This window comes from Shimia marina (assembly GCF_001458175.1).
Lineage (GTDB): Bacteria > Pseudomonadota > Alphaproteobacteria > Rhodobacterales > Rhodobacteraceae > Shimia > Shimia marina.
Genome location: NZ_CYPW01000006.1, coordinates 682,276 through 768,102, shown reverse-complemented (window position 1 = coordinate 768,102; position 85,827 = coordinate 682,276). Strand labels below are relative to the sequence as shown.

Below are 85,827 nucleotides of genomic sequence, written 5' to 3'. Positions count from 1 at the left end.
CTGTTCGTCCGAAAATCTGCGTTTCATTGTCCATCCTTTGCTTGGACGGATTACTAACATCTCAATGGCCCGATTTCAGGGGGCTGGGTCAAGGGCTCTTCGAACGAGTTGACGGGGATGCGAACTTGAAGGGGGCGATATTCAAAGCATCCGCCAGATTGGATGAGCTGGCTTATCAAAATAAAGCTGGGTAATTGATCTTTTATGGCACGAAGAACTGAGGAGTTTGCCTTCTTCTGCCATTCGAAAGAAGTGCCGTCTGTTTGTGGTTCAACAGAAAGCTGACTACTCGGATCGAAAAAAGCGTGCGAATCATGGCTTTATCGCGGAGCTAACAACTTCCGCACACCGTGGTCAGCCAGCTGAATTCGAGGGCATTTTGCGAGGAGAATTGGCCAAGACGGAATTTAAGGCCCTCTTAGCTTCCGTTAGATTTTTACAACCGACTGTTCTTAAACATTTTATTGATCTCAGCTCAGCTGATGTGCGACTGAGCTGCCATGAAGATCGACCCCGAAACGCGACCAACAGCACGGCGAATTCAAAAGCGCAGCAAAGTGCAAAAAGCGCATCACCTTGCTGGAGGCAAAGCGCGAGGGATCGTTCAGGTTGAGAGCCTCACTGAGGTCGATTGCCACAACCTGTGTTCCCTGGATCCCCGAGTGCAAGAAATCCACCCTCAGCCAATGACATTTGATCTCAATACCGGGCAACCCTTCGCGACCAAAGAAGAGCTGCTGGCGCGCTTTCAAGGCACGGTCTACAAGCCTTGAGTCTATACGCCTGACTTCAAGGTTGTCCTGATTGACGGCACCATCTTCTTTCTCGAAGCAAAGTCGGAATACACTCTTTCCAAACAACCCGAATTCCTTGAATACTCGGGTATCTTCGCAGGCTTTGGACAGCAGCTTCTATTGATCACCGAGGACGAAATTTCTCCAGAATTGAAAAAGAACCTTGGGCTATTGCGCCCATTCATCGGGCACACAATACCAGAGGGCTTATTGCAAAGACTGGAGGCATTGGCTTCCAATCGTTTCACATACAGAGAAGCCATCTCTGTTTTGGGGTTCACCCAGAGCGAACTGTTTACAGCGATACTGACCGGGCATCTGTTTTTGGATCTCTATTCCACAGCGTTGAAAAAAGATACAGAACTGCTGGTGTTCAGCCCCCATACCCCCGGGATATTTTAGGTCAAATGAAGCAGGCAGCGCGGCAGGCAGTGCAGGTGTTCAGAAGGCAAAGGACATCTGCAGATGTGCCGTGCGCCCAGTGATGGCTTCGATGGTCTTGCTCAGGCGTGCCTCGGCCAGCAGCACGACTTCGGCCGCCGCGCGGGCATCTTCGCCCGCGTCATGGTGATGGAAGCTCAACCCAAGCGCTTCTTTGAGATGGGCCAGCCCATGGCCACCGTTGCCGCGAAACTCTGGCCAGGCTTTGCGGGCCACCTTCACACTGTCCGCCCAGATCAGCCGGGGAACTGGCAGGCCGGCCTGCTGACAGGCCGCCATGAGCGCCTTTTCGTCAAAGCCACTGTGTTGGACCAGCAGCTGCCCCCGCAACAGAGGCTCAAGCTGCTTCCAGGCCTGCGCAAAACTGGGCGCGCCACGCACGGTCGTTGCGTCAATGCCAGTGAGCTCAGTATTGAAAGGCGCAAACTCTTCCTGCGGATCAATGAAGGTGGCAAAGGTCTCCATTGTGCCATCCATGCGCACACAGGCCAGACCGATCTGGCTGATGCTGCCACGGTTGGCATTGGCGGTTTCCACATCCAAAGCAATGAAGCGGAACAGGCCCTGCGGGAGAGGCTGGTCAGGCAGAAACATCAAGCCCCTCCGAAGACAGCCTCTGCCATCCAAGTTGATATGTGATGCACCGCAACGCCATGCCAGATCCCTTGCTCCAACCGGGCCCCTCCTATGCCAGCATCAGGGACAGAACAAAAGCCTTTGCGCAAAAAGGGCCGCCCTGACGTGCAGAACGGCCCTCTCTTGGATGTGGTTTTGCGATCAGGCGAGCTGAGCGGCAGCCTTCTCGCGTTTTTCATCGCGGCCAAAGAACACCAGATAGAACACTGGCGCTGCGATCAGAGTGAGCACGGTGGCAAAGGCCAGACCGCCCATAATCGTAATCGCCATGGAGACGAAGAAGGCATCAGACAGCAGAGGCGCCATCCCAAGGATCGTGGTCACCGCCGCCAGCATCACCGGGCGCAGACGTGAGACGCTGGCCGTGACGATAGCTTCCCGCAGGGGCAGGCCTTCGGCGCGGACAAAGTCGATCTCCTCCACCAGCACGATGCCGTTCTTGATCAGCATCCCCGAGAGGCTGAGCAGACCCAACAGCGCGGTAAAGGTGAAGGGCATGTCAGTGCCAAGCAACCCGATCACAACCCCGTTGACCGACATGGGCACCAGCAGCCAGATGATGATCGGCTGACGGATCGCATTGAAGAGCAGCACCGAAATCAACACCATGATCAACAGGCTCAGCGGCAGCTGTGCCCCAAGGCTGGCCTGCGCATCGCTGGAGCTCTCCAGTTCGCCGCCCCATTCCATGGAATAGCCAACAGGGATTGGCATCGCCTCCATCGCGGCGGTCACCTCAGCCTGCACCTGCGCAGCAGTCAGCCCCGGCGCTATGTCCGCACCCACCGTGATGGTTGGCAGACGGTCACGACGATGCAACAGCGTGTTCTGCGTCTCATGTACAAAGCCGTCGACAAGCTGCTCCACCGGCAGGAAACTATTAGATGTGGAGGAATAGACCACCTGATCCAAGAGCCCAAAATCACCTTCCGCCGGACGACGCAGAATGATTGGAATCAACCGATCATTTTCCCGGAACACCCCGGTTCTGCTGCCATCGGTGGCAAATTCCAGCATGCCAGCGATGTCCTCGCGATTGACACCTGCGGTCTGGGCCCGCTCGGTGGCATAGATCGGCTTGATCACCACCTCCTGCTCACGCCAGTCGGTGCGCACGCTGAGGATATTGTCGGAAGCGCTCCGCAGGATGGTCTCCGCCTGTCCCGCCAATTGGCGCAGGATCACCGGATCCGTACCGGAGAGGCGCACCTGAATGGGATCGCCGCCGCCGGGCCCGAAGACCAGACGTTTGGTACGGAACTCCCCTTCTGGCAACTGCTCTGCGGCAAAGGCTTCGAGCGCCTCTTGGAGCGGCGGGATCTCTTCCAGCGTTTCTGTGCGGATGATCAGATGGCCATAGCTTGGGTTGATCGGCTCGGCACTGTAGGTCAGCAGAAAGCGTGTCGCTCCCTGCCCCACAATTGTGGTGTAGTTGACCACATCCTCGCGCGCATCCAGCCAGTCTTCGATCACCTCCAGATGGTCGGAGGTTGTGCGGATCGGCGCGCCCTGCGGCAGCTTGTAGTGCACAAAAAAGATCGGCGTGTTGCTGTCGGGGAAAAACTGCTGCTTCACCATGCCAAAGCCCGCATAACAGGCGATGGTCACGGCAAACAAACCCGGGATCACCAGCCAGCGCAGCTTCAGCGCGAGACGCAGGGACCAACCATAAAGCCGGAAGATCAATCCCCCATAGGCATCCGCCGCATCCGCATGGCCTTGTTTGAAAAGATAATGCCCCAGCATCGGTGTCACAGTCAGCGCCAGCACCCAGCTCAGAAGCAGTGAAATGCCAATCACCGCAAAGAGAGAGAACAGGAATTCACCTGTGGCATCCGGACTCAGTCCGATGCCCGCAAAGGCCATGATCCCAATGATGGTCGCACCAAGCAGCGGGATCTGCGTTTTGCCCGCAGCCTCGTCAGCCGCCTCACGGGAATTTTTGCCGCGCAGCATGGCAATCTGCATGCCCTCGGCCACCACAATCGCATTGTCCACCAGCATGCCCATGGCAATGATCAGAGCGCCAAGCGAAATCCGTTCCATTTCAATGGAGAACAGCCCCATGAACAGGAAGGTACCGACCACGGTCAGAAACAGGGTGACTCCCACAACCACCGCGGCACGCCAGCCCATGAAGACGGCCAGCACCGCGACCACAATCGCCACGGACATCGCCAGACTGACAAGGAAGTCATTGGAGGCCTGATCGACCACCAGATGCTGCTGATAAATCGGGTGCAGCGTCACACCTGCAGGGATATCTCCCTCCATGGCGGCCAGTTTGGCATCAACCCGCTTGCCCACTTCAACGATGTTCTCTGTCGCAATCCCAGCCACACCCAGCGTAAAGGCCTCTTCGCCGTTAAAGCGAATGATTTGCAGCGGGTCTCTCAGGCGGTCGCGAAACACCTGTGCCATATCCACAAGGTTCACCACATGCCCCTGCTGCCCCAAAGACAGGCCAGCGATTTCAGACACCGTGTCAGAGCCATCAGGCCGCATGATGCGGGTTTTGCTCGTGGCATTGGTGATCGAGCCAGCCGCAGAAACTGCATCCGCATTGGCAATAGCGTTGGCAATAGCATCCAGTGAGATGTTCTGGTTGACCGACAGTGCAAGATCCGGCTCCACAAAAATCGCCTCTTCTGGCAAGCCCTGAAGCTCTACATCCGCCACACCATCAACGGTCAGGAACTCCCGTCGCAAGAACGTGGCCAACTCATGTTTCTCTGAATCAGTGAAACCCTCGGCGGTGACAGCAAAGAAGATGCCATATACATCTCCAAAAGTATCATTGACCAAAGGCGAACTCACCCCAGCAGGCAGGTGCCGCGTGGCATCGCGCATCCGGGCCCGCAGGCGAGTCCAGATGTCTTTGAGTTCATCACCGCTGTAAATGGATTTGATGTGCACATCGATCCGGGAGAACCCAGGCTGGTTGGTTGAGGTGATGAAGTCGATTTCTTCCATCTGCTGGATCGCAGATTCCAGAGGCTCGGAAACCTCAATGGCCACCTGTTCGGCTGTCGCACCGGGATAGTTGGTGGTGACCACGGCCTGTTTGATGGTGAAGGCCGGATCTTCCAGACGCCCCAGACTGAAGAAGCTCGCGGCTCCGCCAAACAGAAACATCAAAATGATCAGCCAAGTGTAGATCGGCTTGTCGATCGACGCGCGCGCAATATTGACCATGATGTCAGACCTCAGTTCCCGAATCCGACGAAGCGGCGCACCGCCTGCCCGTCATCCAGCCCTGCGCCACCGGTGAGCACAATCTCATCGCCATCGCTCAGCCCGCCGGTCACACGCAATGTGCCGCCAATGCCCGGCTCGGTGGCCACTGGCACCCAAGTCACAGAGCCTTCTGCCGCGCCAATCGGATCAAAGCGCATAACGCCAATGTCCCCGGCATCATTGATCACCACTGCGGTGGCAGGGATCAAGATCCCGGTTGCTGGCTGAATGGCGCTGATGCTCACGGTCACAGAAGATCCGGGCAGGATGGTGCGGCCTTCTGGTGGCGTCATACCAAATGTGATGCGGAAGGTCTGACCGATGTTTGAGGTCTCTGCATCAAATTCGCGAATCTGCAACGGGTGGGTTTCATTGCTGCCTGGAAACTGTGCGGTGATCTGCACGTTGTCTTCCTTACCGCCCTGCTGAAACAGGATTTCCGGCACATCCACCTCAATGCGCAATTCGCTCAGATCATGGATACGTACCACCGGTGTGCCACTGGAGACTGTGGTGAACAGCTCAACATTGCGCGAAGACACCAAGGCATCAAACGGCGCATTCAATGTCGCGTGTTTCAAAGACCACTCCGCGTTGCGCACAGCGATCGCTGCAAGCCCCGCCTGGGTTTCGGCATCATCCAGTGTCACCTGACTGACAGTATTGCCCCGCAGTTTCTCAAGGCGCTGCACAGTGCGATCGGCCTGTTCCTTTTGCAAACGCGCCTGATCGAGCTGCAACTCAAAAATCTCAAGATCCAGACGGGCAATGGTTTCGCCCTGCTTGATGCTATTGCCTTCTGTCACAGGGAATTCGACGATCTGCCCATCTACCTGAAAGGCCAGATCCACACTTTGGCGGGCTTTCACCTGACCAAAAAACTGACGCTGAAACGCCACGGGCGTCTCGCTCACCTGCATGAGCTTTACCGGCTTCAGCCGCTGATCCGCGCTCTGAGCACTCACACCGGCCCCAAGGGTCGCTGCCATCGCAAAGGCGCAGACATATCCAAGGAATTTCATGGGTTTAATCCTCCATCAGCCCGGCCTCAACGGCACCGGGCATGGCTTTTATCGCCAAATTGGCAAATGTGGGAATTTCATCGGCAGACATGCCGGAAAACTTGCGGAACCGAGATACAACTTCGGTCATGATATGGTTACGGGCGGCGACACCCTCTGGTGTCAACTCCAACAGCCAGGCGCGGCGATCACTGGGATCACGCGTGCGGCTGACAATGCCCCGCACTTCGAGTGCATCGGCCACAGGCGTCACCGCAGAGGGCACACACAGCGTATCTTCGGCCAGCACCCCCATGCGTTTGGGCTTGTCCAAAAACACAAGCACCCGCTTTTCCATTTTGGTCAGCGGAGGTGAAATGTTCACGTTGTCCAGCTCACACTCAATCTGATTGTAGAGGGCAAAGACCCCAATGATCGCCTTGAACTCAGGCGGCAGATCGGTGTTGGCAAACAGGTCTTGGGCCACGTGCGACTCCCCAATTACTTCACTGAGTGAAACATCCATTTATCGAACAATTCAAATCTCGCAACAGATTTCTTGCCTCAAAACCCTTATTTTTTGCCTAAAACGCTCCCCGACACCCCATTGAGTGATCTTTCACCCCCTCGATATAAACCCTAGGGCGATTAAAAATTTGAACTGAATTTTAGAAACAAAGACGGTCGGCACTGGCCTGAGTCGGCCCTATGTTCCGTTTGATCAAATGATTGGTTAACCGCCTCCCGCTACCACTGGTGACCGTTATCAAAACGGTTTGAATGCCCTATGACCGCCGACTCGAAACAGAAACTCCTGCATGACAGCCGCCAGCTCGCGCGGCTGAAGGAGCTGTTGGTGCAGTATGCGGAAGATCGTTTGGGCACATTGCGACGGCGTCTTGTCGTCTATGCTCTCGCGCTGATCGCCATGACCGGAGCAACCGACCTTCGCTATGGGCTTGCCGCCACGCTGATTTTGCTGATTGGCGAATGGGTGGACTGCTATACCCTGCGCCAAGTTGCCCCGCGCATCGCCGCCGGAGCGCCCCTTGTCAGTGTTCAGCGATTGGCGGCCTTTGCCGGAATCATGCAGGCGCTGAGCCTTTCGATTGGGGCGGCCATTTATGTTTTTGCCGAAGGCAATGACAGCTCGATTCTCGGGGTCGCAGCGGCCTTTGGCATGGGAACTGTCAACGCCGCCCTGATTCTTCCGACCAACCCGCGGGTCGCGATCCTGAAAATGGCGGTCTTCATGATTACGCCGGTTCTGATGCTGACCTACAAAACGTTCCTATCTCCGTCCGCTCTCAGCCTGGATCATATCGACTTCCCAATGTTCCTCGTGCTGCTGAGTATGGGGTATATGTGCTATTCTTTCGCCACATCAGGGTTCCACAGCTACCGACAGAATGAGGCACTCCGCCGGAGTCAGCTCAATCTCTCGGACGCCAACGAAGAACTTGGCCGCCACCAACACGAGCTGCAGAAACTCTCCATGGTCGCTCGCCAGACCAATGATGCAGTGCTGCTGATGACACCGGAACGTTCCGTGGAATGGGTGAACGAAGCCTTCTGTAGACTCAGTCGCCTGCCAAAAGAGCACTCCGTCGGCAAGCCCTTCGAAGACCTTCTGGCCATGTCCAAGGCGCCACCTGAAGTGCTCGATGGAATCGCCACAGCCGCCCGCAATGCGGTGCCACATCGGGCCGAGTTGGCCGCGCATATGCCCGAGGGCAATGTCATTTGGACCGACCTTCATATCCTCCCCGTCACCAATGGCGACAATGTGCTGGAGTTCATTGTCGCCATTGCGCGGGATATCACCCATATCAAGGAACACAGCGAGAGCCTTAGGGCGGCCCGCGTCGCCGCAGAAGATGCCGCCAAGGCCAAAGCAGATTTTCTCGCCAATATGAGCCATGAGATTCGCACCCCCATGACCGGGATCATGGGGATGGCGGATCTTTTGTCACAGACCCATCAAACACCGGAACAGCGCGAGTATACGCAGACCATCATCGGCTCGTCCCGCAGTTTGCTGACGATCATCAACGACATTCTGGACCTCTCCAAGATGGACGCCGGAAAGATGGAAATCAGCGAAACCGAATTCCGGGTGCGGGAGTGTTTTGAGGAAACCGTGCGCCTGTTGTCACCAACCGTCCGTGACAAAGGCTTGGACATGACCTTGCATTTTGATGAGGATCTGCCAGAGGTGATCCTGTCTGATGACGTGCGCATTAGTCAGCTCGCCACAAACATCATCGGCAATGCCGCCAAGTTCACCGAACATGGTCAGATCGACATCCATGTCTGGAGTGAACAGGAAGACACCGATGAAGGTGGCACAGAATACTCCTTGCATTTCGTGGTCGAAGACACGGGCATTGGCATCCCCGAAGACAAGCTGGCCACCATCTTTGATGAGTTCTCGCAGGCGGAAAACTCCACCACCCGCCGGTTTGGCGGGACCGGGCTTGGCCTCGCCATTTGTCAGGTGCTGGTCTCTCTGATGGGAGGCACAATCAGTGTGACCTCCACATATGGCGCCGGCTCCAGTTTTCAGATTTCCCTGCCCATCAGGCTACCTGAAGCCGGCTCAGACGCGCTTGTGCCTTTTGCCTCCACTGAGGAGGTCGAGGATTTCAACCTTCAGGATCTGGAGGGGCTGCGGGTGCTTGTGGCGGAAGACAATCAGACAAACCGTCTGTTGTTAAAAAAGTTTCTGGAGACGCTGCCAATCCACCTGCACTTCGCCCATGACGGCTATGAAGCCGTCGAAGCCGCGCTGCAACACGCGCCGGATCTCATCTTCATGGATATGTCCATGCCAAACATGAGCGGGCTTGACGCCACAGAGGCCATCCGGGGCAGCTCGATCGAACAGCCTGTGATTGTGGCCCTGACCGCCAATGTCTTTGACAGTGAACGACAGGCCTGCCTGTCTGCCGGCATGGATGACTTCCTGACCAAGCCCATTCGCAAAGAAGATCTGATTGCCTGTCTGTTGGCCCATCTGGGCCCACAAAGCGGTACAGATTATGACAGCCACAATGCGCTGAACGCCTGAGATCACAAAAAAGGCGCCGCAAAGAATGCGACGCCTTTCTTTTGCTCAGAGCAACGTGTCTTTAGCTGCCAGGAATAGCATTGAAGCCGCCGCGCTTCCCAAATGTGGTACCGCGATTGCTTCCAAAGTTGTATTCGATACCGAGCGCAAAAAACTGATCTCGACCCAAGCCAGAACTGTCATCAATACCGAGCTCAGCAGTCAGAGTTGTGTTCTCGATGAGGTCGTAGCGAGTGCCAAAAGTATAAATCTTTCTATCGCCATCATCAGACAAATCCAGATAATCAAACGCCGCCGTCAAGTCGAGCTTTTCGCTCACCCCCCAAGCGCCCATGATACCAACTGATGTGCTGTCAAGACCGCTTTCGTTGTCTTTCTCAAAATAGACTTCGGTATATCCAACGCCAAAGTCATACTTACCTTCCAGACCGAAATATTGCGCGTCAGTGCCCGCAACATCAAGCCTATTCCAGTAGGCGCCCAAAGCCAGTTGATCGTTCACGTCATAGATGCCGTGCAGCGTGAAGGTCGTACCGGTCTCGCTAATGGCACTAAAATCATGGCGCGCGGCGTCAAACTGCACCGCGAAATTGGACAGGAAGCCAAACTCCACAGAGCCGTCCAGCGTGGTTTTTGCAACAGACTCACCATTGATTTTATCTTGCAAACGGGAATATTCCAGCCCCAGTTCCGCACCTTTGAATTCAAATGCCTGTGCTGCGCCTGCAATGGTGCTCAAACCAAGAATAAGAGAGAGAGCTGTTTTCATTTTAGTCTCCGAAATAGTCAAAATGCACCCAAAGCGTGCATGCGACCCAATTCCATCATATGAAAAGGAATGTAAAACCAACTTTTGAAATGCCGTAATTCCGTGACAAAAAAGGAACAAATCCCAGGTAAGATTTTCCCTAGTAACGATAAAAAACGACCCACCATTTTGGCAGGTCGCTTTATCTTTTCTAAGAAAAGGTGCGTAAATTCTACCTAACCACGAACTCTGCGTGAAGGGCACCGGCGGCCTTGATGCTCTTGAGGATGTCAATCATATCACGCGGCGCCACGCCCAAGGCGTTCAGCCCGGCAATCACCTCACTGAGCGATGTACCCGACGGCACCTCCGCCAGACCAATGCCCGGATCCTCATCAATCTCAGCTTCGGTGCGCGGCACAACCACGGTTTCGCCATCGGCAAACGGGTTTGGCTGCACCACCAGCGGCTCTTCGGTCACCCGCAGCGTGAGCCCACCCTGAGACACCGCCACACGGGAAATGCGCACATCTTCGCCCATCACAATGGTGCCAGAGCGTTGATCCACGACCACCCGCGCCTTGCGTTCTGGTTGCACCGAGATGTTCTCAATCTGGCTGAGCGCATGCGCGGGCGAAATCTGATTGGTGCGTTCAATATCCACCTGCACGGTACCCGCATCCAGCATCAGAGCGACACGACGGCCATAGCTGCTGTTGATCGCCTGTTCAATCCGGCCAGCTGTTGTGAAATCCGGCTCCCGCAACGCCAGACGCATATTGGTCAGCGATGAGAAATCGAAGTCGATCTCTCGTTCTACGCGGGCGCCGGAGGGGATCACACCCGACGTTGGCACACCCTTGACGACGCTACCCGCGTCCCCTTCGGCGGCCACGCCCCCTGCGATCACCGTGCCTTGGGCGACTGCGTAGATCTCACCATCTGCGGCGTTCAGCGGTGTCATCACCAGCGTCCCGCCCAACAGGCTAGAGGCATCGCCAATAGCCGAAATGGTCACATCCACCGTGCCGCCAGCACGGGCAAAGGGTGGCAGGGTCGCTGTAACGAAAACCGCTGCCACATTCTTGGGCCTCATCTGTTCGCCGGTGATGTTCACCCCCAGACGTTCCAGAATATTGGTCATGATTTCTTCGGTGAAAGGCGCGTTGCGCAGCCCGTCACCGGTGCCGTTGAGGCCAACCACCAAACCGTAGCCGACCAGATCATTCCCTCGTACACCGTCAAATTCCACAAGATCTTTGATCCGGATTTGACTTGCTGATGCCAGCGTTGGCAGCAGCAGCAGGAGGCAAAGCATTCTTGCTAAGCTCATAAACTGTGTCATCTGATATAGTTCGCCAATGTAAGTTGTGAGAGCCGCGCCGTGATCGTGTAGACCATCTCCAGTTGCACCTGCACCGCCTGCAGCTGACCTGCGACTTCGGTCTGATCCGCGCCCAGAAGATCGCTCTGTGTCATCAGCATCGAGCTGCGCTGTGCGGAATTGCTGGCAATCGCATTTTCAATACGCTCCTGATTGAAGCCCAGCTCCGCGCGCACGGCGACAATGTCATCCTGCCCCCCCAGCAGACGGGTCCCCGCCTCGCCCAAAATCGTCTGTTTCTCGCTCAAGGAAAAGTTCAGCGTCGGATCAACAGCCAGAGAGGCCAGCGCACTGTCACGCATCGCCTGCCGCAGCGCGGTATTGTCTGCACGGATGTTATATTGCGCCGTATCACTGTCATTGAGCCGGAACGGCGCCAGATCCGTGGTGGACCCGGTGTAGGCATTGGTTTCAAAACCGCCGCCTGCCGTCATGAAATAATCATCCACTGCCGCGAACAGATCACTCGGCGTCACCACCCCCGCCGCAGTCACCGCAGCTTTGAGGTCTGTCATCATATCTTCAGCGCTCATCAGAGACGCGCCATCTGTGGCGGTGCCACCAAACAGCTGCCGGTCTGCCGCGCGCCCATTCAATGCCGTCACCATGGCTTCAAAATCGTTGAGCGCACTGCGCGCCACCGTATCTGTCGAGGACGGTAGGTTTGACTGCGTCGCCGACAGCAGATCCCGCGCCAAATCACCTGCTACGTTTTGCACCATTTCCAGAGTGTTTTGCGCCGTCTGCGTAAACACTTCGGCGTCGGTGGTCGCCACCTCATAGCCTTTGAGAACGGAGATCTGTCGCTCCACCCCGGCCAGCACGTTAAAGTCCCCTTTGAGCGAGGCGGCCACATCGGATTTACGGCCAGAACCAAGTTCATAGGCCAGACGGTCAAGATCGCTTTTGACCGAGGACGTGCGGCGCGCCATCATCATCTGCTGCGCCATGTCTCCTACTGAAATAACCGGCATGTTCTTACAACCTCAACAAGGATTCCATCATTTCATCAGCCGCCTGAATCAGGCGGGCGTTTGCGGCATAGGCCTGCTCCACAAGCATCAGCCGCTGCAACTCTTGGTCGGTGTCCACACCATCCAGCAGTTCCAGTTCTTCAAGCGTGACCAGTTGCGCGGAGGCGAATGTCTCATCCAGCTCGGCCTGCACCCGCGCGCCAGACACGCTGGACAGGAACTTGCCGCCCAGTTCGGTCATCGCCACAGCCTTGCCGCCATATCCGCCGGAGACCGGCACCACCTGCTCCCGCATCGCATCCAGCATGCGGTTGAGCTGGCTGGCGTCGCCAGAATCTCCCGGTGTTGCCGCACCCAGACCATCGCGCAGACGCCATGTTTCTCCGGCGCCATCCAGATCCACCAGAGTGTTCAGTTCCAGACGTCCGGCCAGACCGGTTTCATCAGCCACGTTGAAGGCCAGCCCCGCATCGGTGAACAGCCCGGCATCGCCAGCACCCAGCGTCGGGTCCATCGTTGGATCCTGAAACCGCTCCACAAGGTTGCGCGCCGCCGCATCCAGATCGGTCTGCGCCTGCACCGCATATTCATCGCGAATGGCAAACTGCGCGCCAATCGCGCCGCCGGCCAGAGCGCCCTTCTGGGAGTCGATCCGCATGGTGTACCCATTGATGGTGATGCCAGACAGCATGCCATTGCCTGCTGTCATATGCGGCATCACCGTGCCAGCGGCACTAAATTCGATTTCCGCCGCTTTGCCATCCAGCAATACGGCCCCATTGGTTGTGTAAAGCGCCACCGCGCCGCGATCACGCTCAGCCGTGCGGATTGGCACCAACTCCCCAATCTTGTCCAGAACCACATGCCGCGCATCTTCCAGAGCGGCGGTTTCATAACCCTGGTTGATCGCCAGAGATATTTTGCGGTTAAAATCTTCGGTCTGCTCCAGCAACTGGTTCAGTTCCTTGATCATGCCGCCAATCTGATCATCCGCTTCAGAACGCATTTTCTGAATGCCTGCGGAGGCCTCATTGAACCCTTCCACCACGCGTTCGGCAGAGAGGGAGGCATTGGCCAGACGCACATCGCTGTCCGGCGCCCCCGTGGCGGTGGCCAGAGTGCTTTCAAAATCCGCAAGCAGACCAGACAGGCTGTTGGCCTGATCCGGCGTGCCAACAAGACGTTCCAGACGGGTGTAAAACGCGCTGGTGTTGCTGGTCATCTGCTGGCCGGCATCCGCCAACCGCCGTTCGGCGATGGTCACCGGGTTCACATGGCGGGTCACCCCATTCAGGGACACGCCGCCGGAATACCCATATTGCCCGGCCGACACACTCAACGTGCGCCGCCCATAGCCTTCGGTGGAGGCATTGGCGATGTTGGATGACAGAACCTCCGCGCTGCGCGCCGAAGCCGTCAGACCGCTCATCGCATTGGTAAGAGCGCTTGAGATACTCATGACTTATCCTTTCGGGCCAACGGCCTCGGCAAATTCATCAACGCTTGATGTTGGTGGTTTCCTGCAGCATCTCATCCACGGTCTGAATGACCTTGGCGTTGGTGCTGTAGGCACGTTGTGTCTTGATCATGTCGGTCAGCTCGGACGCCACATCGGTCGCCGATTCTTCGCGCATGAACGACAAAATTTCACCAGAGGGGCCGGTGCCGGCATCCCACATGAAGTAGGGGCCACTGGCGCTGGAAGGCACATAGGTCTGGAAGTCGAGCGAGATGCCCAACTCATTGGGGTTTGGCACATCCACCAGTGGGATCCGGAAGATCGTGCGGGTGATGCCGGTGTTATAATTCGCGGTCACGATGCCATTGCCGTCCACGTTGATGTCCGTCATCGTGCCAACCGGCGCGCCATCCTTGCCCACTTTCAGAGGGGCATAAGCATCGCCAAGCTGGCTCATGCCGCCGGTCTCACCCAGAATCCCCAGATCGATTTCCATGGGGCCACCGCCCACGTTCAGCATGGCCTTACCTGTGACCGGGTCATAGGCCCCACCCGAGTTGGTCACCACAGCCTGCAGCGTGCCCGCATCGGTGCGCGCATCTTCGAAGGTCATGGTGTAGTCGCCAATCACCGCGCCGCCAGAAGCCGAATCGCGGATTTCCATGCGCCATTCATTGGAAGAGCCCGTTGCCGGAACCGTTGGCGTGAAGGAAATGTTCAGCGTCTCAGGCTGACCAAGGTTGCCGTAGTATTCAATGCTCAGCACTTCAACATCACCGGCGGCACCAGCCACGGTGGAGGTCGAGGGCAGGTTCACGCCCAGCGCCACAGATGTGGTTGGGGAGCCAGCCAGCTCCGTGGTCAGCAGGCGGATGGGCTCCAGCGCATTGTTGGAATCCCGCGGCACATTGGGGAATGTGCCATCGGTGTTGGCTGGCCAGCCCATCAGAGCCAGACCCGCTTCAGACACCAGATAGCCGTCTTTGTCCGGACGGAAAGATCCGGTTGTGGCCATCATCAGCTGTGGGTTTTGATTGCCTGCCTTGATCGCATTGGCAGAGGCCACCGGCAAAAATCCGCGCCCACGCACCGCAAGATCGGTCGGGTTCGTGGTCGGGATCAGCGAGCCGCCCGTGTCAATCAGGCGGCGGCTGCTGGCCTGCACACCACCCGCGGAGTACTTCCCGCCTTTGGCTCCGGAGACCATTGACTGAAAATCCGTCTCCACACGGCGATAGCCATAGGTGGCCGAGTTCGCGATGTTGTCAGAGATGGTCGCCAAGCGGGTCGCATTGGCCGAGAGCCCGGCCACACCGGCATTAAGCGAGGAGGAAATCGACATGATACGCCTTTCTGCTGTAACAATCTGTTCGCACAAACTGTTACGAGGCGTGCCTTAACAGCCAACTAACGCAGCTGAAGTTTCCTCCTCACCATCCAGCCGGAGCGCGCCCCGGACTGTGCCCAGATCACTGATCCGAGCGCAGCAGAATGATCTCAATCCGGTTGTTTCTAAGGTCTCTGGGAATATTGGAGACCATTTCACGATCCGCATGTCCCGTGACACGTGCAATCCGGTTTTCTTCCAAACCAAAGATTGTCAGCAACTCCCGCATGGCGTTCGCCCGATTCGATGACAATGGCCAGGCTTGGGTCTCCCGCACTGTAATCAGTTCAGAGCGTACATGACCCTCCACCGCTACATTGTTGGACACCAGACCGGACACTTCAGACAAGACCTCCGCAATATCCAAGAGCAGCGGCATCGGTTCCGACGTGCCCTGAACAAACAAACGGGCGTTGTCCGCATCAAAGATCTCGATCACGAGGCCTTCATCGGTCACACGCGTCACCACATGTTTGAGCATATTATCCGACAGAAGGCTTTCCCCGCCCCCACCGATCAACAGATCCTGCACCTCTTTGAGCCCATCTTCCTGCCCCGATCCGGGCTGCTGAAACTCAACTGCTTCCGGCTGTCCTTTCAGAGACGTGGGCAGACCGCCGGTCCCTGAATAGGCCAGAATCCTCTCTTCCAACACGTTGTCACCACCAAACATCGCACTTCCCCCACCGGAAATCTTGTTCAGCGGCACAGACGGGTTGAAGAACTCCGCAATGCCAAGTCGTTGTTGCTCTGTTGTCGCATTGATCAGCCACATCAGAAGAAAGAAGGCCATCATCGCGGTCACAAAGTCCGCATAGGCGATTTTCCACGCCCCACCATGATGCCCATCGCCGCCGACCACTTTCTTACGTTTAATGATCACCGGCGCGTTGGAATTATCAGCCATCGCACTCACCTTTTTCTCACCCTGTCCCAAGTGGTAGCGAGCAGGGCTTACTCCGCCCTTAACAAATGGTATTTTAAGGATTTTTGGCCCCAATCCGGATTTCAGGACAGAGTTTCAGCGCAGTGCTTCATCCAAAACAACCATGAATCGGCGCCGCGTTAGGCCCGCTTCTATAGCAGGACAAATCTCCACCCGAATGGTTCCTGGCTGCTTAACAAAACTGTCATGCGGCCAGCACGCTCCAGAATTCAACCGCACGGGACACACCGGGCATCCTGCCAGTTGATAGAGCACGCCCACCCCAGCCTGAAGCTCTGCCACGCGAGACTTGCGCCGGGTGCCGCTTGGAAAAATCACCAAACTGCGCCCCGCTTCCAGCGCTTCAGTACCCGCGCGAAACCCGGCCCGCACCGCATCAGCGCTGCCCCCCGCTTCAACAGGAATATGCCCCATCTTGCACATCACCGGCCCGAAAACCGGATAAGAGAAAATCGACTTTTTCGCATACATCACCGGACGCCCGAGCAAGACCTCAAAATACAGTGTTTCCCAAGTACTCTCATGCTGTGACGCAAAAATAACCGGCCCTGAAGGCACATGCACCTTTCCGGTCACTTCGTACCGCACGCCACAGATCACACGCAGCAACCAAAGCTGCACCTGCAGATACCGGTCTGAAATCGCATAGACCCGATCCCGCGATATCCAGAGCGCAGGCCAGAGCATCAGAAACGGCACCACTGCCAATCCCGCACTGCTGTAAAACAGCAGACTGCGCAGTACCAAAATAGGATAGGTTTGCCCAAAGGGTTTCATGTTTCGTCTCTTCAACGCAAGGTCACGCATTTCAACGCAAGGTCACGCATTCTATTAAAAAACCATCTTTACACGCTCCTACACGATTGCAATCACAGGTGTAAGATTGCCGTATGGCCAGAGAGTCCCGCTTGCGATACTCTGGCGGCCTCTGCTGTCCTGATTGGCGCGACGGGACGATTTTTTGAAGTGTGGTTTTGGCGCATGGGGGATTAGGTTGCGAATAAGCGCATGGTGGCTCCGCACCCTTTTCGGAACAATGGTTGCAACGGCAGGTCTTGGGATCACCCTAGAACCCCTGAACGCCTTTGAAATAGATTTCCGCACCCATGGTGGCGATGAGACACTGCCGGACCGCCTCAGTGGCGCGTCCCTGCTCACAACTGCCAAAGAAGACGGCACAACGGGCGGACAGGATGTCGTTGCCGCCGCGCAGTCTGACTACAAACGCATGATCAGCGTGCTCTATGGACAAGGCTATTTCAGCCCGAAGATCTCTATCCGCGTCAACGGGCAGGAAGCCGCCGACATCTCCCCTTTTGCCAATATTGCGACCGTCTCAGACGTTGTGGTCGATGTGACACCGGGACCGCGTTTCCTCTTTGGGCGGACCGAGATGGCGCCTTTGACGCCAGAGACGGAACTGACCGAAGACTTTGCCCCCAAAGCCCCGGCCAATCTGAACGCCATTGAAAGCGCGGCACGGGAAGGGATTGATGGCTGGCGCACCGAGGGCCATGCCAAAGCCCGTGTGTCTGATCAATCCATCACCGCCGACCACCGCAACAGCGAACTGGATGTGGACATCACTCTGGAGCCAGGCCCCAAATTGCGGTTTGGCAAGCTGACTTATCGAGGGGACTCCAAAGTGCCAGAGGCACGGGTTCTGGAAATTGCGGACCTGCCCGAAGGCGCGCCTTTTTCCCCCGAAACGGTCAGTCAGGTTTCTGCACGTCTGCGCCGTACCGAAACCTTTCGCAGCATCGACCTGCGCGAAGCGGACACACCGAATGCGGATGACACATTGGATATGGAACTGACGGTGGTGGATAACGCGCCCCGGCGGTTCGGCTTTGGTGCCGAATTGGAAAGCCGTGATGGGCTCAGCCTGACAGCCTTCTGGCTGCACCGCAATCTGCGCAATCAGGCCGACAGCCTGCGGTTTGATGCGGCCATCGAAAATCTCGGTGCGCAAAGCAGCGGCGTGAACTACCGTGTCGGCACCTTATACACGCGCCCAGCCACCTTACGATCTAATGTCTCCCTGACACTTGGCGCTGAGCTGAAGCAAGAGGACGAAGACCTCTATTTCCTGCGCCAGCTTGGGGCCTCGGTTGGTCTCAAGCGCATTCACTCTGACCGCTTTGAAACCAGCCTCGCGCTCACCGGCTTCTTTTCTGACGTGGATGACAATTTCGGCGAACGCCACTTCAAAGCCATCGGCGTGTCTTCCACCACCAAACTGGACCGGCGTGACAATATCTCCAACCCAACCCGAGGCTACTATGTCGAGGCCACGGCCTTCCCCTATGCGGGTGGCGGGGATGCGGAAAGCACGCTTTACCTCGAAGGCGACTTGCGGGCCTATCGCGGATTTGGATCGGACAATGGCGTGATCGCGGCAGGCCGCTTACAACTCGGCAGCATCATCGGCCCGTCTCTGTCTGAAACTCCACCGGACCTGCTGTTTTATTCCGGCGGCGGCGGCACCGTGCGGGGCCAGCCCTATCAATCCAACTTCGTCACCGTGGACGGCATCGAAAGCGGGGGTCTGTCCTTTCTCGGACTGTCCGGCGAATTGCGTGTGAAAATCACCGACACCATCTCCACAGTGGCCTTTTATGACGCCGGGTTTGTCGGCGAATCTGCTGCGCTGACTTCTGGCGGCAGCTGGCACGCCGGTGCGGGGCTTGGCGTGCGCTATAACACCGGCTTTGGCCCTCTGCGTCTTGATCTTGGTCTGCCGGTCTCTGGCGGTACCGGCGATGGCGTTCAGCTCTACATCGGCATAGGACATACATATTGATGCGCTGGCTCTTTATTCTCCTGCTGTCATTTTTACCGCTCCACGCCTTTGCCCAAGAGGCAGAGGAGGCCAGCGACGAAGATAAGGGCATGCTCACCCGTTTTCTGGAAGACTCGCTTTCCGGCGCGGGGCGTGAGGTCGAGGTCGTGGGGCTGCGCGGTGCCATCAGTTCAAACGCGACATTGGACAGCCTGCGCATCTCTGACGCCGAAGGGCTCTGGCTGACCCTCAATGGCGTGACATTGAACTGGAACCGGCTGGCCGTGCTGCGTGGCAATATCAATGTCAACGAACTGAGCGCAGAAGAGATCATTCTTGCCCGCGCACCCAAATCAGAGCCTGCCCCCACAACTGCCGAAGCCAAGCCCTTTGCGCTGCCGGAATTGCCGGTCAGCATCAATATTCAATCCCTGAAAGCAGAGCGTATTTCCCTTGGAGACTCCCTGCTTGGGGAACCTGTGGATATGTCACTCACCGCGCGGCTGATACTGGAAGGCGGCACCGGTGAGGCGCTGATCAGCGCGGCGCGCCTGAATGGCCCGGCGGGGCGCTTTGCACTGGATGGGGCCTATGCCAACGACACCGGCGCACTGCGCATTGACCTTCAGGTGCATGAAGACCCCGGCGGTCTGGTGGCCACATTGGCCAAATTGCCCGGCGCGCCAGAGGTTGGGTTGACCGTTCTGGGCGCGGGCCCTTTGGAAGACTTCACCGCCGATCTGCGCCTGACCACAGAGGGCGAGGAGCGTCTGGGCGGCGAAATCGTTCTGTCCACAGAACCCGGTGCCAATACAGACGCCGCGCCGACACAGGTGATCCGCGCCGATATCAGCGGCAATATGGCCCCGCTGTTTGCGCCTGACTACAAGGACTTCTTTGGCGAGAACATTGCGCTCAACACCCTGCTGCGCCGCTTTGATGATGGCCGCACCACGCTTGAAAATCTCGCGCTTACCTCCAGCGCGCTGAACCTGCGCGGCGCGCTCGCCCTCACACCAGAGAACCTGCCCGCAAGTTTTGATCTGGACATCGACCTGCGCGACGCCGATGGCGATGCGGTGTTGCTGCCCGTGGGCGGGCCAAAGAAATACATCACCAGCGCTGCGCTCAAGGCAGAGTTTAACGCCGCAGCCGGTGATGCCTGGTCGCTGACAGGCGATATCACCGGAATCGACAGCAACGCGCTCAAACTTGATCAGCTCGCGCTCAAAGGCTCCGGCACCATCACAACCACCCCCAAAGAGCGGATCACCGCCGCGCTTGCGCTGGATATGGATGGGCTGGTGATGAGCGATGCCACGCTGGCCGATACGCTGGGCGACACCGGCTCTTTTGTTGCTGACATCCTCTGGGAAGAGGACGCAGGCATCAAAATTTCCGGCCTGACACTTCAGGCCGCACAGATGACCGCCACCGGTGACGCCCATATCACAGGCACCGGCGCGGATATGGTCATCGCCACGCAGGCGGATCTTGACGTGCCAGATCTTGCGGCCTTTGCCGGGCTCGCCAACCGCGCCATCGCGGGCGCGCTCAGTGCCAGCCTGACCGGAGACATCGCGCCTCTGAATGGCGGATTTGACCTGACGCTGCGGGCCACCGGACAGGATCTGGCCATTGACGATCCACGCGCCGATCCCCTGCTCGCCGGGCCAAGCAGCCTCGATATTTCCGCCAAACGGGACGAAAACGGCCTGACCCTGCACAAGGGTGAGGTGACAAGCGCGGCTTTGCGTCTTTCAGGTGCGGGCACATTGGCCAGTCAGGACAGTGCCCTGACCTTTGAGACAGCATTGGATGACATTGCGCGGGTGCTGGATCTTGATGGCATCCGCGGGCCGGTGACCGTCTCAGGCAGTGCCACGCAAACCGGCAGCGACTGGGCCTTTGATGTCGCGGCAACCGCGCCAGCAGAGAGCAGCGCCAAAATTCAGGCCAGCCTCCCTGCCACCGGCGACCCTTCCGCCGATCTGACCTTGGACATCGGGCGGGTACAGGCCCTTTTGCCCAGCCTCCCCGGCGCGGCCCATGTGGAAGCCAGCGTCACTCAGACCGCAGCGGGCATCGACCTGCGCTTTGACGCCACCGGCCCGTTTGACACCTCAAGCACCGGGCGCGGCGTGATTGACCCCACCGGGACCGGCAATGATCTAACCCTGTCCGGCACCCTGCCATTGGCGGTGGCCAACCTGATCTTGTCACCCAATTCAGTACAGGGTCTGGCCCGGTATGATTTGCGCGTTCAGGGCGCGCTGGCCCCGGAAAACGTCACGGGCACGGTTTCTTTCAACGACACCCGGTTTGCCATGCCCGATCTGCGAATCGCGCTCGAGGATATCGGCGGCACGGTGAATTTGGCCAATAACGCCGCGCAGATTGCTGTCACAAGCCGGTTCTCCGGCGGCGGCGATATTGGCGTCAACGGCAGCATCAATCTCGCCGCGCCTTTCTCGGCAAATCTGCCCATCACATTGCGCGACATTCAATACCAACAAGGCCAGCTCCTCAAAACTGAGCTGGATGGCGACATCACCCTCACAGGTCCTCTCACCGGTGGCGGCACCATCGCGGGCGACATCCGCGTCGGGCACACCGATGTGAGCATCACTCCGGTGGCCCTCTCCGGCGCCGGGCCTGTCCCAGACATCAACCACATCCACGAAACCGCTGCGATCCGCACCACCCGTGATCGCGCCGGGCTGATTGCCCGCGAAAAATCCTCAAACAGCTCCGCACCGCCTTTCAATTTGGATGTCACCATCGACATTCAGGAGCGCATCGCCGTGCGCGGCCTCGGTCTGAATGCGGATTTCAACGGCGGGATGCGTATCACCGGCACCACCAATGCCGTCTCGCCAAATGGCGAGTTGGATCTCATCCGGGGCCGTCTCGATTTTCTGGCCAAAACCTTTGAGATCGACGAGGGGCGGATTTCTATGCTCGGAGATTTTGTGCCCACCATGCGGGTCGTGGCCATCTCCGAACAGCCAGATGCCACCATCTATGTGATCCTTGATGGGCCTCTGGATGACCCCCAAATCCTGCTGGAAAGCGATCCGGAACTGCCCGAAGACGAGGTACTCTCGCAGCTGCTCTTTGGCCGGGATCTCTCCAGCATCTCGGCCCTTCAGGCCGCCCAACTGGCGGGCGCGCTGGCAACACTCTCCGGCCAAGGGCCCAGCGGCCCCCGGCTTGGGGAAAACTCCGGGCTGGATGATCTGGGGCTGACCTTTGATGAATCCGGCACGCCGGGTCTGCGCGCTGGCAAATACATCAATGAAAACGTTTACACAGAGATCGGCGTGGACAGCACAGGGCGCTCGTCCATCAGCCTCAATCTGGATGTGACTGACAATCTCACGATCAAAGGCAAAGTGGGATCGGATGACGACAACGGCATCGGCCTGTTCTTTCAGCGTGACTATTAAGCCGGTTGTGGTGCCCGCGCGCCACGCAGGCACATCTCGCGCAGCTGATCGCGTGTTTCCTCACTCAGCGGGCGACCAAAGGTGCGCTCCCATTTGAGCGTATTGCGGATTGCGCCCCCTATGAAACTGCTGATCACACAGGCCTCCCCTGCCACGGCCCAGCCTTCTGCCTGCAAATCCTGCAACAGCTGCGCAATAAAGTCGATCGGCCCCTGAAAGCTCTCCAGCACTTCAGATCCGGGCAACAGAGGTACATTGGACAGATACTCAAACAACACCGCGCGATCCGCATCCGCCCAGATGAAGTCAATGTGATTTTCGATGTAAAGCACCAGCCGCTCCTGCGCGCTCAGGCTTGGATCATCTCCGCCCACCAGCGCCCTCTCCAGCGCCTGACCAAGCTGTTCATAAACCGCCCGGATCAGAACATCCTTGTTTTCGAAGTGATTATAGAGCGACCCCGTGGCAACCCCCGCCCGCTGGGCAATCTTTGACATCGGCGCCTGCGTGCCATGTGCCACCAACATAGCCGCCGTGGCTTCGAGAATTTTATCGCGCATCGTTTTCTTGCCCTGCCGCCTGTCACATCCGACATTGAACAACCGCTCAAGTTGTCAAATGACCCTAAGGGTAGAAAGCGGCACACGCAAGCAGACGCACAAAAACCCCTAACGTCACTTGAGCGAATGCAGCAAATCCGAGACGCTGCGCAGCATTTGAAAACACATGATGCCAGATCTGGAGATCACACCGCGCTCCAATCCAGCACAACTTTGCCAGAGGCACCGGACAGCATGGCATCAAATCCGGACGCAAACTCTCTCACAGGCAACCGATGGGTGATCACACGGGAGACATCCAGACCATTTTGCAGCATGGCGATCATCTTGTACCAGGTCTCAAACATCTCCCGGCCATAGACACCCTTGATGGTGATGGCCTTGAACACGATGCGAGACCAGTCCACCGGAGATTGCCCCGGTGGGATACCAAGCAAGGCTATCTTGCCGCCCATCACCAGCGCCTCGACCATCTGATCCAGCGCCACCTGCGCACCGCTCATTTCAAGCCCCACATCAAAGCCTTCTTTCAGGCCCAGTTCCTGCATCACATCATTGAGGTCTTCCTGCGCCACATTCACCGCGCGCACGTTGGGCACCACATGTTCCGCCAGCGCCAGCCGATCCGGGTTGATATCGGTGATCACCACATGGCGCGCGCCGGCATGTTTGGCCACCGCCGTCGCCATGATCCCAATCGGCCCAGCCCCGGTGATCAACACATCTTCGCCCAGCAGATCAAAGCTCAACGCCGTATGGACCGCATTGCCCAATGGATCCAGAATCGCGCCAATCTCATCGGGAATATCATCGGGCAAAGGCACCACATTAAACGCCGGCAGACGCAGGTATTGCGCAAAGGCCCCCTGCACATTCACCCCAATGCCGCGCGTGCCGGGATCAAGGTGAAACTTCCCCGCCCTTGCCTGACGGCTTTCATGGCCGATGATATGGCCTTCCCCCGAACAGCGCTGACCAATCGTGAGCCCGTCCACCCGCCGCCCGATCTCAACGATCTCCCCAGCAAACTCGTGCCCCGTGATCATCGGCACCGGCACCGTGGCGCTGGCCCAGTCATCCCAGTTCCAGATATGAATATCCGTGCCGCAAATCCCGGTTTTGTTGACCTTGATCAGCACCTCATCCGGCCCGATCTCAGGCACCGGGGCCTGCACCATCCACAGCCCTTTTTCAGGGTGGGATTTCTCCAGCGCGGTCATGGTGTTTGCACGCATCAGATCACTCCCACAGGTCGGTGGACAGGTATTTCAAACCACTGTCGCACATGACAATCGCCACACAGCCGCCCTTTTCCGGCCCGCGCAGCAATTCTATCGCACCGGCCAGATTGGCCCCGGCGGAAAAGCCTGCAAAGATGCCCTCTTTCTGCGCCAACAGGCGCGCACCCTGCCGCGCGTCCTCTCCTGTCACTGAGAGATGCCCCGCCAAAGCGGCACCCTTCAGATGCACGAGATCCCCCATGGCATAGCCGCCCCCCTGAATGGGATGCTCTGGTTGCGTCACCGCTTCACCCGCAATCGCGCGCGCACCCTCTGGTTCCACCGCATAGCAGCGCACGCCTTTGGGCCCGAGATAGGCCGCCGCCCCCGCCAATGTCCCGCCAGAGCCCGCAAAATCACAAAAGGCCGTCACCGCCCCGTCAGACTGCGCCCAGATTTCAGGCCCGGTGCCGGTTTCATGTGCCTTCGGATTGCCCGCATGACCAAACTGATCCGCCCGAAACGCCCCGCGCTCTTCGGTGATCTGCTGCGCCGCTGCGTCCACCATGGCGAGATCTGCGCCAGACACTTCGCCCGGCTTGCTACCCGCGGCTTGCGGCACAATCACCACCTCTGCGCCCAAAGCCCGCATCATGCGCGCCCGCTCCACGGAATTGCCCGCGCTCATCACCGCAACAAACGGATGCCCGAGAATGCCGCAGACAATCGCCAGCCCGGTGCCCATATTGCCAGAGGTCAGCTCCACGACCGTCTGCCCCGGTTTCAAACTGCCCTGTGCACGCGCCATGTCAATGATCGCCCGGGCCGCACGGTCTTTCTTGGAAAACCCCGGCAGCAGATAATCCAGCTTCGCCAGAATACGCCCCTCAAGTTTCAGATGGTCGCAGAGCCGGGTCAGGGACACCAATGGCGTATTCTCAATCGCCTCAACAACAGAGGGTAAAATCATTTCAGCACTCCCAGTTCCTTGCCGACTTTGCCAAAGGCCGCCAGCGCCCGGTCCAGCTCATCCTTGGTCAGCGCCGCATTCATCTGCGTACGGATGCGCGCCTGTCCGCGCGGCACCACCGGGAAGAAAAAGCCCGACACATACACGCTTTCCTCAAACAAGCCCGCCGCCATCTCCTGTGCCAACGTCGCCTCGCCCAGCATCACCGGAATGATCGGATGTTCCCCGGGCAGTATATCAAAGCCCAGCGCCTCAAGCCCGGCCCGCCAATAGGCCGCATTCTCAAACAGGCGTTTACGATCCGCTGCCCCCTCCTCAACCAGCCGGATCGCTTCGATCCCGGCGGCAACAATGCTGGGCGGCAGCGAATTGGAGAACAGATAGGGCCGCGCCCGCTGCCGCAGCAGGTCGATCACTGGCTGCGGCCCAGCGATATAACCGCCAATAGCCCCCCCAAGTGCCTTGCCCAAAGTCCCAGTGAGAATATCCACATCCACACCAAAATGATCCGGCGTGCCCGCCCCGTTTGGCCCCATGAACCCGGTCGCATGGCAATCATCCACCATCACCACCGCGTCATACTCTTTCGCCAGCCGCGTGATCTCCGGCAGGTTCGCCAGATAACCATCCATGGAAAACACCCCATCCGTGGCAATCATGATGTGGCGCGCACCTTCGTTCTTGGCGTGCTGCAGCATCGCCTCCAGATCCGCCATGTCATTATTGGCATAGCGATAGCGCTTCGCCTTACACAAACGGATGCCGTCAATGATCGACGCATGGTTCAGACTGTCAGACACAATTGCATCTTCCGGCCCCAACAGCGGCTCAAACAGCCCGCCATTGGCATCAAAACAGGCCGCAAACAAGATCGCGTCATCCTTTTTGAGAAACGCCGCCAGCTTCTGCTCCAGCTCCCGGTGCAGATCCTGCGTGCCACAGATGAATCGCACAGAGGCCATGCCAAACCCGCGCGGCTCCATCGCCCCCTTGGCCGCCTCGATCAGTGCCGGATTGTCCGCCAGCCCAAGATAGTTGTTGGCACAAAGGTTGATCACCTCACGATCCCCCACCGCAATTTCCCCACCCTGCGGCGAGGTGATCATGCGCTCCCGCTTCATCAGCCCTTCGGCCTCTATGGATTTAAGCGTGCTGCGGATGTCGTTCAGGAAAGCATCAGACATGAGAGATTCTCCATAATGATGGACGCAGCTCTATCATAACGGATTTCCCTCCGCGAAGGGGGGATTTCACTATAGCGGACAAAAATCCGTGATTTCAGAAAACATTTCTATCCAACCGTCAGAAAGGGCTGTCTCTGGGAGGCGCACTTGGGGGCCCCCCGAGCAGCAAGGTCTCGACAGCATCCTTCACATCGCAAACTGACCTGTCGCAAAAGCGTCTACCCAAGTAGCCGCAGCCCTTCGCAAAGGGCCTCACCCATTCTTCACAATCAAAAACACCCGCGCAGGCTGGGTGGCTTCAATACTGTGCACCACATCCGCCGCATAACGCGCCGTGTCCCCCGTCGCCAAATCCTGCGCCGCCGCGCCGCTGCTCACCCGCACAGCCCCTTCCAGCACCGTGAGCTGCTCAGTTGCGCCGCGTTTGTGCGGCGCGCTTTTCAGGTGCCCACCCGCCTCAAACCGGATGTCATAGACTTCATGCCCGCCCACATCTTCGGGTGGGGACAGAATATGGATCAGGCACAGGTGGCCCATATTGTCAAAACGCGGCACATCACTGGCGCGCAGCACCTCAACCTTGTCTGCGGCATCCGCATCCAACAGCCCGGCAAAATCCACCTGCAAAGCCCGCGTCAGGTTCCACAGCGTCGCTATGGTCGGGCTGCTTTCGCCCCGTTCAATCTGGCTCACCATCGACCGGCTCACGCCCGAAAGTTTTGCCACCGCATCCAGCGACAGCCCCTGTGCGCGGCGGGCTTCGCGCAGACGCGCAGGCAGGAGATCCAAAATCGGCAAGTCAGTGTCCATACCCTCTGATGCCGCCAAGCCCGTCCCCTTGTCAATCAACACCCTGCGCCGACCTTCCGTAGGACTACGGGTCAACAGACCGTGACGCGCCGTTCCTGCTGACTTCATCCGGGCCCCTCTGCATAGTGCGCGACAAATGCGACTGAGAGGAGAGGACCCATGTCCGACATCGTAATTCTGGGCGGCGCCCGCACCGCCGTTGGTACTTTTGGCGGATCGCTCGCCAACACCCCCCCAATTGAGCTGGCGACCGCTGTGTCCAAAGCCGCCATCGAACGCGCAGGCGTACAGGGCGACCAGATCGGCCATGTGGCCTTTGGCCACGTCATCAACACCGAGCCACGCGACATGTATCTCTCCCGCGTGGCCTCTGTGGAGGCTGGCGTGCCCAACACCACCCCAGCGATGAACGTGAACCGCCTCTGCGGCTCCGGCCTTCAGGCCATCGTGTCCGCCACCCAGTCCCTGATGCTGGGCGATGCAGATTTTGCCCTCGCCGGTGGTGCAGAAAACATGTCCCGCTCTCCCTACATCCTGCAACAGCAGCGCTGGGGCCAGAAGATGGGCGACGTGAAAACGCTGGACATGATGCTGGGTGCGCTGAACTGCCCGTTTGGCACCGGCCACATGGGTGTGACCGCAGAAAACGTTGCCGATGAGCACGACGTGACCCGCGAAGACATGGACGCTTTCGCCCTCGCCAGCCAGGAACGCGCCGCAGCGGCAATCGAAGCCGGCTATTTTGACGAACAGATCACCCCGGTCGACGTCAAAGTGAAGCGTGACATGGTGCCATTTGTCCGTGATGAACACCCAACCGCCTCCACCATGGAGTCTCTGGGCAGGTTGCGTCCGGTCTTCAAGAAAGATGGCCGTGTGACCGCAGGCAACGCTTCTGGCCTGAACGACGGTGCCGCCGCCATCGTGCTGGCCCGCGCAGAGGCCGCAGAGGCCGCTGGGCTGACACCAAAATTCCGCGTGCTTGGCTATGCCCACGCCGGTGTGCGCCCAGAGGTGATGGGTATTGGCCCGATCCCGGCTGTGGAAAACCTGCTGACAAAAACCGGTCTCTCCGTGGCCGACTTTGACGTGATCGAAAGCAACGAAGCCTTCGCCTCCCAAGCCATCGCCGTGAACAAGGGCCTTGGTCTGGACACCGCCAAAGTGAACCCGAACGGCGGCGCAATCTCTCTGGGCCACCCGGTTGGCGCAACCGGCGCGATCATCACCGTGAAACTGATGTATGAACTGGAGCGCACTGGCGGTTCCAAAGGTCTGGCGACCATGTGCATCGGCGGCGGTCAGGGCATCGCACTCGCCATTGAACGTATCTAAACCTTTCAAAGCAAAGCTGCATCGGCCAAAGGTTAACGCCTTTGGCCGGCGTGTTTTGGGCACCTCCGCATTACGGACGCGATACAGACGCAATACCGACGTGCCAAAAAATGGTTAATCCACCCAGAAAGTGACCTGATCCGACCGCCCTGTCGCGTCAATCACCGTCACCGTTGCCTGGCCCTTCCCATCCATCGGCAAGCGCACTTCAGAACGGCGCATATTGGTGAGCACCGGCTGCCCATTGGCCAGAAATGTCAACGGAAAGGCCGCATTGCGCACCTTGACCACCACGCCCTCTTCCCCCTGTGAAAGCCGCGCGCCTTGTGGCGGAAAGGCCAGTTCAAGGCTCTCAGAGACTGCCTCAAACACTGCTTGCCTGCCTTTAAATTTCTTAAGTGGCTCAGGCAGTTGCCCGTGGCTGACAATCAGCGTTTCCGGCGGCGGAGGGGGCAGTGGATCCAGCTCTGGCTTAAGGCGCTGAAACAGCTCAAACAGCACCGGTGCCGCCACCTCAGCCCCAAAGGCACCGGGTACAGGCGTACCATCAGGCCGACCAATCCACACGCCCGCCACATGCCTGCCATCAAAGCCCAGAGCCCACGTGTCCCGATGGCCATAAGAGGTTCCGGTTTTATAGGCCAACCCGCTGCGCACCGCCCCCACCGGCGGGGCAATCTCAGACAGAATATCCCCCAAATGCCACGCCGCCGAACGGCTTATAATGCGTTGCTTTTCATGTATTTTTTTTGGGTATTTCCAAGTCATCTCAGATGCCTCCCCCCCTTGTGGAAACATCGCATAAAGCGACACAAGCTCTTCCAGAGACACCCCAACGCCCCCCAAAGCCACCGCCAGCCCAGCCGCGCCTCCCGGCACTTCTGGCCGCAATCCCGCGCGCCGCATCGCCACCATCAAATTGGCTGGCCCAATCTCATCGGTCAGCAACACAACCGGGATGTTCAAAGACAGCGCCAATGCCTCCCTGACACGCACATCACCCCGAAATTGACCATCAAAATTCTGCGGCGCATAGCGGTCAAAATGCACGGGCCGATCGGAAATCAGGCTCTCTGGATGCACAAGCCCCTGATCAAAAGAAAGTCCATATACCAGAGGCTTAAGCGTAGACCCCGGCGAACGTTTGGCCTGTGTCATGTCAATAAAGCCTTGCCGTCCGTCGCCATCACCAAACCCGGCGGAGCCCACAGATGCCAGAATTTCACCGCTTTCATGATCCGCAACAATCATGGCCACCGACAAACGCCGCCCCAACCCACGCACCGCCTGTGCAGCAAGCGCCTCAAGCGATTTTTGCAGGGTCAAATCCAATGTCAGATGATGCCGCTGGGCCAATGGATCCTGATAGCGCGCCCTATCGGCCATATGCGGAGCAAAAACGGGGAAGGCTCGCCGTGTCTGTGCAATTGGCGTGCCTTGTGCGGCCTGCACATCATCCTCTGTCAAAACACCCTTCTTTTCAGCAACATAGAGCACCCGATCGCGCGCTGCCTGTGCTGCCTCTGGATGGCGATCAGGACGGCGGGCATTGGGGCTCTGCGGCAAAGCCACCAGAAGTGCGCTTTCGGCTGGGGTCAGCCGGTGTGGTTCTTTGCCAAACCACGACAGCGTCGCGGCACGGATGCCCTCAAGATTGCCGCCAAAGGGTGCGTGGCTCAGATAAAGCTGTAGAATTTCTGTTTTGCTGAGGCGTTTCTCCAGCGCGAGTGCCACCCGAATTTGGCGCAGCTTTCCGGCCCAGGCCCCTGTGCCGGAATCTTCAATAAGCCGCGCCACCTGCATCGTCAGGGTAGAGCCCCCAGACACCACACGCTGCTGCGTCAGCGCCTGCCAGGCGGCACGCATAAAGGCTTTGAAATCAATACCCTGATGTTGCCAGAACCGGGCATCTTCATAGGCAACCAACATGGCCAGATAGGTCGGGTCAACGTCGTCCACCGCAGCGCTCATACGCCAGAGACCATCCTCCACAGTATAGGCTCGCAAAAGCGCACCTTTGCGGTCCAGGACTTCAACGGAGGTCTCTGCCAACAGAGGCGGCAGCTCTGTCGCGTTGATCCAACGGTCCAGCGCGTCGCGCGCACCCGCAAAGAACAAAAGCCCCCCAACTAGCAGGACCGCCAGCCAAAGCCGCATGTCACTCGCTCACGACAAGGCGCGCTGCCGCCGTGTTGGCCCTATATTGCGGGCGATACATGTCTTCGACAGAGGCCGCCGGATGATGATACTCCCCCGGGCTGACTGCACGCACAACATAGGCCAGTTGGAAAGGCCTATCAGAACGCCAGTCCACCGCCGCCAGAAACCGATCCGCGCGGAACTCGCTGTGCTCTGCGGCGACGGGCACAAGCCATTCAAGCCCCCGAATGTCTCCACCGGACAAGAGATTGGGATTGTCGATCTCAAAGCCTGCAGGCAGCGGATCGTTGATCATGAGACGCGCACCCACCTGTGTGGAAGGCCGAACGGTGAGCACCGCCACAAGGCGCGTACCAGTAGACACCGAGCCAGCGATGACTTCCTCACCTTCCATGGTGAAATACTGCCGCGTCAGGGCATATCCATATCCCCCCTGTTCCACAGAGTAAGTCGGCACACCAAAGGTTGTGAGCGTAACCCTCTTGGGCGTATCTCCCTCATTTCGCAGCACTTTATCACCTGCGAGATCTCCTTCAGACCAGCGGGCCACAAGGGCACTCTCAAGGGCAGTGCCGTTCAAGCTCAGCGCGGTTTCACCAGTCTCTGAAAGCAGTCCCTGCGCGGCCAGCAACGACCAGACCGCCTCTTGTGTAGAGAGATCGCGCGCGGGTGAGGTCACCTGCTCTGCCAACCCTTCCAGATCAAGGGCGTCGCTTTTGGCTTCCAGCGCCAATGCCATGGTGCCCGCCACATCACGCAGCGCTGTACCATAGTCAGCACGCCAGAGAGGTGGCGCATCAGCCTTTGTGGACTGCGCCGCAATCTTGTCAGCCGCAATACGGAACATATGGTCGGCGCGTGTCTGATCCCCATACATGGCCAGCGCCGCGCCCAGCTGCGCCGCCGCCAGAGGCGTGGCAAAAGCCTCTGCTTTGACATCCGCATAGTAACGCAGATCGCCCATGGCGGCGGCCCCTTCACGTGCAAGGACCAACAACGCATAGGCAATATCTTCGCCGCCGCGCTCAAAATCTGGCGCATAGTTGATGCGGTTGCGCAGATTGTTCATCGCCTGCTGAAAGGCCTGTGGCGGCACCACATGGCCCCGTGATTTCGCACGCGACAGGAAATCACCAACATAGGCATCCAGCCAGAAATCCCCAGACTCCGGACGCCAGAGGCCAAAGGCTCCGTTGCTCGACTGCCGGGTCAAAATCAAAGCGATGGCCTCTGAAACGCGCTGATCCAAACCGTCCTGAGGCACGACCCCAACCGCATCTGCCACCTCTTCAAAATACAACAACGGCAAGGCCTGTGATGTGATCTGCTCAGTGCATCCATAGGGGTAGCGATCCAACGCCTGCAAAAGTCCTGGCGCATCAAATCTGGCCAAAGCGCCGGAAGACACCATCAGTTCCCCAGTCCCCGCCCGCAAATCAGCAAGCACATCAGATCCCACAGTCAGACTTTCTCCCGGCGCGAGGCTCAATTGGCGTGTGGTGCTGATCGCAGGGTCATTGGCCCGCACCGGCACAGTGAGCGATTTTACCAACTGTTTTCCGTCAGGCGTCGTCAGCGCAATGCGAACGGTATGATCGCCAACACTTTCAGCCACCATTGGCACGGAGAGCCGCGCAGTTCCCAGTGCTGCCAAGTCTAAACCTGACGGGACAGCAGAGGTATCAAGCGACAGGCCTTGAGCAACCACGTCAAGCCCCATACGTCCGGCCGGACCCTCAGCATGCACAAATTCTAGCAGAAGGCGGCTTTCATCACCGGGCGCGAGAAAGCGCGGCAGGCTGGCGGTAACAACCACAGGGTCGCGCACCAAAACATCGGCTTCGGCCTGTCCCACTGCGGTGTCAGACCACGCCACAGCCATCAAGCGCACCGTGCCATTGAACTCGGGCAGATCAAACTGCGCCTGCGCTTTGCCACCTGCGCCAACCTCAACCGGGCCTGTGAAATAGGCCACCAGTTCTTCGGTTGGCGGTGGTGCCTCAAAACCGCTCCCCGCATTGGCATCGCCGCCGCTGCGCAGCTGCCCCATGCTGCCTTGCAACCCATTGATCAGACGCCCGTAAATATCGCGAATTTCCATCCCCAGACGCCGCTGTCCAAAATAATGCGCGGAAGGATCAGGGCTTTCAAAACGGGTCAGATTCAAAATGCCCACATCGACCGCTGCCAATGTTACGAACGCTGTTTCCCCCTCTGAAATACCTGCCACATTGACTGTGACATCAAGAGGACCACGCGGTTCTGCCGTGAGAGGCGTGCCAATCTCGACCGCAAGCTGTTTGTGCCCCGGATCCACAGCTGCGTAGCGCAGGCCCAATGCGCGCGCAGGGTTCTGACTCAGCTGCGCATCAGAAGGCCGGATCACCGATGCGGTCACATAGGCCCCTGCGCCCCATTCTTCCGTGACAGGAAGATCTATCAGGTTTTCGCCCTCCTGAACGTCCACTGCTTTCATCGCAATCAAGCGGTTGGACATCACCGAAATCAGAGCTTTGCCAGCAAACCGCGGCACCAGACGCAGCTGCGCGGTATCACCAATCCGATAGGACTGTGCATCAAGGGACAGTTCAAGCGTATCAGGCGTTTCAGTTGTATCCGCAGGCGCATACCAGCCTGCTGAGAACGAGAGAGCACTGCTGACATAGCTGCCGCCTTCCTGCTCCACTACAATTTCATACTGCCCCCAGGTGACATCGGCAGACACCGCAATCGGCACCCCTTCTGCCGTCATGCGCCCCTGTGCAACGGTATGGCGTGTTGTCGTGGGTTCCCACTCCCAGCCGCCATTCAGTTGATACCACTGATAGCGTGTTTCAACCCGATTGACGGCCCAGCGCAGAGCCATATTGGCCGGTGCCAAATCTGCGTTGAGCGGCAAAATCTCAAACTGGGCTGTGCTGTTTTCCGTGATGACGTCTTCTTCAAAGAGCGGTTTGATGCCGATCAATGGGGTTTGCGCGGCCACCGGATGTTCTAAGCGGCGCTCTACCGGACGCCCCGCACCTTCCAAGACACGCACCGCGATCTCTGCCACCAGCGGCTTGCCTTGGGCCTCCTGCTGCGGCAGGGTCACCGATACCTCAGCTTCACCGGCAGCATCCGTCACCGCGCCATCGAAATACGCAGTCTGACCAAAGAAAGGCGTGTCATACCGCCCAAAGACAAACCCCGGATGGGCGGCAATCTCGGATTTTGCTTTTAGCTTCACCTGCCCTTCAATTGCCAGATCAGCGGCTGGCGCTCCAAACAGATAGCGCGCAGTCAGCGCAATCGGCGTTGGGGCCACCGCGTCCAATGGGGCGTTTGGCGCATTCAGTGAGAAATCGATCCGTTCTGGCAAAAAGTCTTCGACCAGCACCTTGGCCTGTGCCAGGGCGGGTGCATCCAGATCGGATTTGAAATCAACTGCCCAACGCCCGCGTGGCACTGTTGCGCCCAAGGGTATTGCAAAAACATGGCCACCCGCCACACCATCCGGCGAAACCATCCGGCTGTACTCCACACCGTCAGGGCGCGTCAGAATCGCCGTAAGGGGGACGCCCGGAAGCGCCTCAGCCAAAGTACCGCGCACCAATGCCGTCGCGTGAATGGTCTCTCCCGCGCGATAGGCCCCACGATCCGTTGTGACAAAGACATCCATCGGCGGCGCCGCCGGGCGGCCCTCTACGCCCCGGTCAGACAAATCAAATGCCGGCTCGGTCAGTGAGAGGAAAGAGAAGTCATCCTCCGACTTCACCATAAGCAAAGCCGGTGCCGCAGCCCCTGTACCCCGCGTCAGCCCAGCGTCAAATACGCCATAGCCCTGCGCATCAGTTGTCACTTCCCCAAGCACCCGATTGGCGCGCGACAGAAGCGTCACCTTGGACTGCGCAAAGGCGGAGGCATCCAAAAGATGGCGCACAAACACATGTAATCCGTCCGTCCCACTGAGAGACGTCATCCCGATATCAGACAGCAGAAACCACTGCGTAGCGGACGTCTCATCATATTTATCCGCGCCAATGAGATCTGCCGTCAACGCATAGACGCCTGCGGGCTGGCCTTTCACCAGATCTCCCAGAGGCAGACGCGTTGTCATGGTCTGGTTGAGGCGATTTTCTACCTGACCGGATCCTGTCCAGATTGTCTCAGCCACATCACGATTGAAATCTTCCAACTGCCAATAGCTGAGCGGCTGTCCAAAATAGCTGTCCTGAATGGCCCGCAAAAGATTGCGGTCGTTCACGCGCTGCAAGGTCAGCGTCACCTCATCGGTATTGACCGTCTCAATCGGAAGTCCCGCATCTGCGGAACGTGGCAAAACATAAGCGCGACCGGCAAAAGCCACCTTGGGGCTGCGATCCCGCACATAAGCACGCAATTCTGTATCCTTGGACAGTGTCTCTCCACTCTGCGCCGGAAGCCCCTTGCGGAAGATCACTGCAATATCCTGACCATGTGTAAGGCCTTCCACGCAGATGCGCTGCTCTTCTACGCGCACGGCAAGGCGGGAATCGGGTAGTTTCACAAAAGGCGTGTAATCCTGACCAACCTTGATCAGAGGCTCATTGAATTCTGCGCAGAATCGCGGGCTTTCCAGATCACTTTCCACCTGATGATCCGAAACGCGAAAGCCATATTTGGCGATTGCCGTTTCAAGCTTTTCGGCAATATCAATTCGGTTCTTCACCCCATCGGCCAGACGCAGGCTGCGCAGGACAGCTTTGCCACGCCCCTGTTCCTCCAGTTGCTCCGCCAATAGCAGAAGCGCATTCACCTGCTCACTTTTGCTGGCTGCACGCAGATAGGCGTTGATGGCCGCGCCAGCTGCGCGCGTTTGGTAGGTTGTGGTGTTGCCCGATTGCGATGTGGCAAGTGCCGCATTCATCCGGCCATATTCGGCCCATAGATCACTGCGGTCCTGTTTGCTGAGTGCGGCGCCAGTCCAGCGCATGGCCGACAGCGTATTGCCTTCTGCGCGCCTATCCCGCGCAGATGCAAGCATGGCTTCGACATCCCAAGCACCGCCCGCGTGGTAGCGACCAATTTTTTCCGCCAGTTCCTGCGCCGTCTTCAAATCACTTTCCCGCAGAAACATCAGCTCCGCGCTGCGCGCACGGCCCAGCTGCAAAACTTGCTCAGAAACGGAGAACACCTCAGCAGACAGCGCCCCCTCATAGGGCTCTTTCTGTGAAATGGCCGATTTTGGGAAACAGGCATTGGATTTGCGATTGAACGTGAAAGCCGTGCAGTTTGGATCATTCAAGCAAGTCTGAATGCAGGCTTCGTAAGTGGTGTCGAAAATATTCTGCAGATCCGATCCATAAAAATCCACATCCGGGCTCACCACCACGCGGCGCTCTGGAATATAGTTTTCGGCAATGGTGGTCGTCGCGGTCAAAATGCACAAAACAGCGGTCAATACGCGGAACATTTCGCTCTCCTCAGTTCAATGAAGCGATGGTGGCACGCAGACGCCAAGCTTGGCAACGGCGATAAGCCTAGACGGGAGTTAAGCAGATATTCATCGTCGTCTGAGATAACTCACTGAACTGTAGTGGACGACTTGAGGATCGGCGAATGTCGCTGGCGCAAAAACTTGCTGACGAACGACGGGCACGTTTGGCAGCCGAACGTTTGCTGGAACTGAAAAAGCGCGAGCTTTATGCGGCCAATCGGAAGCTGGGCAAACATGCTGCGCAGCTCTCAAACGAGATCGTAGAGACACGCGCCGAGTTTGAAACCGTCGTCAAGGAAAACAAACGTTTTCGTACAGATCTGGAAACGGCACAGGAACGCGCTGATCAGGCAGAGCGCCGTCTTTGGCATTCCATTGCCACCATAAAGGATGGCTTCGCCTTCTTTGATCAAGGCGGCAAGATGATTGCCGCGAACCCTTCATATCTCGCGATGTTTGAAGGAGCTGATCACATCAAGCCCGGCGTGAGCTATCAGGAGATCATGGAGTTTGCTGCTCACGAGGGCCTGTTCGTTCTGGAAGATACAACGCCGGATGACTGGTGCGAGATGATGGCCCAGCGTTGGCATGATGACGAACCGGAACCCGTGATTGTTCAACTCTGGAATGAAGAGTTTCTGAAACTTCTGGATCAGAAAAATGAAGGTGAGGACCGCACCAGCCTTGCATTGAATATTACGGAAAGCGTGCGCCAGGAAGCGGAGCTGCACCGTGCCCGCCAGGAAGCGGAAGCCGCCAGCCAGGCAAAATCCGCCTTTCTGGCCAATATGAGCCACGAACTCCGCACGCCAATGAATGGTGTGGTCGGCATGGCAGGCCTGCTCATGGACACCACTTTGAGCGAAGAACAACGTCTCTTTGCCTCGACAATCAAAAGCTCTGGCGAAGCGCTGCTGTCCATCATCAACGATGTATTGGACTACTCCAAACTCGGTGCCGAAAATGTCGGGCTGCGCAATGAAACCTTTGATCTGGAACGTTGCATTCATGAGGTCATGACCCTGCATCAAGTCTCCGCCCGTGAAAAAGGCGTCGAACTTCTTGTGGATTACGATCTGTTCCTACCAACACAATTCGTGGGTGACGTCGGGCGTTTGCGTCAGATTCTCACGCATCTTGTGGGCAATGGGGTCAAGTTCACCCACAGCGGCCATGTTAGCGTACAGGTGGTAGGCGTGATCACTAATGACGGCTCAAAAGCCGTTTTGCATGTCACGGTTCAAGACACCGGCATCGGTATTCCTGCGGAACAGATTGACCATATCTTCGGCGAATTCCATCAGGTCGACACCAGCCAGAACCGAGAGTTTGAGGGCACCGGTATCGGACTCGCCCTGACAAAACAGCTGGTCAATCTGATGTCTGGAGAAATCTGGGTGGATTCCGTGGAAGCTGAGGGAACCTCTTTTGGCTTCCGGCTAACGCTGCCGATTGATGAAAACTGCGATCATTTGCCGATCCCGCTGGCAGATACTGTGCAGCATGTCCTTGTGGCCTCGGAATCTGAAGTCAGCAGTGATTTTCTGAAAAAGCAGCTTGAGCAAATGGGGGCGACAGTCACGCTGTGTACTGAACAGTCGCAGGTTATGCTTTTGGCACCTCATGTGGATCTGATCCTCGCAGACCACACCCCAACAGGCGTGGATGCCCGACAGCTTGATCGCGAACTGCGCGCTGCAAATGTCTGCCCCCCTATTCTGGCTTTGACCAGCGATGCGGAAGCCTTTGCCGGTCTCGAAGGCGACAGTTTGATCAAGGCCATTTTGCAAAAACCCGGCTCCCGCGCAGAACTTAGTTTGGCCATCAGTCAATCCGCTCAGGCCATCAGCGCGGCAAGCCCCGCGCAAAATATGCGCCGTCGCATGCGTGTGCTGTCGGCTGAAGATAACAAGACCAACCGACTGGTTTTGGAAAAACTGCTGAAGTCTCTGGATATTGATCTTGAGTTTGCCAAAGACGGCGTGGAAGCCGTGGAGATGTACAAGTCTTACGCGCCAGATCTGATCTTCATGGATATCTCGATGCCGCGCATGGATGGCACAGAAGCCACTCAGAAAATCCGGGAACTGGAAGAAAACGGCAATCAGCGTACGCCCATCATCGCCCTGACCGCATTGGCCAATGAGGGTGATGAAGAACATGTGCTGAGCTGTGGTCTGGATCGATATCTGACAAAACCCCTGCGCAAAGCAGAGATTTTTAAGGTCATTTCCGAACATAAACCCAAAGGGACCACCGATCCCTTTGAGGCCACGGCAGTTGCAGTCTGATCCTAGGTTTCCGGGTAGTCGCGCAGGAAAACCCAGCGGTCCCCTTCCGATTTTTCCGGATCAAACCGGTAACCGCCATAGTCGAAATCTTTCAGACCTTCGGCCTCTGTCAGACGATTGTGAATCATGTAACGCGCCATGGAGCCGCGTGCTTTTTTTGCAAAGAACGACACAATCTTGGCGGTGCCGTCGCGTTCTTCCATGAAGACCGGTGTGATCACGCGCAGCTTCAACGCCTTCAGATCAACCGCGCCAAAATACTCCTGGCTGGCGCAGTTCACCAACACATCTGTGTTCAAACTCTCAGCCTGCGCCTTCAGCGCCTTGGCCGGCGCCGTGCGCCAGTAATCATAGAGGTTGGTGCCTCTGCGGGTCTTCAGGCGACTGCCCATTTCAAGCCGATAAGGCTGCATCGCATCCAAAGGCCGCAGCACCCCATATAAGCCGGAAAGAATGCGCAGATGCTCCTGTGCCCAGCGCATCTCATCAAGCTCAAGGCTCGCCGCATCCAGACCAACATAGGTGTCTCCGGCAAAAGCATGCACCGCAGGCCGCGTGGCCTCGATTTCGGGTGCGGCCTCAAAAGCACGGAACCGGTCACGATTGAGGCGCGCCAAGTCTTCGCTCAGATCCATAAGCTTGCGCAGATCACCAAGCGTAAGATTTTTGGCCGTCTTTGCCAGACGAATGGCATCTTCCTGAAAGTCAGGCTGCGTCATCTCAATGGAGACGGGATCCCAATTCAAACGTTTGGCTGGTGAAATCACAACAAGCATTCAGGTTCTCCCTTTGATCTCAATTGGTCTATTCGGATTGGCGCAAGACGTCCAGAAAAGCGGCGCCAAATCGATCCGCCCTGCGGTCCCCAAGCAACCTTGCCATATCCTGTTCTGTGCGCGGCTTATGACTGGCCACCTTGGCCAAAAGCCCAGCCGGACAGCTCATCGGTTTGTCGATGCCGTCTGGACCGCGCATCAATTCAGATTGCGCCTCAAGCAGTTGATCATAAAGACCGGCATCTTCACGACCGGCAATCTTGCGGCGGCTGGGATGCATCTGCGCAGCTTCCCCATTGATCACTTCCAAGAAAGCATCACCATAATTGGCCAGTTTCTTAGCACCCACGCCGCTGACGCGGGCCATATCATCCAGATTGGAGGGGCGCACTTCCGCCATCTCGGCCAATGTACGATCCGGAAAAATGACGTAGGCGGGCACTTTTGCAGCTTCGGCTAAAGCCCGGCGCTTGGCCTTCAAAGCCGACATCAGGGGCGCATTTTCTTCGCTTACCAGGGTTTTGGCCGCCGGACGGCGGGAGGTGATGCGAATGGTGTCGCGACGCAGCTCCACACGCTCTTCGTCACGCAAAACGGGGCGGGCGCGTTCCGTCATTGTCAACGCGCCGTGGCGTTCCGGATTGGGCCGCACGAGATCATGCCCCATCATCTGACGAAACACCGCCTGCCACTGACGTTTGTCATATTCTCGCCCAACCCCAAAGGTCGGCAGCGCATCATGGCCTCGCTCGCGTACCTTATCGGTTTCATTGCCCAACAGTATGTCGATCAGATGACCTGTCCCAAACCACTCTCCCGTGCGCAGAATGGCCGAAAGGGCTTTGCGCACGGCTTCGGTACCATCAAACACCTCCGGAGGCGTGTCACAAAGATCGCATTTGCCACATGTCACGTCCTCCTCGCCAAAATAGGCCAAAAGCTGTGTACGGCGACATTTGAGCGCCTCGGCAAGCCCCAAAAGCGCGTTCAGGCGGGCGTGATCTGCGGCACGGCGCTCTGGTGGGGCTAAGCCCTCATCAATCTGAGACCGACGCAGGCGAATGTCATCAGGCCCAAATAGCGTAAATGTCTCCGCTGGGGCACCATCGCGGCCCGCGCGGCCAATTTCCTGATAATAGGCTTCAATGGATTTGGGCAAATCCGCATGCGCGACCCAACGAATATCCGGTTTATCCACCCCCATGCCAAATGCCACGGTAGCGACGACAATCAAACCATCTTCCCGCTGGAAACTCGCCTCGGTCTCACGACGTTCCTGCGGATCCATTCCGCCATGGTAGTGCAAGGCCTGATGCCCTTCATCACGCAAGGCTTTGGCAAGGGATTCCGTCTTGGCCCGTGTGCCACAATAGACAATGCCAGATTGCCCTTTGCGCGCGGCGGCAAATTGCAGGATCTGTTTGCGCGGATTGTCTTTGGCGGCGAACGCCAAATGCAGGTTGGGGCGATCAAAACCGTGCAGGAAAACTTTCGGTGGCTGCGCCCCAAACAAACGCCCGATAATTTCCTCGCGCGTTTCTGCGTCTGCTGTTGCCGTGAAGGCTGCAATCGGCACATCCAGCGCGCGTTGCAACTCACCAATGCGCAGATAGTCTGGACGGAAATCATGGCCCCACTGGCTGACGCAATGTGCCTCATCCACAGCGATCAGGCCAACCCCGATCTGCCGCAACATGCCCAGCGCAGCGCCAGAGGCCAAACGTTCGGGCGCAATGTACAGCAGTTTGAGCCGCCCGGCCTCAATAGCCTCCCAGACCTGTGCGGTTTCTTCGTCAGTATTGCCAGAAGTCAAAGCGCCAGCTTCGACACCGGCTGCGCGCAAGGCGCGCACCTGATCGCGCATCAAGGCGATCAGTGGTGAAATCACCACTGTCACCCCCTCACGCAGAAGCGCAGGCAGTTGATAGCAAAGTGATTTGCCACCACCGGTGGGCATGATGGCCAGCACGTTTTCACCGCTGGCCACAGAGGTCACAATATCTTCCTGCCCGGGGCGGAAGGCATCAAAACCAAAAACCTCACTGAGAACGGTGCTCGCGGCCCGCATGCCTACCCCTGCCTGTTGAGCCCCTCAAATCGGGGCCGTCTGCTTTGGCGCAATGTCCCATAGCGCGCAGGAAGGCTCAAGCCAGAAGACCGCTCTTAGCCAAGCAGAATGGAGGGCAGAATATAGTCACGCAGCGAGATGATGATGATGAACACCACCAGAGGCGCAAGATCCAGTGGCCGCGTATCTGGCAAGACCCGGCGTACCGGCTCATAGATTGGCTCCAGCAGGCGGTTCAGACCAGTCCAAATCTGCGCCACGATAGGCTGATGCAGGTTCAACACCTGAAAGTTGATCAACCAGCTCATGATGATATGCGCCAGCATGAAGAAGAAGGCGATGTTCAGGATCAACTGAAGCGGACCGTAAATTGCCATCATGAGAGGCTCCTTTTGTGCGACTGGCCCACAGTTAAGCACCCAAAGAAAAAAGCACAAGACTGACGCAGGAATCACGGTTGACGAAGCCTTGCAGGCAGCATTGAAGAGCGCCCAAAGGAGACGCCAATGTACCCAGTCATGCGTATGGTCAAAGAGATGATCAAGTTTCGCAACGCCAGCCCTCTGCCCGTCACGGGCACGCATGTGTCACAGCACCGCTGCTGGCCCTCTGATATCGACCTTTGGATGGAACTGAACAACGGTCGCACGCTCACATTGTTTGATCTCGGCCGCATTCCGCTGGCCAGCCGTATTGGCCTTGTCAAAGTGCTACGAGAACAGAAATGGAGCATGACCATGGCCGGTGCTTCGGTGCGCTATCGCCGTCGCATTCGCACCTTTGAGAAAATCGAAATGCGCAGCCGGGCCGCCTGTTGGGATGATCGCTTTGTTTATCTGGAGCAGTCCATGTGGAAACAAAACGGTGAATGCGCCAACCATGCGCTCTACCGTGCCGCCGTGACCGATGCGAGTGGCATTGTCTCACCTGCGCGCGTGATGGAAGCCATGGGGCAGGATACCCCTTCTCCTGACGCGCCAGACTGGATCAAAGGGTGGATCGCAGCAGACGCAGACCGCCCTTGGCCCCCTATGCAGGAATAACTTGCTTAGGTTGTGTCTTCGCGTCTAATTGTGGACAAAGTCCGAGGGGATACGGATGCAACAGACAACAGCGCGCAAGCGGATTTGGGGATGGTTCTTTTTTGACTGGGCCAGCCAACCTTACAACACTCTTCTGATCACATTCATTTTTGCTCCTTACATCAAGGATCTGATCGGAGACGGTGCGCAGGCGCAGACGGTTTGGGGATTTGGCATTGGAGCGGCAGGCCTGGTTATTGCCATTCTCGCGCCAATCCTTGGTGCCTTGGCGGACAATTCCGGCAATCGCCTGCGTTGGATATGGCTTTTTTCGGCCATGTATATCATCGGCTCCTTCGGCCTGTGGTGGGCTGCTCCGGACAGCTTTAATCTCACAACCACGCTTCTGTTCTTTGCCATCGGCATGATCGGCATGGAATTTGCCACGATTTTCACCAATTCCATGCTGCCGGAACTGGGCAGCGCCGAAGAGGTCGGTCGAATTTCGGGCAATGGTTGGGCCTTTGGATATGTAGGGGGGCTTTTGGCTCTGGTGATCATGCTGACCCTTTTTGCCGAAGACGCCAGCAGTGGCAAAACACTGATTGGCATTAATCCTCTCTTCGGGTTAGACGCCAGTGCGCGGGAGGGCACACGTTTTGTCGGGCCTTTGACGGCGATTTGGTTCGCGGTCTTCATGATCCCTTTTGTGCTTTGGGTGCGTGATCCAAAACCGTCCAAACCTGTGAAAGGCGCCACGGCTAAAGCCCTCAAAGACGTCTGGGGCACCATTCGGAACCTACCGCAGACCCCATCGCTTTTTGCCTATCTGGGCAGCTCGATGTTTTATCGCGACGCCCTGAACGGCATGTATACATTCGGCGGCATCTACGCCGCGGGTGTATTGAACTGGTCCGTAGTGGATGTGGGCATCTTTGGCATTCTGGCCATCATTTCCGGCGCAATATTTGCATGGCTCGGTGGGCGGGCAGATATGAAATTTGGCCCCAAACCCGTGATCAAAATCTGTATTCTTATCCTCTGCGCCGTGGCGATTTCCATTGTGTTTGTGTCACGAGAAAGCGTGTTTGGCATGGCCATTGAAGAGACATCCAAACTGCCTGACATAATCTTTTATGTGCTTGGGGCGGCGATTGGGGCCGCTGGGGGCGTCATCCAATCAGCCAGCCGCTCGATGATGGTGCGGCAGGCCATTCCCGACCGCACGGCAGAGTCCTTTGGGCTTTATGCGTTGGCGGGCAAAGCCACCTCGTTTATTGCACCTTTTCTGATTGGCATCATGACGGCAGTCTCCGGTAGTCAACAGATTGGCGTTACACCGCTTATCGCGCTTTTCCTGCTGGGTCTGATCCTGCTACGCTGGGTTGACCCAAAGGGAGATCATTCAACATGGGGCACCGTCTCTTAACTGTACTGGCCTTGTTTGGCCTCGCGGCATGCCAACCGGATCCGCCGCAAAAAACTGTGACACTTTCCACTCATCAGGAGCTTCCTGCCACCATGCAGGGCGTTCAAGCAAAACAGCTTTTTGGTGCGGAACCCAAAGCCTCCAACCAAAGCAGCAGCCCGTTTGGCAGCTATGCTAAAGGCTGTCTTGCGGGTGGCACGGAACTGGCAGAAACCGGCCCGACATGGCAGGCCATGCGGCTGTCGCGCAATCGCAACTGGGGCCATCCCGTTACCATCGACTATATCAAGGATCTCTCAGCCAAAGCGGCGCAACAACCCGGCTGGAACGGGCTTTATATCGGCGATATCAGCCAGCCACGGGGCGGGCCGATGCTGACGGGACATCGCAGCCATCAGCTTGGCTTGGACATTGATATCTGGATGCGCCCTGCGGACACGCTCACGCTCAGCCCTACTCAGCGCGAGAACATCTCCTCCATTTCCATGCGCCGCAACAACGGTGCTTATGTGAACAGCAGTTGGACCAAACAACACCACAACATCCTCAAAGCGGCGGCAAGCGATCCCCGTGTCGCACGGATCTTTGTCTTCCCCGGTGCAAAGGTGCAGATGTGTGAAGATGCGAAAGGCGATCGCAGCTGGCTGCGCAAGATCCGCCCTTGGTGGGGACATCACTATCATTTTCACGTGCGCCTGAATTGCCCGGAGGGCGCAGAGGGATGTGTGAACCAAGATCCGCCCCCAGCCGGGGATGGATGTGACGATGCCCGCAAATGGGTGCAGGATATCCTCTTCCCGCCGCCGCCAGATCCGAATGCACCACCGCCCAAACCCCGCCGTGAACTCCAGATGACGGATCTGCCAAAACAATGCGTCAACGTATTGCAATCTCCGTAGGCGTCGGTCTTGCCGCATTGGCCCTACATGCGCTTTGGGCCAATGCCACACCATCGTCCCGTCAAGCTGCGACGCATCTGGCAAGCTACCGCTGGCAGATCCCGGAAGGCTGGTTTGGCGGGTTTTCAGGGCTCATTATATCTGAGGACGGCACAAACCTGTTGGCGGTGTCAGATCGCGGGCAGTTTGTGCAGGCTGCGCTTCTGCGCGAGGACAGCCAGATCTCAGACGTCACCAATGTCCGCCGCGCACAGGTATTGCGAAAGAATGGTCAATTTGCACCGCGCCCCATAGGGCGGGACACCGAAGGTCTGGCCCTGATGCCCAATGGGGCTATCATGGTGTCTTTTGAAGGCCAGCATCGCCTCGAACGTTTCGCACAGCCCGGCGCCATTCCCAGAGCGGTTGCATGGCATGCAGATTTTGACCAGATGCCTAAAAACGCGGGATTTGAGGCCATTGCAACTGCGGCAGACGGGACAGTTTATGCGATGCCAGAAGCGCCTATCGGGGCAGAGGATGTGATTCAGGTCTTTGCCTTAAAGGGCGGCGCATGGCGCAAGGCATTTACGCTCAACCGCGATAAACAGTTTCAACCTGTTGGGGCAGATATAGGGCCGGATGGGCGGCTTTACATATTGGAGCGCGGTTTCAACGGCTTTGGATTTCGCACCCGTGCGCGCAGTTTTGACATCTCTGGCACGCAGGCGAGCGATGAAAAACTGTTGTTTCAAAAAGGCATAGGTCGGCACGACAATCTTGAAGGCCTGTCCGTCTGGCGCGATGATCAGGCCCGCATCCGCCTGACGATGATCAGCGATGACAACTTTCGCCTGATTCAGCGCACCGAGATCGTGGAATACATCATAGACCCATAAAACTTGATTTATCTGCGCCAGAGCGGTAAACGCGCCACCGTCCCGCGAGTCGCGCGGGGTCAAGTCGCCGCTACCTTGTCAAAACGGGCTCAGACAAATGAACACGAAATATCTTCCTGGCATTCTTGCCATGGCGGCCATTGTGGTTGCCTCCAACATCCTTGTACAGTTCCTGTTTGGTAACTGGCTGACCTGGGGTGCCTTTACCTATCCTCTCGCTTTCCTTGTGACCGACGTCATGAACCGCGTTTACGGTGCCGCTGCGGCACGCCGTGTGGTGCTTGCGGGCTTTGTTGTTGGCGTTATCTGCTCCTTCATCGGCACGCAGATCATGCTGGAAGGCGACGGATTCACCTATCCGGCCGTCACTCTGCGCATTGCCATTGGCTCTGGTCTGGCTTTCCTGACCGCGCAACTGCTTGATGTGGCGGTGTTTGATGAAATGCGCGAGGGAGCATGGTGGCGCGCGCCGCTGGCTTCGACGCTGATTGGATCCTCTGTGGATACCATCATTTTCTTCAGCGTTGCCTTCAGCGGCGCACTGTCTTTCATCGAACCGAGCAACGACGTGAGCTGGGCTGCGGAGATGCTGCCATTGCTGGGCGCAGGGCCGGTTGTGCCGCTCTGGGTCAGCCTCGCCTTTGCCGATTGGATGGTCAAACTCTCGCTGGCTTTGCTTGCTCTTGTGCCATTCCGCATCATCGTGGGGTCTTTGACAGCGCGCACCACATGATTTTGTTTGACATATCTTTGGCCTGTGGCAGGCTGAAGATACGCGAAACAATCTGAAAGGAGGTGCCCATTGTCTAGAGAAGCTATGGAGAACGAGGTCGGAACAGTTTGGAAGGAGTGCAGCTGAGGCAGCCCTTGGCTGACATAAGATCCGAATTGGTGTGATCCTAACCGACGCACCTCCAATCATCTCGAAGGGCTGTTTCCAACGCGGGAAGCAGCCCTTTTTGATGCGCGTTAACCACTTTTTTGTGCAAAATTTCACGTCGGTATCGCGTCGGTATCCCGACTGTATTGCGTCGGTGGATTTTTTGAGCACATAGAAAAGCACATATCTTAACCCACCGACCGCGCAACGCGGGGAGCGCCATGCTGAGAATCAGCGATGAGATCACAATTGAAGACTGGGAACTGACCGAACAGTTCATGCGCGCCAGCGGACCCGGTGGGCAGAATGTGAACAAGGTCTCCTCAGCAGTTGAGCTGCGGTTTGAAGCCGCGCGCTCCCCGGCGCTGAGTGCCCCGATCAAAGCACGGCTGAAACGGCTGGCCGGACGGCGCTGGACCAAAGATGGCGCGGTGGTGCTGCAATGTGACGAAACCCGCAGTCAGGCCCGCAACCGGGAGATCGCGCGTGACCGTCTTGCCGAGCTGATCCGAAAGGCGCTGGTGGCGCCCAAACGTCGGATCAAAACCAAACCCACCTACGGCAGCCAGCAGCGACGACTGAAGGCCAAGAAAGAGCGCGGTGAAGTCAAAGCCATGCGCGGGCGGATTACACGCGACGATTGATCCGGGGTTGCGATTGGCAGGCATCGGGCGCAGAAAGACGCAAGAGTTTTGCCGGGAAGAAATAGGGAGCAACCCATGGCAGATGTGTTGACGCGCCGCGCGCGGCTTTTGGGGCCGCATATGACGACATTTTACAGAGAGCCTGTGCATCTGGCCCGCGGCGAAGGGACCTATCTTTGGGACACCGACGGCCGCAAGTATCTGGATTGCTACAACAACGTGCCTCATGTGGGCCATTGCCACCCCCGCGTGGTGGAAGCGATTGCCACACAGGCGGCAACCCTCAACACCCACACCCGTTACGTGCATGACGGCATTCTGGAATATGGCGAAGCGTTGACCGCGAAGTTTGACCATGACCTCGACAGTATGGTGATGGTCTGTTCCGGCTCTGAGGCCAATGATGTGGCGCTACGCATGGCGCAGGCGATGACCGGCAAGACCGGGGTGATCACCACCGACAACACCTATCACGGCAATACCGCAGCGGTGAGCCAGCTTAACACCTCCAAAGTGCCCATCGGCGGCTTTCAGGACCATGTGAAACGTGCGCCCGCGCCCGACAATATGATGCCGCCGGGCGGCACACGGGAAGGTCAGGCCAAAGCTTTTGCTGAAGGTGTGAAAACCGCCATCGCAGAGCTTGAGGCCAATGGTCATGGGGTCTCAGCTCTGATTGTCTGCCCCTATTTTGCCAACGAAGGCTTCCCGACGTTGGAAGAGGGCTTTCTTGACGACGCCATCGCGCTGGTGCGTGCGGCGGGCGGGATCATTATTGCCGATGAGGTGCAGCCGGGATTTGGCCGGATTGGCAGCCATTGGTGGGGCCATCAGAAGCTGAACTTTGCGCCCGATATTGTGACGCTGGGCAAGCCAATGGCCAATGGCCACCCGGTGGCCGCCGTGATCACCCGGCCTGAGATCCTCACCGCGTTTCAGGAAGGGTTCAAATATTTCAACACCTTTGGCGGCAATCCGGTGAGTGCGGCGGCGGCCATGGCGGTGCTCAATGTGATTGAAGACGAAAACCTTGTGGAGAACGCCAAGGATGTGGGCGCCTATGCGGTGGGCCTGCTCAAAGAGCTGCAGACACGCTATGATGTGATCGCCGATGTGCGCGGATCTGGCCTGTTCTTTGGAGCAGAGCTGTGGCGCGATGGCAAACCGGCAACCGCGCTCTGTGATGCAATGGTGGAAGAGATGCGCAACCGTGGCGTGCTGCTGCACACCGAGGGCCGATTTGACAACACGCTGAAGATCCGCCCGCCCTGTGCCTTTGGCCGCGCAGATGCGGATTTGCTTGCCGAAACCCTCGATGCAGCCTTTGGAGCCGTGGCATGAACGACGATCAGGCCCTTATTGCGGCGCAAGAGGCGCTGAAAGCCTGGGGTGTGGAGATGTCCCCCCGGCTGATCAAGAACCGTGAGAACATTGTTCTGGAAGCGGCAAGCCCCGATGGGCAGCGCGCGGCATTGCGCCTGCACCGCCCCGGCTATCAGAGTGATGATGCCATTCGCTCCGAACTCTGGTGGTCAGAGGCGCTGGTGGCGGCCGGTATGATCGTGCCACAGCCGATCCGCACGCTGGCCGGTGAGGTGCTGGCGACGGGCGGGCCGCGTGTGGCCTCACTGGTGACATGGCTGGAGGGCGCACCGCTGGGCGAAGGGGGCGTGCAACTGGCGATGGCACCGCAAGCGCAGGCAGATCTGCATGAAGCTCTGGGGGCAGAGCTGGCGCGGTTGCATCTGGCGAGCGATGCCATGGAGCGCCCGGAGGCCTTTGAACGCGAAGTGCTCGATCTGGACGCGCTGTTGGGGGAGGATCCCTCCTGGGGCCGGTTCTGGGAGAATGCGAGCCTGTCAGAAGAGGAAGCGCATTTGCTGTTGACCTGTCGGGACAAGCTGCGCGCGGTGATTGGCGCGCATGCGGCGGCGGATGGCGATTTTGGTCTGATCCACGCGGATGCGCTGCGCGAAAACGTGCTGGTGCAGGGTGATGACGTGCGGCTGATCGACTTTGATGACGGGGTATTTGGCTTCCGCATGTATGAGCTGGGCGTGGCCATGTCACAGAATTGGGATCAGGCCAATGAGGCCGATCTGGGCGGGGCGCTGCTGCGTGGCTATGCCTCTGTACGGGCCTTGCCCGAGAATGCCGCCGCTCTGCTGGACGCTTTCACCGTGATGCGGGCCATGGCCTCTTGTGGCTGGGTGATCGGACGCTACGCAGACGACCACCCTGCGGTGCGCGATTATGCGGAACGGGCGATTGCGATGGCAAAGCGCTTTGTGTGAGACAGCGGTCTGATCCCCATGGGGATCAAACAATCACATCCATTTCATCCTGTTGCCCCACGCCAAACACCCGTTTGTAGCGTTCGATTTCGCTGGCGGGGCCCATGGCTTTGTTGGGGTTGTCTGACAGTTTGACAGTGGGGGTGCCATTGGCTTTGATCGCTTTGCAGACCATCGAGAAAGGTGCCAGACCATCGTCTGGGGTGAGGCCGCGGAAATCATTGGTCAGAAGCGTGCCCCAGCCAAAAGACACACGCGCACGACCGGCAAATTGGGTGTGCAGCTCGGCAATCTTATCGGTATCCAGACCATCGGAGAAGATGATCAGCTTCTGTGTCGGATCTTCGCCGCGCTCTTTCCACCAGCGAATTGCAGTTTCGGCGCCTTTGGCAGGGTCGCCGCTATCGATGCGAATGCCTGTCCAGCCTGCGAGCCAATCCGGCGCGTGTTTGAGGAAGCCCTCGGTGCCATAGGTGTCAGGCAGGATGACGCGCAGGTTGCCTTCATGCTCTTCGTGCCAGTCTTCCAGCACCTTGTAGGGCGCATGGCGCAGTTCATCGTCGGTCTGGGCCAGGGCCGAGAACACCATGGGCAGCTCATGGGCGTTGGTGCCAATGGCCTCCAGATCACGCTTCATGGCGATGAGGCAGTTGGAGGTGCCAACAAATTTGTTGCCCAACCCTTCGACCATGGCCTGCACGCACCAGTCCTGCCAAAGATAGGAGTGGCGACGACGGGTGCCAAAATCGGCGATGCGCAGATCTGGCAGCATGTTGAGATGATTGATCTTTTCCCAGAGTTTGGTCATCGCGCGGGCATAGAGCACCTGAAGCTCGAATTTGCGCATGTCATGCAGCACAGCGCGGCCGCGCAGCTCCATCAGGACTGCCAGCGCCGGGATTTCCCAGAGCATGACCTCATGCCATTTGCCCTCAAAGGTCAGCTCATACTGCCCATCGCGTTTTTCCAGATGGTAATCCGGCAGGCGCATGTTTTCGAACCACTCCATGAAGTCTGAGCGGAACATCTGACGCTTGCCATAGAAGGTGTTGCCGCGCAGGAAGGTGCTTTCACCGCGGGTCAGCGACAGGGACTGAATATGGTCCAGCTGTTCACGCAACTCACCTTCGTCGATCAACTCCGCAAGGCGCACTTGGGAGGAGCGATTGATCAGGCTGAAGGTGACATGGGCGTCGGGACGGTTGCGAAAAATGGATTGGCACATCAGCAACTTGTAAAAATCGTTGTCGATGAGAGACCGCACAATGGGATCAATCTTCCATTTGTGGTTCCAGACGCGCGTGGCAATGTCGACCATAGTTTTCTGGCCCCCAATTCTTTGGTTTGGCTGTTGATAGCCAGATTTTTAAGCGCCTCCAAGCCCTTTGGGCCTGTGGGTGTATTTTCACGAAGCGCCTCCAAGGGGGAAAATCCGCCTATCACACAGTCAAGCGCCGGTTTTTTCCACCAGCTGCGGCTTGGCCTTCTGCAGTTCAAGCGCTTTGGTCAACGCCACAAGGAGATCGGCCCGCCGCAGTGGCTTGCTGACAAAATCATCCATCCCGGCCTCAATACAAGCCTCCCGATCGCTGCGGTAGGCGTTGGCGGTGATGGCGATGATCTGGGGCTGAGGCATATTGAGGGCGCGGATGGCGCGGGTGGCGTCCAGCCCGTCCATGACAGGCATCGACATATCCATCAGAATGACATCAGGCTGTGATGTTTTGACCTGCTCCACCGCTTTGGCCCCGTCTTCCGCCATCAACAAGGTCAGCGGGAAATCCTTGAGCAGTTTTTCCACAAGCAGGCGGTTGGTGCGGTTGTCCTCGGCGAGCAACACAGTGGCGTTTTCGAGCAAATCCACGGGGATTTCTGTGCTCTCAACGGGATGTGCCGCAATTTCAGGGCAAACGGCACAGAGATTTGTAAAGATGGTAAAACAGGACCCCACATCAAGGGTACTGGTCACAGTCACATCGCCGCCCATCAGCCGTGCCAATTGACGGGAGATCGCCAGCCCGAGTCCGGTGCCGCCAAATTGACGGGTCGTGGCGGCGTCGGCCTGTTCAAACTGTTCAAAGATATACGGCAGGCGGTGTGCAGGAATGCCAATGCCCGTATCCGTCACCCGAAACACAATGCTGCCGCATGCTGCGGTTTCCACCGCGATATCGACGCTGCCCTGCTCGGTGAACTTGACGGCATTGCCGATCACATTGACCAATATCTGTCGCAACCGCCCTTCGTCACCCAGCACCGTGTCCGGCAAGCCATCGGCTCTGGAAAGGGTCAGGGCAATCCCCTTGGCCTCCGCCTGAGGGCGCATCAGGTTCACCACTTCTTTCAAACAGGTATCCAGCAGGAAGCCATTGCTGTTGATGGTGATGTGGCCATCCTTGAGTTTGGAATAATCCAGAATGTCGTTGATGATGGTCAGCAGCGCCTCGGAGGAGTGACGGATTGTTTGAACATAGAGAGCTTCCTCTTTGCCCAGCTCCGCCTCGCCAAGCAGCTCGGCCATGCCGATGATGCCATTCATCGGGGTGCGAATTTCATGGCTCATGTTGGCGAGGAAGATCGTCTTGGCCTGCTCGCCCATTTCCGCCGCCTGTTTCGCTGCAGCCAGCTCTTTCTCCTGCCGTTTCTTGTTGGTGATGTCGCGCTCAATAGACACACACATCTCCAGATTGCCCTGCTCGTCAAAGACCGGGGCTACGTTGGTTTCGACCCAGAAAGGCTGCCCGTCTCTGGTGTAGTTGATGTTTTCGCTACGAGAGGGACGACCCTGTAGAATATCGCTCATCAAGACACCCTGAGCGGACTGATCAGAATGCGCACCATAGATGACATCCGCAGGTGTCTTACCAACCACCTCCGAAAGCTTATATCCGGTCCGCTTTGTGAAGGCCGGATTGATCCACAGAATCCGCGCTTCTTTGTCCAGCATCAACACGCTGTCGACGGCATTCTCCGGGATGGACGCAAGCCGCCGGCTTTCGCGTTGCCGCTCCATGAGAGCCGCATTTACCGTTGCCAGCTCCAGCGCCTGTTCTAACTGACGGCGCTGTTGTTGCAGATCGCGCAGGCGTCCATTGGTCACGTAACTTACAAACGGCAGCATCGTGTAGGCGATCATGATGGTCACCCCAAAATTATAGAGCAGCTGCACAGGGTCGTATTGCAAGATGAAGTAATCAGCCAAATAGAGCGGAATGATACTGCCACAGAAGACAATCAACCGCGCCATTGAAGCGTAGCGATGGAAGCTGAGGGACATGACCGCATTCATCGCCGCGGTGGCTAGATAAGACAGGCAAAGCATAAGGCCCGCCTCACGCGGGATATGATACCACATGAAGGCAACGAAGACGACGAGACCTATCGCCTGAATCGACGCACTGATGGTGCTTTGCAGAATCAAACGTTTGAGAGGAACGCCACGCTCCATGCGATCCACCAGCCCGCGCAGCACTAGGGCATCAATGGTTTCGCCAATCAGAATGGGCACAAGCGCCTGTAGCCCCACCCATGGTGACACGGTAACCATAAGCACAGCAATGCCCATGAGCATAAAGACCTGTCGGCTGAGGGCATGACTAAGGCGGCCCAGAACATAGCGTTCAAGCCGACCGGACTGAGTGTTGCGCTTATCAAATTCCTCCAGCGCGCGATTTAACTCATGAATTTCGGCTGCCATGCGCGGCCCATCCTAGAAAATCAAATGGCGTTTTGATGTCGGGAAATGGTTAACAAACAAAAAACAGACAAGCATAGGTACGAAAATCTATACCAAAGATACACCTAAAGTTGTCATCTCGTGTCGGGCGGTGGATAAAGACCCATCCAGATCTATGCCCCGGCAAAGGGCTTCCTCAACCTGCACCTCAAACCCCAAGCGGGCCGCATCCTGCGCCGAGTAGTTCACACAGAAATCGGTCGCAAGCCCGACCAATGTCAGCTTGGAAACCTGCCGGCTGCGCAGATAGCCCTCAAGGCCGGTCGCTGTGCTGCGGTCATTTTCAAAAAACGCAGAGTAGCTGTCGATTACAGGGTTCATACCTTTGCGGATGATGAGATCTGCCCGATCCGTGCTGAGTGCCGCATGAAAGGCTGCGCCTTCGCTGCCCTGAACGCAATGATCCGGCCAGAGCACCTGAGGCCCGTAAGGCATGTCGATCACCTCATATGGGGTCTTGCCTGAATGGCTGCTGGCGAAAGAGCTGTGTCCGGCGGGGTGCCAATCCTGTGTCAGGACCACGGTGTCAAAATCCGCCATCCGGGCGTTGATGCCCGCGACAATCTGATCGCCATCGGGGACGGCGAGCGCCCCGCCGGGACAAAAATCATTCTGAACATCGATCACGATCAGGGCTTGTGTCATGGTGCTCTCCCTTTGCACCGCGCCAAGATGAGGAAGACAGGGGCACAGGTCAATGCTTGTGACCTCTTTGAGGCCGAAAGGCTTGGCCTATGCCCAAAATCGTGAACCGCGCGGCTATGGATTATTCTGCCGCCAGTCCCTTTTTGCGCGGTGTACCAATGGCGGCAATTTGTGCCACCACAGTTTGGAGACGCGCCTGAAAGGCGGCAAAATCCGAATGCGGCGTGATCAGCGCCTCATCCATATAAAGAGACCGGTCGATCTCAATTTGAATGGCATGTTGGCGCCGCTGAGGGCGCCCGTAGTGCTGTGTCACATAGGCTCCGGCAAAAGGAGAGTTGCGCGACACCACAAAACCGGCCTGCTGAAAGGCGGCTTCGATCTGATCCACGATGTCCCCATCCGCAGCGGCGCCAAAGCGATCCCCCAGCACGATCTCCGGGCGTTGCCCGCCGCGGCGTGAGACCCCTTCGACCGCTTCACGGGGCATGGAATGGCAGTCAATCAGAATGGCCTCGCCAAATGTGTCATGGGCGGCCGTAAGAAGGCTGGAGAGCGCGTCGTGGTAGGGGCGCCAGTAAGTATCGATTCGGTGATCGGCCTCTGCGCGGGTCATTTTGCCGTGATAAATTGCCCGCCCATTGGCAACGACACGGGGAATCACCCCAAGGCCAGAGGCCACGCGTGGGTTATGCCCGACTTTGCGCACCCCCTGAATCAGCGCCGGATCAAGCTCTTCAGCCGACCGGTTCAGATCGAGCAGCGCGCGTGGAGCGCGCGCCATAAGGAAAGGGGCTCCCACGGCGGGTGCCGCTGAAAACAGCTGATCTACAAAGGCATCCTCAGAAGATCGGATGGTATGGGCATTCAAAAGCGAGCGCCGGATGAACCATTCGGGGTAATCACAGCCGCTGTGGGGGGAGGCAAAGACCACCGATGTGCGACAGATTTCGGGCGCGATTATTCTGTAGGCGGGTGTTTGCATCGTGTCTCCTGTTCGCACAGAATATTGGCGCAAAAATTACTGTATCAAAAGCCCTTGATCCCCCCCGCGACTCCTTTTATAGAAACCGCCACCGGCGCGGATTTCCGCGCCCCCTTTATTAGGGGGTCAGATAGACACGTCGGTTCAGGGCGATTAGCTCAGCGGTAGAGCACTTCGTTGACATCGAAGGGGTCACTGGTTCGATCCCAGTATCGCCCACCATGAATTCACCGCCTCTCAGCTAGAGAGGTCCCGTAACCCCAGGCGCACCGCAGCGCCGCGAAATGAGGAGAAGACCCATGAAGGTCAAGAACTCGCTCCGCTCGCTCAAGAACCGGCACCGTGATTGCCGCGTTGTGCGCCGCAAGGGCCGCGTTTACGTGATCAACAAGACCCAGCGTCGCTTCAAAGCACGTCAGGGCTAAGTCGCAAGACTTGCATCACAGAGTTGAAGAAGCCGCCTTTTTGGGCGGCTTTTTTGTGTTTACGCGCAGGCTGCGCGTTAGGCCTGCTCAGAGATCAGTCGCTTGGCCAGCCCCAACGACAGCAGCGCTGCAACACATAGAAACACGGCTGCAAGGCCCCATGCGACAGGCGCCGTATAGAGTTCTGCGATGGCTCCGACCAGAACCAAGCCCAAGGCTGCGCCCAACTGCTGGAGCAGCGATTTTAGCGACAGCATGGTTGAACGCTGATCGTCTGTGACGCAGCGATGCAACAGGCTGCTGGCGGGGGTTTCGCTGATCCCTAGGAGCACAGAAAACAGGATGAAGACGGTCACAAAGCCGAAGATATCGCCTTGTAGCGCTAGGGCGATCTGCACACCCGCAAGGCAGGTGAAGGTGGCAGCAAGCGTCAGAGCGGGTTGCCGCCCGAAGAGTCGGTTAACGTAAGGAGACAGAGAAGCGCCCAGAGCGATGGCAAAGAAATAGGTGGCGGTTAAAGCACCCACAACGGTGTTTGCATAATCCGCGTTCAGCATCGGCTTCACGTGGGTGGGCCAGATCACCTCAACCGGATTGGTCGCCATCAGAAAAAACGCCAGCGCTGCCAGAAGCAGGGAGAGCGTCGGGTGTTTCAGCGCCAGCAGGCTGGCCCCTTTGATCACCTTTGGGACATTGGCAAACCCTTTTCTGAGCGCGCCGGAGTGCAAAGGACGAGGCGTTTCGACAATCGCCAGACATGTGAAACCAAACACCCCCAGCATCACCAAAAAGCTTGCCGCATAAGAAACATCATAGCTGCTGAACCCCAGCTCTTGCGCCTGCGGGCCCAATACATCCGGCAGAACACCGCCAAGCACCGCCCCGCTGGCCAGACCAATGGCATTGGCCCATTGCGCCTTGGCCAGCGCGGGCTGGACATCCACATCGGGTGCCGCCGCCCTGAAGGTTTCGACAAACCACGCATCAAGTGTGCCGGATCGCAACGCGCGACCAAAGCCAATGCAGGCAAATGAGAGCGCCAGAACATAAAAATCGCTGGTGAAGAGGAAGAGCGTGAGCGACATCAAACTGGCCACAACAGCCGTCAGGAAGACGGGTTTGCGCCCAATACTGTCTGCCAGCCCACCAAAGGGCAGCTCCAGTGCGAGGGTTGTCACCGAATACACGCCAAAGAGCAGCGAAATTTGCACAAGGTTCATGCCCCTGTCCGTCAGGGCCAGAGCCACAACGGCCACCGTCAACCCCATCGCAAAGCGATCCAGAAATTGGTGGATCTGAAACAGTCGAATGTGCCGCCGCGCTGTTGCCGGAAGGGTTGAGAAGGAAAACGCGGTTTCTACTGACATGGTTGCATCATTGTAACTTCTGACACCCCACGCAATAGCCAAGCTGGACCGATGGTGCGGATGAGGTGGGCGTGGAAGTCAGACGTGCCATAAGCCCCCAAGAAAAAACGCCGCCAACTTTCGCTGACGGCGTTTTTTAACTTTAGCAGCGGCGGATCAGAGATCAAGCTTTTTGCCTTTGATCGGCGCCCAGAGCTTCTTATTGGTCAGGTAGAGCAATGTGCTCAGAACCACCAGAAACAGCACCCCGGTCAGACCGGCCTGCTTGCGGGCCATCATTTTGGGTTCCGCGGCCCACATCAGGAAGGCGGAGACATCTTCGGCTTCGTGGTGCAGGGAGTTGGAGTGGCCGTCGGCATATTCCACATCCTCACCGTAAAGCGGAGGCGCCATGGCGATCCAGCCACCCGGGAAGGCGGTGTTTTCATAAAACACAGTACCCGCTTCCTCTTTTTCCTCACCGGTGTAGCCGGTCAGGATGGAGGCGATGTATTCCGGGCCACCCATGCCTTTGACCAGCTGGTTGATTCCGGTGCCGTAAGGACCGTGGAAACCAGCGCGGGCCTTCGCCATCAGGCTCAGGTCCGGCGCATTTGGGTCGTTGGACAGCGGGAAGTGATCGGTCACTTTGCGTGGACGGTCATCTTCCAGTTCGGCATCGTAAATGTCGAACTGGGCTGCGTAGGCGCGCACCTGATCTTCGGGCAGGTGTGGGCCACCTTCATCCGCCAGCGTGCGCAGAGGCACGTAACGCATCCCGTGACAGGCCGAGCAGACTTCGGTGTAGACCTGAAGACCGCGTTGCAGCTGGTTCTGGTCAAACTTGCCGAACGGACCCTCAAAGGAGAAGTCCACATCTTCAATGTGACCTGCGCCACCTGCGGCCAATGCACCGCCTGCTGACAGGGACAGTGCCGTAGCGGCAATAATGCTAAGCTTCTTAAGCATGGCTGTTGTCCTTCTTATTCAGCGGGTTCGGCAGATTTGCCGTAATGGGCATTGAAGTCATCTTCGATGGTGGCCGGTGGCGTTGTTGGTTTTTCAACCACACCAAGGATCGGCAGGATCACCAGGAAGTATGCAAACCAATAGGCGGAGGCGATCAGCGAGATCCAGTCATATGGGAACTTCGCTTCTTGTGCGCCAACCCACATCAGAACGAGGAAGTCGATCACAAGCACCAGATACCAGACGCGGAACATCGGACGGAAACGACCGGAGCGCACGCGGGAGGTGTCAAGCCATGGCACCAGCGCCATAACGATGATCGCGCCAAACATGGCCAGAACACCGAAGAACTTCGCATCGACGATGCCACCGGTGATCCAGTTGGCCAGCATCACAACCCAAACGTCGGCAGTGAAGGCACGCAGGATCGCGTAGAACGGCAGGAAGTACCATTCAGGAACGATGTGCGCCGGTGTCGCCAGCGGGTTGGCTTCGATGTAGTTGTCTGGGTGACCCAGGTAGTTTGGCATGAAGCCAACAACCGCAAAGAAGATGGTGACAACAATCGCCAGACCCACGAGATCTTTGATCACGAAGTAGGGCCAGAATGGCAGGGTGTCTTTCTTGGCTTCTTCTTTGGAGCCGCGACGCACATCCACACCGGTTGGGTTGTTGTTGCCTGTGGTGTGGAACGCCCAGATGTGGACGATCACCAGAGCGGCAATCACAAACGGCAGCAGGTAGTGCAGCGAGAAGAAGCGGTTCAGCGTGGCGTTGTCCACAGCAGGGCCGCCGAGCAGGAAGGTCTGCAGCGTGTCACCCACATAAGGAATCGCGCCAAACAGGCCGGTGATTACGGTTGCGCCCCAGAAGGACATCTGACCCCAAGGCAGAACGTAGCCCATGAAGCCGGTCGCCATCATCAGGAGGTAGATGATCATGCCCACGATCCATGTGATTTCACGTGGCGCCTTGTAGGAGCCATAGTAAAGACCACGGAAGATGTGGATGTAGACGGCAAAGAAGAACAGCGAGGCGCCGTTCATGTGCATGTAGCGCAGCATGTGCCCGCCGTTCACATCACGCATGATGTGTTCGATGGAGGCAAAGGCCAGATCCACATGGGGCGTGTAGTGCATCACCAGAACAATACCGGTGACGATCTGCAGCGCGAGACAGAAAGCCAGAACAATGCCCCAGATCCACCACCAGTTCAGGTTCTTGGGGGTGGGAATCATCAGGGTGTCATAGAGCAGGCCAATCACAGGCAGGCGGCTCTCGACCCATTTGGTGGCTTTAGAATTGGGTTCGTAATGATCGTGCGGGATTCCCGACATGAGCGCGTTCCTTATCCTAGTACCAGTTCGGTGCCCTCAAAGCGGGCGATCGGAACGTGGAGGTTTTCAGGCGCCGGACCTTTGCGGATACGGCCAGAGGTGTCGTAGTGGGAGCCGTGGCAGGGGCAGAACCAGCCACCAAACTCACCAGCACCGTCGCCCAAAGGCACACAACCCAGGTGGGTACAAACACCCATCATCACCAGCCATTCACCGGCCTCGTCCATCGCGCGGTTTTCATCCGCAGCGTCAGAGCCAGGCTTGTTGGCGTTTTGGCTGCCTTGGTCGATGGTCAGATCGTCCAGCGACACCGCGCGGGCATCGTCGATCTCTGTCTGGGTACGGCGGCGGATAAAGACCGGCTTGCCCAGCCATTTGACCGTCAACTGTGTCCCTGGCTCAATACCAGAGATGTCGACGCGGATCGAAGAGAGCGCCCGCACATCGGCGGATGGGTTCATCTGATTGACCAGCGGCCAGACTGCGGCGCCGGTGGCGACAGCACCTGCGCCGGCTGTGGCGTAGTAGAGAAAATCTCTCCGGGTGCCTTCGTGATCTTCTGCGTGTGACACGAGGTTCCTCCATTAAGCTGCCGGCGAACCGGCCAATGTATAAATAGGCCGCACAAAGCAGCCGTCATCAGCCCGGTATTTAACGAAGGTGTTGCAAACCGTCCAGCGAACATTCGCTTGTCTTGCAGTGTCGCGTCCCTGTGTCGCGCTTGCCACATGAAATTCATCGAGAACCGGTCGATTTCCCCCCTATCGGGGCGGGCTGCGGCCCCCAAAGGGACGCTGTTTCAGCATGTTGCACGCCTTGTAGACCGCTTGTCGCCACTTTGGAGGGCGCTGAATGACACCCCAGTCCAGCCCCACGGGCAGCCATCGCGCCACCCAGGAGCATAGGGAGCGACAAAAACCCGGCCGTGACGCGGTGCCCTGCGCCAAACCAACAGAGAGGCAGGCAGCTGATTCGTCTTCTGGAACGTAGCGCCTCATTGTTGAGACAGAATAGTCAGGCGAAACGCATGAGACCTGCCGATATTGCGGACGGCCACAAAAAATCAGAGCGCCCCCAAAGGAGCGCTCGGATATTGCGTCGGGCCTTTCACGGCGGCAGCGACGTCAGTCGCGTGCGATTGTGATTTTTTCCGGCTTGGCCAACCACTCTTTGCCTTTCAACATGGCCTTCCAGTAAATCGGCGGCAGCATGGTTTCTTTCAGGAACCACGCGGCGCGACTCGGCTTCGTACCATCAAGCAGAAAGGCCGGGAAACTTGGCTTCAGCACGCCGCCATAGCCAAATTCCGCCAGCACGATTTTGCCTCGCTCCACCGTCAGCGGGCAGGATCCATAGCCGTCATAAGCGGCGACCGGGGAGCGACCGGCGATATCGGCAACGATGTTGTCCGCCACCGTGGGCGCCTGCTTGCGCGCCGCAGCAGCGGTTTTGGCGTTGGGCGCGTTCATCACATCCCCCAAGGACCAGATATTGTCATAGGTCTTGTGGCGCAGGGTGACCTGATCCACATCCACCCAACCCGCCGAATCTGCCAGCGGTGACACGCGGATAAAATCCGGAGCGACCTGTGGCGGGCAGACATGCATCATGTCAAAATCCACCGTTACCCTATCGGGCGCGGCATCGAGCCTGGCAATCTGGAATGTGGCGGTTTTGGCCTGTCCGTCCACAGCGATCAGGTTGTGGAAGAAGTTCAGCGTGGCGTCATATTTAGCGACATAGGTCTCCAGCGCGGGCACATAGTCTTTCACCCCAAACAACACGCCTCCCGCATTCATGAACTGAATATCGATGTCTTTGAGACGCCCGTTGCGGTGCCAAGCATCCCCGGAAAGATACATGGCTTTCTGCGGTGCACCAGCGCATTTGATGGGCATGGGGGGCTGTGTGAACAATGCCCGGCCTTCGGTGAGCCCCTGCACCAGTTCCCAGGTGTAGGGCGCAAGATCGTAGCGGTAATTGGAGGTCACCCCGTTGCGCCCCAATGTGTCCTCCAGCCCCTCGACGGCCTCCCAATCCAGTTTCAGACCAGGGCAGACCACAAGACGGCCGTATTTCACCACCCGACAACCATCCAGAATGACCGCATTGTTTTCCGGCTCAAAGGCGGCGACCGCTGATTTAAGCCAATGCACACCCTTGGGGATCAGCGCCGCCATGATTTTTGCGGTGGTCTGCGCCTCAAACACGCCGCCGCCCACCATAGTCCAGCCCGGCTGATAATAGTGGATGTCGGCAGGATCGATCACTGCGATGTCCAGATCTGGCTGACGCGCCTTCAGGCTGGCCGCCACAGAGATACCCCCGGCACCGGCGCCGACAATCACCACATCAAAGACAGCATCGCCAGTGTCTGTCGGAGTTTTGCCCCCATTGGCAATCCGGCGGGCGACGCCAGTCATATCGTAACCTGCCGCTTTGGTGGCGGCGAGAATCTCAGGCATGGGCCGCTTTTTGCTTTCGTGGAAGGACCATAGGGTCGCCGAGCGTGTGCCAGTACGGCAATAAGCCAGAAGCGGGCGCTGCACCTCTTTTAACGCCTCCCCAAAAGCCGCAACATCGGCATCATGCACCATGCCCGATTTCACCGGCACGTAGCGGGCTTCAAGCCCGGCCTCTCTGGCAGCTTGTTCAATCTCTTCAAAGGAAGGTTGATCGGCCCCCTCCCCGTCTGGACGGTTGCAGATGATCGCGCGAAACCCCTGTGTGGCGAGCGCAGGCAGATCCTCTGCGGTGATCTGCGCACTGACCGAAAATTTCTCAGAAATCTTCTTGATGTCCATTTGGTGTCCTCCCTTCAAATGGCCTCACTTCCAATGATCCGGGCGGATACGCCCATACGACTTGAGGCGCGGATGGCTCCGCGCCCCATTGATCGGGCCGTTGCCTGACCTGATCTTTTAAATGTTTGCTGAGAGGGTCGCCTGTGATCGTCGACCTAGCAGTCGCGGCAGGTTTTCAGCCCGATGATGCGATACAGCGGGCACATGCCGACAAAAGCGGTGAGCGTAAAAATGGCCGCCACGGCCAAAGCCACCCAGAATGCGATGCCCGACAAGGTGCCTGCTCCGAGCGCCAAATATGCCAGAACGGCCGCAATCACGATGCGCCCACCACGGTCCAGCGTTCCCATGTTCTTGATCATGTCTGATCTCCTCAAGAATCAACACATGCGCACAATTGCATGCATGTTGAGGAGAGTTTGGTGATATGGTCACCAAACTCGCAGGTTTGTCACCCCAGATGGTCCAGAGCCTAAGCGTGAAACCCGGCAGATTTCACCAATTGCGCCAGCCCGTCGCGGTTGGTGAGGCAGACCTCACCACGGGACTGATCAATCCAACCCCGGCGGTGAAATTCGGCAAGGGTGCGTGAGATGACCTCTCGTGCAGTGCCCAATTCCGTGCCCAGAACCGCATGGGTGGCCTGCACCACATTGGTCTCTCCCGCCAATTCCAAAAGGCGGGCGGCCAGACGCACATCCATGCGCTGAAACAGGATGTCGTCGATCAACACAAAAAGATCTGTGATCCGCTTGGAATATGCGGTGAACACAAACTCGCGGAACACGGGCGATTTGGCGACAAGGTCATCAAACGTCTGGCGGGGAATGGCCACCGCGCGCACGTCGGTTTCGGCAAGGCCCTCGGCTGTGTGCTCCTCAAAGGCCAGCATATTGGCCGTGGTCAACACACAGCTTTCCCCTGCATGCACCCGGTAAAGAAAGACATCCCGGCCCGTCTCGGAGCGTTGCTGTACCTTTACCGTGCCGTCGAGCAGGAGCCAGAGTTTGTCAGCGGTCTGGCCCGGCGCAAAAATCTGCGTTCCCGCCGGAACAGAGACAATTTCGCTGCCCTTTTCCAAGGCAAGGCGAATCTCTTCTGGCAATCGGCTCAAACCTTTGAACTGTGTGATCCACTTCTCTTCCATGGGGTGTGTCCTGCAATAGTCCGGAGGAAAGGCTCCGCGCGCCTACAGTCATAACCGGGGGCGTCGGGGCGTTTACAGCGCTTTGCCGCAGATGCGCCAGATTGCCCCATAGGGAGACACGCGCCCACCATGGCCCGGTCTTTACCCAACGACAGGGAGCATGCGCCGATGCCTGAGCGACGCAAAAAACGTGCCGCTCAGGCATCTGCAGGGGGGTCAGCCTGCGGAAGACATATCCTCATCGCCGTCCTCTGTAAGAGCCCTGTCACGCTGCATTTCCAGCCACATGGCGTTCATCACAGCAAAGATGGCGGCCAGTGGAAGACCAAGGATCCAAGCAAAATACCACATATCCGTCTCTCCTTAGTAGACGCTGTGAGAATTGGCGCGCACCTCTTCCTCGGTCACCTTGCCCCAGAGGACTTTGTAGACCCAGGCCGTATAGGCGAGGATGAGGGGCATGAAGATCACCGTACAGATGAGCATGATGAAGAGAGTCATATGCGAGGACGAACTGTCCCAGACGGTGAGCGAGCTGTTGGGATCCACGGTGGACGGCAAAATGAAGGGGAACATGGTGAGCCCCACCGAGGAGACCACGCCGGTGATGCCCAATTTGGAGAACAGCAGCGCAGAAACTTCGCCACCCCGGTTGAGGCCACGAATGGCCAACCCCATGCCAAGAAATCCCATCACGGGGGCCACGGCAATCCATGGGCGCTCCGCATAAGCCGTCAGCCATGACGCACTGCGACTGACGTCGGAATACAGCGGATTGGACGGCCCATCCGTGACCACCTCGCCCACAAAGACATAGCCATCGATGCCAAAGGCCAGCCATAGGCCTGCGAGCGCATAGGCGCCCATGGCGGTCAGGCCCGCATAGGTGCCGATGCGGCGCGCGCGCGCGGCAATCACCCCTTCGGTTTTCACACAGAGCCACGCGGCCCCATGCATCAGGAGCATGCCAAAGGACACCACGCCAGCCACCAAGGCAAAGGGGCGCAACAGGCCGATGAATTTGGTGACAAAGCTGCCCTCATAAAACGGCATGAGCATGTCATTGAAGTAGAACGGCACGCCCAGCAGGACATTGCCCACCGCCACCCCAAAGAGCAGCGCGGGCACCGTGCCGCCCGCAAAAAGCGCCCAATCCCAGCTGCTGCGCCAGCGTGTATCCTCACGCTTGGACCGATATTTAAAGGCCACCGGCCGCACAATAAAGGCCGCCAGCACCACAAACATGGCGAGATAAAAGCCCGAGAAGCTGACCGCGTAGAGCGGCGGCCATGCGGCAAAGATGGCACCGCCGCCAAGGATGAACCAGACTTGGTTGCCCTCCCAGACCGGACCAACGGTGTTGATCACCACCCGCCGCTCCAGATCCGTTTTGGCCACGAAGGGCAGAAGCGCGCCCACCCCCATGTCAAAGCCATCCGTCAGAGCGAAGCCGGTGAGCAGCACCCCGAGCAGGAGCCACCAGATCACACGCAGGATTTCGTAATCGACAAGTTCAAACAGGATCATCAGACTTACTCCGCAGGAGTTGCATTGGGAGGGGTGTCCAGCGCAGAGGCCGCGCTGGCACCGGCCGGAGCAAAGGGGCCACGCCCATCATGCGTGCGCAGGCGGTGTTCATGGCGGGCCTGCCAGGCTTCGGTTTCTGCCACATCGAGATAGGGCCCCTTGCGGATGTATTTCAGCATCAGACCCATCTCGATGATGAAGAGCACGGTATAAAAGGCGATAAACCCAGTCAGCGTGATCAACAGATCCGCCACGCTCAGATGGCTGACCGACATGGCCGTGGGCAAGATGCCCTCCACGGTCCAGGGCTGACGGCCATATTCGGCAACAAACCAGCCCATCTCGGCCGCAATCCAGGGAGTTGGAATGATCGCCACCGCCGCCCAGAGCGCCCAGCGTGGATAGCTTTGGCCTTTGAAGCTTGACCGATAGAAGAAGAACCCCATGACCGCGATAAACATCACCCCAAGGCCAACCATGATGCGGAAGGCCCAGAACAGCGGCCAGACGGTTGGCACTGTGTCCCAGGCGGCCTTCACAATCTGAGCGTCTGTCGCCTCGCGCGGATCATCGAGATAGCGCAACAAAAGGAAGCCATAGCCCAGATCCTCTTTGGTTTCTTCAAAGACTGTGCGGGCCACCTCCGGGGTGTTTTCGCGCTCTGCCTGAATGGTCATCAAAGCGTCATAGGCGATGATCCCACGCCGGATGTTTTCTTCCGACTGGGCCACCAGTTCATTGATGCCCGGAATCTCTTCCGTCAGAGAGCGGGTGCCGATCAGCCCCATCACCCACGGGATTTCCACAGCAAAATGGGTTTCACGCGCGTCCTGATCCGGGAAGCCGACGACCGTGAAGGGCGCAGGCGCATCATGGGTTTCCCACATAGCCTCAATCGCGGCCAGTTTCATGCGCTGCGTGTGGCTGGCGGCATAGCCGCTTTCGTCCCCCAAAAGCACAACCGACAGCGAGGCGGCGAGACCAAAGGAGGCCGCAATGGTGATGGACCGTTTGGCCAATTCGATGTGGCGTCCTTTGAGCAGATACCACGCGGAGACCCCGAGCACGAAGAAAGAGGCAGTGACATAGCCTGCGGAGACGGTGTGAACAAATTTAGCCTGCGCCACTTCGTTGAAGAGCACATCAAAGAAGGAGGTCATCTCCATACGCATGGTATCTGGGTTGAATTCGGCCCCAACCGGATGCTGCATCCAGCCATTGGCGATCAAAATCCAGAGTGCGGAGAAATTGGAGCCAATCGCCACGAGCCAGGCAACCACGAGGTGCTGAAGACGGGTCAGCTTGTCCCAACCAAAGAAGAACAGCCCGACAAAGGTTGCTTCAAGGAAAAAGGCCATCAACCCTTCAATGGCCAGAGGCGCCCCGAAGATATCGCCGACATAGTGGCTGTAGTAGGCCCAGTTCATCCCGAACTGAAACTCCATGGTGATGCCGGTGGCGACACCCAGCACAAAGTTGATGCCAAAAAGCGTGCCCCAGAATTTTGTCATCTGCCGCCATATGGGGCGGCCCGTCATCACATAGACGGTCTCCATAATGGCAACGATGATCGACAGACCGAGGGTCAGTGGCACGAATAGAAAATGGTACATGGCTGTCATCGCGAATTGCAGGCGCGACAGTTCGACGACATCTAGCTCCATCCTAAGACTCCTTAAGAATGTGCGGCGTCCGGCAAGGTCAGTTCCGGCCTGAGTCGGGCTCCACGATAAATGATGCTTTGCTAATATACTTTTGTAACAAATGCGGTCGGTGACATCATCACCAAGTCAGCGTGAAAGTCCAACCCGCCTTGTGAAGACCGGATGTTGCGCACCACTGTGCATGACGGCAATGATCAACGCCTCCGGCACCGCCGCCCTCACCCCATGAAGCACCGCCTCAGCTGTGGCAGCATCCAAACCTTCCGTGGGTTCATCAAGGAGAAGGATATCACTTTTAATCAATATGTTACGCGCAATCGCCAACCGCTTTGACTGCCCTCCGGAAAGGCCAGCACCGCCTTCTCCGAGCGTGGTATCCAGCCCGTCGCGCTGCCGCAGATCTTCCGCCAGCGCCACTTGATCCAACGCCTGCCACAGCTCTGCATCGCTAAATGATCCGCTGAGTGACAAGTTGTCACGGACGGTTCCTGCCACCAATGCACAGCGTTGCGGCAACATGGAAACCATCGCGCGCAGGCTGTCTTCTGCGTAGGCCACCGGTGGCCTGCCGTGCACTTTCACAGAGGTGCCGGGCTGTAGCCCTGCGATCTCCATGAGCAGCATTGTTTTGCCCACACCGGAAGGCCCTGACAGCGCGACGGCCTCTCCCGCGTGGAAATCGGCGCGCAGATTGGGATGGTGGATGGAGAGGAGCGGCCCGGTCCCCAGTGTCTGGCACGAGGCCACATCCGATGTCTGACCGCCCGCTGGAGGGCGGACGGATTGCAATTGTGGCGCAAGACGTTCTGCGGCGCTTTGAACGCGGCCCAGATCAGACACGCCCCGGCGCAGCTGTAACAAGGCCTCAGCCAGTGCGAGCGCCACAAACAGCCCGATCACCGCGCTGGCAGCATCAATGCTCCCCTGATCCAGCAAAACCGCCCCGGCCAAAAAAGCCGCCATGGCCGCAGCTGCCACAAGCAGGGACATCCAAAATCCCGCCCCACGCTCTGCCCGGTCCAGATCGGCCGCTTTGGCGCGGGCCTCCTGATCCAGACGGTGCAAGCCCGCCTCTTTGCGGGGCAAGCTGGCCGAGAGAATGAGCGCGTCGCGGTCCCGGATCATGTCAATTGCACCCCGCCGCAGGCGTTGCTCCACCTCTTCAAGCCTGCGGGACGGCGCCACTGTCGCATGCCCCAGACGCAGCAGGATTGCCCCGCCCGCCACAAGATAGAGCCCCAAGATGATGAGCGCGACAGACCAGCCCACCAGCCAAGAGAGGACACCAAAAACGAGGATATGGGTGACCAGCGCCGCCACAATCGGCAGCACAAGACGCAGGATCACCCCATCCAGCGCATCCACATCGGCAATGATCCGGGTGAGCGCGCCTTCGCTGCGCAGATTGGCGAGTGCACGGGCGTCGCTGCGCGCATAGCTGCGCAAGAGATCCACCCGAAACGCAGCCAGCGCCCGCAGCGTGGCGTCATGGGTCAACAGGCGCTCGCCATAACGCGCAGCCGCCCGGCCCAACGCAAGAAACCGCACTCCGGCGGAGGGGCGAAACACATCAAAGGCAATGCCAATACCAGCCAGCCCCGCAAGCCCGGTGGCGGTGATGAACCAGCCCGACAATCCCAACAGGCTGACGCCCATCAGAAGGACAGCAATCGACAAGAGCGCCCCGCGCCCCATGGCCCGGCGATCGGCCTGCACCAGCAGCTTTGCGATTTGCAGGATATGTCTCATGCCATTACCTCAACATGGGTGTCCATGGCGGCGATCAGACGCGGATCATGGGTGGCAATGAGCAACGTACCACCTGCGGCGCGGAACGCCAGAAGTGCTGTAATGATCGTATCTGCGGTTGCCTCATCAAGATCTGCGGTCGGCTCATCCGCCAGCAGGAGGGATGCGCCACTCAGCAGGGCCCGCGCCAAAAGCAGGCGCCGCGCCTCCCCGCCGGAAACACCGCCGCCAGTTTCCCCAAGGCGGCTGTGCAGCCCCTCAGGCAGGCGGCGTACAATATCGCTGGCCCCTGCCATGGCCAAAGCCGCGCTGGGGTCTGTACCAATGGCTTTCGGATCCAGCCACTCCGCCAGAGTTTCATCTGCAAAATGTGGCTTTTGCGGCACCACCGACAGCCCAGCGCGCCAGGCATCGGCGGTCTCCTCTGTCAGGGGCTGGCCATTGACCAAAATGGTGCCCGCACGCAGTGGTGCCAGCCCGGCGATGGCGGCCAGGGCTGTGGATTTGCCAACTCCGCTGGGTCCGACCAAGGCCAGGCTCTGGCCTTCAGACAGGGTAAAGTCCGGTATGCGCACATCTTTGCCCGACAGCGCCACAACCGCCCCTTCGGTGCAAAGCGCGAGGGGCCCGGAGAGGGGCTCAGATGGCGCAGCCTGCCCCAGCATGGCCACACGCTCTGCCGCATCCAGCGCATCCAGATCAGCAACAACAGCATAGCCTGCTGCGCGGTCATGCCAGGCGGCAGAAAGATCTCTCAGGGGTTGAAAAAACTCTGGTGCGATCAATAGGAGAAACAGGCCTTCGCCCAATGTCAGCCCGTCGCCCCAAGCGCCAAAGCCGATCTCCCCCAATAGGGTAAAACCCACAAAGACAGCCACCATCGCCACGCCCAGCGCCGCAAACAGCTCCAGCACTGTGGAGGAGAGAAAGGCCACCTTCAGCACCTCCATTGTGCGCGCGCGCAGGCTGTCGGCACGGGTGGCAAAATCCTGCGCGGCGCGGTCTGTGGCCCCCAGAAGGCGGATGTCGAGCATGGCGGAGAGACGATCCATGACCATGTCGTTCATGGAGGCGATGTCCTGCATCTGCTTTTTGGAGGCCTCTTCTGCGGCCATACCAACCAGCGCCATAAACACAGGGATCAATGGTCCAGCCACCAGAAGGGTCACCCCCACGGCCCAGGATTGCGAGAAGGCCAGCAGAAGATAGAGAAACGGCAAGGTGGACACGCGCATCATCGCCACGTGGTAGCGGGTGATCCAGGGCTGCATCAGCGGCAGTTTCTGAACCAGCAGGGCCGCAATCTGCGCCGATCCCGCCGAGGTCCGCGTGCGGGCTTCGCGGTCAATCAGATGTGCACGCTCACGGCGGATGGTTGCATTGGCCGCCGCAAAGAGCAGCGCGCCAGAGCGGTGTTCCAGGAGCGCCCGCAACAGCGCACAGGCCAAAAAGACACTGGCCGCCGTGAGCGCAACCTGCACCGCAGACGCGCCGTCCACCCACTCAGAGACAGCCCACGCGATGGCGGCGGCCTGTATCGGCCACAGGGCGCCCGCCAGAACGGACAGCCATCCCGCAACGGTCAAGGGACGTTTTACAGGGGTAATAATGCGATCTTTTGCGCGTTGCCGGTCATTGCGGGCCGCGCCCTCTGTGTCATGGCTCATCGGAGCGGCGGTATCTCTTGATCAATATTCATGTCTGCCATGCCGCGCCCTGCCTCTGGAGCGGTTTATTTAACCTCGGTGAGCGCCGTGGGCGTATCCACAACAATGCGTCCCCGTTTCTGGGTGATCCAGCCTTTTGTGGCGAAGGACCGTAATCTGCGTGAGACAACCTCCCGCGCGGTGAGCAGATCTTCGGCAATTTGCCCGTGAGTTGCAATCACTTCTCCGGCGTCTGCATGAATCAGCAGCCAATCGGCAAGGCGGCTGTCGAGACTGACAGCGCTTTTGGCGGAGGCGCGGGCAAAAAAGGTGGGCAGACGTTTGGCATGTGTCGCAAAAAGCGCCCGGCGAAACGCCATATCTCCATGCACCAATAGCACAAGACTGTGCGGGGAGAGTTCCAGCCAGGAGGTGACCCCGGTGCATCTTGCCCGCACAGTGATCTCCCGCTCCGACAGGAGCGCGGCCGTCACGGGCATGCAATCCTGCATCACCGCAGCGCGGCATTCTGCCCAGGGCACACCGCGCCCTTTGGTGCGGAAATGCACCGTGAGTTTGCCCTGTGTCACCAGAACAAAGGCGCGGGGATGTCCCTGCCAGCGGAAAGCGACGTCCCCATCCGCGCCGCATTTTTCAATTCCGCCAGCATCCAGCACGGCACGCCGCAGGGACATCCCCTCTCTTGAACGCGCTTGATCTGTCATATGCGCCTCCATCGCCCGGTTCCTGTGAGCATGGGGAGGTTATGACATGCGCATTGGTGCAACGACGGTGACATGGTCACCATAGGTCATGAGGAGATATTCAATTTGCTGAGGGCGCAGCAGACGTCAGGCGGACACAGCAATCAGGTGATTGTCCCATTGCAGATCATGCCGCTGCAGCGCGCCATTTAATGTGCCAACGAGGCCGCCCCCGGTGGTATAGACAAAGCCCTGCCCCACGCCGCCAATGCCGCAGACATCCGTGGCCTCATGAACCGCAACCGCCGCGCCAGAGGTGACATCAAACACATGTAAGATGCCTCCGCGTGGGGAGGTGATCGCCACCTGTGCCCCATCCCCGGAGAGCGAGACGCTGCCAGCATAGCCATTCAGCCTGCGGTCGCTGTCTTGGGACACGCTCAGCAGGCGGGGCGGGGTGCCGCGCTGGTGCAGGCCCAAAAGCGGGGGGCTGTCTTTGAGCGCGCCCTGCCATTGCATGGCAAAAGCCACGGTGCCATCCGTATGCAGCGCCAGATGGCGAATGGAGTTCTTATGCTGCGCCCAAGGCAGGGTGACATCTTCGAGCAGATCGCCGTCCAATGACAAATAGCTGAGCGAGGGCTGCATGACCGGCAGGTTGAGTTTGGTGCGCCCCATATCAGGATGGGTTTCAATACCGCCATTGGCCACAACCAAACTGCGCCCATCCGGCATCAGCTTGATATCATGCGGGCCAACACCGCCGGATGCAAACTCGCCGATACGCCGATAGCCTGCCTCGACGTCCCAGACACCAATGATGCCCAGCCCCGCCTCATAGTCATTTTCAGAGGTATAGAGCCGCTTACCATCCGCAGAGAAGGCGCCATGGCCATAAAAGTGGCGCTCGGCCGGGGCGGTGAGACGCGCCAGAACCGTGCCATCGCGACAATCCAGAACCACTGCAAATGTGCCCGGACGGCGGGCAAAGGCCACCGCTTCGGCACGGTCGGGGTGGGCTGCTGCCGCATGGCCGCGCGCAGGCAGTGCAATCGTGAAGGTGACATCCCCCCTGCGTGTCAGCCCTGCGAGCACAAACTGGCCATCCGCGCGCCGGGCGGCAGAAAGAAAATCAGGCGTGCCCACGCTGCTCCAGCCCAGCGACGGCATCAGGCTGCTGGCGGCAAGACCGGCGAGCAGGCGGCGCCTTGTGGTCATCTTAATCCCCGTCCAGCGCGTTGAAGCCTGCGGTCACATCCAGTGCCGGGCCAAGCTCCTGTGTGACGATGTCCCGGATGTTGCCAATATACTGTTGCAGAATTTCGACCTTGAAACGCCCCTGCATCTCCGCAACGCCTGCAAAGACAGGATCCTCCGCCAATACCTCTGCCTGTTCAAAGGCCACGGCAAAAGCGGCCTCCAGCCGCTCGGCAACACCCGGTGTTTGCGCGGCAAGCGCCTGAGACAGCTCTTCGAGAGCGGTCAGAGACACGGTGATATTGCGCAGGCTGCGCCCAGAGCGACGGGCCTCTGCACGGCGTGGGCGGGGCTTTTCAAAGCTGCCCAGCGGTCGGCCCAGACGGGCTTCTTCATTGAACTGGAGCCCTGTGTCCAAGGCTTTAAAGAGCTGCGCCACAGCCGCAAGATCAGTGGCATATTCCGCCGCATCAGATGGGGTTTGCATGCTGGTGGCATAGCCGCCCTGCCAATCGGCAAGAATGGCCTGCGCCTGACGGTCGATGTCAGCGGCCACCGCCTGCACCAGAGCGCAGTGATACTGCGCATCCCCCAGCGTGGCGATGGTGTCGTCATAGAGCAGATACTCCATGGCAAAGAAGCCGCGCGCGGCAATTGACACTTCGCCAAAAGCCTCAGGCTCCGCAATGACGGGATCCTCTGTGGTGATAAACTTTGTCAGGGATTTGGGCGTGAACCCTTTGGTGTCTGGCCAGAAGGCCAACGCAAAGGCACGCTCATCAACCTCAGAGGGGCCAAAGCGCAGATGGCTGACCGCCATCCAAGCATCAAACCCCTCATGAAATGCGGCGCGCAATTCGGCAGACTGTGGCTGACAGTCAGACTGAGCGGCAGCCGTCAGAGCTTCGGTGCGCGTGGCAAATGTCTGAAAACCGGGCAGCACATGTTGCGCCAGCACGCCTTCTACAAGCGTGGCCGCGTCCTGTGCCAAAACTGGCGGGGCCAGCAGCGCGGCATTCACGAGGGCGGCAGTCATCAAAAGGGAACGCATGGGTCAGAGACTCTCCAAGAAACGGATCAGGGCGGCACGGTCTTCGGGGGACATCTGCACAACCTGCTCTTTCATAGGCTCTGCTTCTCCCCCATGCCAGAGCACCGCCTCAAGCAGGGATTCGGCGCGACCATCATGCAGAAAGGTGTTGTGGCCCGACACGCGTTCGGTCAGCCCCACTCCCCAAAGCGGCGGCGTGCGCCATTCACGCCCCGTGGCGCGGGCTTCGGGGCGATGATCCGCCAGCCCTTCGCCCATGTCGTGCAACAACATATCCGTATAGGGCCAGATCAATTGAAAGCTCTGCGCGGGCTGATCGGGCAGACGGTGGGTCACATAGCTGGGCTGGTGGCAGCTGGCGCATCCGGTGTCAAAGAACAGCGCCTTGCCCCGCAACACCTGTGGATCATCCACATCGCGACGCGCCGGCACTGCCAGATTGGCGGTGTAAAAGGTGGTGATATCCAAACCAGCGTCATCCACCTCAAAGACGCGCACGTCTTTGTCACCATGAGGCCCCGCCACACAGGCCTCTTGCAACGGGGTGCAATTGCCGTGGCCTGCCGGAAACAGAGAGGTGGAGATGCCGATATCTGTAGAAAAAGCACCAGCGGTTTGCTGGCGCAGGGTCGGGGAGCCCGCTTTCAGACCAAAGCGGCCCAACATCGGGCGCTGAAACTCGCGTGACCAGACAATATTGGCGCGCCCGGAGATGCCGTTCCCATCCAGATCGTCCGGATCGGCATTGGCCAGAATGTCAGCGGCGGGAATCGCCTCCAGCAGACCCAGACCGATCATCTGCGGCGCAACGCGGGCGGAGAACATCACATCGGCATGCAAGGGCCCATAGGCCAGATCCCTGGGCGTGGCGGTCGGGCGGCGCAGGGTGACGTTTTCGCCTCCGGCCAGGGCCACCTCTAATGTCTCATAGGTCACCTCAATCCGCGCTTCGGCGGGATGGCCCGGCAGGCTGAAATCCTGAAACTGCGTGCCATAATTTGGCTCGGGTCGGGTGGCGAGGAACTCGGCAATCTCATGGATCTGATCGCCCTCTGTGCCGGGAATGGAGAGCTTTAACGCAAAAGAAATCGCGTCATCTTCGGGCGTTTCAGGCGCATGGCCGCGCCCGCCCCGCATATGGCAGCTTTGACAGGCGCGGGCGTTGAACAACGGCCCCAAACCATCCGAGGCCAATGTAGAAGAGGGGGAAGAGACCCAGAGCTTGTCAAACATCGCCTCCCCAAGGCGAAAATCCAGCCCTGCCTCCGACGGGAGATTCGCGGAGGGCTGGTCAAACACCAGATTGTCCCGGCGCACCGGTGCCGTGGCCGCGCCCCCCGGGCGGGCTTCAAACTTCTGCGGTGCGGAGAAATCCGTTGGAAAGGCTGTGACGGCCTTGATCCGGGCGGTTTCTGCGTCCGTGCGGGGGGTGAAATTCAGGTGACGGTCATCCAACGCCTGCGCCGATGACGCAGAAAGGGCAATCAGAAGTCCGGTTGCGAGGCCTGTGGCTGAGGGGAATGAAATGGCTGGCATCGTCGCTACAGAAAGAAGAAGGGGCGGGACAATCCCGCCCCCATGTTGGGTTCTATTATTCGAACACAGCGTCTGGATTGTCGAGGCTGTCGGAACCTTCGAACGCCAGTTGGTCCAGACCCAGCGCAGCCACAGCGGCTTCGATGGATTTGGTTTGGTCAACCAGACCGTTCACGCCGCCCATCACCAGCGCTTCGCCTGCGGCGTTGCCGCGCTCCAGCATCTGGTCGTAGGAGAAGCCGGATTCAGCGGCTGTCTTGATGCGGCCCAGACCCATCATGGTGGCGGAGAGTTTGCCTTTCAGCTCTGCGTCCAGATCCGCGTCTGCGGCGGCCACGAGGTCAGACAGGGATGCGCCGGACACGAGGGAGCCGTCTACACGCACATATTCGCCAAGGTAGACGTTCTGGATGCCCAGACCATCGTAGTAGTGGCTGTTGTGGGTGTTGTCGGAGAAGCAGTCATGCTCTTCTTCTGGATCGTTCAGCAGCAGGCCAAGGCGCATACGCTCACCAGCTTGCTCACCGTAGGACAGGGATCCCATGCCGGTCAGGATGGTCACGATGCCTGCGTCTTCGTCGCCGGTCACTGTGGTGCGGGCTTCGCCACCTTCGGCCCACTGAGCGGCCATCCACTCAAGATCGGACACCAGCAGGTCGGTTGCTGCCTTCAGGTATTGTGCGCGGCGGTCACAGTTGCCACCGGTGCAGTCGTCGCCAGATGCGAAATCAGTCCAGGCACGGTCGCCTGCGCCATGGGCGTGACCGTTGGTGTCCTGACCCCAGAGCAGGAATTCGATTGCGTGGTAGCCGGTGGCCACGTTGCTTTCGATGCCATCTGCTTCATGCAGAGTGCTTTCGAGCAGCTCAGGGGTGATTTCTGCGGCGTCCACGGTGGTGCCAGAGATGTCAAAGGACGCGTTGGCAACCACGTTCAGAGCAGCCAGCGGGTTTTCGTCGGTTGGGCCACCATAGGCCGCTTCCACATAGTCGATCAGACCTTCGTCCAGCGGCCATGCGTTCACTTTGCCTTCCCAGTCGTCCACGATGGCGTTGCCAAAGCGGTAAACTTCGGTCTGCTGGTAAGGCACGCGGGAGGCCAGCCATGCGTCTTTGGCGGTTTGCAGCGCCTCAGCAGATGGCGCTTCAACCAGCGCATTTACAGCCGCCTGCAGGGTCTTTGCAGTGGTCAGGCTGTCTTCATATTTTGCAGCGGCGATGTTGGCATAGTTGGTCAGAACATCGGCTTTTTCAGCGGCAAATGCCGGGGCTGCCAGCGCCAGAGCGGCAGCGGTTGTTGTCAGAAATGCACGTGTCATTGAATTGTCCTTCAAGGTCAGATCTACTGCATCACTGACCAATTTTATCAGGATCGTCAATCCTTATTGTTTTACTATGCTTTGAGCTGCGACGTGATGTCTCCCTCCCGTTGAAGAGGGTCGTTTCCCTTGGGGTAGTTTGTGTGACAAAGTCACTCTTCCAATAGATGTTCGTAGCGCGCATCCGTCAGGGTTTTCAGGAAGGCGACAATCGCATCCACGCGACGATCATCCAGCGCCGGACCATGGGTCAGCTCTTTCACCGCCAAGGTCTGCGGCACAGCCGGAGATCCAAAACGCTCCCCGGTTTCCGGATTGATCTGGCGGGCTTCGCTACGGGTGTTGAAACGGTTGTAAAACAACACAACCGTGCGCAGATCCTCAAACACACCATTGTGCATATAGGGGCCGGTGACAGCGACATTGCGCAAAGTTGGCGTCCTGAACTTGCCAAGCTGCATCGGATCGCCCTGCACCGCCGGGTTCGCGGCCAGCCCCGCGTCAACCGTGCCCGGCGCGACGCCATTCATGGCGCGCAGGGCCGTGTTCTCAGGAATACCGATGTTGTGAAATTCGTGATTGGTGAAGGTCTCGCGCGGGTCCATCGCGCTTGTACCGATCTGGTGACACAGGTTGCAGTTGGTGAACTGCTCGGAAAAAAACAGCACCCGGCCCAGCTCTTCTTCACTGGTGAGGGTCGCCTCGCCCCGCAAGAAACGGTCATACTTGCTGTCAAAAGGTGCAAAAACCTCTGTGCGCTCAAACGCGGCCAAGGCCGCCGTCATGGCGGTGTAGCCCGCAGAGGCATCTTGCAGAACCTCTGCCTCAAACAAATCTGAGAATGCCTGCTGATAGACCGGATCTTCGTTCAGGCGCGCAACCACCGCAGCGGCGTCTTTCATCCCCATTTCAATGGGGTTGAGTGGCGGGCCACCGGCCTGATCTTCGAGCTTGGGGGCGCGCCCATCCCAAAACTGTCCGCCAAGCCAGACCCCATCATCACCTCGATGAAACGCGGGGATAAACGCCGCATAAGACGCGGTCGGCGCATTGCGATCCCCCAGAGACTCGCCATCATCGCCAATGGAGGCCATGCCACGAGGATCGGCAAAACCATACTCCGGATCATGACAGGTGGCGCAGGACTGCGTACGATTGGCGGAGAGATTTTCGTCAAAAAACAACCGCTCCCCCAGCGCTTCAAGCGTCTTTATTTCCTCCTGCGCGGCGGCAAAGGACGCAGCACAGACAACACATGTAATGGCAAATAAGCGATACATCAGACGACTCTATTCTGACTGGTTTACTTGGGTTTGCGTCTCTTCGTGATCAAGGTCAACGCTCCGAGATGCCGCACCCAACAAAAAGCCCCCGACAGAGCGGGGGCTTTGTAACAGACAGAATAAAAGACAGGCGCGTCGTTTAGCGATCGCGGAACTGTGGCTCACGCTTCTCGGCAAAGGCGGCCATGCCTTCTTTCTGATCTTCGGTCGCAAAGAGCGAATGGAAGGCGCGGCGCTCAAACAGCAGACCTTCGCGCAACGTGGTTTCGAAGCTGCGGTTCACCGCTTCTTTGGCTGTGCGCGATGCGATCAGGGATTTCTCAGCAATCTTTTGTGCCGCGCTCATGGCTTCTTCCATCAGCTTTTTGGCAGGCACAACGCGGCTGACAAGGCCGGAACGCTCAGCTTCGGCGGCATCCATGAATCGGCCAGTCAGGTTCATGTCCATCGACTTGGCTTTGCCCACAGCGCGGGTCAGGCGCTGGCTGCCGCCAATGCCCGCAATCACACCGAGATTGATTTCTGGCTGACCAAATTTGGCAGTCTCAGAGGCGATGATGAAGTCACAGGCCATGGCCAGTTCGCACCCACCGCCCAGCGCGTAGCCGGAAACGGCGGCGATCACAGGCTTGCGGATCTCCTGAATACGGTCCCCGAAATCGGCAAACAGGTTGGACAGATTCACTTCGGCGAAGCTCATCGTGGACATCTCTTTGATGTCGGCCCCTGCGGCAAAGGCTTTTTCTGAGCCGGTGATGACGATGCAGCGCACCTTATCATTGGCATCCGCACTTTCCAGAGCTTCCTGGAGCTCTCCGATCAGCTGTTGGCTGAGCGCGTTCAGCGCGTCGGGGCGGTTGAGCTTGATGAGGGCCACGTGGTCCTCGATGTCGACGATGATCGTCTCAAAAGCCATGATCCATGCTTTCATTGTTCCGGTCAGGGCTGATTCCTTACCATTTGATGAAAAGGGATCAAGCTATCTTTGACATTGCCCACAGTAGAAAGACGAGCGCCCCGATTGGGTGATTCGGCTGATTTTGCTTGTGCATTCGGGGGTTTTACAGGGTTCTCCCTCCCGTCCGTAGACGTCAAAGGTGTGTTGAAAATATCCCAGTTCTCCATCGGCCTGACGAAAGTCACGCAACGAACTGCCGCCTGCTTCAATGGCCTCCTGCAACACCTTACGAATTATCGGCACAAGGGACTGTACCCGCTCTTTGGAAATCGCCCCTGCCTTGCGTTTTGGCGCTATCCCTGCGCGAAACAGAGCTTCGCAAACATAGATATTGCCCAGCCCCGCCACAATCCGCTGATCCAGAAGCGCCGATTTGATCGGCGTGTTGCGCCCCTCAAGCTGCGCCACCAGATAGGCTTCATGAAAATCATTGCCCAGAGGCTCAGGGCCGATCTTGGCCAGCAGAGGGTGGCGCTCTGCGGTCTCTGTTGTCAGCAGGTCCATCGCACCAAAGCGGCGCGGATCGTTGAAGGTCACCCGCGCGCCATTGTCCATGTCAAAGACCACATGATCGTGTTTCTGAGCCTGCGGATGATCATGCACAAACTGCCCCAGCGGATCCCCAGACACGGTCATGCGACCGGACATGCCCAGATGGATCAGCAAGGTCTCACCCCGATCAAGATCAGCAAGGATATATTTAGAGCGCCGCCGCAACTGTATCACCTGCGCCCCGGTCAGACGCGCGGCCATCCGCTCCGGAAACGGCCAGCGCAGGTCGGGGCGGTTCACCGCCGCCTTGGCAATCACCGCGCCTTCCATGGCCGGTTGCAGACCACGGCGGACGGTTTCGACTTCGGGGAGTTCGGGCATGATGATGTGAGTCCTTTGGCTGCTCAGGACAATGCGCAATTTGTGCAGTGGTAAGCAAGTCACCTTCTTGGCCCGCACAGCGGGCCGCGCCAGACCTCCCCCATAGGAGGGCGCTTTGCTTCCTCCCGAGGCCGGACACGGCCCTTTTATCCCCTCACCAATTCGACGCATTGTACCCTTTCGGCACGCCCTATATGTAAGGAGCAACCAAGAGGATTGCGCGTGATGGCGAACAACGACAACACCACCCATTTCGGATTTGAAACCGTACCGGAAAGCGAAAAAGCGGGCCGTGTGCAGGGCGTTTTTGGCTCGGTGGCCTCCAAATACGATGTGATGAATGATGTCATGTCCATGGGCATTCACCGCATCTGGAAAGATGCGATGATGGATTGGCTCGCGCCGCGCCCGGGCCAAAAACTGTTGGATGTGGCGGGCGGCACCGGCGATGTGTCCTTCAAATTTCTCAATCGCGCCGGATCTGGCCATGCGACGGTCTGCGATCTGACCGAGCCGATGCTGGTGGAAGGGCGCAAGCGGGCGGAGGCCGATGATATGGCCGAGAGCCTTGATTGGGTTGTGGGCGACGCCATGGCGCTGCCGTTTGAGGACAACACTTTTGATGTCTACACAATCAGCTTTGGCATTCGCAATGTAACCCGCCCACAGGAAGCCTTGAATGAGGCGTTTCGCGTGCTCAAACCGGGCGGGCGCCTGATGGTGCTGGAGTTTTCCCAGATCCCCAATGACATGATGCAGAAGGTCTATGACCTCTATTCCTTCAACATCATCCCGCGCATGGGGCAGGTGATCGCAAATGACCGTGACAGCTATCAATATCTGGTCGAATCGATCCGCAAATTCCCCGATCAGGAGACCTTCCTTGATATGGTGAAAGCCGCCGGATTCGAGAATGCGAAATACCGCAATCTGACCATGGGCATTGCCGCGCTGCATTCGGGCTGGAAGCTGTGAGAGGGCCGCATAATCTCATTCGCCTGATCCGCACCGGGGCCACGTTGGAACGTGCGGGTGCCATGGAAGCGGTGCTTGACGCCTTTGAAGCGCCGCGTCACGTGCGCATTGTGCTGCGCACGCTGGCCTGGCCGTTTCAATGGCTGGCCATCAAAGGCGACACAGATGTGCCGCCCCTGCCCCGCGCACTGACGGCTCTGGGTCCGGCCTACATCAAATTTGGCCAGGTGCTCTCCACCCGACCTGATGTGGTGGGCGCGGATCTGGCCACGCAACTGCGGGTGTTGCAGGATAAGCTGCCACCGTTTTCCGTGGCTGAAGCCAAAGCAGAAGTCGCGCGCGAACTGGGGCTGGATGCGGATTCGGTCTTTTCTGAGTTTTCCGAACCTGTCGCCGCAGCCTCCATTGCACAGGTGCACCGCGCCCGACTGGCGAGCACCGGCGAAGAGGTCGCTGTCAAAGTGCTGCGACCGGGTATTGAGCGGGCCTTCCGCAAGGATGTGGATGCCTTCTACTTTGCCGCCAATATGATTGCTGCGCTCTCTCCGGCCTCGCGCCGCCTGCGCCCGATTGAGGTGATTGAGCATTTTGACGGCGTGGTGACCGGGGAGCTGGATCTGCGCCTTGAAGCCGCATCGGCCAGCGAGTTTGCCGCCAATACCGCAGAGGATGATGGATTTCAGGTGCCCACGGTCAACTGGGCTTACTCCGCCAAACGGGTGATGACGCTGGGCTGGGCCGAGGGCACGCCGATTGGCGACAATGCCGCGCTGGATGCAGCAGGTCATGATCGTCAGAAACTGGGCGCCCGGGTGTTGGAACTGTTTCTCAATCATGCGCTGCGCGATGGGTTTTTCCACGCGGATATGCATCAGGGGAATATGAAGGTCGCCGCCAGTGGCGATATCATCGCCTATGATTTTGGCATCATGGGCCACATTGATGAATACACCCGCCGAGTCTATGCGGAGATCCTGTTTGGCTTCATTCAGCGCGATTACAAACGCGTGGCGGAGGTGCATTTTGAAGCCGGCTATGTGCCAGCGGATCAGGATGTGGATGAATTTGCCCGCGCGCTGCGTGCGGTTGGGGAGCCGATCTTTGGCATGGATGCCGATCACATTTCCATGGGGCGGCTGCTCAACTATCTGTTTGAGGTGACCGAGCGCTTTGGCATGGAAACCCGCACCGAGCTGATCCTGCTGCAACGCACCATGGTGGTGGTCGAAGGCGTGGCGCGCTCGTTGGATTCTCGTGTGAACATCTGGGATGTGGCGAAACCGGTGGTCACCAGCTACATCCGCGACAGCATTGGCCCGCGGGCGGTGCTGGGTGATCTGGTGAAAACCGCCAAGATTCTGGCGCGCTTTGGGCCACGGCTGCCCGGCATTGTCGAAGCCACCCTGATTGCGCAGTCGGAGACAGCGCCGGCTGAAACGCCGCGCCCCTGGGCCTGGTTGATTGGGGGCGTGCTGATTGGTGGACTGGCCACCGGTGCACTCATGATGGTCGGCTTCACGCTGTAGGTGCGCACGCGGGAGAGAGGGGCCAGCCCCTCTTGGCCTGCGGCCAATTCACCCCGGGATATTTGCGTCAAGAGGAAGGCCAGAAAACGCGCGCCACAGGCTCAGCGGCAGCTGAGCCACGCCCAACGCAAAAGAAGCGCCCGTTGGGCGCTTCTCTTTGGGGCGGGAGCCCCTTTGAAACCATAGGAGGACAGAGGCCTTAAATCAGCCCGGCATGGGCCATGGCAGCATCGATCTGCGTTTTGGTCGCATCCGACAGGCCGGTTAGGGGCAGGCGGACTTCTTCGTTGCACAGACCCAGGCGCGACAGGGCGTATTTTGCCCCCACAAGGCCCGGCTCCACAAAAATCGCCTCATGCAGCGGCATCAGCTTGTCCTGATACTCCAGTGCTTTGGCATAATCGCCCGCCAGCATGGCGGCCTGAAATTCGGCGCAAAGTTTAGGCGCCACATTTGCGGTGACAGAGATGCAGCCGACGCCGCCATGGGCGTTGAACCCCAGCGCGGTGGCGTCTTCGCCGGAGAGCTGAATGAAATCGGCACCACAGGCGGCGCGTTGCTGGCTTACCCGGGCCAGATCGCCGGTGGCGTCTTTCACACCCACGATGCGCTCCAGCTTGGCAAGTTCGCCCATGGTCTCAGGGCTCATATCCACCACAGAGCGGCCCGGGATGTTGTAGATTATGATCGGCAAGGAACAGCAATCATGGATGGCGGTGAAATGCGCAATCAGCCCACGTTGGGTGGGTTTGTTGTAGTAAGGCGTCACAACCAGAATCGCATCCGCCCCAACTTTTTCAGCATGCTGGGCCAGCCCGATCGCTTCGAGCGTGTTGTTGGAGCCCGCCCCGGCAATCACCGGCACACGGCCCGCAGAGGCGCGCACCACTTCTTCCACCACAGCTTCATGCTCGGCATGGCTCAGGGTGGGGCTTTCACCGGTGGTGCCCACCGGCACAAAGCCATTGGTGCCTTCCCCAATGTGCCATTCCACCAGTTTCTTGAGCGTTTCCAAATCCAGCTCGCCGTTCGTAAACGGCGTGACGAGTGCGGGGTAAGACCCTTTGAACATGGCACGCTCCTTTTTTATGCGCAGCTGGGCGGAATTGCCCGATCTATCAAAACCGCGCGGACCCTAGCGGGAAGTTGCCAACTTGCCAAGATTGTGAGTTGAGAACACAGGGTGCGCGGCGTATCTTGCGGTTTCTATCCTGTCTGGCATAGGAAATTGCAAGCCATGTTGCGTCTTTTTCTGACACTGTTTGTGGCCTTGTGCATGGCCCTGCCGGTAAGCGCGCAGGATCGCGACGCCCTGCGCAGCGCCATGTCTTCGGTGCGTGCAAAGGATTGGAGCGGGGCCACCCGCGCCGTGCGCAAGAGCGATCCCGCCACCAAGGACATCATCGAATGGCACCGGCTGCGCGCCGGAGAAGGCTCTGCAGACGACGTGGTGGCCTTTCTCAACCGGCGTGCGGACTGGCCCGGCCTGCCCTATCTGCGCAAGCAATCCGAACCTGCCTTTGAAGACGTCTCCCATGAAACGGCGCTGTCGTTTTTTGTGCATGGCAATGCCCAGACCGCCGAAGGCACGCTGGCGCAAGCAAAGGTTCTGGAAAAAGCGGGCGAAACCGGCGCGGCGCAGGCCTCTGTGGTGTTGGCATGGCGCACGCTGCCGATGTCGGATCAGACCCATGCGCTTTATCTGCGCCGCTATGGCGATCTGCTTGCGCCCCACCACACCGCGCGGCTGGATGCGATGTTGTGGAAAGCCTGGAAAAGCAATTCTGAGGCCATGTACCCCCATGTCTCTGAGGGCTGGATGGCGCTGGCCAAGGCACGGCTGGGGCTGCGCGCCATGGTCAACGGCGTGGATGGGTTGATTGCCGCGGTGCCGGCAGATCTGCAAGAAGATGCCGGGCTGGCCCATGAGCGGTTTGTCTGGCGCCACCGCAAGGACCGTGACGACAGTACGATTGAGCTTGTTCTGGACCGCAGCCGGGCAAACACGTTGGGTGTGGCAGAAGAATGGGCCCCGCGCCGACGGTCACTGATGCGCAGCCAGATGCGGGCAGGCAACTATAAAACCGCCTATGCGCTGGCCTCAACCCACCGGCTCACGCCGGAAGCGGGCTATGCCTATGCCGATTGTGAATGGCTTGCGGGCTATGTCGCGCTGCGGTTTCTCAACCGCCCGGAAGAGGCGGCAGCGCATTTTCTGAATTTTGCCCGCAGTGTGGAAACCCCGATTTCTCTGGGCCGCGCGGGCTATTGGATGGGCCGCGCCTATGAGGCCATGGGCGATGCTGAGACCGCCCAGCAGGCCTATGTGGCGGGCGGTGCCCATCAGACCAGTTTTTATGGGCTGCTGGCCGCAGAAAAAGCGGGTATTGCCTATGACCGCGCGCTGAATGGCACAGAGACCTTCCCGGACTGGCGCAAGGCCTCCTGGACAGAGAGCAGCGTGCATCAGGCCGCCCGCAGCCTGCTGGCCGCAGGAGAGCTGGATCTGGCCGAACGTTTCTGGGTGCATCTGAGCGAATCGCAGGATCGTATGGCGCTGGGGCAGATGGGGCAGATGGCGCTGGATCTGGGACAGCCGCATGTGGCGGTGATGCTGGGCAAACAGATGGTGCGCATGGGGGTGACCCTGCCGGGGCCCTATTATCCGCTGCATCCGCTGGCAGAGCAAAAGCTGCCTGTGCCGGATGAGCTGTCGCTGGCCATTGCGCGCCGCGAAAGTGAATTTGATCCTGTGGTGGTGAGCCACGCCGGTGCGCGCGGCTTGATGCAGCTGATGCCGGGCACGGCGCGGGATGTCTCCAAGGACATCGGCGAAGTCTATGTGCTGGGCAACCTGACCAGAGATCCGAAATATAACGCGCGCCTTGGCAGTGCCTTTCTCGCCGATCTGGCAGAACAGTTTGACGGCAATATCATCATGATTGCAGCCGCTTATAACGCCGGGCCCCGTCGCCCAACGCGCTGGATGGCCAATAATGGTGATCCGCGCGGCGGCTCGGTGGAGGCGATGATCGACTGGATTGAAATGATCCCGTTCAATGAAACCCGCAACTATGTGATGCGGGTCTCTGAGAGCCTGCCGGTCTATCGCGCGCGGCTGGGGCAGGATCCCCATCCCGTGCCGTTCAGCCGTGAAATCACCGGACGCACGATCCGCCCCCGATAAGGCACCAGATAGGGCAAAGCGCGCAGATGCCCACAGCGCTCAGCGCGCCTGCCGCTCCCGCCACCATGTGAAGAGCCCCGCGCCAAGTACAATCGCAGCGCCAATCGCCACGTTGCTGCGCAGGGTTTCCCCAAAGGCCACCATGCCCAACGCCGCCGCAAAGGGCAGTTGCAGATAGGCAAAGGGCTGCACCGCGCTGGCTTCGGCAACATCATAGGTGCGGATCAGGAGCCAGTGCCCAAAAACACCGGAGCAACACAAAAGCGCCATCCAGAACCAATCGGGCCCAGCGATGGGTTCCCAGAAAAACACCCCAATCGCCGTCATCACCACGCAGCCCACGGTGCCGGTGTAAAAGAAGCTGGTCTGGGCCGTATCGCCACGGGCAACATAGCGGGTCATCAGACCATAGAGCGCAAACATCAAAGCCCCAATCAGAGGCACCACGGCAGCAGGGCTGAACACGCCAGAGCCGGGCTGCAGAATGATCATCACACCCATCGCGCCGACGCCAATCGCCGACCAGCGCCGCCAGCCCACTTTTTCCCCCAGCACAGGGCCGGAGAGCGCAGCGATGATCAGCGGGTAGCAAATGAAGATCGCATGGGTTTCGGTCAGCCCCAGCAATGTGAAGGCATAGACCGTCACACAAATCTCCAGCGCCAGAAGCGCGCCGCGCCCTACTTGCATCCAGAGGTGGTTGGTCTGCATGACCTGCCGCAATCCGCCGCTTTGGCGTGACGAGAGCGCCAGTACAAACAGGGCAAAGAACCAGTAGCGGATCATCACCACCAGATAGGTGTTATATTCCCCTGCCAAATGGCGAGAGACCCCATCTTGGAGCGCAAAGACCAAAGTGGTCACTGTCATCAGCAGAATACCAAGGCGGTTGTTCGCCTGCGACGGAGCGTTTTGTGTCATGGGGAAGGCGTGTCCGACGGCTTGGTGCAGCGGGTCATATGGCGCTTGCGGCCAAATCCCGGCACGCGGGTCACGTCAAATCCAGCCGCTTCCAGCCCCCGGCGCACAAAACCTGCCGCTGTATAGGTGGCGGCTGTGCCGCCCGCACAGGTATGCCGCCCCACTTGTGCCATCAACTCGGCATTCCAGAGCTCTGGGTTTTTGGCTGGGGAAAACCCATCAAGAAACCAGGCGTCCGCAGCAAAGCTGTGCTGCGGCAGGGTCTCGCGCGCATCGCCAATCACCACCTCAGCAGAGATCCCCTCCAGACTGCGCAGGCGGAGATCCTCTGCATAGGCCGCCACCAGCCGCGCGGCATAGGGCGCAACCTCCGGAAAGGCCGCAAGCGCGCGCGCCATTTCATCAGCCCGCATGGGGAAAGCCTCAAAGGAGGTGAAGCGCAGCGGGCTGTCCATGCCCGCCTCCTCCCAGGCTTTCCAGACCGTCAACAGGTTCAACCCGGTGCCAAAACCCAGCTCTGCAATGTGAAATCCCGGAGCAAAACGCGCAGGCAGATCATTGCCAGCAAGAAACACATGCCGGGTTTCCGCCAGCCCGTTGTCGAGGCTGAAGTAGGGATCATCAAACCGAGTGGATACGGGAATGGCCTCATCGCGCCACTCAAGGTCCGCCTGCTCTTTGCGCATGGTGCATTGCCTTTTGGAGGTTCAGGCGGCATTTGACCATAAACTGTTCCATTGGCAATGGGAGATCACGATGGTGGATGTGACCGTGATGGGCGCGGGGGCCTTTGGGCTTTCGGTGGCTTGGGCCTGCGCAAAACGCGGAGCCAGAGTGCGGGTGATTGATCCCAATGGCGTGGGCGCGGGTGCAAGCGGCGGTCTGGTGGGCGCATTGGCGCCGCACACGCCGGAGAACTGGAACGTCAAAAAGGCCTTTCAGTTTGACAGCCTGATCATGGCGGAGGGTTGGTGGGCCGAGGTGGAAGCCGCAGGTGGCGTGAGTGCTGGCTATGGCCGCACCGGGCGCATTCAGCCGATCCGCGACGAACACGCGCTCACACTTGCCAAGGCCCGCGCGGAAAGCGCCAAAGAGCTTTGGCAAGGCAAAGCCATCTGGGAGATTGTGCCAC

Annotated in this window: 69 protein-coding genes and 1 tRNA gene (1 of these 70 only partly in view); 21 read left to right on the top strand and 49 right to left on the bottom strand. The window is 58.5% G+C overall.

Annotated elements, in window-relative coordinates; genetic code table 11:
- Window positions 1-194 (top strand): hypothetical protein (locus SHM7688_RS19960; protein ID WP_233486588.1); only part of this gene is annotated, 194 nt, incomplete at its 5' end.
- 276 nt (window positions 195-470) lie between these two features.
- Here the strand turns inward: SHM7688_RS19960 and SHM7688_RS05430 are convergent.
- Window positions 471-860, bottom strand: coding sequence for a hypothetical protein (locus tag SHM7688_RS05430; protein WP_144432494.1), 390 nt, complete (start codon window positions 858-860; stop codon window positions 471-473).
- A gap of 54 nt (window positions 861-914) precedes the next feature.
- Between SHM7688_RS05430 and SHM7688_RS05425 the strand changes: the two genes are divergently transcribed.
- Window positions 915-1,196 (top strand): hypothetical protein, encoded by a 282-nt coding sequence (locus tag SHM7688_RS05425; RefSeq protein ID WP_058238942.1) that lies wholly within the window; start codon window positions 915-917, stop codon window positions 1,194-1,196.
- Window positions 1,197-1,235: 39 nt separating this feature from the next.
- On the opposite strand, the gene SHM7688_RS05420 is transcribed toward SHM7688_RS05425, so the two are convergent.
- The 4 genes from SHM7688_RS05420 to SHM7688_RS05405 form a co-directional block, all read right to left on the bottom strand.
- Window positions 1,236-1,829, bottom strand: coding sequence for a 3'-5' exonuclease (locus SHM7688_RS05420; RefSeq protein ID WP_058238941.1), 594 nt, complete (start codon window positions 1,827-1,829; stop codon window positions 1,236-1,238).
- 183 nt (window positions 1,830-2,012) lie between these two features.
- Window positions 2,013-5,066: an efflux RND transporter permease subunit gene (locus tag SHM7688_RS05415; RefSeq protein ID WP_058238940.1), complete on the bottom strand. Its 3,054-nt coding sequence runs from the start codon at window positions 5,064-5,066 to the stop codon at window positions 2,013-2,015.
- A gap of 11 nt (window positions 5,067-5,077) precedes the next feature.
- Window positions 5,078-6,130 (bottom strand): efflux RND transporter periplasmic adaptor subunit, encoded by a 1,053-nt coding sequence (locus SHM7688_RS05410; protein WP_083498939.1) that lies wholly within the window; start codon window positions 6,128-6,130, stop codon window positions 5,078-5,080.
- Between the two features lie 4 nt (window positions 6,131-6,134).
- Window positions 6,135-6,596, bottom strand: coding sequence for a MarR family winged helix-turn-helix transcriptional regulator (locus SHM7688_RS05405; protein ID WP_223229148.1), 462 nt, complete (start codon window positions 6,594-6,596; stop codon window positions 6,135-6,137).
- Between the two features lie 300 nt (window positions 6,597-6,896).
- Between SHM7688_RS05405 and SHM7688_RS05400 the strand changes: the two genes are divergently transcribed.
- Window positions 6,897-9,179, top strand: a complete 2,283-nt coding sequence (locus SHM7688_RS05400) for a PAS domain-containing hybrid sensor histidine kinase/response regulator (protein WP_058238938.1) — start codon at window positions 6,897-6,899, stop codon at window positions 9,177-9,179.
- 61 nt (window positions 9,180-9,240) lie between these two features.
- Here the strand turns inward: SHM7688_RS05400 and SHM7688_RS05395 are convergent, their stop codons facing one another.
- From SHM7688_RS05395 to SHM7688_RS05365, 7 genes are all read right to left on the bottom strand, one after another.
- On the bottom strand, window positions 9,241-9,969 hold the full coding sequence (locus SHM7688_RS05395) for a porin (RefSeq protein WP_144432493.1): 729 nt from the start codon (window positions 9,967-9,969) through the stop codon (window positions 9,241-9,243).
- A 190-nt stretch (window positions 9,970-10,159) separates the two neighbouring features.
- On the bottom strand, window positions 10,160-11,260 hold the full coding sequence (locus SHM7688_RS05390) for a flagellar basal body P-ring protein FlgI (RefSeq protein ID WP_144432492.1): 1,101 nt from the start codon (window positions 11,258-11,260) through the stop codon (window positions 10,160-10,162).
- A gap of 8 nt (window positions 11,261-11,268) precedes the next feature.
- Window positions 11,269-12,285 carry a flagellin gene (locus SHM7688_RS05385; RefSeq protein WP_083498937.1) on the bottom strand — a complete coding sequence of 339 codons (1,017 nt, stop codon included), beginning with the start codon at window positions 12,283-12,285 and terminating at the stop codon, window positions 11,269-11,271.
- 4 nt (window positions 12,286-12,289) lie between these two features.
- Entirely contained in the window at window positions 12,290-13,744 is a 1,455-nt protein-coding gene (gene flgK / locus SHM7688_RS05380; RefSeq protein WP_083498935.1) for a flagellar hook-associated protein FlgK, read from the bottom strand.
- 37 nt (window positions 13,745-13,781) lie between these two features.
- Window positions 13,782-15,086 (bottom strand): flagellar hook protein FlgE, encoded by a 1,305-nt coding sequence (locus SHM7688_RS05375; RefSeq protein ID WP_058238933.1) that lies wholly within the window; start codon window positions 15,084-15,086, stop codon window positions 13,782-13,784.
- A gap of 127 nt (window positions 15,087-15,213) precedes the next feature.
- Entirely contained in the window at window positions 15,214-16,038 is an 825-nt protein-coding gene (locus SHM7688_RS05370) for a flagellar motor protein MotB (RefSeq protein ID WP_058238932.1), read from the bottom strand.
- 114 nt (window positions 16,039-16,152) lie between these two features.
- Window positions 16,153-16,854 carry a lysophospholipid acyltransferase family protein gene (locus SHM7688_RS05365; protein ID WP_058238931.1) on the bottom strand — a complete coding sequence of 234 codons (702 nt, stop codon included), beginning with the start codon at window positions 16,852-16,854 and terminating at the stop codon, window positions 16,153-16,155.
- Between the two features lie 259 nt (window positions 16,855-17,113).
- Here SHM7688_RS05365 and SHM7688_RS05360 point away from each other — a divergent pair, with 259 nt between their 5' ends.
- Together SHM7688_RS05360 and SHM7688_RS05355 are read left to right on the top strand one after the other, a co-directional pair.
- The gene (locus tag SHM7688_RS05360; protein WP_058238930.1) at window positions 17,114-18,880 is read left to right on the top strand and encodes an autotransporter assembly complex protein TamA; all 1,767 of its coding nucleotides are present in this window, start codon (window positions 17,114-17,116) and stop codon (window positions 18,878-18,880) included.
- Window positions 18,880-22,308: a translocation/assembly module TamB domain-containing protein gene (locus SHM7688_RS05355; protein ID WP_058238929.1), complete on the top strand. Its 3,429-nt coding sequence runs from the start codon at window positions 18,880-18,882 to the stop codon at window positions 22,306-22,308. The genes SHM7688_RS05360 and SHM7688_RS05355 overlap by 1 nt, the downstream gene beginning before the upstream one ends.
- Here SHM7688_RS05355 and SHM7688_RS05350 read toward each other — a convergent pair.
- From SHM7688_RS05350 to SHM7688_RS05330, 5 genes are all read right to left on the bottom strand, one after another.
- Window positions 22,305-22,868, bottom strand: a complete 564-nt coding sequence (locus SHM7688_RS05350; RefSeq protein WP_058238928.1) for a TetR/AcrR family transcriptional regulator — start codon at window positions 22,866-22,868, stop codon at window positions 22,305-22,307. The genes SHM7688_RS05355 and SHM7688_RS05350 overlap by 4 nt on opposite strands.
- A 185-nt stretch (window positions 22,869-23,053) precedes the next feature.
- Window positions 23,054-24,088: an L-threonine 3-dehydrogenase gene (gene tdh, locus SHM7688_RS05345; RefSeq protein ID WP_058239025.1), complete on the bottom strand. Its 1,035-nt coding sequence runs from the start codon at window positions 24,086-24,088 to the stop codon at window positions 23,054-23,056.
- Window positions 24,089-24,107: 19 nt separating this feature from the next.
- Window positions 24,108-25,058 carry a PLP-dependent cysteine synthase family protein gene (locus SHM7688_RS05340; RefSeq protein WP_058238927.1) on the bottom strand — a complete coding sequence of 317 codons (951 nt, stop codon included), beginning with the start codon at window positions 25,056-25,058 and terminating at the stop codon, window positions 24,108-24,110.
- On the bottom strand, window positions 25,055-26,242 hold the full coding sequence (locus SHM7688_RS05335; RefSeq protein ID WP_058238926.1) for a glycine C-acetyltransferase: 1,188 nt from the start codon (window positions 26,240-26,242) through the stop codon (window positions 25,055-25,057). Before SHM7688_RS05335 ends, SHM7688_RS05340 begins: the two co-directional genes overlap by 4 nt.
- A gap of 252 nt (window positions 26,243-26,494) precedes the next feature.
- Window positions 26,495-27,052: a helix-turn-helix domain-containing protein gene (locus SHM7688_RS05330; protein WP_058239024.1), complete on the bottom strand. Its 558-nt coding sequence runs from the start codon at window positions 27,050-27,052 to the stop codon at window positions 26,495-26,497.
- 159 nt (window positions 27,053-27,211) lie between these two features.
- Here SHM7688_RS05330 and SHM7688_RS05325 point away from each other — a divergent pair, with 159 nt between their 5' ends.
- On the top strand, window positions 27,212-28,387 hold the full coding sequence (locus SHM7688_RS05325) for an acetyl-CoA C-acyltransferase family protein (protein WP_058238925.1): 1,176 nt from the start codon (window positions 27,212-27,214) through the stop codon (window positions 28,385-28,387).
- A gap of 114 nt (window positions 28,388-28,501) precedes the next feature.
- Here SHM7688_RS05325 and pbpC read toward each other — a convergent pair whose 3' ends face one another.
- A complete protein-coding gene (pbpC, locus tag SHM7688_RS05320; RefSeq protein ID WP_058238924.1) occupies window positions 28,502-30,544 on the bottom strand; it encodes a penicillin-binding protein 1C in 2,043 nt (680 codons plus the stop codon).
- 1 nt (window position 30,545) lies between these two features.
- Window positions 30,546-35,981: an alpha-2-macroglobulin family protein gene (locus SHM7688_RS05315; protein ID WP_058238923.1), complete on the bottom strand. Its 5,436-nt coding sequence runs from the start codon at window positions 35,979-35,981 to the stop codon at window positions 30,546-30,548.
- A 146-nt stretch (window positions 35,982-36,127) separates the two neighbouring features.
- Here SHM7688_RS05315 and SHM7688_RS05310 point away from each other — a divergent pair, with 146 nt between their 5' ends.
- Window positions 36,128-38,296, top strand: coding sequence for a response regulator (locus SHM7688_RS05310; RefSeq protein WP_058238922.1), 2,169 nt, complete (start codon window positions 36,128-36,130; stop codon window positions 38,294-38,296).
- A gap of 2 nt (window positions 38,297-38,298) precedes the next feature.
- On the opposite strand, the gene yaaA is transcribed toward SHM7688_RS05310, so the two are convergent.
- The 3 genes from yaaA to SHM7688_RS05295 form a co-directional block, all read right to left on the bottom strand.
- A complete protein-coding gene (gene yaaA / locus SHM7688_RS05305; RefSeq protein ID WP_058238921.1) occupies window positions 38,299-39,072 on the bottom strand; it encodes a peroxide stress protein YaaA in 774 nt (257 codons plus the stop codon).
- A 28-nt stretch (window positions 39,073-39,100) separates the two neighbouring features.
- Window positions 39,101-41,140, bottom strand: a complete 2,040-nt coding sequence (recQ, locus tag SHM7688_RS05300) for a DNA helicase RecQ (protein WP_058238920.1) — start codon at window positions 41,138-41,140, stop codon at window positions 39,101-39,103.
- Between the two features lie 95 nt (window positions 41,141-41,235).
- Window positions 41,236-41,520: a YggT family protein gene (locus tag SHM7688_RS05295; RefSeq protein WP_058238919.1), complete on the bottom strand. Its 285-nt coding sequence runs from the start codon at window positions 41,518-41,520 to the stop codon at window positions 41,236-41,238.
- A 126-nt stretch (window positions 41,521-41,646) separates the two neighbouring features.
- On the opposite strand from SHM7688_RS05295, the gene SHM7688_RS05290 reads away from it, so the two are divergent.
- From SHM7688_RS05290 to SHM7688_RS05255, 8 genes are all read left to right on the top strand, one after another.
- The gene (locus SHM7688_RS05290; protein ID WP_058238918.1) at window positions 41,647-42,183 is read left to right on the top strand and encodes an acyl-CoA thioesterase; all 537 of its coding nucleotides are present in this window, start codon (window positions 41,647-41,649) and stop codon (window positions 42,181-42,183) included.
- 55 nt (window positions 42,184-42,238) lie between these two features.
- The gene (locus SHM7688_RS05285; protein WP_058238917.1) at window positions 42,239-43,591 is read left to right on the top strand and encodes an MFS transporter; all 1,353 of its coding nucleotides are present in this window, start codon (window positions 42,239-42,241) and stop codon (window positions 43,589-43,591) included.
- A gap of 92 nt (window positions 43,592-43,683) precedes the next feature.
- The gene (mepA, locus tag SHM7688_RS05280; RefSeq protein ID WP_306341255.1) at window positions 43,684-44,490 is read left to right on the top strand and encodes a penicillin-insensitive murein endopeptidase; all 807 of its coding nucleotides are present in this window, start codon (window positions 43,684-43,686) and stop codon (window positions 44,488-44,490) included.
- Window positions 44,463-45,368, top strand: coding sequence for an esterase-like activity of phytase family protein (locus SHM7688_RS05275; RefSeq protein ID WP_058238915.1), 906 nt, complete (start codon window positions 44,463-44,465; stop codon window positions 45,366-45,368). The genes mepA and SHM7688_RS05275 overlap by 28 nt, the downstream gene beginning before the upstream one ends.
- Window positions 45,369-45,465: 97 nt before the next feature.
- Window positions 45,466-46,101 (top strand): queuosine precursor transporter, encoded by a 636-nt coding sequence (locus SHM7688_RS05270; protein ID WP_058238914.1) that lies wholly within the window; start codon window positions 45,466-45,468, stop codon window positions 46,099-46,101.
- A 368-nt stretch (window positions 46,102-46,469) separates the two neighbouring features.
- Window positions 46,470-46,892: an alternative ribosome rescue aminoacyl-tRNA hydrolase ArfB gene (gene arfB, locus SHM7688_RS05265; protein ID WP_058238913.1), complete on the top strand. Its 423-nt coding sequence runs from the start codon at window positions 46,470-46,472 to the stop codon at window positions 46,890-46,892.
- 75 nt (window positions 46,893-46,967) lie between these two features.
- Window positions 46,968-48,233 carry an aminotransferase class III-fold pyridoxal phosphate-dependent enzyme gene (locus SHM7688_RS05260; protein WP_058238912.1) on the top strand — a complete coding sequence of 422 codons (1,266 nt, stop codon included), beginning with the start codon at window positions 46,968-46,970 and terminating at the stop codon, window positions 48,231-48,233.
- Complete coding sequence (locus tag SHM7688_RS05255) at window positions 48,230-49,186, top strand: phosphotransferase enzyme family protein (protein ID WP_058238911.1); 957 nt, start codon at window positions 48,230-48,232, stop codon at window positions 49,184-49,186. Before SHM7688_RS05260 ends, SHM7688_RS05255 begins: the two co-directional genes overlap by 4 nt.
- Before the next feature lie 25 nt (window positions 49,187-49,211).
- Here SHM7688_RS05255 and pncB read toward each other — a convergent pair whose 3' ends face one another.
- From pncB to SHM7688_RS05235, 4 genes are all read right to left on the bottom strand, one after another.
- Window positions 49,212-50,504: a nicotinate phosphoribosyltransferase gene (gene pncB, locus SHM7688_RS05250; protein WP_058238910.1), complete on the bottom strand. Its 1,293-nt coding sequence runs from the start codon at window positions 50,502-50,504 to the stop codon at window positions 49,212-49,214.
- Window positions 50,505-50,633: 129 nt separating this feature from the next.
- Complete coding sequence (locus tag SHM7688_RS05245; RefSeq protein WP_058238909.1) at window positions 50,634-52,883, bottom strand: PAS domain-containing hybrid sensor histidine kinase/response regulator; 2,250 nt, start codon at window positions 52,881-52,883, stop codon at window positions 50,634-50,636.
- 87 nt (window positions 52,884-52,970) lie between these two features.
- Entirely contained in the window at window positions 52,971-53,567 is a 597-nt protein-coding gene (pncA, locus tag SHM7688_RS05240) for a bifunctional nicotinamidase/pyrazinamidase (RefSeq protein ID WP_058238908.1), read from the bottom strand.
- Between the two features lie 121 nt (window positions 53,568-53,688).
- The gene (locus SHM7688_RS05235) at window positions 53,689-54,552 is read right to left on the bottom strand and encodes an N-formylglutamate amidohydrolase (protein WP_058238907.1); all 864 of its coding nucleotides are present in this window, start codon (window positions 54,550-54,552) and stop codon (window positions 53,689-53,691) included.
- A 147-nt stretch (window positions 54,553-54,699) separates the two neighbouring features.
- On the opposite strand from SHM7688_RS05235, the gene SHM7688_RS05230 reads away from it, so the two are divergent.
- Window positions 54,700-54,774 (top strand) — tRNA-Val (locus tag SHM7688_RS05230).
- Between the two features lie 77 nt (window positions 54,775-54,851).
- Window positions 54,852-54,977, top strand: coding sequence for a type B 50S ribosomal protein L36 (gene ykgO / locus SHM7688_RS05225; RefSeq protein ID WP_008562923.1), 126 nt, complete (start codon window positions 54,852-54,854; stop codon window positions 54,975-54,977).
- Between the two features lie 77 nt (window positions 54,978-55,054).
- Here the strand turns inward: ykgO and SHM7688_RS05220 are convergent, their stop codons facing one another.
- The 20 genes from SHM7688_RS05220 to mutM form a co-directional block, all read right to left on the bottom strand.
- Window positions 55,055-56,344 carry an MFS transporter gene (locus SHM7688_RS05220; protein ID WP_058238906.1) on the bottom strand — a complete coding sequence of 430 codons (1,290 nt, stop codon included), beginning with the start codon at window positions 56,342-56,344 and terminating at the stop codon, window positions 55,055-55,057.
- 156 nt (window positions 56,345-56,500) lie between these two features.
- Window positions 56,501-57,292 carry a cytochrome c1 gene (locus SHM7688_RS05215; protein WP_058238905.1) on the bottom strand — a complete coding sequence of 264 codons (792 nt, stop codon included), beginning with the start codon at window positions 57,290-57,292 and terminating at the stop codon, window positions 56,501-56,503.
- Between the two features lie 14 nt (window positions 57,293-57,306).
- Complete coding sequence (petB, locus tag SHM7688_RS05210) at window positions 57,307-58,629, bottom strand: cytochrome b (protein ID WP_058238904.1); 1,323 nt, start codon at window positions 58,627-58,629, stop codon at window positions 57,307-57,309.
- 11 nt (window positions 58,630-58,640) lie between these two features.
- The gene (petA, locus tag SHM7688_RS05205) at window positions 58,641-59,201 is read right to left on the bottom strand and encodes a ubiquinol-cytochrome c reductase iron-sulfur subunit (RefSeq protein WP_058238903.1); all 561 of its coding nucleotides are present in this window, start codon (window positions 59,199-59,201) and stop codon (window positions 58,641-58,643) included.
- A 552-nt stretch (window positions 59,202-59,753) separates the two neighbouring features.
- Complete coding sequence (locus SHM7688_RS05200) at window positions 59,754-61,433, bottom strand: bifunctional protein tyrosine phosphatase family protein/NAD(P)/FAD-dependent oxidoreductase (RefSeq protein WP_058238902.1); 1,680 nt, start codon at window positions 61,431-61,433, stop codon at window positions 59,754-59,756.
- Window positions 61,434-61,588: 155 nt separating this feature from the next.
- On the bottom strand, window positions 61,589-61,795 hold the full coding sequence (locus tag SHM7688_RS05195) for a YgaP family membrane protein (RefSeq protein ID WP_058238901.1): 207 nt from the start codon (window positions 61,793-61,795) through the stop codon (window positions 61,589-61,591).
- Window positions 61,796-61,905: 110 nt separating this feature from the next.
- Window positions 61,906-62,580, bottom strand: coding sequence for a Crp/Fnr family transcriptional regulator (locus tag SHM7688_RS05190; protein WP_058238900.1), 675 nt, complete (start codon window positions 62,578-62,580; stop codon window positions 61,906-61,908).
- 216 nt (window positions 62,581-62,796) lie between these two features.
- Window positions 62,797-62,931 carry a cytochrome bd-I oxidase subunit CydX gene (gene cydX, locus SHM7688_RS05185; protein ID WP_058238899.1) on the bottom strand — a complete coding sequence of 45 codons (135 nt, stop codon included), beginning with the start codon at window positions 62,929-62,931 and terminating at the stop codon, window positions 62,797-62,799.
- Between the two features lie 12 nt (window positions 62,932-62,943).
- Window positions 62,944-64,107, bottom strand: coding sequence for a cytochrome d ubiquinol oxidase subunit II (gene cydB / locus SHM7688_RS05180; protein WP_058238898.1), 1,164 nt, complete (start codon window positions 64,105-64,107; stop codon window positions 62,944-62,946).
- Between the two features lie 5 nt (window positions 64,108-64,112).
- Window positions 64,113-65,771 (bottom strand): cytochrome ubiquinol oxidase subunit I, encoded by a 1,659-nt coding sequence (locus SHM7688_RS05175; RefSeq protein WP_058238897.1) that lies wholly within the window; start codon window positions 65,769-65,771, stop codon window positions 64,113-64,115.
- 126 nt (window positions 65,772-65,897) lie between these two features.
- Window positions 65,898-67,520: an amino acid ABC transporter ATP-binding/permease protein gene (locus tag SHM7688_RS05170; RefSeq protein ID WP_058238896.1), complete on the bottom strand. Its 1,623-nt coding sequence runs from the start codon at window positions 67,518-67,520 to the stop codon at window positions 65,898-65,900.
- On the bottom strand, window positions 67,517-69,187 hold the full coding sequence (locus SHM7688_RS05165; RefSeq protein ID WP_058238895.1) for an ABC transporter ATP-binding protein/permease: 1,671 nt from the start codon (window positions 69,185-69,187) through the stop codon (window positions 67,517-67,519). The genes SHM7688_RS05170 and SHM7688_RS05165 overlap by 4 nt, the downstream gene beginning before the upstream one ends.
- 65 nt (window positions 69,188-69,252) lie before the next feature.
- A complete protein-coding gene (locus SHM7688_RS05160; protein ID WP_158500668.1) occupies window positions 69,253-69,891 on the bottom strand; it encodes a Crp/Fnr family transcriptional regulator in 639 nt (212 codons plus the stop codon).
- 126 nt (window positions 69,892-70,017) lie between these two features.
- A complete protein-coding gene (locus SHM7688_RS05155; protein WP_058238893.1) occupies window positions 70,018-71,088 on the bottom strand; it encodes a DUF1513 domain-containing protein in 1,071 nt (356 codons plus the stop codon).
- A 1-nt stretch (window position 71,089) separates the two neighbouring features.
- Window positions 71,090-72,118, bottom strand: a complete 1,029-nt coding sequence (locus SHM7688_RS05150) for an imelysin family protein (protein WP_058238892.1) — start codon at window positions 72,116-72,118, stop codon at window positions 71,090-71,092.
- Window positions 72,119-72,121: 3 nt separating this feature from the next.
- A complete protein-coding gene (locus tag SHM7688_RS05145) occupies window positions 72,122-73,654 on the bottom strand; it encodes a di-heme oxidoreductase family protein (protein WP_083498931.1) in 1,533 nt (510 codons plus the stop codon).
- 55 nt (window positions 73,655-73,709) lie between these two features.
- Window positions 73,710-74,972, bottom strand: a complete 1,263-nt coding sequence (locus tag SHM7688_RS05140; protein ID WP_058239022.1) for an imelysin family protein — start codon at window positions 74,970-74,972, stop codon at window positions 73,710-73,712.
- A 152-nt stretch (window positions 74,973-75,124) separates the two neighbouring features.
- Window positions 75,125-76,252 (bottom strand): cytochrome-c peroxidase, encoded by a 1,128-nt coding sequence (locus tag SHM7688_RS05135; protein ID WP_058238891.1) that lies wholly within the window; start codon window positions 76,250-76,252, stop codon window positions 75,125-75,127.
- 142 nt (window positions 76,253-76,394) lie between these two features.
- A complete protein-coding gene (locus SHM7688_RS05130; protein WP_058238890.1) occupies window positions 76,395-77,171 on the bottom strand; it encodes an enoyl-CoA hydratase in 777 nt (258 codons plus the stop codon).
- A 63-nt stretch (window positions 77,172-77,234) separates the two neighbouring features.
- Window positions 77,235-78,086 carry a bifunctional DNA-formamidopyrimidine glycosylase/DNA-(apurinic or apyrimidinic site) lyase gene (gene mutM, locus SHM7688_RS05125; protein ID WP_058238889.1) on the bottom strand — a complete coding sequence of 284 codons (852 nt, stop codon included), beginning with the start codon at window positions 78,084-78,086 and terminating at the stop codon, window positions 77,235-77,237.
- Between the two features lie 225 nt (window positions 78,087-78,311).
- Here mutM and ubiE point away from each other — a divergent pair, with 225 nt between their 5' ends.
- Window positions 78,312-79,061, top strand: coding sequence for a bifunctional demethylmenaquinone methyltransferase/2-methoxy-6-polyprenyl-1,4-benzoquinol methylase UbiE (gene ubiE / locus SHM7688_RS05120; RefSeq protein WP_058238888.1), 750 nt, complete (start codon window positions 78,312-78,314; stop codon window positions 79,059-79,061).
- The gene (gene ubiB, locus SHM7688_RS05115; protein WP_058238887.1) at window positions 79,058-80,587 is read left to right on the top strand and encodes a 2-polyprenylphenol 6-hydroxylase; all 1,530 of its coding nucleotides are present in this window, start codon (window positions 79,058-79,060) and stop codon (window positions 80,585-80,587) included. Before ubiE ends, ubiB begins: the two co-directional genes overlap by 4 nt.
- A gap of 199 nt (window positions 80,588-80,786) precedes the next feature.
- Here the strand turns inward: ubiB and dapA are convergent, their stop codons facing one another.
- A complete protein-coding gene (gene dapA, locus SHM7688_RS05110) occupies window positions 80,787-81,659 on the bottom strand; it encodes a 4-hydroxy-tetrahydrodipicolinate synthase (RefSeq protein ID WP_058238886.1) in 873 nt (290 codons plus the stop codon).
- Between the two features lie 165 nt (window positions 81,660-81,824).
- On the opposite strand from dapA, the gene SHM7688_RS05105 reads away from it, so the two are divergent.
- Window positions 81,825-83,774, top strand: a complete 1,950-nt coding sequence (locus tag SHM7688_RS05105) for a lytic transglycosylase domain-containing protein (protein ID WP_058238885.1) — start codon at window positions 81,825-81,827, stop codon at window positions 83,772-83,774.
- Window positions 83,775-83,813: 39 nt separating this feature from the next.
- On the opposite strand, the gene SHM7688_RS05100 is transcribed toward SHM7688_RS05105, so the two are convergent.
- Together SHM7688_RS05100 and mnmC2 are read right to left on the bottom strand one after the other, a co-directional pair.
- Window positions 83,814-84,695 carry a DMT family transporter gene (locus tag SHM7688_RS05100; protein WP_058238884.1) on the bottom strand — a complete coding sequence of 294 codons (882 nt, stop codon included), beginning with the start codon at window positions 84,693-84,695 and terminating at the stop codon, window positions 83,814-83,816.
- Window positions 84,692-85,381 carry a tRNA (5-methylaminomethyl-2-thiouridine)(34)-methyltransferase MnmC2 gene (mnmC2, locus tag SHM7688_RS05095; protein WP_058238883.1) on the bottom strand — a complete coding sequence of 230 codons (690 nt, stop codon included), beginning with the start codon at window positions 85,379-85,381 and terminating at the stop codon, window positions 84,692-84,694. The genes SHM7688_RS05100 and mnmC2 overlap by 4 nt, the downstream gene beginning before the upstream one ends.
- A 70-nt stretch (window positions 85,382-85,451) precedes the next feature.
- Here mnmC2 and SHM7688_RS05090 point away from each other — a divergent pair, with 70 nt between their 5' ends.
- Window positions 85,452-85,827, top strand: the start of a protein-coding gene (locus SHM7688_RS05090) for an NAD(P)/FAD-dependent oxidoreductase (protein WP_058239021.1). It continues 659 nt past the right edge of the window; 376 of the gene's 1,035 nt are visible here — the first part of the coding sequence; its start codon is at window positions 85,452-85,454; its stop codon lies off the right edge, out of view.

Excerpts from the sequence above, each read along its gene's own strand:
- SHM7688_RS05420 (WP_058238941.1), bottom strand. The coding sequence starts at position 1,829 with ATGTTTCTGCCTGACCAGCCTCTCCCGCAGGGCCTGTTCCGCTTCATT.
- SHM7688_RS05415 (WP_058238940.1), bottom strand. The coding sequence starts at position 5,066 with ATGGTCAATATTGCGCGCGCGTCGATCGACAAGCCGATCTACACTTGG.
- SHM7688_RS05410 (WP_083498939.1), bottom strand. The coding sequence starts at position 6,130 with ATGAAATTCCTTGGATATGTCTGCGCCTTTGCGATGGCAGCGACCCTT.
- SHM7688_RS05400 (WP_058238938.1), top strand. The coding sequence starts at position 6,897 with ATGACCGCCGACTCGAAACAGAAACTCCTGCATGACAGCCGCCAGCTC.
- SHM7688_RS05390 (WP_144432492.1), bottom strand. The coding sequence starts at position 11,260 with ATGAGCTTAGCAAGAATGCTTTGCCTCCTGCTGCTGCTGCCAACGCTG.
- SHM7688_RS05385 (WP_083498937.1), bottom strand. The coding sequence starts at position 12,285 with ATGCCGGTTATTTCAGTAGGAGACATGGCGCAGCAGATGATGATGGCG.
- flgK (WP_083498935.1), bottom strand. The coding sequence starts at position 13,744 with ATGAGTATCTCAAGCGCTCTTACCAATGCGATGAGCGGTCTGACGGCT.
- SHM7688_RS05375 (WP_058238933.1), bottom strand. The coding sequence starts at position 15,086 with ATGTCGATTTCCTCCTCGCTTAATGCCGGTGTGGCCGGGCTCTCGGCC.
- SHM7688_RS05370 (WP_058238932.1), bottom strand. The coding sequence starts at position 16,038 with ATGGCTGATAATTCCAACGCGCCGGTGATCATTAAACGTAAGAAAGTG.
- SHM7688_RS05365 (WP_058238931.1), bottom strand. The coding sequence starts at position 16,854 with ATGAAACCCTTTGGGCAAACCTATCCTATTTTGGTACTGCGCAGTCTG.
- SHM7688_RS05360 (WP_058238930.1), top strand. The coding sequence starts at position 17,114 with ATGGTTGCAACGGCAGGTCTTGGGATCACCCTAGAACCCCTGAACGCC.
- SHM7688_RS05355 (WP_058238929.1), top strand. The coding sequence starts at position 18,880 with ATGCGCTGGCTCTTTATTCTCCTGCTGTCATTTTTACCGCTCCACGCC.
- SHM7688_RS05350 (WP_058238928.1), bottom strand. The coding sequence starts at position 22,868 with ATGCGCGATAAAATTCTCGAAGCCACGGCGGCTATGTTGGTGGCACAT.
- tdh (WP_058239025.1), bottom strand. The coding sequence starts at position 24,088 with ATGACCGCGCTGGAGAAATCCCACCCTGAAAAAGGGCTGTGGATGGTG.
- SHM7688_RS05340 (WP_058238927.1), bottom strand. The coding sequence starts at position 25,058 with ATGATTTTACCCTCTGTTGTTGAGGCGATTGAGAATACGCCATTGGTG.
- SHM7688_RS05335 (WP_058238926.1), bottom strand. The coding sequence starts at position 26,242 with ATGTCTGATGCTTTCCTGAACGACATCCGCAGCACGCTTAAATCCATA.
- SHM7688_RS05330 (WP_058239024.1), bottom strand. The coding sequence starts at position 27,052 with ATGGACACTGACTTGCCGATTTTGGATCTCCTGCCTGCGCGTCTGCGC.
- SHM7688_RS05325 (WP_058238925.1), top strand. The coding sequence starts at position 27,212 with ATGTCCGACATCGTAATTCTGGGCGGCGCCCGCACCGCCGTTGGTACT.
- pbpC (WP_058238924.1), bottom strand. The coding sequence starts at position 30,544 with ATGCGGCTTTGGCTGGCGGTCCTGCTAGTTGGGGGGCTTTTGTTCTTT.
- SHM7688_RS05315 (WP_058238923.1), bottom strand. The coding sequence starts at position 35,981 with ATGTTCCGCGTATTGACCGCTGTTTTGTGCATTTTGACCGCGACGACC.
- SHM7688_RS05310 (WP_058238922.1), top strand. The coding sequence starts at position 36,128 with ATGTCGCTGGCGCAAAAACTTGCTGACGAACGACGGGCACGTTTGGCA.
- yaaA (WP_058238921.1), bottom strand. The coding sequence starts at position 39,072 with ATGCTTGTTGTGATTTCACCAGCCAAACGTTTGAATTGGGATCCCGTC.
- recQ (WP_058238920.1), bottom strand. The coding sequence starts at position 41,140 with ATGCGGGCCGCGAGCACCGTTCTCAGTGAGGTTTTTGGTTTTGATGCC.
- SHM7688_RS05295 (WP_058238919.1), bottom strand. The coding sequence starts at position 41,520 with ATGATGGCAATTTACGGTCCGCTTCAGTTGATCCTGAACATCGCCTTC.
- SHM7688_RS05290 (WP_058238918.1), top strand. The coding sequence starts at position 41,647 with ATGTACCCAGTCATGCGTATGGTCAAAGAGATGATCAAGTTTCGCAAC.
- SHM7688_RS05285 (WP_058238917.1), top strand. The coding sequence starts at position 42,239 with ATGCAACAGACAACAGCGCGCAAGCGGATTTGGGGATGGTTCTTTTTT.
- mepA (WP_306341255.1), top strand. The coding sequence starts at position 43,684 with ATGCAGGGCGTTCAAGCAAAACAGCTTTTTGGTGCGGAACCCAAAGCC.
- SHM7688_RS05275 (WP_058238915.1), top strand. The coding sequence starts at position 44,463 with ATGCGTCAACGTATTGCAATCTCCGTAGGCGTCGGTCTTGCCGCATTG.
- SHM7688_RS05270 (WP_058238914.1), top strand. The coding sequence starts at position 45,466 with ATGAACACGAAATATCTTCCTGGCATTCTTGCCATGGCGGCCATTGTG.
- arfB (WP_058238913.1), top strand. The coding sequence starts at position 46,470 with ATGCTGAGAATCAGCGATGAGATCACAATTGAAGACTGGGAACTGACC.
- SHM7688_RS05260 (WP_058238912.1), top strand. The coding sequence starts at position 46,968 with ATGGCAGATGTGTTGACGCGCCGCGCGCGGCTTTTGGGGCCGCATATG.
- SHM7688_RS05255 (WP_058238911.1), top strand. The coding sequence starts at position 48,230 with ATGAACGACGATCAGGCCCTTATTGCGGCGCAAGAGGCGCTGAAAGCC.
- pncB (WP_058238910.1), bottom strand. The coding sequence starts at position 50,504 with ATGGTCGACATTGCCACGCGCGTCTGGAACCACAAATGGAAGATTGAT.
- SHM7688_RS05245 (WP_058238909.1), bottom strand. The coding sequence starts at position 52,883 with ATGGCAGCCGAAATTCATGAGTTAAATCGCGCGCTGGAGGAATTTGAT.
- pncA (WP_058238908.1), bottom strand. The coding sequence starts at position 53,567 with ATGACACAAGCCCTGATCGTGATCGATGTTCAGAATGATTTTTGTCCC.
- SHM7688_RS05235 (WP_058238907.1), bottom strand. The coding sequence starts at position 54,552 with ATGCAAACACCCGCCTACAGAATAATCGCGCCCGAAATCTGTCGCACA.
- ykgO (WP_008562923.1), top strand. The coding sequence starts at position 54,852 with ATGAAGGTCAAGAACTCGCTCCGCTCGCTCAAGAACCGGCACCGTGAT.
- SHM7688_RS05220 (WP_058238906.1), bottom strand. The coding sequence starts at position 56,344 with ATGTCAGTAGAAACCGCGTTTTCCTTCTCAACCCTTCCGGCAACAGCG.
- SHM7688_RS05215 (WP_058238905.1), bottom strand. The coding sequence starts at position 57,292 with ATGCTTAAGAAGCTTAGCATTATTGCCGCTACGGCACTGTCCCTGTCA.
- petB (WP_058238904.1), bottom strand. The coding sequence starts at position 58,629 with ATGTCGGGAATCCCGCACGATCATTACGAACCCAATTCTAAAGCCACC.
- SHM7688_RS05200 (WP_058238902.1), bottom strand. The coding sequence starts at position 61,433 with ATGGACATCAAGAAGATTTCTGAGAAATTTTCGGTCAGTGCGCAGATC.
- SHM7688_RS05195 (WP_058238901.1), bottom strand. The coding sequence starts at position 61,795 with ATGATCAAGAACATGGGAACGCTGGACCGTGGTGGGCGCATCGTGATT.
- SHM7688_RS05190 (WP_058238900.1), bottom strand. The coding sequence starts at position 62,580 with ATGGAAGAGAAGTGGATCACACAGTTCAAAGGTTTGAGCCGATTGCCA.
- cydX (WP_058238899.1), bottom strand. The coding sequence starts at position 62,931 with ATGTGGTATTTTGCTTGGATCCTTGGTCTTCCACTGGCCGCCATCTTT.
- cydB (WP_058238898.1), bottom strand. The coding sequence starts at position 64,107 with ATGATCCTGTTTGAACTTGTCGATTACGAAATCCTGCGTGTGATCTGG.
- SHM7688_RS05175 (WP_058238897.1), bottom strand. The coding sequence starts at position 65,771 with ATGGAGCTAGATGTCGTCGAACTGTCGCGCCTGCAATTCGCGATGACA.
- SHM7688_RS05170 (WP_058238896.1), bottom strand. The coding sequence starts at position 67,520 with ATGAGACATATCCTGCAAATCGCAAAGCTGCTGGTGCAGGCCGATCGC.
- SHM7688_RS05165 (WP_058238895.1), bottom strand. The coding sequence starts at position 69,187 with ATGAGCCATGACACAGAGGGCGCGGCCCGCAATGACCGGCAACGCGCA.
- SHM7688_RS05160 (WP_158500668.1), bottom strand. The coding sequence starts at position 69,891 with ATGACAGATCAAGCGCGTTCAAGAGAGGGGATGTCCCTGCGGCGTGCC.
- SHM7688_RS05155 (WP_058238893.1), bottom strand. The coding sequence starts at position 71,088 with ATGACCACAAGGCGCCGCCTGCTCGCCGGTCTTGCCGCCAGCAGCCTG.
- SHM7688_RS05150 (WP_058238892.1), bottom strand. The coding sequence starts at position 72,118 with ATGCGTTCCCTTTTGATGACTGCCGCCCTCGTGAATGCCGCGCTGCTG.
- SHM7688_RS05145 (WP_083498931.1), bottom strand. The coding sequence starts at position 73,654 with ATGCCAGCCATTTCATTCCCCTCAGCCACAGGCCTCGCAACCGGACTT.
- SHM7688_RS05140 (WP_058239022.1), bottom strand. The coding sequence starts at position 74,972 with ATGACACGTGCATTTCTGACAACAACCGCTGCCGCTCTGGCGCTGGCA.
- SHM7688_RS05135 (WP_058238891.1), bottom strand. The coding sequence starts at position 76,252 with ATGTATCGCTTATTTGCCATTACATGTGTTGTCTGTGCTGCGTCCTTT.
- SHM7688_RS05130 (WP_058238890.1), bottom strand. The coding sequence starts at position 77,171 with ATGGCTTTTGAGACGATCATCGTCGACATCGAGGACCACGTGGCCCTC.
- mutM (WP_058238889.1), bottom strand. The coding sequence starts at position 78,086 with ATGCCCGAACTCCCCGAAGTCGAAACCGTCCGCCGTGGTCTGCAACCG.
- ubiE (WP_058238888.1), top strand. The coding sequence starts at position 78,312 with ATGGCGAACAACGACAACACCACCCATTTCGGATTTGAAACCGTACCG.
- dapA (WP_058238886.1), bottom strand. The coding sequence starts at position 81,659 with ATGTTCAAAGGGTCTTACCCCGCACTCGTCACGCCGTTTACGAACGGC.
- SHM7688_RS05105 (WP_058238885.1), top strand. The coding sequence starts at position 81,825 with ATGTTGCGTCTTTTTCTGACACTGTTTGTGGCCTTGTGCATGGCCCTG.
- SHM7688_RS05100 (WP_058238884.1), bottom strand. The coding sequence starts at position 84,695 with ATGACACAAAACGCTCCGTCGCAGGCGAACAACCGCCTTGGTATTCTG.
- mnmC2 (WP_058238883.1), bottom strand. The coding sequence starts at position 85,381 with ATGCGCAAAGAGCAGGCGGACCTTGAGTGGCGCGATGAGGCCATTCCC.